Source organism: Lewinella cohaerens DSM 23179 (genome assembly GCF_000379805.1).
GTDB classification, from domain to species: domain Bacteria; phylum Bacteroidota; class Bacteroidia; order Chitinophagales; family Saprospiraceae; genus Lewinella; species Lewinella cohaerens.
The window spans coordinates 57,672-173,014 of the sequence record NZ_KB903537.1 but is presented as its reverse complement, the minus strand read 5'-3'; the positions used below and the strand labels follow the sequence as shown (position 1 = coordinate 173,014).

The 115,343-nt window shown below is 45.9% G+C and carries 75 protein-coding genes and 1 pseudogene (2 of these 76 cut by a window edge); 45 read left to right on the top strand and 31 right to left on the bottom strand.

Annotation, left to right across the window (positions count from 1 at the left end; all coding sequences use genetic code 11):
• The 4 genes from A3EU_RS0108080 to A3EU_RS0108065 form a co-directional block, all read left to right on the top strand.
• Positions 1-1,540: the 3' portion of a TonB-dependent receptor gene (locus tag A3EU_RS0108080; RefSeq protein WP_020535639.1), read on the top strand. 698 nt of this gene lie to the left of the window's left edge; only the last 1,540 of its 2,238 coding nucleotides appear in the window; the start codon falls outside the window, past its left edge; its stop codon occupies positions 1,538-1,540.
• Between the two features lie 119 nt (positions 1,541-1,659).
• A complete protein-coding gene (locus tag A3EU_RS0108075; RefSeq protein WP_020535638.1) occupies positions 1,660-2,433 on the top strand; it encodes a hypothetical protein in 774 nt (257 codons plus the stop codon).
• Between the two features lie 18 nt (positions 2,434-2,451).
• On the top strand, positions 2,452-3,438 hold the full coding sequence (locus A3EU_RS0108070; protein ID WP_020535637.1) for a coiled-coil domain-containing protein: 987 nt from the start codon (positions 2,452-2,454) through the stop codon (positions 3,436-3,438).
• 150 nt (positions 3,439-3,588) lie between these two features.
• Positions 3,589-3,858, top strand: a complete 270-nt coding sequence (locus A3EU_RS0108065) for a hypothetical protein (RefSeq protein ID WP_020535636.1) — start codon at positions 3,589-3,591, stop codon at positions 3,856-3,858.
• 216 nt (positions 3,859-4,074) lie between these two features.
• Here the strand turns inward: A3EU_RS0108065 and A3EU_RS29785 are convergent, their stop codons facing one another.
• The 4 genes from A3EU_RS29785 to A3EU_RS29780 form a co-directional block, all read right to left on the bottom strand.
• Positions 4,075-5,358 carry a glycosyltransferase gene (locus A3EU_RS29785; RefSeq protein WP_020535635.1) on the bottom strand — a complete coding sequence of 428 codons (1,284 nt, stop codon included), beginning with the start codon at positions 5,356-5,358 and terminating at the stop codon, positions 4,075-4,077.
• 60 nt (positions 5,359-5,418) lie between these two features.
• Positions 5,419-7,497, bottom strand: coding sequence for an HAD-IIB family hydrolase (locus tag A3EU_RS0108055; RefSeq protein WP_026211291.1), 2,079 nt, complete (start codon positions 7,495-7,497; stop codon positions 5,419-5,421).
• 219 nt (positions 7,498-7,716) lie between these two features.
• Positions 7,717-9,210, bottom strand: a complete 1,494-nt coding sequence (locus A3EU_RS0108050; RefSeq protein ID WP_425412659.1) for an ArnT family glycosyltransferase — start codon at positions 9,208-9,210, stop codon at positions 7,717-7,719.
• Between the two features lie 148 nt (positions 9,211-9,358).
• The gene (locus tag A3EU_RS29780; RefSeq protein ID WP_020535632.1) at positions 9,359-10,012 is read right to left on the bottom strand and encodes a phosphatase PAP2 family protein; all 654 of its coding nucleotides are present in this window, start codon (positions 10,010-10,012) and stop codon (positions 9,359-9,361) included.
• Between the two features lie 147 nt (positions 10,013-10,159).
• Between A3EU_RS29780 and A3EU_RS0108040 the strand changes: the two genes are divergently transcribed.
• From A3EU_RS0108040 to A3EU_RS0108030, 3 genes are read left to right on the top strand one after another with little or no spacing between them, the layout of a single operon-like run.
• Complete coding sequence (locus A3EU_RS0108040; protein ID WP_020535631.1) at positions 10,160-11,356, top strand: SIR2 family protein; 1,197 nt, start codon at positions 10,160-10,162, stop codon at positions 11,354-11,356.
• Positions 11,343-13,175, top strand: coding sequence for an nSTAND1 domain-containing NTPase (locus A3EU_RS0108035; RefSeq protein WP_020535630.1), 1,833 nt, complete (start codon positions 11,343-11,345; stop codon positions 13,173-13,175). The genes A3EU_RS0108040 and A3EU_RS0108035 overlap by 14 nt, the downstream gene beginning before the upstream one ends.
• A complete protein-coding gene (locus tag A3EU_RS0108030; RefSeq protein WP_020535629.1) occupies positions 13,166-18,619 on the top strand; it encodes a WD40 domain-containing protein in 5,454 nt (1,817 codons plus the stop codon). The genes A3EU_RS0108035 and A3EU_RS0108030 overlap by 10 nt, the downstream gene beginning before the upstream one ends.
• Positions 18,620-18,651: 32 nt before the next feature.
• Here the strand turns inward: A3EU_RS0108030 and porW are convergent, their stop codons facing one another.
• Positions 18,652-21,621: a type IX secretion system periplasmic lipoprotein PorW/SprE gene (porW, locus tag A3EU_RS0108025; protein ID WP_020535628.1), complete on the bottom strand. Its 2,970-nt coding sequence runs from the start codon at positions 21,619-21,621 to the stop codon at positions 18,652-18,654.
• Positions 21,622-21,826: 205 nt separating this feature from the next.
• On the opposite strand from porW, the gene A3EU_RS29775 reads away from it, so the two are divergent.
• Positions 21,827-22,741, top strand: coding sequence for a M23 family metallopeptidase (locus tag A3EU_RS29775; protein WP_020535627.1), 915 nt, complete (start codon positions 21,827-21,829; stop codon positions 22,739-22,741).
• Positions 22,742-23,091: 350 nt separating this feature from the next.
• Positions 23,092-27,699: a S8 family serine peptidase gene (locus tag A3EU_RS32615; protein ID WP_020535626.1), complete on the top strand. Its 4,608-nt coding sequence runs from the start codon at positions 23,092-23,094 to the stop codon at positions 27,697-27,699.
• Between the two features lie 72 nt (positions 27,700-27,771).
• On the opposite strand, the gene msrA is transcribed toward A3EU_RS32615, so the two are convergent.
• Entirely contained in the window at positions 27,772-28,488 is a 717-nt protein-coding gene (msrA, locus tag A3EU_RS0108010; RefSeq protein ID WP_020535625.1) for a peptide-methionine (S)-S-oxide reductase MsrA, read from the bottom strand.
• A gap of 173 nt (positions 28,489-28,661) precedes the next feature.
• On the opposite strand from msrA, the gene A3EU_RS0108005 reads away from it, so the two are divergent.
• The 4 genes from A3EU_RS0108005 (at position 28,662) to A3EU_RS0107990 (ending at position 32,042) form a co-directional block, all read left to right on the top strand.
• Positions 28,662-29,591 carry a hypothetical protein gene (locus A3EU_RS0108005; RefSeq protein WP_156825698.1) on the top strand — a complete coding sequence of 310 codons (930 nt, stop codon included), beginning with the start codon at positions 28,662-28,664 and terminating at the stop codon, positions 29,589-29,591.
• Between the two features lie 78 nt (positions 29,592-29,669).
• The gene (locus tag A3EU_RS0108000; protein WP_020535623.1) at positions 29,670-30,560 is read left to right on the top strand and encodes a DUF6175 family protein; all 891 of its coding nucleotides are present in this window, start codon (positions 29,670-29,672) and stop codon (positions 30,558-30,560) included.
• Between the two features lie 29 nt (positions 30,561-30,589).
• Positions 30,590-31,165, top strand: coding sequence for a methyltransferase domain-containing protein (locus A3EU_RS0107995; protein WP_020535622.1), 576 nt, complete (start codon positions 30,590-30,592; stop codon positions 31,163-31,165).
• Between the two features lie 31 nt (positions 31,166-31,196).
• Positions 31,197-32,042: a hypothetical protein gene (locus A3EU_RS0107990; protein WP_020535621.1), complete on the top strand. Its 846-nt coding sequence runs from the start codon at positions 31,197-31,199 to the stop codon at positions 32,040-32,042.
• 327 nt (positions 32,043-32,369) lie between these two features.
• Here A3EU_RS0107990 and A3EU_RS0107985 read toward each other — a convergent pair whose 3' ends face one another.
• Positions 32,370-39,299, bottom strand: coding sequence for a T9SS type B sorting domain-containing protein (locus A3EU_RS0107985; RefSeq protein WP_020535620.1), 6,930 nt, complete (start codon positions 39,297-39,299; stop codon positions 32,370-32,372).
• A gap of 523 nt (positions 39,300-39,822) precedes the next feature.
• Here A3EU_RS0107985 and A3EU_RS0107980 point away from each other — a divergent pair.
• The gene (locus A3EU_RS0107980; protein WP_044085587.1) at positions 39,823-40,023 is read left to right on the top strand and encodes a dodecin family protein; all 201 of its coding nucleotides are present in this window, start codon (positions 39,823-39,825) and stop codon (positions 40,021-40,023) included.
• Positions 40,024-40,033: 10 nt separating this feature from the next.
• Positions 40,034-40,558, top strand: a complete 525-nt coding sequence (locus tag A3EU_RS29765) for a TrmH family RNA methyltransferase (RefSeq protein ID WP_020535618.1) — start codon at positions 40,034-40,036, stop codon at positions 40,556-40,558.
• Positions 40,559-40,754: 196 nt separating this feature from the next.
• Here the strand turns inward: A3EU_RS29765 and A3EU_RS0107970 are convergent, their stop codons facing one another.
• Positions 40,755-41,060 carry a hypothetical protein gene (locus A3EU_RS0107970; protein ID WP_020535617.1) on the bottom strand — a complete coding sequence of 102 codons (306 nt, stop codon included), beginning with the start codon at positions 41,058-41,060 and terminating at the stop codon, positions 40,755-40,757.
• A 358-nt stretch (positions 41,061-41,418) separates the two neighbouring features.
• Between A3EU_RS0107970 and A3EU_RS0107965 the strand changes: the two genes are divergently transcribed.
• The 6 genes from A3EU_RS0107965 to A3EU_RS0107935 all read left to right on the top strand — a co-directional run bounded on the left by A3EU_RS0107965 (position 41,419) and on the right by A3EU_RS0107935 (position 47,321).
• Positions 41,419-42,117 carry a glycosyltransferase family 2 protein gene (locus A3EU_RS0107965; RefSeq protein WP_020535616.1) on the top strand — a complete coding sequence of 233 codons (699 nt, stop codon included), beginning with the start codon at positions 41,419-41,421 and terminating at the stop codon, positions 42,115-42,117.
• Positions 42,118-42,147: 30 nt separating this feature from the next.
• On the top strand, positions 42,148-43,722 hold the full coding sequence (locus A3EU_RS0107960; RefSeq protein ID WP_020535615.1) for a cellulose synthase family protein: 1,575 nt from the start codon (positions 42,148-42,150) through the stop codon (positions 43,720-43,722).
• Positions 43,723-43,963: 241 nt separating this feature from the next.
• On the top strand, positions 43,964-45,313 hold the full coding sequence (locus A3EU_RS0107950; RefSeq protein ID WP_020535613.1) for an MptA/MptB family glycosyltransferase: 1,350 nt from the start codon (positions 43,964-43,966) through the stop codon (positions 45,311-45,313).
• A 123-nt stretch (positions 45,314-45,436) separates the two neighbouring features.
• Positions 45,437-46,273 (top strand): CvfB family protein, encoded by an 837-nt coding sequence (locus A3EU_RS0107945; RefSeq protein ID WP_020535612.1) that lies wholly within the window; start codon positions 45,437-45,439, stop codon positions 46,271-46,273.
• A 207-nt stretch (positions 46,274-46,480) separates the two neighbouring features.
• Complete coding sequence (locus A3EU_RS0107940; protein WP_020535611.1) at positions 46,481-46,975, top strand: Cif family virulence factor; 495 nt, start codon at positions 46,481-46,483, stop codon at positions 46,973-46,975.
• 13 nt (positions 46,976-46,988) lie between these two features.
• The gene (locus A3EU_RS0107935; protein ID WP_020535610.1) at positions 46,989-47,321 is read left to right on the top strand and encodes a low molecular weight protein tyrosine phosphatase family protein; all 333 of its coding nucleotides are present in this window, start codon (positions 46,989-46,991) and stop codon (positions 47,319-47,321) included.
• Between the two features lie 32 nt (positions 47,322-47,353).
• On the opposite strand, the gene A3EU_RS32610 is transcribed toward A3EU_RS0107935, so the two are convergent.
• Complete coding sequence (locus A3EU_RS32610; protein WP_156825697.1) at positions 47,354-47,947, bottom strand: FISUMP domain-containing protein; 594 nt, start codon at positions 47,945-47,947, stop codon at positions 47,354-47,356.
• Between the two features lie 191 nt (positions 47,948-48,138).
• Positions 48,139-50,337: a B12-binding domain-containing radical SAM protein gene (locus A3EU_RS0107925; RefSeq protein WP_020535608.1), complete on the bottom strand. Its 2,199-nt coding sequence runs from the start codon at positions 50,335-50,337 to the stop codon at positions 48,139-48,141.
• 402 nt (positions 50,338-50,739) lie between these two features.
• Here A3EU_RS0107925 and A3EU_RS0107920 point away from each other — a divergent pair, with 402 nt between their 5' ends.
• The 3 genes from A3EU_RS0107920 to A3EU_RS0107910 all read left to right on the top strand — a co-directional run bounded on the left by A3EU_RS0107920 (position 50,740) and on the right by A3EU_RS0107910 (position 56,751).
• The gene (locus tag A3EU_RS0107920) at positions 50,740-53,151 is read left to right on the top strand and encodes a TonB-dependent receptor (protein WP_026211286.1); all 2,412 of its coding nucleotides are present in this window, start codon (positions 50,740-50,742) and stop codon (positions 53,149-53,151) included.
• Between the two features lie 130 nt (positions 53,152-53,281).
• Entirely contained in the window at positions 53,282-54,751 is a 1,470-nt protein-coding gene (locus A3EU_RS32605; protein ID WP_020535606.1) for a carbohydrate-binding protein, read from the top strand.
• A 413-nt stretch (positions 54,752-55,164) separates the two neighbouring features.
• A complete protein-coding gene (locus tag A3EU_RS0107910) occupies positions 55,165-56,751 on the top strand; it encodes a phytoene desaturase family protein (protein WP_020535605.1) in 1,587 nt (528 codons plus the stop codon).
• A 763-nt stretch (positions 56,752-57,514) separates the two neighbouring features.
• On the opposite strand, the gene A3EU_RS0107900 is transcribed toward A3EU_RS0107910, so the two are convergent.
• Positions 57,515-58,210, bottom strand: coding sequence for a LytR/AlgR family response regulator transcription factor (locus A3EU_RS0107900; RefSeq protein ID WP_020535603.1), 696 nt, complete (start codon positions 58,208-58,210; stop codon positions 57,515-57,517).
• Positions 58,207-59,370, bottom strand: coding sequence for a sensor histidine kinase (locus A3EU_RS34785; RefSeq protein WP_211213914.1), 1,164 nt, complete (start codon positions 59,368-59,370; stop codon positions 58,207-58,209). The genes A3EU_RS0107900 and A3EU_RS34785 overlap by 4 nt, the downstream gene beginning before the upstream one ends.
• Positions 59,371-59,791: 421 nt before the next feature.
• Between A3EU_RS34785 and A3EU_RS0107890 the strand changes: the two genes are divergently transcribed.
• A complete protein-coding gene (locus A3EU_RS0107890; RefSeq protein WP_020535601.1) occupies positions 59,792-60,964 on the top strand; it encodes a metallophosphoesterase in 1,173 nt (390 codons plus the stop codon).
• Positions 60,965-61,083: 119 nt separating this feature from the next.
• On the opposite strand, the gene A3EU_RS0107885 is transcribed toward A3EU_RS0107890, so the two are convergent.
• The 8 genes from A3EU_RS0107885 to A3EU_RS0107850 all read right to left on the bottom strand — a co-directional run bounded on the left by A3EU_RS0107885 (position 61,084) and on the right by A3EU_RS0107850 (position 69,263).
• Positions 61,084-61,617: a condensin complex protein MksE gene (locus A3EU_RS0107885; protein ID WP_020535600.1), complete on the bottom strand. Its 534-nt coding sequence runs from the start codon at positions 61,615-61,617 to the stop codon at positions 61,084-61,086.
• Positions 61,614-62,825, bottom strand: coding sequence for a 50S ribosomal protein L7ae (locus tag A3EU_RS0107880; protein WP_020535599.1), 1,212 nt, complete (start codon positions 62,823-62,825; stop codon positions 61,614-61,616). Before A3EU_RS0107880 ends, A3EU_RS0107885 begins: the two co-directional genes overlap by 4 nt.
• Entirely contained in the window at positions 62,822-63,637 is an 816-nt protein-coding gene (locus tag A3EU_RS0107875; RefSeq protein ID WP_020535598.1) for a Wadjet anti-phage system protein JetD domain-containing protein, read from the bottom strand. Before A3EU_RS0107875 ends, A3EU_RS0107880 begins: the two co-directional genes overlap by 4 nt.
• Complete coding sequence (locus tag A3EU_RS0107870; RefSeq protein WP_020535597.1) at positions 63,621-66,278, bottom strand: hypothetical protein; 2,658 nt, start codon at positions 66,276-66,278, stop codon at positions 63,621-63,623. The genes A3EU_RS0107875 and A3EU_RS0107870 overlap by 17 nt, the downstream gene beginning before the upstream one ends.
• A 33-nt stretch (positions 66,279-66,311) precedes the next feature.
• On the bottom strand, positions 66,312-66,509 hold the full coding sequence (locus A3EU_RS0107865) for a hypothetical protein (protein WP_020535596.1): 198 nt from the start codon (positions 66,507-66,509) through the stop codon (positions 66,312-66,314).
• Complete coding sequence (locus A3EU_RS0107860; RefSeq protein ID WP_020535595.1) at positions 66,509-67,900, bottom strand: radical SAM protein; 1,392 nt, start codon at positions 67,898-67,900, stop codon at positions 66,509-66,511. The genes A3EU_RS0107865 and A3EU_RS0107860 overlap by 1 nt, the downstream gene beginning before the upstream one ends.
• Before the next feature lie 187 nt (positions 67,901-68,087).
• The gene (locus A3EU_RS0107855; RefSeq protein ID WP_211213913.1) at positions 68,088-68,501 is read right to left on the bottom strand and encodes a hypothetical protein; all 414 of its coding nucleotides are present in this window, start codon (positions 68,499-68,501) and stop codon (positions 68,088-68,090) included.
• Between the two features lie 177 nt (positions 68,502-68,678).
• The gene (locus A3EU_RS0107850) at positions 68,679-69,263 is read right to left on the bottom strand and encodes a hypothetical protein (protein ID WP_020535593.1); all 585 of its coding nucleotides are present in this window, start codon (positions 69,261-69,263) and stop codon (positions 68,679-68,681) included.
• Between the two features lie 274 nt (positions 69,264-69,537).
• Between A3EU_RS0107850 and A3EU_RS0107845 the strand changes: the two genes are divergently transcribed.
• On the top strand, positions 69,538-70,371 hold the full coding sequence (locus tag A3EU_RS0107845) for a phosphatase PAP2 family protein (RefSeq protein WP_020535592.1): 834 nt from the start codon (positions 69,538-69,540) through the stop codon (positions 70,369-70,371).
• 178 nt (positions 70,372-70,549) lie between these two features.
• Here A3EU_RS0107845 and A3EU_RS0107840 read toward each other — a convergent pair whose 3' ends face one another.
• Both A3EU_RS0107840 and A3EU_RS0107835 read right to left on the bottom strand, forming a co-directional pair.
• Positions 70,550-71,776, bottom strand: a complete 1,227-nt coding sequence (locus A3EU_RS0107840) for an adenylate/guanylate cyclase domain-containing protein (protein ID WP_020535591.1) — start codon at positions 71,774-71,776, stop codon at positions 70,550-70,552.
• Between the two features lie 33 nt (positions 71,777-71,809).
• Entirely contained in the window at positions 71,810-72,646 is an 837-nt protein-coding gene (locus A3EU_RS0107835) for a prolipoprotein diacylglyceryl transferase (protein ID WP_211213912.1), read from the bottom strand.
• A 360-nt stretch (positions 72,647-73,006) separates the two neighbouring features.
• Between A3EU_RS0107835 and A3EU_RS0107830 the strand changes: the two genes are divergently transcribed.
• Complete coding sequence (locus A3EU_RS0107830; RefSeq protein ID WP_020535589.1) at positions 73,007-75,922, top strand: PEP/pyruvate-binding domain-containing protein; 2,916 nt, start codon at positions 73,007-73,009, stop codon at positions 75,920-75,922.
• Position 75,923: 1 nt separating this feature from the next.
• Positions 75,924-77,198 (top strand): serine hydrolase, encoded by a 1,275-nt coding sequence (locus A3EU_RS0107825; RefSeq protein WP_020535588.1) that lies wholly within the window; start codon positions 75,924-75,926, stop codon positions 77,196-77,198.
• Here the strand turns inward: A3EU_RS0107825 and A3EU_RS0107820 are convergent.
• On the bottom strand, positions 77,182-79,983 hold the full coding sequence (locus A3EU_RS0107820; RefSeq protein WP_020535587.1) for an Npt1/Npt2 family nucleotide transporter: 2,802 nt from the start codon (positions 79,981-79,983) through the stop codon (positions 77,182-77,184). The two genes, A3EU_RS0107825 and A3EU_RS0107820, sit on opposite strands and share 17 nt — an antisense overlap.
• A 245-nt stretch (positions 79,984-80,228) precedes the next feature.
• Complete coding sequence (locus A3EU_RS0107815) at positions 80,229-81,152, bottom strand: serine hydrolase (protein ID WP_026211284.1); 924 nt, start codon at positions 81,150-81,152, stop codon at positions 80,229-80,231.
• A 310-nt stretch (positions 81,153-81,462) separates the two neighbouring features.
• Between A3EU_RS0107815 and A3EU_RS0107810 the strand changes: the two genes are divergently transcribed.
• A complete protein-coding gene (locus A3EU_RS0107810; protein ID WP_020535585.1) occupies positions 81,463-82,383 on the top strand; it encodes a hypothetical protein in 921 nt (306 codons plus the stop codon).
• A 557-nt stretch (positions 82,384-82,940) separates the two neighbouring features.
• Here A3EU_RS0107810 and A3EU_RS0107800 read toward each other — a convergent pair.
• Positions 82,941-84,086: a serine hydrolase domain-containing protein gene (locus A3EU_RS0107800; protein WP_020535583.1), complete on the bottom strand. Its 1,146-nt coding sequence runs from the start codon at positions 84,084-84,086 to the stop codon at positions 82,941-82,943.
• A gap of 103 nt (positions 84,087-84,189) precedes the next feature.
• On the opposite strand from A3EU_RS0107800, the gene A3EU_RS0107795 reads away from it, so the two are divergent.
• Entirely contained in the window at positions 84,190-85,293 is a 1,104-nt protein-coding gene (locus A3EU_RS0107795; protein ID WP_156825696.1) for a hypothetical protein, read from the top strand.
• 225 nt (positions 85,294-85,518) lie between these two features.
• Here A3EU_RS0107795 and A3EU_RS0107785 read toward each other — a convergent pair whose 3' ends face one another.
• Entirely contained in the window at positions 85,519-86,109 is a 591-nt protein-coding gene (locus A3EU_RS0107785) for a hypothetical protein (RefSeq protein ID WP_020535580.1), read from the bottom strand.
• A 323-nt stretch (positions 86,110-86,432) separates the two neighbouring features.
• Between A3EU_RS0107785 and A3EU_RS29745 the strand changes: the two genes are divergently transcribed.
• The gene (locus A3EU_RS29745) at positions 86,433-93,638 is read left to right on the top strand and encodes a M12 family metallo-peptidase (RefSeq protein ID WP_020535579.1); all 7,206 of its coding nucleotides are present in this window, start codon (positions 86,433-86,435) and stop codon (positions 93,636-93,638) included.
• Positions 93,639-94,036: 398 nt separating this feature from the next.
• Here the strand turns inward: A3EU_RS29745 and A3EU_RS29740 are convergent, their stop codons facing one another.
• The 4 genes from A3EU_RS29740 to A3EU_RS0107755 all read right to left on the bottom strand — a co-directional run bounded on the left by A3EU_RS29740 (position 94,037) and on the right by A3EU_RS0107755 (position 98,722).
• Complete coding sequence (locus tag A3EU_RS29740) at positions 94,037-94,843, bottom strand: SDR family oxidoreductase (protein WP_020535578.1); 807 nt, start codon at positions 94,841-94,843, stop codon at positions 94,037-94,039.
• 113 nt (positions 94,844-94,956) lie between these two features.
• Positions 94,957-95,961: an NAD-dependent epimerase/dehydratase family protein gene (locus A3EU_RS29735; RefSeq protein WP_020535577.1), complete on the bottom strand. Its 1,005-nt coding sequence runs from the start codon at positions 95,959-95,961 to the stop codon at positions 94,957-94,959.
• A gap of 130 nt (positions 95,962-96,091) precedes the next feature.
• Positions 96,092-96,379, bottom strand: coding sequence for a hypothetical protein (locus tag A3EU_RS0107760; RefSeq protein ID WP_020535575.1), 288 nt, complete (start codon positions 96,377-96,379; stop codon positions 96,092-96,094).
• 276 nt (positions 96,380-96,655) lie between these two features.
• Positions 96,656-98,722, bottom strand: coding sequence for a T9SS type A sorting domain-containing protein (locus tag A3EU_RS0107755; RefSeq protein ID WP_020535574.1), 2,067 nt, complete (start codon positions 98,720-98,722; stop codon positions 96,656-96,658).
• A gap of 429 nt (positions 98,723-99,151) precedes the next feature.
• Here A3EU_RS0107755 and A3EU_RS0107750 point away from each other — a divergent pair, with 429 nt between their 5' ends.
• Positions 99,152-99,739 (top strand): DUF502 domain-containing protein, encoded by a 588-nt coding sequence (locus tag A3EU_RS0107750; RefSeq protein WP_020535573.1) that lies wholly within the window; start codon positions 99,152-99,154, stop codon positions 99,737-99,739.
• A 508-nt stretch (positions 99,740-100,247) separates the two neighbouring features.
• Positions 100,248-100,835, top strand: a complete 588-nt coding sequence (locus A3EU_RS0107740; protein WP_020535571.1) for an SET domain-containing protein — start codon at positions 100,248-100,250, stop codon at positions 100,833-100,835.
• 124 nt (positions 100,836-100,959) lie between these two features.
• On the opposite strand, the gene A3EU_RS0107735 is transcribed toward A3EU_RS0107740, so the two are convergent.
• Positions 100,960-103,389: a TonB-dependent receptor gene (locus tag A3EU_RS0107735; protein WP_020535570.1), complete on the bottom strand. Its 2,430-nt coding sequence runs from the start codon at positions 103,387-103,389 to the stop codon at positions 100,960-100,962.
• Between the two features lie 86 nt (positions 103,390-103,475).
• On the opposite strand from A3EU_RS0107735, the gene A3EU_RS0107730 reads away from it, so the two are divergent.
• From A3EU_RS0107730 to A3EU_RS0107670, 12 genes and pseudogenes are all read left to right on the top strand, one after another.
• The gene (locus tag A3EU_RS0107730) at positions 103,476-104,129 is read left to right on the top strand and encodes a lipase family protein (protein WP_020535569.1); all 654 of its coding nucleotides are present in this window, start codon (positions 103,476-103,478) and stop codon (positions 104,127-104,129) included.
• 113 nt (positions 104,130-104,242) lie between these two features.
• Entirely contained in the window at positions 104,243-104,905 is a 663-nt protein-coding gene (locus tag A3EU_RS0107725) for a DUF2461 domain-containing protein (RefSeq protein WP_020535568.1), read from the top strand.
• Positions 104,906-104,998: 93 nt separating this feature from the next.
• Positions 104,999-107,191 (top strand): glycoside hydrolase family 3 C-terminal domain-containing protein, encoded by a 2,193-nt coding sequence (locus tag A3EU_RS0107720; RefSeq protein WP_020535567.1) that lies wholly within the window; start codon positions 104,999-105,001, stop codon positions 107,189-107,191.
• 468 nt (positions 107,192-107,659) lie between these two features.
• On the top strand, positions 107,660-108,283 hold the full coding sequence (locus A3EU_RS0107715) for a class I SAM-dependent methyltransferase (RefSeq protein WP_020535566.1): 624 nt from the start codon (positions 107,660-107,662) through the stop codon (positions 108,281-108,283).
• 15 nt (positions 108,284-108,298) lie between these two features.
• On the top strand, positions 108,299-108,763 hold the full coding sequence (locus tag A3EU_RS0107710) for a hypothetical protein (protein ID WP_020535565.1): 465 nt from the start codon (positions 108,299-108,301) through the stop codon (positions 108,761-108,763).
• Between the two features lie 19 nt (positions 108,764-108,782).
• Positions 108,783-110,114 carry a hypothetical protein gene (locus A3EU_RS0107705; RefSeq protein ID WP_020535564.1) on the top strand — a complete coding sequence of 444 codons (1,332 nt, stop codon included), beginning with the start codon at positions 108,783-108,785 and terminating at the stop codon, positions 110,112-110,114.
• Positions 110,115-110,187: 73 nt separating this feature from the next.
• Complete coding sequence (locus tag A3EU_RS0107700; protein ID WP_020535563.1) at positions 110,188-110,430, top strand: hypothetical protein; 243 nt, start codon at positions 110,188-110,190, stop codon at positions 110,428-110,430.
• Between the two features lie 4 nt (positions 110,431-110,434).
• A complete protein-coding gene (locus A3EU_RS0107695) occupies positions 110,435-110,845 on the top strand; it encodes a type II toxin-antitoxin system VapC family toxin (protein WP_020535562.1) in 411 nt (136 codons plus the stop codon).
• 65 nt (positions 110,846-110,910) lie between these two features.
• A pseudogene (locus A3EU_RS29730) lies at positions 110,911-111,417 on the top strand (metallophosphoesterase family protein); the annotation flags it as partial.
• A gap of 93 nt (positions 111,418-111,510) precedes the next feature.
• Positions 111,511-113,004 carry an alpha-amylase family glycosyl hydrolase gene (locus tag A3EU_RS0107685; protein ID WP_020535560.1) on the top strand — a complete coding sequence of 498 codons (1,494 nt, stop codon included), beginning with the start codon at positions 111,511-111,513 and terminating at the stop codon, positions 113,002-113,004.
• Between the two features lie 604 nt (positions 113,005-113,608).
• On the top strand, positions 113,609-114,940 hold the full coding sequence (locus tag A3EU_RS0107675) for a DEAD/DEAH box helicase (protein ID WP_026211281.1): 1,332 nt from the start codon (positions 113,609-113,611) through the stop codon (positions 114,938-114,940).
• A 267-nt stretch (positions 114,941-115,207) separates the two neighbouring features.
• Positions 115,208-115,343, top strand: partial view of a CIA30 family protein gene (locus A3EU_RS0107670; protein ID WP_020535557.1) — the start only. Its footprint extends 395 nt past the window's final position; only the first 136 of its 531 coding nucleotides appear in the window; its start codon is at positions 115,208-115,210; its stop codon lies beyond the right edge, outside the window.

Genomic DNA, 115,343 nt, shown 5'->3' with positions numbered 1-115,343 from the left:
TGAGCGCTTGTTGCTGAATGCTTACCTCAATAGTTTTGGTGAACACCAATACAACCTCAATTACACCCAACGCTGGAACAATTGGAGCACGCTGTTGGCTGCTCACACCACCCAGCCTGCTCAGCGGAGGGATCGTGATAAGGACGACTTTCTCGATTTGCCACTGCTCACCCGATATACGGTTTACAACAAATGGAAATACCGCGATGCTGGAGAATGGGGCTTGTACAGCGAGACGGGCCTACGTTTTGTGAACGAGCAACGCATCGGCGGGCAGACCGCCTTCGATCCAGATCAAGATAAAGGCACTACCAACACTTACGGGCAACTGGTGGAATATTCGCAACCGGAAATTTATACCAAAACCGGCTACCGCCTCGATGATTACCACCACGTAGTATTTTACGCTTCTGGCTTTCGCCAAAAACAAGAGTCCTACTACGGAACAACGCACTACCAGGGAACCCACGCCAACGCGTATCTTAACTTGCAATACGAATACAATTGGAGAGAGAAGCACCAGTTTAAAACAGGCTTCAGCTATCGCTTTCTGGATTTAGAGGAAGATATTAGCTTTGGCAACGATGACTTGCAGCGTAGCTACGCTGGTGTCTATGAGCGTCAGGAAAATATCCCCGGTGTTTTCGCCGAAAATGTCTTCAATTGGTATGATGATCAGTTGACACTGATTACTGGTTTGCGCTACGATCATCACAATACCTTTGGCTGGAAGGCTACACCACGGGCCTTGCTGCGGGCCAATCTTTCACCAGCAACAGTGGCCCGAATTTCGGTAGGCACTGGCTGGCGCACTGTCAACTTATTTAGCGAAAATATCAACCTGTTGGCCAGCTCGCGGGATGTNCAGATCACGGAGGAATTGCTGCCAGAAGAGGCGCTTAATTACGGTATCAACCTCACCCATAATTCCTATGGTGATGATATTGAAGCACAATTCTCTTTCGATTTTTATCGTACGGTTTTCCAGAATCAAATCTTCCCTGATTATGATACAGACCCAACGGTAGCCATCATCCGCAACTTTACAGGTACCAGTATCAGTAATGGCTTTCAGGGCGAAATAGGCTTGGCTTTCTATCAGCGATTTGGACTAAAACTCGCCTACAATTACCTGGATGTTTACCGCGTCATTGATGGCGAAAAGCAGGTGTTACCTTTCAATGCCACTCACCGTGTCATCGGTAGCTTCTCTTACGAGCCCCTCTCCAAAGGCTGGCACTTCGACGCTAATTTCCATTGGACGGGAGAGCAACGATTGGCCAATACTTCAACGAACCCTCCAGAATTTCAACAAGAGGACTATGCTGATCCGTTTACCGTCATAAATGCCCAGTTTACGAAGGTATGGCCCAAGGTGGAAGTTTACGGCGGCTGCGAAAACATCTTTGACTTCCGTCAATTACGCCCTATTCGTTCCTGGGAAGACCCCTTCGGGCCTTATTTTGATACGGCCAATGTCTGGGGACCTACGCGTGGTCGAGAGTTTTATCTGGGAGTGCGTTATCGGATAGAAGAGTAGGGCATTCGAGATGTTTTTTGAAAAACATCTAAACCAAGGGCACTATTTGTAAACAGATTTTGTAATTTCAGAGATAGACTTCTGAAGAGCATTCTACTTGTTTGCAAATGAAACCCTGTATGAAAAAAACGCTATACCTATTCATCATCCCGCTGTTGGTGGCTTGTGATACATCGGGGAACTCCTCTCAGGGGTTCGTTTCTGATGTTGGTAACACCATAGTAGATGACATCGCTGCCGGAGATGTAAGCGTCGGCTTCCAGCCTGTTTTCCTTCCAATTAAATTTTCCTTGAGTAGTAAAGGTGTAAAAGTATCGCTGAGTAAATCCTGGGTTACTTTTATTGGCACCTTTAGTTTGTCTTACTCCCGTGACCTCTATAAAGGTCGTACACAGATGGAGTACGCTAAGCCCGTTCCGATCAAGGAAAGTAGCATGTACGAATATTACGAATTTGTAGACATTGATGTCCGTGACCGCCCAGAGGTGAAGAGTCTGCTTGTCAGCAAACGCGACCTCGTAGTAGCGGTTATTCGTAGTGAAGACCAGGTGGATATCTTTGTTATAGAGGAAGGCGTAAGTTTGATGGTGCTGACAGAAGGGATTACCCGGAGCACTATTACCAGCGATTACCATGAGATCGACGCTCGCCACGCCAAAGTACGTGAGCTGGTACTTACCGTTGACGAAGATGCACAGCGGAAAGCGGATATTCTTCCCGATACCTACGCTGCTGATCGGCACACCATCAATCGTGACATCTTACGAGATGACAGTGATATTGTAGACAAAGAGATTAAGTCTATGTCGGAAATTGCTCCTCGCCCTAAAGATTACAGCCTCTCGGTAGAGGCAGCTGATACCCTTAAACAAAAGAAACACTCACCTTATTAACCTACAACACTAGTAATTATGAATGAAGATAAAACGCCTAGAAATATTATGATTGTACTAGGGGTGCTTTTGCTAGGCCTCGGTATATTCACGATCATTACTTACCAAGATAAGAAGAACCTGGAAGCACAGATGTTCACCGCTGATGAAGAGCTTGATAGCCAGCAGGAACTTATTGATCAACAGCAAAGCCAACTTACTGATTTTCAAATTGAATTGGATCATAGAGAGCAGAATATTGAACGCTTGAATCAGGAAATTGAGGAGAAGGTAGCAAGGATGGAGCAACAGGATGCTATGCTGCAAGAGCTGGAAGCACGTAACGAAAAATTGCTTACCGATTTTAACAGCTTACTTCGGACGGGAGCTTCCCCCGACACCCAGAAATTTATAGATGATCTGACGGAAGAGATCGTGAAAACGAGAAATCAGCGGGATTCTTTTCGCATCGCTCGCAACGAGCTGATAGAAGCCAATGAAGTTTTAAAACGTGAGGTACAGGAAGAACGACAGCAGGTGGATTATCTTAAACGAAGCCAAATTCCGAAACTACAAGCTGAGGTTGCTAACCTACAGCAGATTGTAGCCAATAACGAACAAGTCATGAGTGCCTTCAACGTTCGTGCGGCTGTGCAGGATATTGATCTGGATATGGACCGTAATGCAATTTCCTTCAATCTATCTTTTTCAGATGCTGATTTACGAAAACTGCAAAACCTTAATATCAGGAAATTGAGCTTAGTTCCTACCATCGTTAACCAAGAGACTGATCTCACTTTTACAATAGAAGGAGCGCTCAATCCGGACCAGACTTTTTCGCATTTATTGATGGAGCTACAGCCGAGTATGCGGCAGTCATTTGTGGTCAACAATGTTTCCTTACGCAAAAGTTATCGAAAGCGAAATGCAGTAAACTACGATAAAGGAGACCGTATTGAGCTGTCTATCCAAATTCCGGAACTCAATAATCTCATCATTGCGCAGAAGGATTTTCGTTTACGGTAGACAGTTCCTTAGAATCAGGAACGTAGATTAATGTGATCTTACTAGAGAATAAGTGCCTGCACAACCTTGTGTTGGCACTAAAATGCTACCTCCATGAGAATCCTTTTCGTTTTAACGATGGTCTTCCTTTATAGCAATTGTTAGCAACCGATGACGGTGGAAGAAGAAAGCACTGCTGCTAGCTCTTGGGCGTTCCCTTATTTTGAGAAGGCGGATAGTATCAACCCGGTTTTGAGACCGGGTGCGGAGCTGGCTTTTACTGCCCCCATCACCCAGCAGTCACCTCGCTGGGAAGAATGCAACGTACTCAATCCCACCGCCGTGGTGAAGGACGATAAGGTGTACTTGCTCTACCACGCACAAGATTCCTTGCCAGACTATATAACGGTAGCGGTTTACGAGCTGGGTGGTGGACTTTGAACCACCGAAGACACCAAGAGGATTTTTCGATCCAATCGTACCAGTGCGATCATACCGTAAGACCTAATACTTCTCAGCCAGCGCGTAGGCCGTGAGGCCGAAGCTCGGCGGACGGAGGAGCAGGACGAGGATGGGCAGGAGCGGTAGCGACCGACAGCCTGGTGCCGTAGTGGCGTTTGCGCAGCAACGCCACTACCGGCACGGCCCCAAAAGGTCTTAAGAAGTAAAAATATTTGATTCGGAATGCTGCCGATTGATCGACTGATCAAAGATCTGTAACATGCGCTTGGCGATACCTGTCCAGCCGAAATTGCGGCGAGCAAAACGGGCACCTTCTACCGAAAGCTCATTGCGTAGCTGCTGATACAGTAAGGGCATAGCGCAAATGGCACCAAACTCCAAAGGGCGGTGCGGATCAGCAAATAAGCCTTGATTGCCAAAGTCCAGCAGGTCTTTGAGGCCGCCATGGACGGTGATGACGGCGGGGGTGCCACAGGCCATGGCTTCGATGGCCACCATGCCAAAGGGTTCGTACCGGGAGGGCATCGCAAAAATGCTGGCGGCACGATAAATATTGGCGAGGTCTTCGTCTGAGATGTAGTTTTTCCAGATGATTTTATCAGTGATATTGAGTTCCTTGGCCAGTGCTTTGAGCTTGGCCACTCCTTTGCTGTCTTGTTTGGAACCGTCGCCACCAACGGCTGCTACAAGGCGAGCTTCGGGTTTGAGTTCCAGAATGGTGGGCATGGATTTTAGCATTAGATCGTAGCCCTTGTTGTGGGCCATCCTACCCAGGATAAGAATATCAAAAGGCTCCATGTCATGATCTTCCCGGATGCGGTCGACTTCTCGGGATGGGACGGGGGTGAAACGGTTTTCGTCAATTCCTGGAGGAATCATAGAACAGTTTCGAGACAACATGTCGTACTGCTTGGTGAGCAACTCTACCTGTGGAATGGTAGTTGCAACAACGTGGTTGCACATTTGATAAACGAAATACTCTTTCCGGATTCTCTCCTTGAAACGGTAGGTCGTTTCCATCTTCTTTTCATCCATGTCGTTACCCATCGAGTGCTGTTTCCACCAACCCAATGAGTGAGGAGTATGAACGTGAGAAATGCCCAATTCCTCCGCGATTTTTTGGCCCGCCCAGCCAGCATCCCAGTAGTGGGTGTAGACGATATCGTATTGTTTGCCCGCTTTGCGGATAGCAGCCAGGGTATTGGTTACAAATTGACCAAGATGGTCGTGCATGTCTTCTTTGCGAATAAATTCTTTGCCTCCAAAAGGGATGCGCCAGACTTTGTAGTTCTCGTTGACGTCATCGTACTCGGGTTGGTCTTCAAACTGGCGAGTCAACAGGTCCACCCTTTTACCCAGGCGACTAAAGCGGTCGGCTAACTCTAAAACATAGACGACTTGGCCGCCCGTGTCAGGTTTGCCTAGCTCAGGCTCGGCAGCAACGTACCCGTGGAGGGAAATCATTAAAATGGATTTCATTTTTGTGGTTTTTTAAGTTTAGTAAATAAGTTTACCTGGTAGGGGATGGGGCAGAAGGAATTAGATGATCTTGAGTTGATGGCAAGCAGCGATGTATTGAGCGGCCGACCATGCTTGGTAGACTTTACCCATAGGATTACCTGTTTTGCCATGTGCCCATTCGGTAAACTCCCAATCGCCGCTAATGCCTGCCTTGTTGATGAGCGCTAGTTTATAGAGTTCACTCATGGCCATCTCATGTTGTCCGAGCTTTTCGATAAACTGCACCCAGAAAGCACCGATAAATGGCCAAATGCCACCATTGTGGTAGTGGTTGGGCAGGTTCAATAGATTGACAGTGTAGTAGGCCCGCCAATCCGGGTCGCCAGGGCTTACTTCAGGATAGACATTGCGGATGGGGAAGGGGTCATTCATACCGACCCCAAGCATAAAGCGAAGCGACTTATGAGCTTTTTCGGGGTCAATTACATTGTAGAGGTAGGCCAGGATATTGCCGTAACTATCACAGCGCCAGCTGAAATCAAAAGGCGTAATTTGGGCAAGGAGGTACTTGGTATCTCCCAGGGAATACTGCTGGTCGGCAAAATCAAATCGTTGCTTCGTTTCTTGTTGGGTGCTCGGCCAGAAATTTGTAACAATTTCTTTACGGATAACCTGTGACCACCTTATATAATCACCCGCTTTGCTGTGGTCCCCCAGGATCTCTAGCAGACGGCCAAAGCAGACATTGGCTCGGTACCACAGTACTTCGTCGTAAAGAACGTGGTAGCTACGACCGAAGAGGTCGGTCCAGTCACCGGCTTCAGGGATTTCCAGAAGTGCGTCATTATTGGAATCGTGGGCACTGAGCCAGTCCATTGCTCGTTGTAAATCCGCAAAATGTTCTTTTAGAAAATCAATATCACTGGTAGCACGGATATAATCGTGGAAGGCAATGATTACCCACAATCCACTATCAATAGAACAAATGCCACCCACGCCAGAATAATCCGGGCTTTGGTCAGACAAACGGACGTTGGCCGGAATTTGGCCATTAATGGAGATGTTGTCTAATAGCGTAATGAGTGTTTGCCGTTGGCACTGGTGAATCTCGGGGTCATTGACTAAACTCAGCGAACCAATAACGGTGATGGCCCCATCGCGTGCCCAGACAGAGTGGTAGTTCTCGTCGGTGCCTTCGGCTTCGTTGTATTCAATGGGGCAGGCAAGAAAACCGAGTGGGGAAATGTTTTTCTTCAAGGCTGCGACCGCCTGATGGTAACCTTCCAGGATCAACTCATACTTAGTATCTTGATGATGAATAGGATGGTCGGTTTGCTGCCGTAGAAAGTGCGCTTCAGGAACAGGCGTGAGCGTTTGTACCTCTTCGAGTGCTTCTTCGGGTAGGATTTTATAAAAGACCAAACCTTCTACTACTCCGGTGTCTCGGGGGTGTTCTGCGTGGTAGACCTGGAGGTATTTGGTGATGTGATAAAGCTCTTCTCTGGCGTTGCTTACGGCAATGCCCTGGATACCTTCTAGTTCAAACATAGCGGCATCGTTGCCACTGTCGCCAGCGACCAAGGTTTGGGCTGTGCTGAGTTCAAGGTGTTTGAGCAACCATTGCAAGGCGTTGCCTTTATTGGCCCATTTGGGGAGGATGTCAAAGTATTTGTCGCCAGAATAGACCAAATTAATATCGAGGCCGGCAGCAGCAAATGCTTTTTCAGCTTGGCGTAATTGCGGAGGCTCAGCGCCATGAAAGAAGTAGCTGCGTTTGTAACCATGCTGATATTTGCGAGGCTGTATCTCAATAGGGAAAGGGAGCGAAGCGACCGTTTTCTCTACTAATTCTAAATCCCACCCTTCATCCAATATTTCGTTGAACTCTTTTAGTACTGCTCCCTGCTTAAAATCATAGATGTGCGTACCTACTCCGCTGATGATGAAGTGGGGCTCGGGAAGCACTCCTTTTTTTATCAGGTTGAGGACATCTCTATAAAGTCGGCCGGTATTGTAGGTAAGGAGGGTATTATGCAGACCACGGTATTTTTCCCAGATAGCGGGAAAATTTCCATTGAGGCTCCGAAGATCGATTAGCGTATTGTCAATGTCAAAGGAGAGCAATTGAATATTGCTAGCTGTTGTAGGTTGGCTCATAAAATAGCTGAAGTAAGATAAAATAAACTGTGTTAGAGGGTCACCGCTGACCATTGTCTGTGGTGATTTCCGATCAATTATTTAAGTTTTATCGACTATAAGCTTGACAGAAATATAAACAATTTACGGGAACCGGCTGCTGTACGGCCAATGACCACCCATTGTTTAGCAACCAAAGGAAGGAGGTGTGAGTTCGTTTTGGGGAGTGACTTTGGGGGGCTATAAAGCCTCGACCTGCATAAAAACAAAACCATTTTGCTCGTAAAGCACCCGCAGCTGTGGGTGCCAATTCAACTGTTCTTCCTTGCGGATGTTTTTTGTAATAACATAAACGGCTTTATCTGCTTTGCCCGAAAGTAACCACTCTTTGTCGGCGTGCCGAGGATTTGTGGGAGGCGGTTTGCGACCATAAAATAAGTGGGCGTAGCTTTTGAAACCAACCGTCAGCAAATAGCAATCTTCCTGTTGCTTACTTTCGTAAAAACGAATAGCAGCTCCCTGGCTATACTGTTCCACCTTTGGTATGTAAACCAAACTAAGCAGTTCCAATCCGAGCAAGCAAGTGACTAAAAGCCCGAAAATAGCCTTTCGTGAACGGCCAAGCAACCATAGACTGATCATTATTCCCAACCAGAACAAAATCCCTAGCAACCATTCCCATCCACCCCAATAAACGTCGGCTTGGAGATTGGCTACCGCAAAGCGGTCCTTGATTATGCCGCTTTCGATGATGGCCATTTTGTAACGATCTACCAGAGGCAAGGCAGTGAAAAGTAGCCCTAAAACCGTACCTATAAAGCCAATGCTCCATTTGAGCCAAGCGGGGAAAGAGGCCTTGCTTTTCTGCCAATACCAAAGGCCCAGTGCGCCCAGGTAGGTGAGGGGGAAATAGCACAGCGAAGAATAATGAACAATTTTGGTGCGAACCAGCGAAAAGAGCAAGNGTACCACCCAAAATAAAATCTTCATCCATTTGCCCACTTCTTCTTTGGCCACTGGTTTGCGATAAGCATACAAAAAGAAAAGCGAGGCAGGGAAACACCCCAGAAGTAAAACGATAAAATGATAATAGAAAGGCCCACCATGGCCAGCATCCTGTGTTTGTAATAAACGAATCTGATAGACGATAAAATCAAGGACGACTTCGCCGCGGCCCCTGGCTACTTCGACCAAAAACCAGGAGGCACCTACCGCCAGGAGGCTACCCGTAAAGCTGATAATCTGTGACCAATGCAGCAAGCCCTTAAAGCGATTGCTTGCCCAATAAATGAAGTAAACAAGCCCGAAAATAAGCAAAGCCACCGGCCCTTTCGTCATGATCCCCAAGCCGATAAATAACCCACTCAGGGCCATCAGGCGCACCCCACGGAGCGGCTCCTGATGTGTCCGAATGAGGAAATAGATGCCCGTGAAAATGAAGAAGTTGAACCAAGGGTCAATGATCCCCGATTTGAAGTAAAAATGGGGGAGGAGAGAGGCCGCATATAGCCCAGCCCACCACCAGCCCAAGCGCCGATCATGCCAGCGGGTACCCATCATGAATAAGGTCATCAAACTCAAGATACCACAGAGCGCATTGGGCAGGCGAGCTGCAAACTCATTCACGCCAAAAGCCTTCATACTTAGAACTTGCATCCAGAAAAACAAGGGGGGCTTCTCCTGAAAAGGCTGATAGTTGATCTGTACGTAAGAATACTCGCCCGTAGCCAGCATTTCACGCGCTGCTTCCGCAAAGTTGATCTCGTCCCAGTCAAAAAGATGTACACTACCCAAATAGGGCAAGAAGATCACAGCCGCTAGCAGGGCCAGGAGGAGTAAGCTTTTTGTGGTAGAAATATTTTTTAGAAGATTCAATGAAGCGTTATTTGTTCTTTAATAATTTTCCATCCCACCATGCCTTACTTGTAAACCACCGATGGTGCGTCACCAGTTGGTATACGCTAATAGCTATGCTTATCCCTAAAATAGACCCTACCCACACATCCGCTAGGAAATGCATCGACAAGTACATACGGGAATAGCCGACCAGTAGCGCCAGTACAAAAAACACAATAGATAACCACGGCTTTTTGCAAAACACACTGAGCAGAAAAAAGAAACTAAAGGCCAGTGTGGTATGGCCGGAAGGAAAGGTATTGTATTCGTGCAACCTCACGCCTTCCACAAAATGGAGTGGCGCGTTGAAGTATTGAAAAAATTTGAAAGGGCGCATGTCATTTATAACAATAGCCTTGAGGATGCTTACCGTCAGGGCACAAATACCAATATTCAGTCCCAATATCAGACTATAGCGATATTTGAAGAACAATAAGCCTACTATTACCGTACAAGCAATGAGGGGTTCTCCCAATTTAGTGATCCAATAGAAAAAGTGATCAAAAAAAGGAGAATGATAATGGTTGATGAACAAGTGGACCTGCCCCTTTCCAAAATAGAACCAAATGAATAGCACTGGCAAGAGTACCATCAGGTAAAATCCTAAAAATGGAGCACTGCGGTGATTTAAAGCTTTCAATGGGTACGGTTAAGTTAGTTTGCAGCTGCCAAATTAAGGAAAGACTGACTCAATTTTTGGGAATCGTTAACTTATCCTTATTTTGCTATCCGCACTGTGCTTAAGTTTACCTTTTATGGCCCATATTAATGAATCAGAAAATAGCTAATGGGGGATACTAATGTCGATAATGCCAAAAGCCCCGCCTTTAATTTGCCTGATAGGCAGTGGGAGTATTTGTTAGACCGATTGAATAAGGAAGAGACCTTACTTTTTGTCGGTCCAGGGATATTACCCTTTCCTGGCTACGATTCTCTGGAGGATGCCTTGTGCAAATACCTTCAAGATAAGAGCAGTGAAGAAATGGCACCTTTCATTGATAAATTCTATAGAGACGATAAGTTCTTTATGCTCAATGACCGAGATAAGAATGAGAGCTTATGGAATTTTATGTCGTATTACCGCGACTTCTTCAAGGAGCATAAAGAAGAGTTGGCTGAAGCCAAAAGTGTTTTACGCAAGCTGGCAGAAATCCCTTTTTCTACCATTGTAACCCTCAGCCCCAATACCTTGATTGAAGAGGCTTATGGCGAAGATTTTGCTTTTCATACCGATTTTTATAACAAGAAAAAGAAGCCGAAGGATTTTGTGCCGGGTCGGAAAAATGACCCTTTGGTTTATTATATGCGAGGAAAAATGACGGCTGATGAAAGCATGGTCATTTCGCATAATGATCTTTTTGACTACCTAGAGTCGATCTACGAGGCCAAGAGTATGGATGCGGATTTTAAAAACCTGCTAAAAAACTCTAAGTACTATATTTTCCTTGGCTTGCCATTGGAATCCTGGTATATGCAACTGTTGGTAAGGATGTTTGATTTTCACGTAGATACGCCTCGGGTTTTAGCGCTTAAGAAATTTCCAGAACGGTTTTGGGATCAGAAAATAGTTTATGAAGACCTTTATAAACTTAAATTTTATGATAACAAGAGTCTGGACTTTATTGATCAATTGCACCAGCGTTGTGCGGATGCCAACCAATTGAAAGAAGTGACAGGAGGAGCTGCAACCGCTAACTTTGATCGTGATGCCGAACAGTTTTTGACCCTGCTGAAGGCTGGGCATCACGAGCAAAGCCTGAGTGTTCTTGAAGAATTATCCGTTAAATACTTGTCAGAACCTGCAAAGTACAGCGAATATTTCGGTGACCTGACGCTCGGAGCCAGCAACTACCGTTCGGCTCACCGTAACTACAATATCAATCTGATTACCTATGATAAATTTCAGGTAGAAGAAGCCAAATTGACTTCTTTTTTGAGCATGCAGTTTGCTAACCTTAAAGCCCTGGTCGATGAGCAAAAGTAAACGTTACCCAGGGCCAAAACCTTTTTCCGCTGATCAGGCCCACTTGTTTTACGGACGGAAACCCGAAGCTCATCGATTACGCAGATTGATTGAAGACAAACAACTGACCGTTTTGTACGGCCGTTCCGGGTACGGAAAAAGTAGTTTGCTTAATGCAGCAGTACTACCCAAGATGGAGGAGCAGGGCTACCACCTGATCAATGTCCGCCTTGGAGCCTGGACACCGCAAAGTACCAATACGCCGCTGCGGAGTACCGTACAGGCCATCGCAGAAAACCCGGCCAATCTGGATAAGACGATTCTTGATGATTTAGTTCAGTGGGATAATTCTTTGTGGTACTACACCAAGACATTTTCTATTAACACCAAAAGGCCTAAACTGCTTTTTGTTTTCGACCAGTTTGAAGAACTTTTTACGTACCCGAAAAAGGAAATCGAACTTTATGAAAATAGCTTATCAGAGTTGTTGAAAACAAGTTTGCCACAACGATACCGCGACCAACTTAAACAAAAGAAAGAATTAGAAGGGCATGCGCAGCGGGATTCGGTCTTCCAAAGACTGGATATCAAAATTGTTATTGCTATCCGTTCCAATCGCTTCCATTTATTGGAACGCTTGTCGCCAGCTTTGCCCGATATTTTGCAAAATACACTGGAACTGGATGCGCTCGAACGGGAAGGCGCTCGCAGTGCTATCGTAGGGCCAGCAGCAGAAAAAGAAGGTGATTACGACACTCCTCCTTTCTCTTATGCCCCGGAAATCCAGGAAGAAATTCTTGACTTTCTAACCCAAGAGGGGAAAATAGAAGGGATACTTCTCCAAATGCTGTGTTCTTATTTCGAACGACTCATTATTAAAGACCCGCAGAAGAAGTCGATCGAGATTTCCGACCTATTGGTTTCTACAACTAAAAATGATGAGTTTGGTAATGGGATGGAGGAGATCGTCGACATCTATTACCGCGACCGTATTGATGATTTACCAGATGAGCAAGAAGAGACCGTTAAGCGTTTTATTGAAGACAACCTGGTGCAAAAAGTAGGCAACGGAGGGATGCGTCTGAGTATGCACCAAGCCCAGATCAAGGAACGATTTGGCATTGAGGCAGAAACCCTGAATGCATTGGTCTTTAATGGCCTATTGCGGACTGAGCCTTTCCTTCGTGGTGGCGTAACTTATGAGTTGACACACGACCGCCTCATTACCCCTGTATTGAAATCCAAAGCAGTCTTTGATGCTGGGGAAGCAGATCGACTAAAAGAACAACTGGAAGAAGAGGAGCGTAAAAGAAAAACGGCAGAAGGGCTACAGTACAAAGCAGAAGCTGCTATGGCGGAAGCCGAAGAGGAGAGGGCACGGGCGCAAGTAGCTGAAGGAGAAGCCAAAAAAGCCCAGAAAATAGCAGATGAGGCCCGAACCAAAGCAGAAGATCAGCGACAACAAGCTCTGGAGGCCAAAAATATAGCAGAACGCAATGAGCTTAAAGCGAAACGGCTGGCCTGGATATCAGCGGTCTTGATGGTGCTCGCCGTAGCGACGGGGCTATGGGCCGTGACCAGCTTGAAAACAGCACAAAGTGAAAGGGCAGAAAAAAATCTGATTCTTTGTAAGGAGTATCTCGTGGATGCTCGCCGGCTTATTATCGCCAATTATTGCGATTCAGCAGAAGACAATTTAGCGAAAGCAAAATTCCTTATCGAAGCTTATGGTACGGACGGAAAGGAAGAAGTTTCGAGGGCGTACATAATAGAAAACAATAGGCTTGATCGGCTGAATACGCAAGTGAAAACTAAGAAAACAGAAGGAAAATGCAATTGAAAATAATCCTGTTTATCGGCTTCTTGAGCGCGGGCTTGTTTTCTTACAGTCAGAACGCAGCCTACGGAGCATTTGAACCTTGTGACGAAGAACTACTTTGCCAGGATTTTCAGAAAATCCTGGATAGTACCAGATATTATTTATCCATCGAAAAAGGCGGATTGGCTTACGGGCAACTGAAAGCACTAGAAGCTTGTGATAAATGCCCGGAACATAGAGATGATCTTGATGCTTTAAGTGATCAGATTATTAAAATATTTGGAGCGCAAAATGAAAGCCTTAACAACCTGGTCGAAGAGCAACAAGCAACGCTTAATGCGCTACAAAAACGAACAGACGACCTGCGTAGAGAACGCAAGAAAGTAGACCAGCAGCTTGTCATTAACGAAAGAATGACACGCGACGCTTTGGTAACTAATTACCTGCGTCTGGCAAATAATTATTATAATCAAGGCACTGATATCGGCAGGGAAGAAGCACGTTGGTTAACAGATTTTGTTTACAATTATGTAGATAGTACGCACCATGAGGTTCGGAAAATGATGCACCGCCTATTGAATAATCAATTGCTGGAATATATCGATTATGACCCTGACGAAGGGCTGTACGATTACAGCTATGACGAAGAACAATTGGCTTATTCCCGAATGGTAACCGTAGATTGGTCGCCTGATGGTCAATGGTTAGCTGTAGGAATGGACAATGGCCGTATAATTATCTTTCAGGAAAGTGGAGAGGTCGTCTTCGATGAAGATATTTCAGAATATGATATCTCCGATTTAAACTGGAATTTAGAAAGCAATATTTTGGCTTTTATCAATGGGGGAGCCTCCGTGAATTTCCTTAAGGATTCACCTCAAGGATGGATATTAACAGATCGAAGCCTAAGTTTATTGAATACGGCAAGTACAGTACGGTGGTCGCCCGTGGTAGCAGATGAGCTTATGGTGTCTACTTTTGACAATGTTATCTATCTGTATGCAAAAGAAGAAATTTCTCCTCGGCGTACTTATTCAGGTGGGCATGATGATTGGGTCAGGGATTTGGCTTGGTCGCCGGATGCTACTCGTTTCGTGTCTTGTGACGATCAAGGGTACGTGGTTATATGGCAAGTAAATACCGGCGAGATTGTCCATCGCCGAAGAGGGCATACCGATTATGTCCGCACGGTAGATTGGCACCCTGAAGGGCATACTATTATCAGTGGAGGAGATGACAATCAGTTGGTTTTCTGGGATACCACAGGGCAAGTGGTCAACAGGCTGACTTTTGATGACTGGGTCTATCAGGCACGTTATACTGATTCTGGTGAAGAGATAGGTCTTGTTACGAATAGCAATACTTTTTATCGCATTACTGCTGATGAGCGGATACCAACGACCTTACCCAATGGGGTCGACCGTTTTGCATGGCGCGGTAATTATAATACGGTAGAAGGGAATGACAATATGGTTTTGGCCAAAGAGCCTCCTGCTAATTATATCGTCCCGGAAGAACCAGACCTGCAAATGGGGCGTTTGGCTCCGGGGAACTCAGCACTGGAAGAAGGAAGTATCACACAAACTGATTGGTCGCCGGATGGTAATTTCTTGGCTTACGTAAAAGGCACCAAACTGGAGATAGTAGATGAGGAAAAAATAACCAGTTTCGACCTTTCTGGGATAGAGATATTCAGTATTGCCTGGCACCCCGGCCTTTCTGAGGCTTTACCTAATAGCAATTTTCTGGCGACAGTAGGTTCTGATAATCAGTTGTTGATCTGGGATGTGTCTACGATGACCATTGTTCAAAGTGAAGACCTAGGGGAAACCTCCCGCGATTTGGTTTGGTCGCCAGATGGTAAACTCTTGGCAATCGTTAATGATATTGGCCAACTCATCGTTTATGATATTGAGTTGAATAAACTCTTTGAAATAAAAATTACCAATGATTATCTACGTGCCGTTGATTGGTCATCGAATGGACGGTTTTTAGTTGTAGGGTCAGATGACAATAGCTTAGTGATATATGATTGGGAGAGGAAAAGAGTTACCGAACGCTTATCTAATCACACGGACTGGATACGAGATGTGCTATGGCTTGATGATACTCATTTTGCTTCTGCTGGTGATGATAGTAAAACCATTGTATGGGAGCTCTCCGGGCGAGAAGGAAAATATCAGCCTTTACAGATACTTGACCGCGTGAAAGGTTTTCATCTTAGTCTTGCTTATTCTGGGGGAACTAGTGGTGGTTTTTTGGCCGTTGGTAATACAAACAATGAAGTTGGGTTTTGGCGATTGAATGCCACCATGAATGCCCAATTTGACACCTTGCTAACGATGGAGTCTCAAATTCACGATCTGGACTGGCACCCACGTTCTGGTAGTTTGGCACTTTCTACTTATTCAGCGATTCCCCAAGAGCTTGATCGGTACTTGAATCTACAGCCTGCCTACGATGCCGAATTAAAGGAAGTCATTTTTAAGAACTTAAGTGAAGCGTTAAATCCGGAAGGAGGGGGCTTGGCATCTTATTTTTACTTGCCTAAGGTTAAGGTGGCCCCCAATCGTTATGACCAATTAGCCTGGTCGGATAGCGAAAGGATCCTTGCTGTGGTTGAAGAAGGAGGTGCACATGATCTGTATAACCATCTGATGGTGCATGACATGAAAGGCAGGGAATTATTATTTGAATTTGCCTTTTCAGAAGAAGATATTGCCCATGTTCTTTTTTCTCCAAACGAGAAGTATTTGGCGATTGCTCCCGCTCAGGATAGGTTTACGTTGTTTCCTCTAGCCGCATCAACGGATACCATTAACATGGAAATAGAGGGGGAAATTATGGATTGGGCATGGTCCGCCAATAGTCGTTATTTGGCTATTCTCGACCGAGAATACGACGTAAACCTTTATGATGTCACTACTCAAACACTAAAAAAATACGCTAGTAGTATCAGTGATTATGACCTTGGCACTGTTCTTTTTCATCCAACAAATGATCAATTGCTGTATATTCTTAGCCACCAGGGCGTCTATGAGGTTCGGACTAATCGAGATACTGAGGCAAGAAGCATTTACCAGTCGACCACTTTTTCTCTTAATGAAACTGGTGTAGGTGCTGCCCGCGGAACCTGGATCAATGGAGGAGATGAACTACTGTATGTACAAAAAGGAGCTGCTCCTCAGCTGTTAGAGGTTACGGCCGGCAATGCAGCTTTGAAATACACGATGGGTGACCCCGAAAATTATTATGCATGGACAGGAGGGGACGCAAACCTATTGTATGAAATTCACCTTATGGATGATGGTGAGTACTTCTTTAATGGCAATGAGTTGGAATACGCTCGTGCTTGGGACATTGATACAGGTAAGCCAATTTCTATACTGAGAGGTGTCCGGAAGCAAGTAGTCAGAGAAATGAAACTGTCTTCTGATGGCCATTACCTGGCAGCAATGGGGGAAGATTTAATTCCATCAGAAGGAAAATACGAAAGGGGAAGTTCCTCTGTAAGTATATGGGATTTGAGAACTCAAAGTGAGATTTTTGAGCTTTCCATTGGAGGGATCAGGCAAATGGCTTTTTCGCCGAAAGGCAACTACCTGTATACCTACTTTGCGAATGGGCAGGTAGGAATATGGCCATTGTTTACGCCAGAAATCAATTACTATTTCGCCAATTCGGGAAAAGACCGTTACCTCGAACAACTTTCTTCAAAAGATAATCAACCATTTCGTAATCGTATTGAAGAATGGGAGCTGGAAAAAGGGGTCAATTTTCAGGAAGAAGCCAATTTCGAGTTACTCAAAACACGAGAAATCGCGAGAATCCGCCAGAATTGGGGGGAATATTACGTGGATCAGGCTTGGCTAAGTAGTGACAAACAGGTAGCTACCGCACTTTTTGATAAAGCCAGTTCTTTGCATTTTCGGAAGGGAACCAGCCAGATTCGTCCTGTTTCCTCTGATACGCTCGCAATGATTAATATTTGGATTGAGCAAACCTATTTTAGGTTAGGGCAGAAAGATGACCAGGCTGCAGAGGTGGCCTTACGTAAAGCAACGCGATTACAACCCCGGTTGAAGCGCCTGGAAATGTTACACCTGCTGCTCGATTGGCAAGAAGGGCAAAGGGAAAGGGTTGTTGACGCCCTGCTTAATGGCGAAGTTTTAGCCCTACTCGAAGAATATGCAAATTGGGACCGGAGGGATATTCATCTTCAGAATGAAATTCTTTTTCAACGCCTTACAGCCCTTATGCAATCCTTGCCAGATCCGGTGTCGCCTGCATCGGCACCTCGTTTTGCTGATGAAATACAAGATTTTTCAGCTCCTGTCCAGGAAGAATTGCTCTTGATGTATTATCAGGTAAACACAGAGCATCCAGCATTGGATACCGACGGCAAGCGGCAGGCATTCTACGATGAAGCCGTCCGCTTTTATGGCGATCGTTGGGAGAAAACACAGCAAGAAGAAAGCAGTCTGGAGGATTATATTCTTTTCAACTACTATTTACAGCAATTAGAATTGCGTAAAGACAAGACAACAAAAGCAGCAGTAAGTGTTGGTCGAGGTCGCAAAGGAGCCGAACAGTTACTTGCTCTTAGTCCTGAAAACATTGGTTACCAGGAAACATACCTCAATATCTTGGCCGAAGAAGCTTTGGTCAAATTAAAGTCGAATGCTCGGAATGCAAGTGATGTCAAGGCAGAGTTGATTGCTGCCAAACAGAGATATGCCACCGTGGAGTCCCCTTATCTCACCATGGAACTGGCGAATGCCAAATTGATACTTGGAGAGAGAAAAGAAGCGTACCTCGATTATTATTCTCTTTTGGAAACCTATGGATACAGCGGCGTTGAAAATCTCATTTTAGAAGAAGTAGGGGCTTTGGCTCGCGGGGAAGTTGCCCAGGCTCAAGCTGTGTTACAGCTGTATAATACCTATCGAACAGACAAGCAAGACTTCAGAGAGAGTATTGTTTATTTTGAGGAAGCTGATTTAGAAGGAAATATAGATTTTCTCAACGAGACTTATTGGTCGGCGTACCAAAGTGCCAAAGAATGGTATGAATCTTCAATGGCACTCAATGAGGTAGGCATGCTCCCCAAAGATTCTTTACTGAATCACAGTTTTGAGTTTAACCGTACGGCCGGAGACTATGTATACATTTTGCTATACACCGGTAGTTGGGAAGACGCGCAGCAACCCGTCAAGGATATGCAGCAGTACCTCTCACAGTATCGTTGGCCGACAGCAGTAGAAGCTGTTTTGGCTGTTCTCAAAGACGATTGGTCCACGACTCGTAATCGGTTAAATCAAGTCGCTAAGCTCTCTAACGATGGGATTCGGCAAGATGTTTATCCTACTTTGCGAGAGTTTTTACTTAATCTCCCACCAGGAGTGCAGCAACATCTCAACTTNCAGAAGCGAAGCGAGCAGTGGAGTAATTTCTTGAGGGATTAAAAAAGCTGCTGGGTTTCCCCAGCAGCTTTTTTTTAGTAACTCTCCTGAAAGAAAGCAGGATAACCATCGACGGAACGATTTCTCAACACCTCGCGGTAATTACTCTGGGTGATTGGTAAGATTTGAAAAGGAACCTCATCGGGATTGATGAAGTCTGCTCCATTCTTTTGAACACCATCATAATAAGACATGGCGGCATCTTTATTTTTGAAACGACGCAATACCAGTACCGGAACGTCATTGCTCTGGCCGAGATAAACATTAGAGATTCGCAGTTTATCCAAGTTGTGGTATTTACGGTTGTAGTCAGAGACTTTTATCTTATTGGCGTTAAGGTCAATGTCATCTGACTCAAAGACGATGATCACGTAGTGAAGCTCATTGTCTGCAACCTGAAAAGCGCCGCTGGTCTCCTGAGTATTACCAGGCAAACTAGCTCCTGCGCCCCCTAAAAGGCGTAGGATTTCCTTCGCACGTGTCTCTTCCGGCGAACTAGGGTAAGTCGCAATGACCTTTTGCAATTCACTGATATAGGCTTCCTTTCCCTCTGTACTACCGGTGCTCATGGCAGTTAGTAGTGCATAGCGAGGTTTTAAAGGGTGCTTGCCAACCAGGCGGCCAGCATTGGTTTTCGACTGGGTGATTACCTGCTCGAACTGTCCTTGTTCAAAAAGTTGGTAAACTTCGTCGTAGGTACGATTAAGCTGCCGTTCTCCATCCATGAACTCTTGTGCATAGTTGGGGTTTATCAGAATTTGACCGAACGTAGAGGTAGGGTATTTCTGCAAAATCTTATCCTTGTACACTTGAGCTTCAGCAGTATTGTTGAGTTCGGAGTGGGCAAGGTAGAGGTAATACCAACTGTCCAATTCGTGGATGTGCCCAGGGAAACGTTCGTTGAGTTCCTCCAGGATATCTACACACTTCTGGTTGTTTTTGAGTCGATCACGGTAGAGGCGACCCAATTCAAACATTGCCTTTTTAATTTGTAGGCGAGCACCTTCCTGAGCGCCATTATCCTTAGGGACATCAGAAAGAATTTTATCGATTTGTTCCTGGGTTAGCAGGTTGAGGTCGATTTCTTCTGCTTCTTCCACGGTGTCAAAGCCAGCATCTGCACGATTACTACGCCGCCAGTTGTCTTCCAGTGGGCGGTCTCCCCAGCGGCGATCGAATTCCCGAGCACCACGCTTCATCACGCGATCATCATAAGCGAAGAAACTAGATTCTGTACGCAAGGAAGGGCCAGCAGAAGGCCTGCCAGACATCGCCACCCGAGCAGTCGATGAGTTAAACTTATCGCGACCAGTATTGGCATCATCTGTTTTACCTACGCCTTTGGCTTCATAGAGCTTCTTCGCAAGCTCGGCTTGTTCTTCCGGGCTCATTGCTGCAATTCTCAGAAGACTATCCTGTAGGGTAATCGTTTCCAGATTGCGAGCAATATCTACCAGGTTATCGCGCAAGCGTTCTGTTGCAGGGAAGCGTTCATCACCAGGGTTCATTACGCTAAGTGCACTGTCGAAATAGGTCTTTGCAGCAAGGTAATCCTCCTTGGCATAATAAAGGCTACCAAGGATATAGTAAGCTTCGGCCTGTTGAGCAGCATTAGAGCTGCCTACACTCAGGCTCTGTTCAAGCAAAGCTATACCTTCTATTTCATTGCCCTGGGCAAGCTGAATGCCAGCCATCGCGAAGTAAATTTGATCTTGGTAAAGTTCATTTTTCTCGTCTTTGAGCATGCGCTCCAGGTTGGCGATTGCTTCTTCGGCAGAACCCTTGCCTGACAGGTAAGCGTTTTGCGACATGTTTAGGCGAGCAGCAAACTCCATCGCGTAAGCTGGCTTGTACCTCACTACTTGTTGGTAAGCAGTATAAGCGCCTTCACTATTACCTAGTTGTTGATAAAGTTGGGCCTGAATAAAGGAAAAACGAGCCTTTTCATCTTTATTTTCTGCGCGATCAACAGCTTCGTCCAAGGCTTGAGCTGCTATATCGTAATCCCCCTCTTTAATTGCCAGATGTGCCATGGCAACAGCTATTTCACTACGCAAGTCGTTGAAAGTAGCCGGGTTTTTCTCCATCTGATTAAGAATACGACGAGCTGCATTGTAGTTGTCTCTTTCGATGTAGGTTCTTGCTAGCCACAATTGCCCCTCCTGATAAGCTGGGCGGTGTTTGAGGCGGTATTGGTCAGTATCCCCATCGACACCTCCGGTAACAGGGTCTTTCGAAAGGCGTACCATACCTACCGGAGGCAATTCGTCGGTTTCGGTAGCGGTGGGTTCATCGGTAGTAGTGGGGGCAGGCTTTGGTGTTTCATCAGGAACTTCGGGGTCCTTGGGGGGGGTCTTGCCCCGACGACGTGCCTTCTCCCTTTGCTTTTTGCGTTTTTGAACTTCCCTGTTGTATTTTTTGCGAGCTCTCTGACGTTGTTTGGTCGTTAAAGGCTTTTCGCCTTCCAAACCAGCAGAAGTACTGGTGTTTTTGCTACTTCTCGAGTTTCTGCTAGCGCCAGATTTTCCTTTACGGCGGCTGTTTTTCTGTTGCTCGGCTTTAGCGGCTTTATCCTCAGGCGGATATTCGTTTAGAAGAAATCGGAAAGCTTTTTCAGCGCTTTCGTAATCCTGTTTGAGGTAAAGCGCTTTCCCTGCCAAGAGATAACAATCATCTGACCACTGGCTATAAGGGTGAAGGTTGATAACAACGGTTACCTTTTTGAGTGCCTCGTCGACCTGCTCTGAAATGACCTTGGGGTTATCTACTTCCGTGTATTCGTAAATATCCAGCAACTCAAGATAATTATCCTGATGCTGCTCTGCCAGTTGCAATTTCGAAGCTTCAATGATTTCATTGGCATTGAAATAGCCATTATAGTGAGCAGTGGTGTTGTGCCATAATTTACCTACGGTCGTTAGCTCTCCTTTCTTCTTTTGGGTAGTACAAGCCGTAAGCACTACCATGCTGATTGCAATCCAAAAGAGCTTGTTAATCTGTCTCAAGCCAAGTAATTTTTGTGATGAGCAAAGAATTATTCACTTATCTTTGCCGAAATTCTAACAAAGGTATTTTTAATTGTCCATACTTCAAACCCTAAAGAAAGTCGTTTAAGTCTCCAAATCGTTGATTTTAACGACAGAATGAAGGATGTGTCCAATTTAATCCACCTTAGTAAACGTGGAAAAGCAGGTAGAAGTATAGAATACTATGGAAGATTTAGAGGGAAAACAAGGAAGTAGCGCCTGGCAGCGCTGGAGAGCTAGCCTCAACAACCGTTACCGAATGTCGGTAATGAACGAGGATACCTTTGAAGAGGTGCGTTCTTTCCAACTTAGCTTGATGAATGTTTACTTGGCACTGAGCAGTATTGTGGTGTTAGTGGCACTAGTTGTAGTTGTTCTGATCGCTTTCACACCACTGAAAAAATACCTGCCCGGCTTTGGTGATGTGGTTGCTCGCGAAGAATTGATGGAGCTATCCACTGAAATTACTTCCCTTGAAAGGGAACTAGAAGCTCAAACAGCTTATGCTGATAATTTTCGTAACCTCTTATTGGGGAAATACCAATCGGTATTGGAATCTCAGCAAGGGATTGATTCTGCCGCTTTAGAGAACCTGGATAATATTGAAGAAGTCACCATCTCAGCAGAGGAAATGCAGCTGCGCCGAGAGATGGAACTGGAATCCGTTGGTGCAGCTGCACGGAATTCCCGCCAACAACCCATTTCCGGTAGCCGTGATATTCCGCTGGAGCAATTGTTTTTTGTTGCCCCGATACGGGGCGAAATTATCGGCGGATTTGAGTTGGATGAGAACCACAACGGGGTCGATATTATCGCTGCTAAAGGAACAGCAGTAAAGGCCGCAATGGATGGCTTTGTTATTCTTTCTGACTATACTTACGATACAGGGTATACCATAGGTATTCAACACCAGAATGGCGTGATTTCGTTTTACAAGCACAACCAAGAGCTACTCAAAGAAGTAGGGAGCTTTGTAAAAGGCGGTGAAGCGATAGCAATCATCGGAAACACGGGCCACCAGACAACTGGCCCACACTTGCATTTTGAGCTATGGTGGCACGGAATTCCCGTCGATCCGGTTGATTATATTAGATTTTAACAATTATATTAGATTAATGCAGCGATTGAGTAAACGGTCGCTTTAGAACAAGGAGCGGTATAGAAAAGGCGTTTATTTCCTTTTTGAGTCGAAATTCTACTTTTTATTTCGAACCTGATTTAAGGAAGACGCAAGTTCTTAGCGTGTTAAACATTGTTTTTTTATTTATATTTGTAATTCAAAGCTGTCCCCAATAATGTCTTATTTTGTTTTTTTATGCTTTGAAACACTGTATTTGCCGTAAAAAATAGCCGGCCAACTACTCGTCGGTTTTTTCCATCTGATGCAAAGGGAGGATGAGCAATTGAATGTTCAGCCTACCCGTCCAAACATTTTTTAAACACAGAACTATGCGATACCTGGTATGGCTAAGTTTGGTGTGCGTACTATCAGCAGCAGGTTATAGTCAGAATGGAAATGGGATATTATTGAATAATGAACTCATTGCGACACCCTCTGTTCAAAGGAACACACTCCCGACATATTGGCCGGAAAATAATTGCGACCCACTTAATGGTTGTTATGCTATTGTTCAATTTGAAGGAATAGCTTCAGATGAACGAAAAATGGAGTTGGCTGAACTTGGCCTTTTCTTTCATAAATACTTGAATAACTATGCTTATCTGGTGAGCAATACGCAGCCGGATGAATTCCTTCTAGAGGATGATATGCTTCAGGTTGTTCCGCTAGAGGCCCAGCACAAGCGGCCCAATGCTCCCCTTAATTTTGGTAGTGGTGAAGAAAATACCACGACATATCACCTCATTGGAGTACCTTTTCCTGGGGTCAGTCTTCTGCAATTAGCACAAGCACTTGAAAATGAAGGGGCTTCTATTTTATCTTTTCAGGAGAAATGGTTGACTTACGAAATTGCTATTGATGACCTGTCGTTAGCATTGTCTTGCCCGCTTTTGAAGTACACGGAAGCTGCTCCGGTGGCTCCAATTCCAGAAGGGAATATTGGCCGCCTCAGCAGTAGAATTATTCGTTCTTTTACTGGCTTCCCTTATACCGGAGAGGGAATGGCAATTGCTATCGGTGACGATGGTGGTGTCTTTCATCTTGATTTTCATGGCCGACTTGTTGATCATACACAATACGACACGGGAAGTCATGCCGAGATGACCAGTGGTATGGCTGCGGGTGCTGGTAATATCAATCCTGCTACAGCAGGAAGTGCTCCGGGAGCAATGATTCACCTTTTTGACATAAGCTCCTACACCCATGTGGATCTTGCACCGCTTCATTTTGAAGATTTTGGTACTGCAATCACCTCCACTTCATTTGGAGAAGGATGCGGAGAAGTATATGAACAGTCAACTGTTACCATTGACGATCAGGTGTTCAATAACCCACATTTATTACACGTATTTTCTGCGGGAAATCACGGTACGGATCCTTGTTACAATCCTTACAGCTGGTTAGGTGCCAACCAGTCTGGTAACTATTACGCTACGATTACGGGTGGCCGTAAGGCTGGAAAGAATGTTCTTGCAATAGGAAATATTGATTGGAACGATGAATTATTATCCAGTAGCAGCCGAGGCCCAACGCCTGATGGCAGAATTAAGCCTGATCTTAGTGCTTTAGGGCAAAATGATTATACCACTGGGCCGAATAATACTTACCGCTATAGTTCTGGAACCTCAGCAGCAGCACCCAATACTGTCGGAGCTTTTGCTATCCTCTATGGTTATTACCGGGAAACCCACAATAATGCCTACCCTTCCTCTGCCTTAATCAAGGCGCTTACCTTGAATACTGCTGATGACCTGGGCGTTGCTGGCCCCGATTTTCACTATGGCTGGGGGCGTATGAATGCTCGCAAGGCGCTAGCCAGTTTGCAAGCCGAAAACTACCTTCAAGGAACAATTTCGCACCAACAAACACAGTCATTTCAGTTGGCGATCCCCAGTGGTGCCCAACGCGTAAAAGTCATGTTGTACTGGCACGATCCAGCGGGCAGTGTATTGAGTGCCAAAGCATTGGTAAATGACTTGGACTTACGGGTAGAAAAGCCTAATGGCCAACAGCAATTGCCTTGGATACCGAGTGCATTCCCCGATCTTGATAGCTTGGGAAGAGCTGCACTTCCTGGACTGGATCGCCTCAATAATGTAGAGCAAGTAGTAATTGATCAGCCTGCTGCTGGTTATTACAACCTCATCGTAGAAGGCTTTGAAGTACCTGAAGGACCACAGAATTACTATGTGGTATATGAAATAGAAATGTCTCCTATGGAGCTGCTTAGTCCCCAAGTAGGGGAGACGTATGTACCAGCTGAAGAGACGATGATTGTTTGGGATGCAGTGACGAACGGACAGCCTTTTTCCCTTGATGTTTCGTACAACAATGGTCAAAGCTGGTCTAACCTGGCAAACAACTTGGCACCAACGACCCGTTCTTATGTATGGTCGGTGCCTAATAATGCAACCAGTGAGTTGAAGTTTCGCCTCCGCCGGGGGAGTACGACTTTGGTTTCGCAACAGCGGGGTGTTATATCTTCTGTTCCAGAATTTAGGGTAGACTATCAGGATGCCAGTACGGCGCTTGCTAGTTGGGAACCGGTACCAGGTGCGGTCGCTTATGAAGTCTTTCGACTTGGAGATCAATACATGGAAGTTGTTGAGAATACCACCGACTTAAGTGTTGAATTAGATGCTGTTGTTGGCGAAAAATATTGGCATTCAGTAGCCCCGGTTTTCCCTAATGGCTTGAGTGGTCGTCGTGCGAATGCACAAGAATACGAGCATTTTGGTTGTGAAACAGTGGTAACTCTCGCCTTGCAATTTGATCTTTATCCTGGAGAAACCTCTTGGTATATCCTAGATGCTACGGGAGCAATAAGAAATTCGGGAGGCCCTTACACTGGGACACCTGCCTTTAGTTACCTGGAAGAAACGATTTGCCTGCCGCCGGGCTGTTTCACGCTAGTTGTTACAGATGCTTACAGTGATGGAATGTGCTGTGCCAATGGCGATGGCTGGTTCCGTCTCACAGATGGTTTTGGTAATGAATTGGTCTCTGGTGGTGAATTTAATGCTATTAGCTATGACCTTTTTTGTGTAGAAGAAAATGGTACTCCTCCACTTCAAGCAACGACTACAATTATCAATCGGATTGATTGTTCGGGCGATCTCACCGGAGCGCTGGGCGTAACCGCAACTGGTGGCAGTGGAAGTTACACCTATTCTTGGAGTACAGGAAGTCAGCAAACAACGATTACAGGCCTTGGCGCTGGTTCCTATACTGTTCAGATTAATGATGGTACCCAAACAATTACCCGTTCTGTTATGCTGACAGCGCCGTCGCCTTTGCATTATAACTATTCTGTAATGCCTGCTATATGTGCCCAAGGGAGTATTACGATTCTGCCTAGTGGAGGTACAAGCCCTTATCAAATTGACTGGGCAGATGGAGCAGTGGGCGGCATCCGAACCGGACTTGCTGCCGGTGATTACTATGCTATGATTACGGACGCCAATGGTTGCTTCACCACTGCTAATATTTCGGTTGAGGGTGCCCCACCTTTGGTCGTTTCGTTAAATGCGCAGTCGCCTAATTGCCAGTTTGCAAACAGTGGCAGCATTAGTGCTACCGTTTCTGGTGGCAGTGGGAATTATTCCTATCTCTGGAGTAATGGTGCTACTGGCAGTAATTTTATTGGAGGGTTAGCCGCAGGGAATTACTCGCTCACGGTAACAGATGGAAACTGTTCAACGGTGGCTTCTACCCAGTTGGTAAGCCCTGTTGGCCTTTCTGTATCAGGAACCAGTGTGAATCCACTTTGTTTCAATGGCCAAGATGGTTGGATTGCCCTTGAGGTAAATTCAGGCACGGCTCCCTTCTCTTATTTTTGGGCAGATGGAAGTCAGGATGCTATCCGTTCAGGTTTAAGTGGCGGTGTGTATTTGGTGACGATTACTGATGCTGCTGGCTGTAGTGCCGTGCGTGGTTTTCCGCTGCAAAATCCACAAGAACTGGAGTTGGGCGTAAGTGTTACCCATGCTACTGCCGGAAATAATGGTGCTATTGAAATCGCCGTCAATGGCGGAGTAGGCCCTTATGTGGTGGATTGGGAGCATGGTGACCAAGGGCAGCAGATATCCAATCTTTCGCCGGGGCAGTATACTGCTCATGTTACCGACCAAAACGGTTGCCAGGCCAGTACCGAAGTCTGGGTAAATGATGAAAGTACGGATGGCCCAGGCTTGGTATATTGTGAGTCTCAGGGAGCAAACACTAATTACGAGTGGATAAGTGCAATTTTTGTCAATGGCAACAATTATGCCAGCGGCAACGATGATGGCTATGGAGATTATACCTCCATTGTCTTGCACCTGGAAAAAGATGCTACACATACTCTTAAGTTGGTGCCGGGCTATACCAGCACAAATTATAACGAGTTCTGGAGGGTATGGATTGATTATAACCGCGACGGAGATTTTGCGGACCCAGGAGAAGAGGTCACATCAATCGGGCCTCAGGCAGGTTTCGTCAATACTCAATTTACGCCTCCGTCAAATGCTCAGGGTACTACCCGTATGCGAATTTCTATGCGTTATGGCAGTCCTGCTTCCTATTGTGCGAATATCAGTTACGGTGAAGTAGAAGACTATACCATTGAGTGGATAGAAGGTGATAATGCCAATGATGGAAATATGAACCTGCAGACTTGGCCGGGTATTTCGCAGAATACCTCTAGTGTGGGCTTATGGTCGGTTTATCCAAACCCAACAGCAAATAATGCTCAATTAAGCGGTTGGACCAAGACGGAGGAAGACGTAGAAATGTTTTTGCAGGATGCGCATGGGCGTATCATCAAGAAAGATTATATCCAGCTAGGTGGTGGTGACTTCACGATGCCAGTGAAAATGGATTACCTGCCACCGGGTAATTACCAGGTAGTGATTCAAGGAGCTACTTGGCAGGAAACGCTACGTTTGTTTAAATATTAGTAAGCCTTTAATGGCAGAGTTGTTGTAGAGGGATGTGGGACGATCTAAACGTCCCACATCCCTCTATGTTTTTTAAGCCTTTTCTAAATATTGAGCGTATTCCTTTGCGAATTTTTCCACCTTGGGACGGCTGACCCGCTGGATGTAAGGATTTTCAGGATGCTGAGGATAATAATTCTGATGGTATTCCTCTGCCAGGTAGAAGGTGCTGGCAGCAGTGATTTCTGTGGCTATAGCTTGGTCATATTTACCAGTGCTGTTGAGTTTGTCTTGGTAGGCGCGGGCTTTGCTGGCTTGTTCATCATTTAGATAAAACACACCAGAACGGTACTGGGTGCCTACGTCCGGCCCCTGCCGGTTGAGTTGGGTAGGATCATGGCTGGCATAGAAGAACTCTAACAATAAGTCATAAGAGACAATAGTGGGGTCAAAATAGACCACGACAGCCTCGGCATAACCCGTTCTGCCGGTTCCGATTGAACTGTAAGTCGGCCGCATTCCCTCTTCTCCACCAACATAGCCGGAATAAACACCTTTTACGCCTTTTACGCGTTCAAAGACCTCTTCGGTACACCAAAAACAACCGCTGGCAAAAATGGCCTGGCTGTAATCCTCCAATGCACGATCGAGTTGGGCCTCTGCAAGTGTAGGGGTATCAGAAGCGGAATAAGATGGCGCGGGTTCTTCTGTAGGTGGCGGCATTTCCTGGGCCGTTGTCGTTTGTGATGTAGAAGGATTGCAGGCTAGTAAAACTAGCGAAAAGAGTAATAAGCAATACGTAGGTTTCATAATTGTTGTTTTTTAAGGAACGCCACTGTAACAATAATTTGATTCGTAAAGATCATCCTTTTTGATAATAATGACTGCACAAGGACAGTTTAGAGGCTGTCATGGCATTTTCTGGAATACGGTTACCTTTGTGATTTAAGTGCAATGAAGTTGTTATGAGCTTACTCTTTCCTATGAAAAGTTTATTTAGAAATTTCTGTCTGCTGTTCTTGCTCCTTGTCTTTTCGCTGGGTGTTGAAGGCCAATCTGTAGTACCTACGATTGGAGTACCGACCTTTGTCAGTGATGTAGAGATGGGAGAGGGTAGCCTGCTCTTACTTGGAGAAGCTGCCGAACGAGGTTTGACCGAAAACGAAGGATTCCGTATCGTTGATCGCCGTCGCCTTGATGCAGTTTTTATGGCGCGGGAAGAAGTCCGCCACGAGGACTACCTGGCCAGCGATCGGGAAAGTATTGCTGCACTGGGTGCTGATTACTTACTGGTCGGTCGGGTACTGAGCCGCAAGTTAGTCCCTCGCCAGTCGACTTCTCCTGATGGACTGCCTACGAAGACAGTAAGCTTGCGTTACCAATTGAAACTAAGCCTGCTGGATGTACGCACTGGTCAATTGATGAAAGCTGAAACCAGTCACTTGGAAGGGTTTCTAAGTACCCGGGTCGGTGAGCCGGAAATGGATGCGCCGCTTGAGAGCTTGATCGCTCAGGTCGAACGCAAGGCTGCTGCTCAGTTATCAAAACAAGTGAGGAGGTTTGTTTTACGAACTTTTCAGGGCGGAATGCAGGTTGTGGATGTTTTACATGAAAGCCGAAATAAAATCAATGAGGTTTTGGTGGCAACCACAATGCCAAATTTTTCTGGACAGGAACTGAAAATTTACTTCAACGAATACTATGTGATCAGTGGCGATACCCTTGCACGGCCGATTGTCTTGGCAGAGGCACGCATTCAGCGGCAAGAAGATCGCCTATTGGAATGTAAAATATTGAAAGGTTCGACCCAGCTGTATGATGCTCGCGAAGAAGGGCACGTGCTTTATGCTGTTCCCGGTGATCAAAAGTCGCACTGGTTAATGAAAATGATGTTTTTGGGACTGGTGGATTAGATGAAGGTGCTCACTGGCGTTCGCGGGATCGTGTATAGAGTTCCTACACCTCGACACGAATACTAAAACGATAAAGAAATGAGAAAATATACCCTATTACTGTTGTTTTTCTATAGCTGTACCCAGTTGGTTATGGCCCAAACAGAACCCCGATTGGATAGTATGCCTGGGTATCAGCCTACCATCATGGTTATTCCCTTTGCGAAACAAGGGGAAGACTGGCGGCAGCAATTGGAGCAAGATAAAGTAATGCTGACCGCTGTGACGGCGGTACGCGAAGGCTTCGCAGCAGCGGGTTACAGTACGGTTGATTTACGTGCGCGGTTACGGCAGTTAGCCAACGATCAGACCATTGAGTGGGGCAACCTCACGAGCGTCAAACAAGAAGTGATCGAATTGTCTGGCGCAGATATCTACGTGGAGGTAGAACCTATTATCAATGAATCTTATAACGGCAGTACAGGTGGCCTTATAATGACGGCCTACGATGCCGTTTCGGGGGTGTCGCTGGCCAATCATACTTCGCATTCCCCAAGCTTTTATACCAAACAGTATGAGCGTTTGGTGCAAAGAGCAGCCGAAGAAGGACTCCCCGAGTTCATCCCGCAGATAACGTCAAGTTTTCATGATATGCTCATGGCTGGGCGTGTGTTAGCGTTGAACATAACGCTCTCGCCTTCGGTGAGCTACGACCTGGACAGCCCTGTAACAGGTAGTGACCTGCTACTGGCAGAAGTCATTGCCAACTGGTTGGGCGAAAATACCCTCCGGGGCCAGTACCACCTACAAGGAATGACGGCCACCAAGATGATCGTCGACCAGTTGAGAGTACCCTATTTGCATCCCACAAATGGCCAGCCTTACCGGGCTTACCGTTTTGCGGTAAAACTCAGGAACTTCCTCCGCGAGTTGGGATACGACTGTGAACGTGATGTGCAGGGAAACAAAATATTCATTACACTCAACTAGGTTGTCTGTGATGAAGAAAACAGGAAACAATGAAAGTTGAGTACGATAACTATTATCAATCAGAAAACTTATTTGGAAGTCCATACCCTGAATTGATAGATTTTTATTCGGGGATAAAGGTAAAAGGCAAACTACTGGATCTTGGTTGTGGACAAGGAAGGGACGCCATCGCTTTGGCAAGATTAGGCTTTGTTGTAACAGGAATAGATAATTCCAAAGTTGGAATTGGGCAGTTAAATGAAATTGCAAAAAAAGAAAACTTGCCATTACTCGGAATCGTTGACGACATTTTCAACTACTCGAATTTTGGAGAATTTGAATTTATTCTTTTGGATAGCATGTTCCATTTTGGTAAAAAAGAAAGAGTAAAGGAAACGGAATTTTTAAACAGAGTTATAGCCGAATCAAAACCAAATACATTAATCACAATTTGTATTCAAAAAACGGGTAGGAAATTAGAAATTCTTAATTCGATAATTTCGAATAGTAACGATTTGGAAATCACTCATCAAGTCGAATTGATTTACATCTATGAGGATAAAGAATCAAACCATCATTCAGAAACAAAGTACGAAATGGTTTCGGTAAAGAAGATGAATAAATGAATACGGCACACACTCTCTTAACTAGCTAATTATGCGATTATTTTCACTGCTTTTGCTCCTCTCTGGTTTCCTTAACGGAATGGCACAGGATATCCCCCTGCAATTACGCTTTGCAAAAAGTGTGGAGAAGGATGTTGTGCAACGACTCACGCCAGCTCTACAACGTAATGGTGCGCTACTGGACAGTCTCTCGGGCGTATTGCTGGAAGCTGATTTGGTACTCGCCCGTGAAGGGCAGATAGAGGGGATGCGTACCCGTTTTGTAGCCGCTTATGATCTACTGGTCAATTTGAGGTTAAGCGGTAGCGACCAAGTGATAAGCACTGCCAGCACATCGCTGCAAGCAACGGGTAGTTCTCTGGCTGACGCTCGTCGGAATGCCCTCCGGCAATTGACGAACGGCGGCACCTCAGCCAATCGCTTATGGGAAACGCTAAAGGCGGATTATCAAAAGACGTTTACAGCCAACTGTAATGACTTATTGGCTACAGCTGCCCAACAAGCGGAAAGGGGCAACTTACTCACGGCCCTCGCCATCACGGATGCGATCCCGATGGCTTCTCCCTGTTATGCTCAGGCCCGGAATAAGCGCCAGGCTTACTACCTGGATTATCAGGCAGCGTCTTGTCGGCAACATCTGGACATGGCTCACCAGCAGTTGGCCTTGGAAATGCCTAAGGCTGCGCTCGACGAAATTGGCAAAATAGACCCTTCTTCAGATTGTGGCGGAGAAGCCCGGCAACTGGTAGAAAAAGCGGCAGCTCAATTGAAGGACCAGCAGTCGCGAAAGGCACAATTCCTAAGGCAGGTTTATCAAAATCAGGTGCAAATAGAACAAGCACGCAACACCATTATTTCCGATTTGGTGAAGGAATAGTTTTAAACCACCAAAGGATTTTTAAAACCATATAAGGACATGTAAGGAATTATAAGGGCCTAGCCCAATAGGGTGAATTCACGAGTTTACCCGACCCAACGGAGACATTTGTTCTAAACCACCAAAGGCACCAAAGGTTTTTCTAAACCATGTAAGGAAATAGAAGGGATTATAAGAGGGCTGCTAGCTAGGGTGAATTCACGAATTTACCCGACCCAAACAGAGACATTTGTTCTAAACCACCAAAGAGAAAATCTCTGCTGCCTTTGGTGGTGAAAAAAATAAACCCTTAAATTTCCTTATAATCCCACATATGGTTTAAAACCACTATTTCATCAGTACCACATCGCCTGTGATCAGTTCCGTACTGCCATCGGTGTAGCGGACTTGGGCGTAATAGACAAAAACGGCTGGGTTGAGTGGCTCACCCCATAGGGTACCATCCCAACCTAGCGTAGCGTCATTAGGAGGGAAGTTGTCTCTCTCAAAGACCATATTTCCCCATCGGCTAAAGATGCGCAGGCTTTCGATTTCTACTACTTCATCACCAGCGTAAATAGTAAACAGTTCGTTGTTGTCATCTCCATTCGGAGAGAAGATCGTAGGAATGAAAACCCTAGTACGGTTATTGACAAAAACACGCATTGTATCACTAGCGGTACAACCGTTTTCATCAGTGACGGTCAGAAGAATATATTGAGTTTCTTGCGGCGTGATCAATGGCAGGAAAGGGGCATCTTCTTGAAGTAAGCCCGGAGCATTCCACTTCCAATCAATAATAGGGCGAGTTAATTCAGGTTCAAGTTGAAGACTGTCGCCTAGCAATACCTCTTGATCAGGCCCCAGTTCTACACCTAGAGGGAGGGGAACCTCCAAGGTGGCCATTTCATCCCAATCACAACCCTGGCTATCCAAAACTTGTAGCTGATAGGCGCCGGGAGGGAGGTCTTCAAAGAAAGATAAGCTGCTGAATCCCTGGTTGTTTATTTGATAAAGATAAGGAGGGGTACCTCCGAAGACAGCGTTGAGGCTAATACTGCCGGAAAGTTCTCCCACACAAAGCGGCGATACAATTTCTATGTCCAGGCTATCAATAGGGGCACCTTGTAGCACTATTTCGATACTATCAGACGCGGTACAGCCCGTAGAAATATTGGTTACCATTAAGGTATAGGTTCCTGCTACTATTGTCGAGTCCAGGAGGTTGGTACCATCTCCAAGTAGCACGCCATCGGTGCTAGACCATTGGTAACCGTAATTGGCCCCTTGGGAAGAGCCAGTACCGCTTAAATGAATCAAATTTTGGTCGCAATCAATATCACCATCGGTATTGACCTCTACTTCAGGTAGGGTGAAATTGCTGTTAACGAAGACAGAATCAGGGAGGCTGCTACATCCATTTTCGTCAGCTGTTAATACCAGGGTATACCAGCCACTAGCTGTTGCTTCAGCGGTGGAGGTGGTGCTTATTGTTTCTCCGCTTTCATTGGTCCATAAGAACTGAAAACCATCAGGAACTGTAGGAGTAGAGGTACTTAAAGTACTATTAGAATTACTACAAGTGATCGTATCAGCTGGTGCTAAAGTCAATAATGGAAGGGTGAAATCACTGCTTACATTAAAGTCTAGCGTATCTGTACAGCCATTGCCACTATCTGTAACAATGAGCGCATAATTACCAGGACGATCGGTAAACACCTGTGGGGCAGCAAGGTCGGGGAATAAATTACCAGCAGGGGCAGTCTGCCAGGAGTAAAACAGCCCGTTGCTTGTGTTGCTTACGGAATTGGTGCCATCCAGTAACAAGGTGTCTTGTGCACAACTGAGTTGTAAGTTCCCAAGGTTTTCGATGACCGCTTGGGGCGTAGTGAAATCTTCATCAACCAATAAACTGTCCGTGACAAAGCAACCATTACCTGTATCCGTCAATGTTACGAAATACCAACCACTAGCAGCTATGAGTGGGGTAGGGGTATCCTCATCTTCAAGCAAATTACCCACAGGTGTACTCCAAATCCAGCTACTTTCACCATTAAAAGTTGATCCTGTTGCCGACAATCGGACCTCTGGTTGGAAACAGTTAATGAGGGTGTCATTGCCAGCTGTAAGTACCGGTTGGTTGGCGTCTTCGGCGATGAAAACACTATCACGGGCAACGCAACCATTGGCTTGTGATTGTACGTCGAGAAAATACCAGCCGGTTGCATAAACTGTTGGTTGTAACGAGGTAGGGTTGTCTATTTGTGCCATCTCCGGATTGCTCCATAAATAGTTCGCACCACTAGGAGCTGTACCTGCTAGTTGGAGGCTGTTTAGCGTGCAATAAAGGGTGTCTTCTACCCCCACATCAATAACAGGAGGAAGGGTGTCAATACCTACGGTGACGACGAAGCTATTGCTACAACCCGTAACATCATTCTCTGCGGTGTATTGGTATTGACCGGGCGTCGTCACTACAAAGTCTATCGTGTTTTGAGTACACATGATAGTAACTTCATCGCCAAATTCATCAAGGGGGCACCAGCGGGTACTAAAGCTCCCGGTCGTTGGTGGTGAGGCAGTCAGGGTAACGCTGCTCTGTGTGCAGGTAAGCACGGTATCCGGGAAGCTGGTTAGTACGGGGACTTCTTCATCAAGTCTTACGCGCACCGTGTCGGTAGCGGAACAGCCGTTGAGCAGGCTGGTTACCTCCAGGGTATACAATCCGGGACAGGTGACCAAGGGCGTGGTGTTGTCTTCACCAGAAATACACGTAGTATTTGGGGCCGTCCATTGATAGCTTACGCCACTGAGGGTAGAGCCAGTACCATCAAGGGGTATTACATCATCTTGGCAGGTGAGGTCCATGTCTGGTCCAGCTTCGGCCACCGGTAAGACCAGGTTTTCTGTTACTAAAACGGTATCTGTTTGGCTACAGCCAGTGAGCAGGTTTGTTAACTCCAATACGTATTCTCCGGGACTAGTGACTGTTAGCGTGGGAGATGTTTCAGGCAGGTTACCCAAAGTCGTTTCTTCCCAGCGATAACTGTAGTCAAAATTTTCATTGTTGGATAAGTTCTGCAAAAGAATATTGGTACTGTCACAAGTGATCATTCGATCTGGCCCAAGATCAACGAGTGGCGTATTCGTTAATTGCAGGACGGTAGCGGTAACGATGGTGCTGAATCCGAGCGTATCGGTTGCTGTGAGGGTGTAATTACCGGGTAGGTTGACCGTTAAGAATAAGCTGTCTTCGCCTGCTATATCACCGTTTTCATCTGACCACTGAAGAACACAACCTTCACATTCGCGGCAAAATTCTACTTCAAGATTAACGATGGAGGTGATACAGTCAAGGGTATCTACGGGAGCTAAATCAAGACAGGGGACGCAGGTTTGCTCTGTAACTGTAACAAGGTCATTGTCTGAACAACCCGTCTGATTATTGATGACAGAAAAAGTATAGTCACCAGGCTGATTGATCAAAACCGCCAGACTATCAGCATCTTGTTCTATACCCAAGCCATTCCAGGTGTAGGTGTAATCTCCTGCGGGCGGATTGACAAAAGCTTGTAAACGGAAAGTGTCCGCTTGGCAGGGGAACACGGAGCTACCAAACGCAATCGTTGGCGGGCTGTCATTTAGCGTAACCTGTACGACATCTGTACGAATACAACCATTGTCTATATCCTGCGCCATGAACACATAAGTACCGGCAGCATTGGTGGTATAGTTGATGTTCTGAGTAAGGGTGTCATCTGGCTCGAAAAAAGTGGTCCAGGCAAAGGTATAATCATTGATGTTACCCATCACAGAACCCTGTAAGTCAGCGAGGGTGTTGTTACACGTTATTTGTTGGTTGGGGCCAGCTTCGACGATGGGCGCGACGGTGTCGATTAAGACCGTTATTGTTGTGGTATCTCGTAAATTGAAGATACTGTGCTCAACAATCAGTTGATATTCCCCAGGGCAAACCACCTCAATGGTTGGCGAATCAGCAGGAGATAGTAGGCACCCCGCTGATGGCCCCGTCCAGGCATAAGTCTGCGGGCCGATAACTTGGCTATTTGACCCATCTAAAAAGATGGACTGCTGAGCGCAAGTAAGCACTTCAGCGGGATCAATAATCGCCACGGGAGTACAGTCTATCAATACTTCTACGAAAGCTGTATCAGAACAGGATTGGTTAATGTCGCTAGTGACCAATGAATAAATACCTGCTTCTTGAACACTAGGTTGATTATTAGGCAAACTAATGGCTACGTCGTCTAAAAACCATTGAAATACACTGCCAATGCTACCACTGTTGTCCAAAACTACCGACCCTGTTTCACAAGAGAGGTAAGCAGTGTCTGGCAAAATGGAGATGCTGAAATTAGGAGCTAGATTAACCCTGGTGGTATCACTCCCAACACATCCATTGTCAATGTTGGTTACCGTAAGGGTATAAAGTCCGGGGCAATCGGTAAAAATGGCCCAATTGTCCGATTGTGGGGTGATACAGTCGGCGGTCCATTCCCAAGTGACGGGCCTGGAATAAATGGTGCTGTCTGGTTGGAGTTGAACAATGTCGCCACCACAAGTCAACAGTTGGCCTGGCCCTGCGATGACATCTTCTGGGGTAATAAAATCTTCGTCGACTTCAGCGGTGTCAAGGGATGTACAACCATTACGGATGTCAGTAACTTCGAGGGAATAGGTGCCAGCTTCTGTAATCAGTAAGCTGTCGTTGGTGGCATTGGGGATGGGCGTGCCACTACTGTACCACTGATAACTGTAAAAAGGCCCGGTTGAGGTGGTGGAACCTTGCAAAAGAAACATCGCTGAATAGCAATTCAACGTAGTGTCAGGCCCAGCGTCGGCAGTCGGTGCTAGGGTATCTTGTTCTACGAAAACGGTAGATGTATCCCGGCAAAAATTATCCTGACGAATGATGATTAATTCATAATTGCCTGCTTCGGTCACAGGAAATGTGGAGGTATTGGCGTTTTGCCCGGAAGGGCCTGTCCAGTCAAAATCAATGATCCCGTTAGGGGTCGATAGCGTACCATCCAATACTACGGTCTCCTCCGCGCAAGTGAGCGTATCGGCGGGAGCAATCACGGCAAATGCTGGTGTTAGGTCTTCTTCAATCAATAAAGAATCTAGCGCACTACAGCCATTATTGGCATTAATTACTTCCAGGTAGTACCACCCCGGGCAATCAATAATGGCCAGGCCAGGGCCAGGAGTTTCTGTGATGCAAGGCCCAGACCAGCTGGCCGAAATCCCTTGGCCTAAAGAGGCGGAACCATCCAGGGTATCTGCAAGAATGAGACAGTTGAGCGTGAACCCCGGTCCTGTAAAAACATCTGGTGGAAGTTGATCGGCCATGACGTTAACCATACTGGTGTCGGTACAGAAACTAATAGTGTCCTGGACGATAAGTTGGTAATCCCCTGCACTGTTGACGGTAGTAAATAGACTGTCTAGTGGGCCACTAATGCTGCCGTTGGTGGTTTGCCACTGGTAAGTGTAGGCATTACCCATACTGGTCGTTGGCCCTCCAATTTGTACACTTGGTTGGGCGCAGGTGACGCTGGTTGCTGGTCCGGCATCGGCGATAGGCGTATCAAAATTTGCGCTTAAGCTAAAGGTGTCACGGGCAGTACAGATGGTTCCTGAAACTTCCTGACTTATTTCTAAAATATAGGCGCCTTCAGCATCGACTAGTAGAGTGGGGCTGTTGCCTAATATTGTTTCATCAATGGCGAACCATTGAAAACTGAGTTCCCCCGCAGGAGACGATCCGCTACTACTCAAAGTGACTTCCGGTTGAGCACAATCTATTTCTGGCGGGCCAGTGATGGCGGCCTCCGGTTCAAGTACCAATAAGTCTACGATTACCAAACTATCGCAACCGGCTACGGAGGTTAGTAAAATTTGGTAGTTGCCTGTGGTTGTCAATAAACTATCCCCCACCGCAAAGTTTTCACCAACACAAATAACAGGCGCAATCGGTGTGACCTGCTCTGCCAATACGATCAGGTTGAGGTTGACAATGCTGTCGCAACCCAGTTCCACGCTGGCTAGTGTATCACTGTAAACGCCGGTTTCGAAATAAAATTCATTGCCCACGAATACGGTATCTCCAGGGCAGAGGGTCGTATCTATGCTGGTAAACTGCACCTCTTGTACAAAAAGGTCAAGTGTAACGATGCTGTCACAGCCTGCATAATTTTCAAGGTCTACAGTATAAAAACCACCATCAAGGAAGCTTTGCGCCCCAACGACGATACTGTCTCCTCTACAAATGCGCTCATTGAGCCGGGTAGTATCGGGTGGGGCAACGATAGAAACATGGAGGCACTCGGGCGTAAGCAGACCACATAGCCAGGGTTCCAGCCCTTCGAGGTTGGTACGGATACTATCGAGGGTAAGCATTCCGTCAGGGAGTGGAAGGCTATCTAGTTGACTGCTGCGGTACGAGAAGCCACAAATATCATATTCCCCAGCGGCGGCTGCTCGCAGGTCGAGTACAGAATCAAGCTGCTGGTATATGCCGTTGAGACCAATAAGATAGGCGTAACTGTATTCCAGCGTATCCGCTTCGCCAAGGGAAAAGTTGATGTCTGGTGTAATTTGTAAGGTGTCGGCACCCACACAAGCCAGGATATCTTCGTTCTGCCACTCACCCGCTTGGGCAAAGCAGCATTCTACGCCTCGGCTATCGCAAAAAATGAGCCGGAGGTAGGTGATTGCACCGGGATTGTTGGAGGGATTATTGGTAATATTGAACGTCCAGGTTCCATTGACGGGGCCAGTGTTGAAATCTTCGAGACAACCGCCATAGGGATAGTAAGAGCCATTGTAGAAACCAAAGGGCACCCAGTTTTCGACCTGATCGTTGTTCCACTGATCGGCGAAAGCACTATCGGGTTGGGCAACGGAGCCGCAGTTGACCAAGTTGATCTGCCATTGCGTACCAGGGGTGAAAGCGAAAGGGTCATCGCTATTTGGCCCGAGAAGGCCAACCGTTTGGCCGCCGGGAGAAGTAAGTGAAAGCTCAAAATTTTCTACAAACTGATGGACAAACCCCAGTTCAATACCACATAAACCCTGCATTGGATCGCTGAGGTCGTCGTTGAAGTAATCACTTATATCGAGAGATAGGGAACTTGTCGTGTTGGCCGTGAAAATGATTGTATCTCTTTGTCCACAATTTTGGGCAAAGCCCCGCGATAGAAATATCACGGTGAAGATGGAAAGCAGCAAAAGGCGCACAAGCGGTTGGCGCATGGGGTAAATGTTCTTGCAGTTGATAAAACGTCTTAGTATTGCGCAGAAAATAAACTGCGATTTTTTTTCAAGTTTTCCAAGTAGTTAAAACGCTTGAAATGAAGCGCTTATTCAACTATTTAGAAAACAAAATCGCTTTTTATTTTCGTGCTGTTCCTTAGCGAAGCATAAACAAACTCTAAGCGTTTTATAGACTGCTGTTCTTGGGATAATATTGTGAAGGTTGGACCAGAAAATACGATTTCTGACCAAGCTTCAGGGTAAAGATACGACGAAAGGGGGAAATGCTGCCTTAGATACTCATCTCGTTCGAACATAGACAGCAGGTACAAGGTTATTAAGTCACTAGGTATTGCGCAGAAAATAAACCGCGATTTTTTTTCGAGTTTCCCAAATAGTTAACACACTTGAAGTGAATCGTTTAGTTAACTATTTGGGAAACAAAGCCGCGTTTTATTTTCGTGCTGTTCCTAAGCTTAAAAAGCTTATCTTTCTTTCATCTATTAACAAAACCAAGAAAACTATGATTGTCAAAGTAATTGAAGTAATTGCCTCATCTGAAAAGGGCATAGAAGATGCTATCCAAAAAGCAGTAACAGAAGTAAGCAAAACTGTTCGTAATGTAGATTCTGTGTATGTAAAGGATATTAAAGCCCACGTTCAGGATGGCAAGATTTCCACCTATGGTGTGATCTGCAACATCTCTTTCCGAGTTAATGACTAAAATTTAGCTGTTGGAACAACAACAATTGAGCCACGGGGAGACCCGCTGGACAACACGAGCATTCCCCCTCATTCTGGCCTGTGATAATTGGCAGGACCCCCGGAATGTGGGGATGGCTTTTCGCTTGGCTGATGCCTTTGGCGTAGAAGCCATTTGGTTGGGAGGAACGACACCGGTGCCACCCAACCGCAAAATTAGTAAGACAGCCCGTAGTACAGAGGGCTGGGTGCCTTTTGTGCATCAGCACAATTTAGCAGAGGCATTAGTAGAGATAAGAGCAAAAAAATATAGCCTGATAGGAGTAGAGATTACCAATCAAAGCAAGGCTTTGGATGAATACTTAAGCGCCGAAGTTCAGCAGCCTACGGTATTGGTGTTAGGTGCTGAACAGTCCGGTATTAGTAAAGAGGTGTTGGAGGTGTTAGATGATTGTGTACACATTTCTATGTACGGCCGCAATTCCAGTTTAAATGTAGCTACAGCATTGGCCATAGCACTCAGTGCCTGGGTGAGTCGGTGGCAGGAGATAGGGTAGAGAAAAAAGCTCAGCACTCTATCTAGCAGCGGACCGAATCCCGATCTTCCATCGGGAGAGCTCGGCGCAGCGGAGCGAGCACAGCCAGGGATAGAAGGTAGCGATAGCGAACGGATAGCCCGGCCGCCCCGCAGGTGGCGGGGATGCCAAGTGCATTGGTTTGTTAATCTCTTTGTAGCATATTGAACAGCTATTATTACAAGGCCTCGACAACCGCTTCTACCTGAAGGCGGATTTTTAGGCACCGTAAGTGATTAAGAGAATAACTTTTCGGATATCGTTTAGAGCTGTAGACCAGCCCGGTAGCTTTGAGTTTATCAAGCTGCCGTTTTAGTTTCCCCGGAGGTTTTCTGAGTTCTTGGCTCAGGTAGGGAAGATGGATATCCTTTTGGGTCTGTAATTTTTCAAACAGCTCCTGCGAGCCAGGCTCCAGTAGTAATTCCAGGCGCTCTAGTGCAATGTCCAGCTGTGTCGTCGGTAAGATAGTATTTCCGTTACGCATGAGTGAAATGATTTATCCGCAAGTAAATTAGCACGACTTTTGCCCGATTTTTTTCGGAGGGTTAATACAAAAGCCGATTTGTGCTTCAGCAACCCGTAGGAAGGCCGAAGCTATATGGTTTCACTCATTATTGTTATTTGTGCCTAGGCAAACCGAAGTCTACCTATTTGTCGCTATTGTACGGTGGACAGCGGTGAAGGTTACGAATTGAAGAAAAATAATGTTCTTTTTTTATTGCAAAGTGCTTAAGTCCTGAATATGTAGCCATTGGGACAAGCAGAATCTATTCATTTGGTGTACCTTTGCGCCGAAATCTTAAGTAGAATGGGGCATCTCTGCTTCTAGTAAAGCATCAACTTTGAGCAAACCTGTTATTGATCTTATTATTCCTGCTTACAACGAAGAAGCTTCTATAGGGCTGGTTGTAGCAGATATTCCTCGGGATTGGGTACGAGATATTATTGTTTGTAACAATGCAAGTACTGATAAAACGGCTGAAGTAGCTGCGGCAGGAGGTGCTACCGTTGTTGATCAGCCAAGGCCGGGATATGGAAGTGCTTGTTTGGCAGGCATGGCTCATGTTGCCGCTAAAAAACCATCAGAACAGCCTGATATTGTGGTTTTTTTGGATGGAGACTACTCGGATCATCCAGAAGAGTTACCTTTGTTGATCAAACCGATTCTTGAAGAGGAGATGGACATGGTGATTGGCTCTCGGGCCACAGGAGCGATGGAGAGCGGTGCGATGCAACCCCAACAAATTTTTGGCAACTGGCTGGCCACAAATTTGATCCGACTGTTTTACAACTATCACTTTACAGACCTTGGCCCTTTTCGGGCAATCCGTTGGGATAAACTGCAAGCCTTGGAAATGCAGGATCCTGACTTTGGGTGGACTGTAGAGATGCAGGTTAAAGCTGCTAAAAAGAAATTACGCTGTACGGAGGTTTCTGTTACTTACCGCCGCCGAGTGGGGGTGTCAAAAGTTTCTGGAACCATTCGTGGAACGATAATGGCTGGATATAAAATTTTGTGGACCATTTTTAAGCTGCTGTAGTTTCGGCAGCTAGGTAAAAGTCAATTAAGCATGACTACACTTGCTTTTTTCGTGTTGGGAGTATATACTCTCGCCTTGTTGTACATCACCATTTACTGTGTGATGCAGTTCAACTTGTTGTATTATTATAAGCGCGGTCGCCGCAATACGCCGGAAATGATCATGGCAGAGCACGAAAAACCTGTACAGGTTGCAGTAGCTGCTGGTGGTGATAGCTGGAGCTCGGGGGCTGGTCAGATGACGGCTTTTGCTGAAGAAGACACCGATGCTTATCCGTTTGTTACGGTACAACTACCGATTTACAACGAGATGTACGTCATCGAACGACTGATCGATGCGGTCGCGGAATTTGATTATCCAAAGGATCGATACGAGATCCATATTCTGGATGATTCTACCGACGAAACCCTCGATATCGTCGCGGCTAAAGTTGCGGAGTATAAAGCCAAAGGCTATAATATCGAGCAGGTGACGCGTGAAATTCGCCAAGGATTCAAGGCGGGCGCATTGCGTGATGGCATGTCTGCTGCGAAGGGCGAATTTATGGCCATCTTCGATGCGGATTTTCTTCCTAAGAAAGACTTTTTATTGAGAACTCTTCCGTTTTTTCAGGACGAAAAAGTGGGCGTAGTGCAAACTCGTTGGGAGCACATCAACGAGGATTATTCCCTCATTACCCGCTTGCAGGCTTTACAGCTGAACGTACACTTTACTGTAGAGCAAGTGGGCCGTATGAACGGTGAATACATGCTTCAATTTAACGGTACTGCTGGTGTTTGGCGCCGCAAAACCATCGAAGATGCTGGTGGTTGGGAAGCTGATACCCTTACTGAAGACCTGGATTTGAGTATCCGTTCTCAATTGAAGGGATATAAAATTCGCTTCCTGGAGAACATTGGCTCTCCTGCCGAATTACCTGCTGAAATGAACAGCTTCAAATCGCAGCAGTTTCGCTGGATGAAAGGTGGCGCGGAGACCGCTAAGAAAATGCTGCCTACCGTTTGGCGTTCAGACCTGAGCTTGAACCAGAAAGTTCATGCTACCAGTCACTTGTTGGCCAGTTCGGTCTTCTTGTTCGTGTTTCTGGCAGGAATATCGAGTGTGCCGCTGTTGTTCTTCATGGGCGATTTAATCGAAATGGGCTTTAGCAAAAACTTCTTTGCATACTTCCTCGTAGGACTATTGTCGATCATTGCCATTTACTACGTAGCAAATATTCAAAGTCCGGCCAATCAGGAAAAAGATTTTGGTAAAGCGGTGACCAAGTTTATTCTGCTCTTTCCTTTGTTCTTAGCATTGTCGATGGGGCTTTCATTGCACAACTCTGTTGCAGTACTGCAAGGTTACCGAGGTAAGAAATCTCCTTTCATTCGCACGCCGAAGTTCAATATCAAGAACATCACGGATAGCTTCAAGAAGCAAAATTACCTTACCAAGAAACTTACTTGGACAACCATTGGAGAGGGGCTGCTTTCATTGTATTTCATGGCCGCAGTAGGTGGAGCATTCTATATACAGAATACAACTTTCGTCATGTTTCACTTGATGCTGGCCCTTGGTTTTGGTGCGATTTTCTTCTATTCCGTGAAGCATTTGAGGCTCTAGTGCCTTGAGCAGTCATCCCGAATTTTGATTGTCATCAAAATCCGTGCTGACCAACTGCAAAACCTATCTTTAAAGAAGAAACCCCATGATTTCTATTAGTAAAATCATGGGGTTTTCTACAAATAGTCTCGATAAATTACTCTTTTCAGGGTATTTAATGACTCTTTCTAAGTTAAAGTCAGGCTGAATTTTGGCCTTAGCCAAAATTCGGTATGACTTATGGTTGTTATTTTTGCCGATAATGCAATTTCCAAAATTTTATCAACTGCTTGCCTTCCTCGTTATGCTCCTGGCAACCTTAGGCTTAGGCTACGGAGTCGAGCAGTCTTCTTTCCCGCGTATTATCTGTTGTTACGGGGCATTTTTCTTTGTCTACATTTGGCAAGTCAACACCGCGAAGCCGGCTGATCTTACCTTCTGGATAGGGGTAGCGATATTGTTGCGCCTGGCGCTCGTAGGTGCATTTCCAGCATTGTCTGATGATATTTACCGCTTCGTGTGGGATGGCAGATTGTGGTTGGCAGGGCAAAACCCCTTTGATCATTTGCCGGTCTGGTACTTGGAGGAAGGGCATCATTTGCCCGGTTTGGGCCAGGCACTCTTCAACGAACTCAACTCCCCGGAATACTATACCATTTATCCACCAGTAGCGCAGGGCTTGTTTGCTTTTGCCTGTTGGCTTTCGCCCAATAGTGTATGGGGAGCAGCGGTCGTAATGCAGGTGTTTTTGCTGTTGATGGAGGTAGGAACGATCTTCCTTTTGTTGGCGCTGTTGCGTGAATGGGGCTTGCCCGCCAGCAGGGTATTGTGGTACGCACTCAACCCCTTGATCATTGTCGAAGTAGTGGGGAACCTACATTTTGAAGGAGCAATGATCTTTTTCTTGCTTTTGGGCTTGTGGCTCTTGTTGCGCTGGTGGCGTGAAGGGAAAGGCTGGACTTTTTTTGCATCAGCCGGGGCAATGGCTTTAGCGGTAGCGAGTAAACTACTGCCATTGTTGTTTTTCCCATTTCTTATTCGCCGCTTGGGTTGGAAGCGCAGCTTCGGGTATTTCACCATTCTGGGCGTGATCTTGATGCTTACCTGGTGGCCGCTTGTGAGCAGTGTATTTCTAAAGAACTTCGGGAGTAGTGTCAATCTATATTTCCAGCAATTTGAGTTCAATGGATCGCTGTACTACGTTATCCGTTGGGTAGGACTCCAGGTTAGTGGCTTCAACCTCATTCGTTTTATAGGGCCTGTCCTGGCGATTTTGGTCTTTGTGACGATTACCGGCCGGGCATTGCAAGAACGTGCTAGCGAAGTGTGGGCCGAGCTGCCTGGGCGTTGGTTGTTTGCTATCGGTATTTATCTGTTTTGTGCCACTACGGTTCATCCTTGGTACACGGCCCTTCCGCTGGTGCTTTGTCTATTCACACCTTACCGCTGGCCTGTCGTATGGTCAGGGATGATTTTACTGACGTACATCAATTATAGCTATCCCGAATACTACGAAAATCTTTGGATCGTAGGATTGGAATATATAGTTGTACTTTTGTGGGGAACGTGGGAAGTGTGGACACAAAAGGAAGCAAATCGTTTTGTTAACTAATGTATTCATCTTCTTTTTCCTGTAAGGGAAATACCTAAGCAGTAACTAAAACTTCCATGCCTCAGCGTCTCTGCGGCAAGAAAAAGTTGGTGTAACAAGAATAATAAGTAAAATTTAGCGCAAGTGATAGCCATCGGACAATACAACGATTTAGAGATATTAAGGGAAACCAGCGTAGGTCTTTTCCTGGGAGATGAAGAAGGCGAAGATGTCTTACTTCCTAATAAATATATACCAGAACACTACGATATTGGCGATCAGATCACGGTTTTTGTTTACCTCGATTACGATGAACGCAAAGTCGCTACTACGCTCACTCCTGGTATTTTACTCAATGAGTTTGCCCTGCTTGAAGTCGTAGATGTTGCTGATGTCGGCACCTTCTTGGACTGGGGTATGGAAAAACACCTGATGGTGCCGTACAGCGAGCAACGCGTAAAACTGGAAGAAGGCCGCTGGTACGTCGTGTATCTGGCACTAGATGAAGAAACCGACCGCCTTTACGCCAGCAATAAACTGGAAAAATGGCTGATCAATGACGAACTAATGGTAGAGGAAGGCGAGGAAGTCGAAATTCTCGTGTACCGCGAAACAGAGATTGGCTATTCCGTAACGGTAAACAACCGCCACCGGGGCTTGGTCTACAAAAACGAGATTTTCAAAGACCTGCGTATCGGTGATAAAATGACTGCCTACGTCAAGAAAATCCGCGAAGGCAATAAGGTCGATATATCGCTTCACCCTATCGGTTACCAAAACTTCAATAGTAAAAATAGCGAGGATATCTTTCACGCTTTGGAGCAAAACAACGGCTTCCTACCTATCACGGATAAAAGTGATCCAGAGGTGATTTATCACCGTTTTCATATCAGTAAGAAAGCCTTCAAAAAAGCCATCGGTGACCTGTACCGCCAGCGGAAGATAACCCTGGAAGATGGGGGGATTCGGATGGCGGAATAAGGGGCCAAAAAGGTGTAAAGGTTGGAAAAGTGTAAAGGTGTAAGCGTTGGGCTAACTCCGCACTTAAAGTCGGAATTGGGAACTCGGAATTCGGAAGTTAGCCCACCGTAGGTTTCCGCACCCCGCACCCCGCACCCAAAAACGCACGCCAATCGTACCAGTGCGATCATACGTTTTGAGCCAAAATCACAAAAAACAACTTCCATCATGAAAACCCCAAGCTTCTACCTCTTCTTTTTGCTAGCCCTATGTAGCTGTCAGCCAACTACTCCTTCAGCCGATTCTGTAATAGAAACAACGGTAGAGGAGATCACCCCCGAAGAAGCCATCCAACAACTGGTGATCGATGCTTTTGACCAAGTCTGGTCGGCCCTCGATACCAACAGTTTGGCGCGCTTGCATACCGAAGACTTTCTGCTGCTAGAACATGGTGAAGTGTGGACCAATGACACGATTATCAACTACCAACGCAACGCAATGGCAGGCATGATTGAGCAAGGGTACGTACGCACCAATCATATGGAATTCCTGACCACAGGGGCCAATAGCGAACTAGCTTGGACAACTTACCACAACTATGGCACCTGGACCGTAGGTAAAGACACCACTGGGCAAGCCCACTGGCTCGAAAGCGCTGTAGCAGTCAAGACTGCCGAAGGCTGGAAGTTGAAAATGTTACATTCTACCCGAGTTCAGAAGTAGGCGTATCTAGAGCATGACTAAAGCAAAACACCTCCTCTTTATTTGTAGTAAAAACGAATGGCGCAGCCGCACTGCCGAGACCATCTTTCGTAATACAGAGGGGATCAACGTAAAGTCTGCAGGGACTTCTAAAACGGCCCGCATTCGAGTCAACGCCACCTTGATCAATTGGGCAGAACTCATCTTCGTGATGGAGGATTCCCACAAGCAACGCATCACCGCTGACTTTGGCGACCTGCTAGCGGATAAAACCGTAATTGTACTGGATCTTCCTGACGAATACCCCTACATGAATGAAGAACTCATCGCTGAATTGAGGGATAGTGTGGCCTATTACCTGTCATAAAATCTTAGCGCATGTGGCTCGTTATTAACGACTCAATCTCTCACACAACGCACACAGCAAAGGTCCATTTTGGGCACTTGATCACTATAGATTCTATTTTCCTTTTTGCTAACCATTCGGTAAAGGGAGAATTGCTCGCCTGATGGGCCCGGTTCATCTACCCAATAGTAGACAAATTGGTCTTTGCCCATAAAATCACGACCATTGTATCTCCCCATACCCGAAAATGTTAGCCCTAGCTTTTGAGCTAACAAAGCACCTTCCTGGTCTCCTCGCCATACTCTTATGGCCTCTGCTTCGGCAGGCTCCATGCCTAGCGTTTGTTCCAATGTTCTCCAATCCATTTCTGTAGGTAATCGCCAGCCTGAGGGGCAAGCTATTTGGGCTTCGGGGAAGGAATACAATCGTCCATATTCCTGACAATTCTCTTCCTCGTTCTTATAGCAAAAGGAGGCGGGTGTTTGATATTTCAAATCGGACCCCAACCAGTCTTGGTCACCAATAGTGATGACCTCATAGACATACTGATCCCTGCTGTCTACAAATTGATTTGCACGCGCAGGCTGGGCAGGAGTACAACTACTTTGGAAAAGAGCTGCTACAATAATGCAGAATAATATTCTCATTTTTTGTTTTTCAAACAAGCACTAAATTTTTTATGGGGCCTCCCCCGCATTCGCGTGGGCGCTACGTTACGCAGTTCGTTATTCACTCAGCCCTGCGGGCCTGCCCGTGCCGGGCAGCTGCTGCACATCGCTAGGCCAGTTGTGGCCGTGAAATTGTCAAGATATCAACTGTTTTTACGATTCCCTTCTTACTAAACCGCCACCAACCCAATTTCCCGCACCACCTCCATTTCATCAGAATACCAAAAAGCATCAAAATGGTCGAAATGAAGGAGATAGTCTGCTTTCAATTGGTTGAACACAAGGGGCTTCTCCTGCTGTGGCGCCGCTTTTTCAAGCATGGCCAGTAGCCACTCCGATTGTGGTTCAGGGAGGTTTACGGAAACGGTATCGCGCTGGTCATGAAAAGTGAGTTCCACCAATGCTTTGCCTTTCTTGCTTTTACCGGTAGCCGAAACACTTGGGGTACTACCCAACCAGACGATCTTAGCAGAAGGTTTGGTAATGGGGTAGGGGGCATCTTCAAGGCTGCGCACAATGTAGTCTTCTGCAATCGTAGTATTGGGCACAGGAAAATCAAACCACTCCTGTAGTTCGAACTCAAAACCAATGCCATGCATATAGTTGAATAGCGATTTTTTGAGACCAAAGCTAAACTGGTCGTGGTTGATGCCGGTTTTGTCCGTAAACTGAATATCGTTATTCGCGAAAGTAATGTCTGCGAGATGAGGCATTACCCCATAGGCTTCGGGCTCCAATCCCACCGGGCTGTGCGCCGTGAGGGCAAACTGGTGCCAGAAGCCCGATTGCAGCACACCCACTTCAAATAATTGCCGAACCATCTCCAGGCTGTCAACCGTTTCTTGTACGGTCTGGGTGGGGTAGCCATACATGAGGTAAGCGTGTACCATGATTCCACTTTCCGTAAAATAGCGAGTAACACGAGCCACCTGCGCCACGGTCACCCCTTTTTGAATCAAGTCCAGCAGGCGGTCGGATGCAACCTCCAAGCCTCCTGAAACGGCAATACATCCTGATGCTGCCAGCAGTCGGCACAAGTCCCTGGTGAAGCTTTTCTCAAAGCGGATATTCGTCCACCACGTTACGGTCAATCCGCGCCGGATGATCTCCAGGGCTACCGCCCGCATGAGGGCCGGCGGCGCAGCCTCATCTACAAAGTGGAAACCGCTCTCGCCGGTCTGGGCGATCAATTCTTCCATGCGGTCCACCAGTAGGCGTGCAGCCACAGGCTCGTAGAGCTTGATATAATCCAGTGAGATGTCGCAAAAGGTGCATTTTCCCCAGTAGCAACCGTGCGCCATCGTCAGCTTGTTCCAGCGGCCATCACTCCACAAACTGTGCATTGGATTCGCAATTTCGATAACCGAGATGTACTGGTCCAGCAGCAAGTCGGAATAATCAGGCGTGCCCACGGCGCTCTGCTTGTAGTCCTGTCGCAGCGAGAAGTTATTGTAAAGCACTTCGCCCTTTTCGTCGAGCAGGAAAGTGCGTTTAAAGAGTTGAAAATCCGGATTTTTATATGCGGGTAGCAGCACGTTGTTGGCTAGTAGCTCAATCGGCAGTTCCCCATCATCAAGGGTGATGTAGTCGAAAAACTCGAAGACGCGCGGTTCCTTTAGCGACCGCAATTCCGTATTGGGAAACCCACCGCCCATGGCTGTTTTTATCTCCGGGTAATGTGTCTTGATGTACTGGGCACAACGAAAAGCACTAAACAGATTGCCAGGAAATGGTACCGAAATACATACCAGCTTGGGCTGTACTTTCGCGATCCGTTCATCAAGAATATCTATGGTCAGCTGATCGACGTAAGAAAGCTCCTCTTCTAACTCATTGTATAGTTCTTCAAAGCTGTTGGCTGATCGCCCCAGCCGTTCGGCGTAGCGGCTAAAGCCAAAATGCTCATCGATACACTCCACCATAAAGTCAGACAAATCTTCGAGATAAAGCGTCGCAAAATGCTTGGCTTTGTCTTGCATGCCCATATTGCCAAACGCCCATTCCATATCGTCCAGCTGTTCGAAGCGACTGGCCTGAGGGAGGTAATTGTCGCTACAAATATGCCGCGCCAGCGTGGGCTGATGCCCTTGCAAGAAAGCGATGACGGGCTCAATGGTTCGTAAATAAGCATGCCGCAGGGCGTACATGCGTTGGGTATTCGACGTCTCCAAGCGCTCATGCTCGTAGGCTGCCTCAAAAAGTAATTCGAGGCTTTCGCGGGTAAAGAGCGCCAACATAACCTCAATACCTAAATCCATCTGATAGGAAGAGATGTTCTTCGTATTCAAAAAACCCTTGAGGTAGGCCGTCGCCGGATAGGGCGTATTCAGCTGGGTAAAGGGTGGCGTAAGAAGGAGAATATCTGCCAAGAGGGAATGAGTTTGAAGATTACGAAAGTACCTGCAAAGGTAAACATTGACATTGTGATTTGTGATCAAGTTTAAGGCGGCGAATAATAAATTCCCTATTTCAGGCTGAGAGTGTTCAGTCAACTGTGTCTAACTAAAATTGTCAAAATGTATCTACTTGATAACCAGCAATAAAAAACCTCTGCGTCTCTGCGCGAGACACACTTTTGGTGTAGCGCACCGTGCTATATTTCTCAACCTTAAATGACCTTATAATCCCTGATATGGTTCAATAACCTATAAAAGTTGGCTGCTTTACATGAAGTATACTTTTAGGAAAAACCCTGCCATTATTGATTAACTTCGTTTCCTAAACCTCTTGTTTTTGAAAGGTAAAGCCGCTAGCATATTTCTATTTTTATAATGAAAAAATATTTATCACTATGGTTATTGCTGGGGTGGGCCGTCTGGTCGCATGCCCAAACAATAACCATTAAAGATCAAGCATCGAATAAACCGCTGGAGTTTGTGACGCTCTTGAGTACAAACCCCGAAGCGTATGCGGTGACTGATGTAAATGGACAAGCGGATATATCTGATTTCAACGCGGCTGCTAAGATCGAGATTCGGATGCTTGGCTATAAAGAGGTCGTTAAAAGCTATGCGGATCTTGAATTGATGGGTTTTGAAATAGTATTAGAACCGTCTAATTTGAACTTGGATGAAATTGTGGTTTCTGCTACACGTTGGCGGCAATCTTCGGGTAATGTACCGATGAAGATCATTTCCATCTCTCCTAAAGATGTTGCGCTCCAGAATCCGCAAACCGCAGCGGACCTTCTCGGGGTTTCGGGTAAGGTTTATATCCAAAAAAGCCAACAGGGTGGTGGCAGCCCGATGATTCGGGGTTTTGCCACCAACCGACTTTTGTATACCATTGATGGTGTGCGGATGAATACGGCCATTTTTAGAGGTGGTAATCTTCAGAATGTGATCAGTCTTGATCCTTTTGCGATAAGCAACACCGAAGTACTCTTTGGGCCAGGTTCCGTTATTTATGGTAGTGATGCCATTGGTGGAGTGATGAGCTTTCAGACACTTGTGCCACAGTTATCCATAGATAAAACTCCTTTGATTACCGGAAAAGTCCTTACACGTTACGCTTCAGCCAATCAGGAAAAAACAGGCCATTTTGATATAAATATTGGTTGGGAAAAATGGGCCTTGGTGACCAGCTTCAGTACCTGGGATTACGACCACCTGAGGCAAGGGAGCAATGGGCCAGATGATTACCTCAAAGACTATTTTGTCCAGCGTCAAGAGAGCACCGATGTCGTGATTACTCAGGATGATCCGCTTTTGCAGATTCCGACGGCTTATTCGCAAATGAACGTTATGCAAAAGGTGCGTTTCAAGCCAAATGAGAAGTGGGATTTTCAATATGGGTTTCACTATTCAGCGACCTCTCCCTACGGTCGGTATGATCGCCACAATCGGGTGCGCAATGGAACAGCTCGTTACGCAGAGTGGGATTACGGCCCACAAAAGTGGATGATGAACCACCTGAGTATCGCTCATGAAGGGAAAAATACTGCTTATGATCAAATGACCCTCCGCTTGGCACAACAGTCTTTTGAAGAAAGTCGTATTGATCGATTATTAAATAAAGAAGACCGTAATATGCAAACCGAAAATGTTGAAGCTTATTCGGTTAATCTGGATTTTATAAAAAAAACAGGAAGGAAGCATACCCTCTTTTATGGCGCAGAGTATATTTTGAATGACATCACCTCTGCGGGGATGATCACAAATATATCCACGGAGGAAGTGCAGAAAGGTCCAGCACGTTACCCCACGGCGACCTGGAGCTCTGCAGCTATTTATGTAAATAATGAGTTTAAACTGTCCGATGAATTCACACTACAGGCAGGTATGCGTTTTAACCAATTTTCTACTAATGCTGACTTTAGCAATAACCTGGATTTCTATCCTTTTCCGTTTGCAAAGGCTGAAATGAATGATGGAGCTTTGACGGGGAGTATTGGTGCTGTTTACCGGGTTTCAGAAAGCAGCGTAATTAGTGCTAACCTTGGAACAGCTTTTCGTTCACCAAATGTGGATGATATGGGAAAGGTTTTTGATTCCGAACCAGGTACAGTGACTATCCCTAATCCTGGACTTAAAGCTGAATATGCTTCCAATTTGGATATAGGAATTGCAAAAGTGTTCAAGGAGGTGATAAAGGTTGACCTTACAGGTTACTATACCATTTTACAGAATGCCTTGGTTCGTAGAAACTTCGAACTAAATGGCCAGGATAGTATTTTATATGAAGGAACGCTGAGTCAGGTACAAGCGATCCAAAACGCCGCAGTGACGAAGGTATATGGGATACAGGCCGGCCTAGAGTGGAAACTACCAGCTGGTTTCAGTTTTTCTTCTTCTATAAATTATCAGATTGGTGAGGAAGAACTGGACGATGGTATCACTAGCCCCTCCCGGCATGCAGCTCCCCTTTTTGGGGTGTCTCGTTTAAGCTACAAAGCTAAAAAGCTAACTTTGCAATTTTATGCCAACTATCAAGGAGAACGCAAGTTTGAAGATTTGGCAAGAGAAGAGCAAAGCAAGGACGAAATATATGCTAAGGATTCTAATGGGAATAATTATTCCCCCGCATGGTATACTTTGAATATTAAGGCTTTGTATGATCTGTCACCAACCATTACCATTAGTGCAGGAATGGAAAATTTGACGGATCAGCGTTACCGACCTTACAGTGCAGGTATTTCAGCCCCTGGGAGGAATTTTATTCTTTCCTTGAGTGCTAACTTTTGACATATTAAGTGCAACAATTTTTTAAGTATTGCGCAGAAAATAAAACACGAAGTAGCCGCGAAGCGACCACAAAGTAGCGGCGTAGCCAAATCGTGTTTTATTTTCGTGCTGTTCCTAAGTAAACTTTCAAATGAAAAACAATTATCAATTCCTGGCTCTGCTAGGGTTCCTTTTACCCGTGGTACTCGGCGCTACGCCCGTGCAGATAGAAGCGGAAGATTATGATGCCATGCAAGGCATCGAACTAGAAAACAGCGGCACCAACATCGGCTATTTTGACGATGGCGACTGGCTACAGTATGCACAGATTAACTTCGATGGTGGCTACAACAGCATCACCTTCCAAGCCGCTAAAGGTAACAACGGTGGAAGCGTAGAAATTCGATTAGATAACCTCAATGGACCCTTGATTGGTACCTTTTATCCGCAGAATACCCTGGGATGGACAACCTTCGAGGCACAACTCACGGGTATCGAAGCAGTGACGGGGACACACGATCTCTATCTCATTGGTCGTGGAGAAATAGGTGTATGTAACCTCGATTTTTTCGTCCTTTCGGAAGAAGAAGTTTATGAACCCAACTGGGTGCTGGACTGGGCCGACGAATTCAACGGTAACGCTGTTGATGAAACCTATTGGTCAAAAGTCCACCACGGTAACCCCGACAATGGAGAGTTACAGTTTTATACGCCACGGCCAGAAAACATTGTCGTATCTGACGGAACATTAAAACTCATTGCCCGTCAGGAAACCTATACGGGGCAGGGGCCAGCGATGAGCTCTCCCTCTACCCGCAACTACACCTCGGGCAAGATCGAGACGCTGGGAAAAATCACTTTTCAGTATGGTAAGATTGAAGCCAGCATGAAACTCCCTCGTGGTCGGGGCACTTGGCCGGCGTTCTGGATGCTGGGCGAAAATATCTTCGACTCAGGCATTGGCTGGCCACGTTGTGGTGAGATCGACATCATGGAGCACGGTCAGGATTTTGATCATCTTGGCGCAGCCATCCACACCCAGGCTTACAATCACATCATAGGAACCCAAATTACAGGAACCTACCAGATTGATGATTACGACACCGGCTTTCATACCTACGGCCTGGTGTGGGATACGGAGGAAATGAGCTTCAGTGTGGATGGTGAAACCTATATGAGGGTCAAAAAATCTTCCATTGGCGATAGTGAGGCCCAGTGGCCTTTTGACCAACCTTTCTTTATCATTCTCAACCATGCGGTAGGCGGTGCCTGGGGTGGTACGCCTGATAACAGCCTCTATCCACATACCGTGGAGGTGGATTGGGTACGCGTCTACAAAGACGAGCAGCCAACATCAACGACAGTCTTAGAAGAAACACCCTCGCTGTCTGTTTACCCCAATCCCACCAAGGATCAGGTGCGGGTAACTATTGGTGGAAACCTTACTTCGGTTACGGTGTCTCTTAAAGATTTAACAGGACGTGAGTTGGCGGTAAAGCAGGCTTCTTCCGAGGAAGTTAGCTTTGATTTGTCGGCCCTGCCCAGTGGTATTTATTTGGTGGCGATGTACGAACAAGGAACAGGACGGTTGTTGCAGTCTTGTAAGGTAGTGAAAGAGTAGGGGAGGCATTTGTCTAAACCATGATTGTGCTTGATTTTCTTGATTTTGCGTGCGGTTTTGTGTCTCAGAAAAGAAACCGCGCAGGTTAGTCCCCAGACTAACCTGGAAATATCACGTTGGTCTCCCGACCAACAGTCTTTCAAGTTAATGGTTTATTCGCTCTTAAAATAGTGGTTCTTCGTGTTTTAGGGCTAGCGGATCATGCCCGCCATAAAACAACGAGGAACCACTAATTTATGTTCTTTTCAGAAAAAGGATGTAAAAGTGTAAGAGTTGGAGCGTAGAGAGCTCATTAATGTTTATCACTACCTCCCAGTTATTTGGTCCCGTAAGTAAAAAAACTTTTACACCTTTACACCCCTATACTTTTCCAATTATCAAACCAACAACCACCTAACTATCAACCCCTTACCATGATCCAATCCTACAAAAAACGCCACGAGCTCGCTGATCATTACGATACCATCCTCATTGGTTCAGGAATGGGGAGCTTGACGACGGCGGCCATTTTGGCAAAAGAAGGTCAGAAAGTGCTGGTTTTGGAGCGGCATTACACGCCCGGTGGGTTTACGCACGTCTTCAAGCGCAAGGGCTACGAGTGGGATGTGGGAATTCACTACATTGGAGAAGTGCAACGGCCCAATAGCGTGATCAAGCGTCTGTTTGATTACATCAGTAATGGCAAACTCCAATGGGCAGACATGGGGGATGTTTACGACCGTATCATCCTCGGCGATCGGCATTATGACTTGGTAAAGGGCGTTAAAAACTTCATTGCGCAGCTTTCTGCCTACTTCCCCGGAGAAGAAATGGCCATTGAAAAATACGTCGACTTGGTGTTTGAAGCCAATAAGACCAGCCGTTGGTTTTATATGGATAAGGCCATGCCGCCGCTGTTGAGCAAGCTATCGGGGCCGTTTATGCGGCGACCTTTTTTGAAGTTCTCTGACCAGACGACTTATGAGGTTTTACGTTCCCTTACGGATAACGAAGAATTGATCCGCGTGCTCAGTGGGCAATACGGTGATTATGGTTTGCCGCCCAAGAAAAGCAGTTTTGTGATGCACGCCTCGGTAGCAAGGCACTATTTTGGTGGTGGGAGCTTCCCGGTGGGTGGTTCGTCGCAGATAGTGGCTACCGTTGCCCCTGTCATTGAAGCCGCTGGTGGGACGATTCTCATCAGTGCCGAGGTAGCGGAGATTGTGTTAGAAGGCAACACCGCCACTGGTGTGCGGATGGCCGATGGGAAGGTGTTCACTGCTGATAACATCGTCAGCGGCGCGGGGGTGATGACAACCTATAAGAAACTTTTGCCGGCTGCCGCGGTGGCTGATCACCAATTGCTGGAACCATTGCAAAAGGTAGAACGCTCTGTAGCTCACGCTTGTCTGTATATCGGATTACCTGGTAGTCCGGAGGAGTTACAGTTGCCTAAAACCAACCTTTGGATATATCCTGGCGATCTTGATCATGATGCTTGTGTAGATCGCTATTTGGAAGATTTGGATCAGCCCTTTCCGGTGGTGTATGTTTCGTTTCCTTCCGCCAAAGACCCTGATTGGGATCGCCGTTATCCAGGAAGAAGTACGATTGATATTATCACACTGGTTCCTTACGAGGCTTTCGCGAATTGGGAAGGCAGTCGCTGGATGAAAAGGGGAGAAGACTACGAGGCCTTCAAGGAGCGTATTGCTCAACGCCTATTGGCGGAATTGTACAAACAAATGCCACAAGTGGAAGGCAAAGTAGATTGCTACGAACTGTCGACACCACTGACGACCCAGCATTTCGTCAACTACGATAAGGGAGAAATTTATGGCTTAGATCATAGCCCGCAGCGTTTTCGGCAACGTTTCCTTCAGCCTCGAACACCCATTAAGAACTTCTACCTCACAGGGCAGGATATTGTGACTGCTGGGGTCGGGGGCGCGCTCTTTTCAGGTGTACTCACTGCTACGGCTATGACGGGGGGGNACGTGTTGGATAAGGTGATGAAGTAGGTTGAGTGAAAAATCGACATTCTATCAAGCCCCCTAGCTGCTGGTCGGAAGACCAGCAGGATATCATCCCGACCAAGAAGGTCGGGATAGTTCGGAAACTAACATGCACGATATTTTTAACGCAAAAAATGAATTTAAGTCAGTATAATGAAGAAAGAAAATTGTGTAAACCTAAATTAATCTAAGATGGGCTTTTTAATGTTTTTTTCGTTTTTGTCTTCGGTTCTATATGGAGTAATGTTCTATAGCATTGGAGAAATATTATCAAACCATTTAGAGTCTTTCATTACCATGATAGTAAGAAAGCCTATAAGTGAAGAATTCGATGAAACCAAAGTTAAGGAGATAATTGGTAGAATAGGAGTGTGTTGCAAGGTGATAGGAGTAGTTACGGTAATAATTGGGATAGCAACTTTGATAATGGGGCTGGCTATGCCCGGATATGATTTTAAGTTCAATTTTTGAAAAAAACAACAAATACACACACACAGGTAGGTTTCATGATTTTGCTCGTGTTTTTTAAGGACCCAACCGTAGATCGAACTGGTCGTTTGGCGCAAAAAAAATAGGGCCGTAAGGCGTAGCCTGGAGCCCGAGCGCAGGGACGAGCAGGACAAGGGATGGCAGCGGTATGCAATGCGCAGCACTGCATGAGAGCGAACAGCCCGGTGCCGGTAGTGGCGTTTGCTCCGCAACGCCACTACCGGCATGGCCCCAAATAAACTAGAATAAAAATTTATGCGGAAGCACGATATTTGATTCCTCACTCCAACATCCTATCCACATTCAATTTGTAAACCTTGCCGATGGGGATCTCAAAATCATTGATGAAAATGCGATTACCTTCAATGCTATTGATCTTGTTTTTAGCGACCGCAAACGATTTGTGTACCTGAACGAGTTGATCAAATTGGAGGGTGGTCAGCAATTCCGATATTTTCTGACGGACGGAGATGGTGCTTTCTGTGGTAATGATCTTGGTGTAATTGCCCGAGGCCTCCAGGTAGAGAATATCGCTGAGCGTAACTTGTAAGTATTTCTTGTTGCTGCGCAAAAAGACGCTGTTTTCCACCGTGGTTTCCGATGCCAGGGTAGGGGAAGTGGTCGGCGTAGTATTGACCACCTTGTTCAATGCTTTCAAAAAACGTTCAAAACTAAAAGGCTTCAGCAGGTAGTCGACAACGTTGAGTTCGAAGCCTTCGAGGGCGTATTCCCGATAGGCGGTGGTGACAATTATCTTGGGGCGAACGGGCAAAGTGCGCAAGAATTCAAATCCCTTCAGCTTGGGCATGTTGAGGTCGAGAAAGATGAGGTCAACAGGCTGCTGCCGGAGGCATTCCAAAGCTTCGACAGCATCGTAGCAATTTTGTACAAGTTCCAAATGAGGCAACAAATCACAATAGCCCTTGATGATATCGTGGGCTATGTGTTCGTCATCGACAATGAGGTACTTGATCATAATTGTTCAATAGTTAATTGTGCGCTGAATGTTTTTGTCGTTTTTATCGTGGATAAGTTATGCTTTTTTGGATAAACGAGCTCCAACCTTCTTTTAAGGTTACGAAGGCCCAGTCCCGCTTGGGTGCTTACTTCTTCGTCATCAAAGTTGTTTTCTACACTGAAAGACACACTATTAGCGGTAGCTTCGAGCGTGAGGTGTACATAGGCATCTGCACGAAGATGTTCGACACCATGTTTGAAGGCATTCTCCACTAAAATGATAAAGAGGAGCGGCATGATTTGTATTTGATCGTCCTCTATGTTGGTCACAAAATCCAACTCGATTTTCTTGTGATAACGCATCTGATGGAGGTCGAGGTAATTTCTGATGTAGTCGACTTCTTCAGCCAGCGAGACGGTTTCCTTTTGCCCATCGTAAATACTATAGCGCATCATGTCCGACAGCTTTAAAATGAGCTGCTGCGCCTTTTTAGAATCTTTGTCTACCAATCCATAGAGGTTGTTGAGAATATTGAAAAAGAAATGAGGGTTGATCTGACTTTGCAGATGTAGTAGCTCGGTTCGATTCCTTTCTGTTTTTAAATTAAGAAGGAACCTTATCTGCTTGAATACCCAGCGTGTAAACAGGAAAAATAGCGAACAAAAATACAATAGGATGGCAACGCCGAACTGGTCTTGATTGGTAAAGTAATCTTCTCCAACGATCAGCAAAATGCCGTTTCCTACGATGAACAGCCAGTACATCCAGGGAGAAAACCGTGACTTTTCGCTCTCCACAGTGCCATGTATTGTATCGGAGTGTGGGAAAAAGTACTCGTACCCAAATACTGCTAGTAAGAAAAGCAATTCAATAAAAATGATTAGAAAAACGACCGAGTGGAAAGAGGATTCAATGGCCGCGATCAAGCATAAAGCACCAAGTATAAGGATGGTTGCCCGAATTTCTTTGTGCCACCACGAGGGAGTAATTGTCCTTTTTATTCGCTTATTGATCAACCAAATGAGGGGCAAGTAGAGCGCCGTGCCGACGGCAGCAATAGCAAAGAGTGCCCCAGATGCTATGTCGAACTCTGTTAGCATTAGCGCACCGACGAGGAGTAGAAAGGCAAGTCCTAGCCCAAGTAGTGGCCGATTTTTGTTTACGATTGTCGTTGTCATACTCAAATGTAGCCGGATAAAACTATCCCCACAAACTATTTGATGAACGACTGGCAACGGTAGCTGAATGTGCGTGAAAGTGGTAGGAAGTTACTTTATCATCCGCCTTGAGCTTTGGGTCACTACCCTGTACATGTACATCCCAGTTGTTAGTCCCAGTACTGTCCTGCCTCTACCTTGCCGCTAATTCATGTTACGCGTGGCTTTAGCCCGCAAGGAGTTCTCTCCGTTCTAGTAGGTACGGATTGAAGCCCGCGCAACCTGGCTGAGGGCAACTTTACATAACAATTTAGCCTGTCAAGAAAGCGCTAAAATCCGTCGCATCAGAAAAGCACCAGATTGGACACTCTAGCCCCACCCTTCGTGTGAAGGGTGGGCACACGAACCTACTTCATATCCTTTTACATCAAAAATATACACGATGAAAAAACGAATCTTACGCTACTTCAAGCATATTGGACTCACGATTTTGGTATTACTCGCCATCGGAGTGGTGATACTCCTTAAAGAAAATGGCGCTGTCCATTACGGCGATAATCCGCTGATGAGAAATCTGGATGGCGAAGGCCCTTACCTTTTTTATGAAAATGATACGATACTGACCGTCAATTATATCAGAGGAAATAAAGACGATGGGTTTTATGTCGATCAAGAGCTTTACCCAGCGGATTCTTCCTTCTCACTTACGTGTCCATTTCCGCTGGATAGCAGCAGTTTTGATATGGTCATCAACACGAAACATGAAATACCATCTACCACTTTTGAGGACGAGCAACCCATCGTGGCGATTTCTGATATCGAGAGTGGTTACAAAACGTTCCGCAATTTTCTGATCCACCAGCAGGTGATTGATGCCGACTTAAACTGGGCATTCGGCAAAGGGCACCTGGTGCTGGTCGGAGACTTTGTTGATCGGGGCTATTCGACAACCCAAGTGCTTTGGTTCATTTACAAACTGGAACAGGAAGCCACAAAGTATGGTGGCAAGGTACATTACATAATAGGCAACCATGAGCTAAAGAACATACAGGGCAAGTTTGAATCTGCCTCGCCCAAGTACTTTGGCGTAGCAGCCATATTAGGCAAGCAAATACATCATTTGCTTGATGCCAATTCCTTTTTGGGCCGATGGATGGCTAGCAAGAATACAGTTGAACTGATCAACGGTCATCTTTTCGTACACGGCGGTCTGCACCCCGATTTGGCAACCACCGAGGTAAGCTTATCCGAGATCAATGCCATCAATCGCGCCAATTATTACTTGCCTTATTTCCCTAAAGCCGAAAAGAATGCCGAGCAATTAGTGCTCTCCAATCGGACGGGCGTCTGCTGGTATCGCGGCTACTTTAGAGAAGACTTGACCCAGGAGCAGGTGGATGCGCCGCTGGATAAATTCAACGCCAAAGCTGTAGTCGTAGGCCATACGATCCAATCTAAAGTCAATCGTAGCTTCGCTGGCCGGGTGATCGGTATCGACGTCAATCATCCTAATGATTACCATCAAAACTGGCCCAACAAGCAATCAGAAGGCCTGCTGATTAAAGGAGGAAAGTACTACCGCCTTTTGCATGACGGGGGGAGGGAGGAGATTTGAAGATGTAGACTGGGCTTCCCATCATTTGTCTAAACCATGATTGAGCATGATTTTCTTGATTTTGTGTGCGGTTGTGTGTCCAAGAAATCAAGTTAATCTCCTAATCCTAAAAATCATAGTCACGCTTCCTTTTGCGCCATCATCTCCCGCATATTCAACTCCCGCGCATACTCCAAAAAGTACCTATGCGCTGGTGTAAACTGAAACAGGTCGTCATCAATACGCTTGATGAGGCCACGACGGGCTAGCAACTGGTAAAACTTTTGTCGCTGATTGGCATTGCGCAAGCGATCCGTAGCTTCCATGACATTGTAGTAGGATGATTGCTCAAAACGGTCTTCCCATTCGGTGATGGAAAAGGTGTTGAAGGACAAAATCTCCAATAGATTTCCATCTTGATGATCAAGCTCGTAACAAAGGATGGCCAGATAAACGCAGATCGAACGCGCTACATTATCCGAATCTTTGCTGCTCTTCAAAAGGGCATAGTCGGCGGTGATACTCACCTCCAGTCGGAAGGATTCGTGGAAGAATTTGGTGTAAAAATCCTTGTTTTCCCGTAAGGACAAAAAAGCGGCTTCGCCCTCCAACAGAAAGCGTCCCTCGGAGAGCAAGGCCTTAACAATCTCGTAATGCGCTGGTGGATAGGTCATTGTTCTTCTGGTTTTATCGTCACTTGGAAAAGCGGCAGGGTATAGTATTGTTCATTGAGGCGCACGCGCTGCCGCTGGCCACTGAAGACCAATTCGTATTGTTCTTCGGAGCTGAAAAGCAGGCTGGTCAGTTCAAAAAGATCGCTTTCTTGCCTTTCGGCGGGGTGATCTGCAATTGCCTTTAGGCACCAGGTGAAAAAGTCGCTGATAGGTAAGGCTGCTTTCATTCGCTTGCGATACAATTGGCGATCCAGCAGGGGCGTTTCCTGCACCACAGGCCCGTCCGATAACTTGATACGGGCAGCTTGCCGTTGTTGCTGGAACTGCTCCATGTAGATTTTGAGGTCGGCAGCCGTTTGGTCACCGAAGATGTTTTGTGGGTTCCGTTTCGCGAAATCAGGAACAGAAAGCAAGAGCGGGCGCTCTAAAAATACCAGCCAGCCGCCCAAAACTTCACTCTCGCGTTTGATTCGCTCAATCAGGGGGGTAAGCTCTCGGCGGATAACGTCGCTCTCGCGTTGCAGACGGGTGTTTACTTGCCGCAAGAGATTGTCCAGCTGCTCGTAGCGTTCAATGACGGAAGGTGGGTAGTTGGCCATCCGGTCCAGGTTGATGTCGCGACCGATATTTTGCAGCAGCGACGCGATGGAGTTGGCATCATTGAGGTTTACAATCTGGTTGAGCGGGTCGATGTATTGCTCTATCAACAGGCGTGCCTCCTTCACTCGCTCGGAGTAGGTCATCTGCTGGCGGTTCACCTTCAGTCGCTGACTGCGTTTGAGCAGGGTGTAGGTGTTGTTGGTCACATTGTCCAGGAAACTCTGCACCTCGTTGTAGAGGTGTTCCAGCCGCAAACTGCGGGTTTTGTCTTCCAAATCCGGGCGGATGGTCAGCAGTTCATAGACATCCTGGATAGACGTATGGTAGCGCCGCAACTGTTCCGGCAACAGCGGCTTAAATTCCTGCATCAGGAAACCCAAATAAGCACCTACTTCTTCTGCCAGGCGGTAGTCATCCCCCACTGGGCGCAGGATTTTGAAGGCCGATAATCGCCGCGTCACAATATCTCCCTTGTGGCGCGTAACCTCCTCAAAGCTCTCTGTCGGAATGAGGTTTTTCTTCAGCTGGATACGGTACAACTGGCTCAACGACTCGAAGTTGTCTTCGATAAAGCGCATGATCGTCCTTGGTTCTGCTTTCAAGATCATAGCGCTGGTTTTTGTGCTGAAAATACGGCTTGCTGCTCCAAAAACTTATTGGTTTTACTCAATAAAGACAAGATGCGAAGTGCATCAGGATCATCACTGCCTTGCAGGCGTTTGGTGATCACGGCTCCTTTTTTCAGAGGCTTGGATTTGGTTGCCCACAGCGTGTCTAAATCTTCTGGGAGGTAGAGTCTTGTTTGTGGAAACTGTTCGCGAAAACGCAAATATTCATCCAATCCGGTAAAGTCCCAATCGCCAAAATGCAGTATTTCTTTGGCTTGTAAACCTGCTAAAGTTTTGAGGCCAAGGCGTCCGTAGGTGTGTGCAAAAATCCATTCTTTACCCAATAGTCGCTCTGCCTCTACAAAGGTGTCCAGGTTTTCAACCAAGCACAGTTTCTCCACTTTCAACTGTGGTTTTACGACCGAAAAGCTAGAAAAATGTGCTGTGAAGTAAGCCAGGTCTACCTGCTCTCCATTGACGGATATCGTTTGCCAGCCGCGTAAAAGCACCACGCCAATACTTTCTTTTTTGCCACCTTTGCTGTCGCGGTAGCGTTTTACATTGGCAATGCCGTCTCCGGCAGAGGCGGTATGTCGTCCGGGGAAACGATTGTCCATAAAGCGTTCCAACGCAGCCAAGTCGGCGGCCATCAGTGCTTGTCCGGCACCGCGCCGTACTTTTGTCAACACGCTTGTCGCTAGCAATTCGCCTAAGGAATTGCCGTTTTTGACCGATTTGGGCACACTGCCCCAGGCCAACTGCTCGCCAGCAGCCAATCGACTAAAGGTGCGGAGTTCAGTTTCTTTCGACATCGACGTAGTGTTTTCCTTCCTCTACCACCAAACGCTTGTTGGACATTCGGTTGATGAGTACGTAACGGTCAAAGCCTTCCACCATTTCCGGGGCGGCGAAGATGGGGTAGAAGTGGTGCTCTCGGCAAAAATCGACCAGCTGCGGTCGGTTCTTCCCGTCGATGGTCGCGATTTCGTCAATGAACATGACGATCCGATTTTCAGGGCTCAAATCCACGAGGCGACTGATCACCTGCATCACGATCACGAGGCGCAGCATCCGGTCAGTACCATCGCTTTCTACCTGTTTGCTCAGGTCTACGGTCTTCTCTTTGCCGGCGATGGTCAGTTTGAGCTGTAGGCTAAACAGGTCGCTGAAGGCAATGTCTTTGCCCTGCTCGATGTAGCGCCGCAAGACAGTGAGGCCACCCCGTTCGCTACCAAAAAGGCTGTTGCTGCTCAGGTCCATCTCGCTAATTTTGCGGAGGTCGGTTTGCAGCCGGTCATTGGGCACCAGCTCAATGCGGAGGGCTTCGATGTTGGAAATATGCAACTTGGCCAAGCTCCGATTAAATTTCTGGTTGATGAAGTCACGGAACAACCCGTACTGATGCAGAAAGTCGGCTGCCGGATTGGCAAAACGCTGGCCAATGCTATCCACCAGCGAGTCGATGACCTTTTCCTGATCGTCGAGTCCCTGATAAGCCTGGTCGGTTTCTTCAATGAAAGTCGCTTCGTCAGCGGTTTCAGAAAGCAAGTCTCGTCGTAGAAATCCAAAGTCGTTGCGGGTGCTGTTGAGTAATTCCTTGAGTTGGAGGTAGCGCTTTTCCAGTTCGTTAAACAAGCGCTCCAACTCGGGGGCCGCTTGGCCGCTAGGTGTGTAGCTTGTTTTCTGGGTGTCGAGTTGAAAACTTTCCAGCTTTCGCAACCAACCCATAATCCGCTGCTCGCGATTTTTGTATTCCCGTTGTTTTTCCCGCAGGAGTTCCTGTTCCTGATTGCGCAAGCGCAAGTCTTCGGTCAGGCGGCGGCTGTCACTCTCCAGGGTTTCCAGTTGCGCCGCTTGGTCTTTTTGGGTGGCAGTATGTGCATTGGCTTTACTTTCCAATTGGGGCAAATTGGCGATTTGCTGTAACTGCGACTGGATATTTGCCAGTTTTTGCCGGTTATTCTGAACTTCCTTTTCTAGTTCCGCACGGTTTTGAGCGGCTTGCAGCAGGCGCTCGTTGCGGGTGAGTTTTTCTTGTTCCTCGGCTATTTCTGCCGCAATTTGCTCGGGGTTGGGCAGCTCGGGCAGCTTGAAGTCTTTAGGTAGCTCCAGCGCACCGTCAAAAAGCTTGATCAAAGCGTCGGTGCTGGTGATTTTTTTGCGCAAAGCAGCCGCATCCAAACGCGCCGTTGCCGGACTCAATACTGCGTTGAGCAGCTGCCGGTCTTCTTCTTTTTCAGCAAGGTGAAAGATCAACCAGTTGGCAAGGTTATCTCGTTGTTGGCTCAGTTGAGCAATCTGCCGTTGAGATTTTGTAATCCGAGCCTTTAATTCGGCAGGGCTGAGTTTCAGTTGGCCCAGTTCCGTCAACTGAAACTGTAGATTATTGACAGCCGCCTGGATATTCTCGCTGCTGTTATGCAGAAAATCCTCCGTTGGCAGGGCCTTGATCTCCGCAATTGATTTTTGGATATGCTCCAACTGCTGTTTTCCGCTGCGCATTTGTTCCTGTAGCACCCCGATTTCGCGCTGCACTTCCTGGAAGCTGGATTGGATAAGCGCTAGTTGCTCCTGTCCGTTGAGCAAATCCTCCTGGTAGCGGTGTTGATTGACCTCCATTTCGGCACGTATCTGCGTCGAGTGGAAACGGAAAGCCGCGGCCATCTGGTTGAGTTCCTCCTGGTCGCTGGCCAGCCGCAGGTAGCCGTCGCGGAATTGGGTGAATTTTTCCTGGTTTTTATGCAGCAGGTCGGCCTGTGCCTTCAGCTTGCGCAACCGCTCAATATCAGAGAGGTTGATGCCGCTGTAGCTGAGTTTGTCTTCACTACGATGGTCGGCCAGTAGCAAAATCTCGCGCAGTGCGGTATCATCAATCAGGCGCGTATCAATCAGGTAGCGGTACAGTTTACTAAACCCTTCCGCGCCGCGCCCGTGGCCACTACTGCGCAGCCAGACCGCCGCATCGTTGGCCTTACCTGTGTGGTAAACCGTGCGAAAAATCTCCGGATTGTTCTTGAGTATCGTCAGTTTGATGCCTTGCAGCAGCCATTTACGTCGCAGCGCACTGAGGCTGAGCGGTTGGAGACCATCGTTATCTTCTTCAAAAAACAAGCTGCGTTCGTAAGCATGTTCCAGTCGACCATAGCAAGCACTGCCGCTGCCGTCGCGCCAAACGAGGATGCAATATTTTCGCCCTCGCTTGCTGATTTCAAAGACCACAAAACTACTCTCTGCTGTAGGGAAATAGTACTCCATGGTGGTTTTATCCGCCGGTTTACGTCCCATAAACGACATCCGCTTGCGGTTGATGACAAACAGAAAGTTGAGCGCGTAAATCATCGAGCTTTTGCCCACATTATTGCCGCCCACCAGCTGCATGGCGTCGCCGTGGCTAAAATCCAGTTCCGCCAGATCGTAAGTACAAGCCCGAATAAGAATAAGTTTTGCTAGCATAGGGGAGCAAAAGTAAGAAGTAATTTTTAACTACTACACCATCATACTCCCACAAATCCCATAACTAATCAGAACAGATACGCCAGCAACGATAAACAAGACCTTCGCGGCTTTGGGCTTGTTTTTCTTGATAATAAAGCCAATGATGGTTAAAATAATACCAGGCAAGTGCATGATCAGAATAATCATAAGAAATAGGCCGCCGAGGTTTCCAACTTCAAGTAACATCATTACGATTGGTTTTGAAGGGTTTTGAGGTAATCAAGTTTATCATCTCGGTAGAAGAGGTTCATGGTCTCGAACGGGATGATTTTGTTGTCTTTGTTTACGATGTGGACGCAGGATTTTTTGATGGCCCGCACATCGAAATTGTAAGCATCAATAAACTGCATGATGATCACGCGGAAGAGGTTGTCGTAGCCCAGGTTGGGCGCATCAATGCGGGGCAGGCAGCACAAGATGGAATGCAGATTTTCGCTGGCACTGTCTACCGAGTTGCCGGTGGAGAAGAGCTCGATCATCTTGCCGTGGAGCTGCTCGTCTTGCTCGTACATGATGGTATTCTTGCTATTGTCCAGCAGGTCAGTAGGGTTGATGTAGCGGGTCAGCGGCACCACTTCGTCGCCTAGTTTGAGGGCGTAGCCCATCACGAGCGCGTCCGGGTTGCAGGGTACGGGAATGAGGTCGTCGGACTGGAAAACGTCGGTTTGTTCCAATATTTTACGGCGCACCTCCGTGAGGGTGATACGGTCAGTTTGGGTATCAAAATTTTCTAATCGCCCGGCAATTTGGGTAGGCTGCAAGGTGACACCGCGCACGCATTTTTGCTTTAAAGCAAAGTCGATGATCTTGCCAATTTCATCGTCGTTGAGGTGCTTTTGTAGCGTGACTACCAAGGTCGTCGACAAGTTCAGGGCGTTGAGCCGAGCCAGGGCTTCTTCCCTGATCTTGGTGAGGTTGGCCCCGCGCATGGTTTCCAGCACTTCTTTTTTGAAAGAATCAAACTGTAGGTAGATTTCAAAATCGGGCTGATACGTGGCCAGCCTTTCGGCGAAAGCCTGATCCTTGGCAATCATGATGCCGTTGGTGTTAAGCATCAGGTGCTTGATGGGCAGCGACTTGGCGTAATCCAGAATGTCGAAAAACTGCGGATGAATCGTCGGTTCGCCGCCACTGATTTGCACCACATCGGGTTCCTTTTCATTGTCAACCACCGCGTCGAGCATGGCTTTGATCTCCTCCAGAGTACGATGTCGGCCATAAGTAGGAGAGGAGCCTGCATAGCAGGTCGGACAACTCAAATTGCAACGATCGGTCACCTCCACTACAGTAAGGCAAGAATGCTGCTCATGGTCGGGGCACAAACCACAATCGTAAGGACAGCCATAGTGGGTTTGGGTATTGAATTTATAAGGCGTCTCCGAGGGCTTGTTGTAGTTGCGGATGTTTTTGTAGTACGCAATATCGTCGGCGATCAAGACTTTGCTACGGCCATGTTCGGGGCAACGTTTGAGCATGTAGACCTTCTCATCTTCAAAGACAATTTTAGCATCAATCCGCTTGAGGCACTGCGGGCACAGGCTGAGGGTGAAGTCGTAATAGGTATAATTTCTGGTAGGCATTTGTTAGAATTTGTGGAGCGTATCCAAAAATAGGTATTTTGCGCAGAGTCGCAGAGGGTTTTACCGCTGGCTATCTTTAACGAAGGGAGCTTTTTGAGGGTGAACACCATTAATGAATTCAAAACTTTCTTTGTCTCTTCAAGATCAATTAGTGCGATACTACCTATATCTTTTTGTCAACGAAAAATCATTTTAACCTTGAGATATAGGTTGTGTCAAAAGTCTTTTCGCCATAAATTTTATCGCTGAAAGCACTTTCGTAGACCGTTACTTTAAGGCTTTGAATTGAGTCTTTTTGCCAGTGACTTTGTAATATAGACCTGACCTCCAAATCACGACTTCTAAGATTTCTCCTATGAATGCTGCCATAATACACATCAACATAAAAACACCTTTTTGCTTCTATTGCTGTAGCTAATACTTTCTCATTTACACTATTCACTATTTCCCCATTTTTAAATCTAATTTCAAACTTCAGCTCACGTGCAGATGGCGGCTTTACTGGACTTGCAAGGCAGATTTCAAAACCACCTTCGGTCTCTTTTGTAATAATATCACTCAACTCAATTTTTGAGGCCTCTTCAGGTTTTTTACTTTTCATTTCTCTACAACTAAAAACAAAAAATTGGAGAAGTACAATGAAATAAAGGAGATTCTTATACATCACTTGCAGTTTGTTTTATGTTTTTTTATTGTGGCCAGGGGGGGAGCATCCATATTGTGCCTACAGAATGAGAGGAATGCACTTTGGATACATTGTGGCACGCCGTATTGATTTCTATTTCCAAAAGGTTTTAACAGATTTCCAAATCGATTTACTATTAGGTTCCTTTTTTGATAAATCTATTTTTTGTTCAGCTTTATCTTCGTTACCGTGAATGTATTTGTCAATCCATATTTGTGCTTGCTCTTTAATTACGTCTTCAATATTATTCAAGTCAGCTCCTTCGAAGTAGTAATTTGCTCCAATTTGTTCTAATTCATCCCAGCCGTGATAAAGTAAATAGAATGGCATCAGTCTTTTATCGGAATTTGCATTTAAACACAACTTGTAAAGCTTTGTCAAATTACCTCGAATTTCATAATCACTTAATATTTGTTCGAGGTGATAATGTGCATTTGAAATTATTGAATGTTCACCATATTTCTCTTCTAGGTTTAGTTCTTTTAGTGCACCAGAAATATAGGGTTTGATTTCTTCTCTATCTACAGGTTTTTGAAAAGAAGCAATTATTAAAACGCTTTCTGTTTCAATTCCATTACGCATCAATTCAATAGCCCAATCAATTGAAAGGTCATAATCGAAGTGTTCGATTCCGTTATGCCATTGAAGTATTTCCGTGTATTTTTTGTGGTCAAACAATGGTTTTGTTTTTTCTCTTATCTAAAGGTCTAGTATTTATGTCATGGCGCAACTAAACGTGGGCGTGGAGCAGTCGCTAAAGTTGGCGGCAACTTACTTCTTTTTATAAATTAATGCTTTTTTCTAAAAAAAACTATTAATTCAGACTCGATATTCCACTTTGCATCCATAGATATTACTTAATCCGATAAAAAGGCTAACAAAGTTCCTCTAATCCATGAAAATGCCCCCTTTTCAATAGAATCTCTACTTTTGCTATCCAAAACCATAATAAATGACAAGGTACCTTTACATCATTATAGCTTTGTTTTGTTTTCAAGCTGCATTTGGACAAATAACAAGAGATACAACCAAAACCGTAGAACCGCTATATAAAATCAACCGATTGACCTCCTCAATCATCGTAGGAGCAGGTTTTGTGACCAATGCAGTAGGGTTGAAAATTTTGGATGATCGTTCGAGAGTGACAGCAGCTGATTTACTCAACTTAGACCGAAATGATGTGCCAAAGTTTGAACGTTGGTCATTAGATCAAAATTCAGATAATTTTGATAGATGGCATGAACGTTCAGATTTTGTAATGAGAAGCTCTCTCCTTTTACCGGTTATTTTGTTTGCTGATAAACGCATCAGACATCAAGCTGTAGATTATGCTTTGATGTATTTAAAGGCCCACGCCATAAATGCCAACGTTTACACTTTAGGCGTTCCACAATTTCACCGCAAAAACAGACCGATTGTTTATTATGAAGACTTGGGTCTTGAAAAGAGAACCGGAGTAAGGTTGTCTAATTCTTTCTATAGTGGACATGTAGGTGTAACCGCTACGTCTTTCTTTTTTATGGCTGGAGTGTATCAGGATTTGTATCCGGAGCGTAATAAAATTATTCCTTTAGCCATTGCTGGAGGTGCTACTACATTTGTAGCGTACGGTCGTTTAAAAGCAGCCAAACACTTTTTAACCGATGTTATTCTTGGTGCTGGAATTGGAGGTTTAATAGGGTATTATACCCCTTATTTCCATAGAAATAACCGAAATAAAACGAAGAAAGCTGCATTAAAGCTTGATGCTGGCTATAGATCGTTTAGACTGGCGTATACGTTTTAAGTGTTTTAATTTGATGATTATAATCCTACCTTGGAGGACTATATACTACGGCAAAGGGGAAGTCTTTAATTTTCTCAAGCGTAGGAAATTTACCTGTTTTTACTGCAGCTAACTGCTCGTGTATGCTGCGGTGCGACCTTTTAGGAGCACTATCGATATACACATTATTAGCTGCAATTTATTTCACAAAGTACATTTCCATTTCTCCTTTTCCCTTAGCATGAATTCTCCCTCTGTATTCGCAATCGATGTCATTTTTGACAAGTTGATAAGTCGGTCCTGAAATATTTATTTTGTCAGGTTCTCCTGATGACTCCATCCTGCTTGCCGTATTAATTGTATCTCCAAAAAGATCATATCTGAATTTTTTCTTTCCTACTACTCCAGCAACAATAGGCCCGGAATGTATCCCAACTCTCATCCTCCACTTTATTTCATGTTTTCGATTTCTTTCCTCAAGGTAGTATAACATTTGTTGTGCGGCTGTAATGCAATTAATAGCATGTTCAGTTATCCCTTCTCTAAGGCCAGATGCAGCGACATATGCATCACCAATGGTTTCAATTTTTTCAACTCCTGTCTCCTCAACGATTTCATCGAACCGTCCAAAAATGTCATTGAGTTCATTGACTAAAGTGATTTCTGAAATGGATGCGACTAACTCCGTAAAACCCTTGAAGTCAGTAAATAGTATAGTCACATTCTTGTGCCTTTGGGGAATTGTTCTACCGGTTTCTTTTAAATCCTTCGCTACATTTACCGGTAGAATATTATGCAGTAAATCATCTGATTTTTTCTGTTCAGCCATTAAGGATTCCTCTGATCTGTCAATTAGAACAGACAAACTCCATATGAGTGCGAGACAAATGAATCCAGTTATACTGATATTGACTACTTGTGATAAATAGGGATCTACTTCATCATAATGAGCATTAATATTTGATTGAAGTAATACAGTAACAATCAACGTCAAGCAAGCCAGTATACTAAAACCATGAGCTAGTTTTCTTGCCTTTCGGGGAAAAGTCATGTAGGGCAGGATAATTATTAAGAAACAAATGACCGAAACACCTGACGAGTATCCCAACAAATAAAGAAATAAGAGAACTGATATATATGATGCAATTGTAAGCCATATAGTAGCCAGTACCCGCCAACCTTTATTGTTGAAAATTAACACAATTAGAAACATCAATCCTAAAAATGCATTGCTTCCATAAATTATTGGGGAGCTAGTGAGGTAAATTGAAATTAGTAACCAAACTGCATTAAATATTGCACCTAGAATTGATGCAATATTCGTTACTTGTAGATACCTGATTTCAGTGATAGAAAAGTCTTTATTAGCGCCAATATCAACCACTCTGTTTAAGAGTCGAAATCCGTTTTTATCATCAATTGACATTTGGTTCTTCTTTTTTCTTTAGATTACAGATTTTCACTCACTTGTTTTTACACCCAACACTCGACGATAATACAAAAAACAAATTACACATAACCATTGAATACTACTCAGCCCCAGCGCAAAGAAAACATTGGGTTTGAGGAATTCCAGCAAAAAACGAAAGCCAAAATAGGACAGCATAAACAGCTTGAACAGCATCCCGTTTTCGAGGTCTTTCGTTTCGCGAAAGTGTTTTAGTAACCAAAATAACCCTGCCAAAAAGACGAGTTCGTACAAAGCCAGCGGGTGCCGCAAGAGGCCATCGCCCAGATCCATTCCGAGCGGGAAGGTCGTCACTTCACCATAGGTAAATTCCTTAATCCCCATCAGGAAACAACCGATTCTACCGATAAAAATGCCAACAATGATAGGCAAGGTAAAGAGATCACCAGAGGACTGTTTTTCGCCAATCATCTTTTTGGCCATCTCTACCCCCAACAGTCCGCCAAACAAGCCGCCCATAATGGTCTTGGTATTCATCAATTGTAGCAACTGCTCAAGCGAGGAAATCAGTACGGGGTTTTCCAGGTAACCCACTAGTCGCGAGCCCACCAGCGCCCCAAGGATAGCTCCCAGAATGATAGACAAGCGGTTGTCGGTAGAGATCGTATCCTCTTGTCGCTTGCGCAGAAAGACGTAGTAACGGAAGGCCAGAAAAAACGCCAAATACTCCAAAATGAGATGGACGTTGATGGCTTTTCCGGCAATAATGGGTTCGTAGGGGAGGAGCAGAGTTAGATGGTTGATTGTTAGCTGGTTTTGATGGTTTCGCTTCGCGGCTACTTCGTGGTGTTGATGGTTGATAGTCAGGCTAATAGATCCGTGTGCCACGCCTCCCTTCCCCTGCGGCACGCCTCCCGAAACGAAGCCATTTTAGCCAATGGGAAGGGCCGGGGATGGGGCTGAAGGTCGGTTAGATGGTTGATTGTTAGCTGGTTTTGATGGTTGATTGTTTACAAATATATTCAATCCTGAGCGAGGTGTGATTTTCCTCAAAAAAACTAATGTGCCTTAAGTGGTTCAAAAAAAAACTATGTAATAAATAAAAGTATCCCAGAAAGGTTACCTACGTCTAAATACGGCTTGGAAACCTTGCGTCAGTAGCGCACAAAATAGAGATTCATACCGTTGAAACTCTGAATTCTCGTTACCTTGAAGCATCTTGATATTAATTACCGAAAATCCTTTCTGATGGTATTACGCCTGCTTTCCCTCTTATTTATTATCGTCTTTACAATGCCGCAGTTCCTTATCGCTCAGGAAATAAAAAACCCTGAAGCTGTAAAGGAACAGATCACCGAATGGCGCGGCCTCATTCGTGGGCCTTACCGCGATATTCGCTGGTTTTGTAGCGACGGTACGGTTCGTGAACCCAAAGATCCTTGCCCCGATGATAAGGACGCTATCCAGCGTGCGCGTCTTTCGCCAGAGCTGATCCGCTACGGTAAGGATTACCATTTTTTTCCGGCACAGATTCTCGCTGGTGGCGAAAAATCCGACTTTTGGGACGAGCCCTTCCAGCAATCCATGCTCAAGCAGTATCAGATCGACAAGTACCTCCAGCTCAATGATAATGGCTGGATATTGGAACGTGGCCAATTTTATCGGGGAGCTTTCCAGATCGAAGACGAACTCAAATGGGGCAAAGACTTCCTCATCTGGGCCTTGGCGGATGAAGATAAATTGGAAGACAATTTCTTTCTGTTGCGGCAAGCGGTACAACGGGTTCCGCACCGCGAAGATACCCCCGGCACCATCGATATGCGGGCGCTCTCGAAAGTGCTTTCCGAGTCGTACACCAAGTTTATGAACCTGCGGGTGAAAATTCACGGACAGCCGGATCGTACGGATTTGGCGGCAGTACGTGCTTTTAAAGCAGAACACGAAGCAGCCTTCAAGCCTACAGAGCTACAAACAATGAACGAGCTGATCGATGTGATGGAGAAGCATTATAGCTTTGATCATTACGAAGAAATCAAGCAACTATTGAGAGGTTTGCCCGCTGATCATCCGCTGCGTGGTAGTGTGAATGATTACCTCGCTTATTTTAATACAGACAGTCCTCATATTGCCCACATTTCGGCAACCTCCGACCTGATGCGGGATATTCGGGATCAAATCATGAGCCTGTCTCGGGGATCGTACCGGCTAGCGGCCATGGACGTCAGTTTGATGTTGGAGCAGGTGCTCTACCGGACTGCTGGTAAGCAAGAAAATGCTACAGTCTTGGAGCAGCTGGAAGAAATTTGCTATCTGGAACAAGCCACAGCTGCCAGTGGTTACCTCGCCCCTTGGGAATGGTACCGCTATTCTTCCGATCAGTGGTCGGTGCCGGATAGTACGACGATGCCACTAGGGGCTTTGCTGTTCAGNGCGGAACAATCGCGGCGCTTGCTGGAGTGGTCGACCAACCTGGCGCGTTCCCTTTATGGAAAAGAACTAGAGATGTTTACGAGCATCGAACCCAAGGCGCGTACCTTCATCGACGACCTGATTCGTTCATCGGTACTGTTGCCACTGGGAATGTCGGTAGAGCGCTTGAGTGCTTTTGCGGCAGCGGAAGCCAATTTGAAGAATGATATTGCTGCGCTGAGTAACCCATCTACCATGCGTGGCCTAAATCCTGGTTTTGCAAAAGGCGAATTGGTGGTCATCAATGAAGCCAGTGAAGACATGGAGATCGACGCCACTAAGATTTATGTTTTTGATCACCCGCCTGCCGACCTTAAGCCCGTTGCTGGAATCGCTACGGTCTCCGAAGGCAATATGGTTTCCCACGTGCAGCTGCTTGCGCGAAACCTGGCGATCCCCAACGCGGTGCTCAGCGAAGACAACCTCAACGACTTGAAAGACTGGAATGGAGAAGAGGTGTTCTACGCGGTCTCTCCAGGTGGTACCATTATCCTGAAACTGGCCAAGAAAATGTCAGATCAGGAAAAAGAACTCTTCGCCGTCGCGGAGCGCAAGGAGGAGCGAGTGACAGTCCCCTTGGATAAGATGGAATTGGATACCCGCCGGATCATCAACATGCGGGAGCTGAATGCTGCTTCCTCTGGCCGTTGGTGTGGCCCTAAAGCCGCCAACCTGGGGCAGCTCAAACAGATGTTTCCCGAGCAGGTGGTGGAAGGTTTTGTGCTGCCCTTTGGCTTGTTCAAAGCCCACATGGAGCAGACCATTCCTGGCCGTGACCTCACTTACTGGGCGTTTTTGCAGCAAGGCTTTGCCACCGCAGAAAAAGAACGCTCGGCGGGCAAAAGCGAGGAAGAAATTGAAACCAATTTACTTGCCCACCTTGGTGAGCTACGTACTTTGCTGGAAACCATTCCGTTTTTACCAGGTTTTCAGCAGGAGTTTCGCGACTCGTTTGCCAGTATTTTGAATCAGCCTTTCGGCGAATTGCCGGTTTTCCTGCGGAGTGATACCAACATGGAAGATCTCAAAGACTTTACCGGTGCTGGTTTGAATAAGACCATCTTCAACGTTCGTGATGAGCAAAAAATATGGCAGGGCATCCGAGAAGTGTGGATTTCGCCCTACACCGAACGGAGCTTCAAGTGGCGCCAGCGTTATCTGAACAATCCAGAAAACGTTTATCCTTCCCTTTTGGTGATTCCTGGCGTAAATGTTGATTATTCCGGGGTGGTGATTACCCAAAATGTCAGCAATGGTAGGGAAGACGAGATCACCGCGGCCTTCAGCCGTGGAGTAGGGGGGGCGGTAGATGGCCAGCGTGCCGAAACCTATACCATTTTCCCTACTGGCCACATCGCAATGCTGAGCCCGGCACGGGAAGTCAATTACCTCTATCTGCCACAAACGGGCGGAACCAATCGCGGACTTGATCGCCTGTCCAAGCCTTTGTTAAACCTCCGTAACCTCACGAGTATTAAAAATTTGAGTGATTTTGTAGAAGCCAATTACCCTCGCGAAGAAGGCAGCGAACCCATTACTTATGATATGGAAATGGGCTTTAAAGATGATCACCTGTGGTTATTCCAGGTTCGCCCTTTTGTAGAAAACAAGCAGGCGGCAGCCTCGGGCTATTTGCAATCCATTAACCCTCGTTACGAACCCTACCAGGCGGTAGATTTGACCCAAAAAAAATAATATGAAGCGTTCTGTAATAGTCTTGTTGGTATTGGCGGTAAGCCTGCCTTCTATAAGTTTTGCTTACCCCATCGACGGTTATCTCTATAGCGGGATTCGACGGTTATTGAAGTTGGAAAGGATTATTTTGGGTGAACTTGATGAGAAAATGCCTCCCAATGGTGCTTTTCTCACCACGGAGCAGATTAACCTCAATTTGTACAACGATGATCACGGGCCAATCATCGATTACCCCGAGGCAGACCCTGAGTTGCAGGAAGCACTCAATGGCTTGTTCCCCAACCTCAACGAAAGTTATTCGGTTGCACTGTTTGATGTGACGCCTGGCCGGCCAGTACGTTATGCAGATCGGCAGCCTACCCGTGGTTTTCAACCGGGAAGTGTGGGTAAATTGGCGGTGTTGGCTGGGCTGTTTTGTGAATTGGAAAACATCTATCCACATAGTTTCGATGACCGTATTGCGTTGCTCAAAGAGCGGGTGGTCGCTGGTGGGCCGTTTGCGGTATATGATCAACACACCGTTCCGTTTTACGAACTGGAAGGTGGTAAGCATTACAAGCGGCAAGTCAAAGAAAGCGACCGTTTTAGCCTTTTTGAATGGGCTGATCACATGGTCTCTGTTAGTAACAATGGTGCGGCTTCCGTACTATGGCGGGAAGTGCTTTTGATGCGGGTTTTTCAGTCGGAGTATCCTTGTCTCAATGAGATGGACGTTCAAGAATACCTGGATAATACGCCTCGAAGAGAGTTGATGGATTTGGCCACGGATGTCGTGAGCTGTCCGCTTGTTTCGCTTGGTATTGATCCCGAAGAATGGCGACTGGGGCAGATGTTTACCCGTGGTGCTACGGGCATCATTCCTGGCCAGGGCGGAAGTATCGGTAGCCCCAAAGGGTTGATGAAATTCCTCATTGCAGTAGAAAGTGGCCGAGTTACAGACCCTCGTTCAAGCCTGGAAATCAAGCGCCTGATGTATATGACAGATCGGCGCATCCGCTACGGCGCTTCTGATGCATTGGACGATGCAGCTTTGTATTTTAAATCGGGAAGTTTGTACAGTTGTGACCCCAATAAGAGTGGCCCTTGTGGTAAATACGCGGGTAATCGCTTCAATTATATGAACTCGGTAGCGATTGTCGAACAACCTGACGGTGCTAAATACATCGTTGTGTTAATGAGCAATGTGCTGAGTAAAAACTCCAATTTCGATCACCGTCGCCTGGCTGGCCAGATTGATGAAATCGTAAAAGTGGATAAGGTTACTGAGGATCAATAACATCCAGTGTTTCCTGAGCGATAGTACGTAAAAGCGGCTGCGTAGACGCGAGCAACGGCCTAATCATTGAGGTATAATGGCTGGCTTTATCCTGCCGAATCAAAGTGAGTAGGCTCATGCTCAGTTGATGGTCATTGAGGGCGAAAATTTCTCGGTAGCAAGTTTCTTCCTCTAGTAGCTCAAGGGGAAGAGCTTTGCCTCTGTTATTTACCGAAAGGTCCATCACGACCAGTTCGGCGACGGGAAGAATGAGTCTCATTAGCGATGGTTCGAGCAAGTTTTCCAAGAACTCAAGCGCACTGCTGCGCTGATCGGGCTGTCCATCCTTTAAGTTGACGTAGATGGTCAGAAAATCGTTGGAAGAATAGCGCAAGTCGAGCAAGCGGAAGATACGTTCGATATTGCGATCAAGACGGGATTCGAGGAGTTCCAGTAAATTTCGTCGGGCGTTGCGCAGGTGTTCTTCATCATTGGGGTAGGCTTGCAGCTGAGCGTAGAGTAAGGACAGCATTCGTTGAAAAAGCGAGGCTTCTTCTAACAGCTGACGTTGTAGGCGCTTACGATCAAAACGAACTTGTGGCCATTCCGACTGAATTTTACAAAGCGCATTGATGGCTTCGTCCCTGATCGTCTGGTCAGGAGAAGTTAGCCAATCTAGCAGGAAAGCTACTGCTTTGGGACTGGGTAAATTGCCTAATATCCGTGGTGCGAGATGGAGTTCTTCAGGTGATTCATTCCGGAGCTTTTTTTCTAGAAAAGGGAGCAGTATATCTTCGTCAAAAGCAGCGAGAATATTAGAAGCCAATACCCCTTGGTCTTTCTTTAGTTGGTTCCAAATGAATGGTAAAAAGCGTTCCTCTTTCAGGTTTCCCATGGCCTGAAGAATACCTTTGCATACATCAAAGCTGGAAGAGGGTAACCATTCTTCTAGTTTATAAAAGAAATCAGGTTCTCGGGCAGCCTCGATGGCTCTTACGGTAATGAGCTGAAGCTCGTTGCGATGGGTGCCGGTGGGGAGCATGCTCACCGTAGCGATCATGGTTTCTAACCGGCTTTTAATTTTTAGTTTTTCCCATAAAACGGGATTACCGCTCACTTCTGCTACCAGGGTCAGTAGCGCCACATCGGCGAGTAGATCATTTTCATCATCAAGGAAATCAACCAACTGCTGAAGCTGCTGGTGAGGTTGGCGGCGGACCAGATAAAATAATGCTTCTACTTTTACGGAGATAGAAGGATCATTTTCTAATAAGTCCATGATCTTTTTGTCAATACGAACCCTTTTGTAGTCTGTCAGGCAAGTGATTGCACGTACCCTGATTTCAGAATGAGGGTGATCCAGGAGGTGTACCAGTGGTTGTTCAAAAATGTCTTGTGGGCCAACACTCGGTAGCTTTTTTAAGACATAATTCATTTGACTGATACTCCCTTCTTCTAGTAATTTCGCCATGCCGGGCAAAATTTTACTTTTCTTTAGGCTTAGTCCAGGAACAACATCTGCGATATCTCGCTTATTGAGTCGCAACCGGAAGGTGTTTAAATAGGCCTTTCCTAAATGAACGGTTATCCATACCCAGATCAGTAATAAGCCAATCGTAAGTAGGGTGACGGCCTCTGTGGGCAAAGCGGCTTTTCGTACAAAAAAGATGAGTAATAACCCACTGATGCCTGTAGCAATACTATCCACAAAAACATCAATAAAGGTTTTGCTGAATTTCTTTTCGGCATTGGGGAGTGGCAAGAGTAGTAGCTCAAATGCCGATTTGTGTAGTGATTGCTTAAAGCCACCATCGATGGCACGGGCAATCACTACCGCCCAAAGAAGCGGGAAAAACAAAAGGATCAACATTGCTGCCAGTAAGCCCAGGGGGAGCATTTGCAAACTTTTGCTAACGCCTATATTCTTCAGTGCGTATTTGGTAAACAAGAGCTGAACCCCTAGCGAGAGCAAACTGATCGTCGACAACCAAAAACCAAAGAAGGCCGCAAGGTCTTCCACATCTTTGTAGGTTTCCAACGCAAAACTGCTGTATTGATATTCAACGAGCTTGGCGACGATGACAGCCAATGTAACAATACCTGCGACTAAATGCAGGTAATGAGATTGTCGGAAATATTGGAAAGGATACCAGAATTCCCGCCAAACAACAGACAGAGAATTGACTTCCTGTGTTTGTGGTTTATAAGAAAATTGCCGGAGGTAAAGTGCTGCGATAATACAAGCACCTGACAACCCTGCCGCGGTACTGAGCAAGGTCGTGCGGCTGAGGAAGGTCGCAAGGACACTGGTAAGGTAGCCACCAAAAACACCGCCACTAATGGCTGCAACACCCACCCATACAAAGAGCCTTTTGGCTTCTCGAATACCAAATAACTCGCCAGCCAGCAGGTAAACCTGCGAAACGGTAATAACGCCGAAAAGGTTGCTCCACACGTAGAAGATATACAACTGCCCACGCCCAGGTTCGCCAAATTTGAGCAACAGCATAAACCAAACCGTTATGCTGGCGGTAACCACATGGGTAACTTGAATGAGGGTGGTGAGTGAAAATCGTTGCGTAAGCACCGAAAAAACCAAGGTACTCACCGCAGCTGTAATCGCTACCCATAAGAATGCAATGGGTAATTGTTCGGCACCGAGCTCTGCTAAAAATAGGCTACTCGCTGTAGATTTCAACAGGATGAGGTTGGTGAGCGTCAGAAACATTAGCAAAAGCAATGGAAAGAGGCGACGGCCTTCTCCTTCGTGCATTTGCAGCTTCCTTCTGAGCTGGGGAACCGACATCTATGAGCGTGGTTTGTGGGGTTTAAAATAGACCGATTTCAGATAATCGTCGTTTCAGGCCGAACCTACGGAAATTCTCAAATAAACAACAGCTTTCTCCAGTATCCGTTGGAAATTAGTGAGGATTCGTGAAATGAAAACGGTTCGTTACGCTTTTTGCATAACGAACCGTTTTTGTTAAAAGTTCGGTTGGTCACTTTTAAGGAACAACACGAAAAGAAAATAGATTTATTTCCGTCAAACTTCTAAGACTGCGCTGGAGCATTTGCCAATGCTTGTTCGACAGCCGTTACCAATTCTCTGCAAATGACTTCGCCACCAGCATCTTCAATCAATGCAGAGAGGATGTATTGGCGGTCAGGCCCCATTACCATTACTGAATCAGAGTGGTAGGTTTTCCAAGAGCCAGATTTACGGAATACGGTCGCATCAGGAGCAATCCGATCCAGCGTGTTGACGAATTTGTGGTGCAATTCCGGGTCAGCCATGATGTCCATCATCTGTTCTGAGCGTTCCGGCGTTACGAATTTTTTCTGTGCCATCAGGTAGTAAAAACGGCATACCTGAGTGGTTGTAGCAGCATGGCTGAGTCCTTTAATGGGATCAGGGTTACGTCCGCCGCCACTGCCGTAGCGCTTGCCTACCCAAATGCCTCCACCTTGTTCAGGATCGTAGAGCTTGTAAGCGGGGTCGGTCATAACAGCTTGGATTTTGGCAAAACCCAGGCGATCAATCATGCGGGTAGTCGCTGCGTTGTTAGAGCGAGCGATCATGAGCCGCATATCACTCTTTACTTCTGGCGTTTCGATGAGTTCGCCTTTTTCGAGTGCATCCATAGAAGCTAGAAGAACCGCAATCTTCGGTAAGCTGGCAGCGTACATCATGTGGTCGCCATTGACACCAGCCAGGCGAGGTGCATCAGCTTGTGTCATATCTACCAGACTGACGGCCATTCTCTTGTTACGAATAAGTGAGCGCCATTGTGGATTGCGATTGAGGACGGTTTCCAAGGCTGTTTGCAAATCCGCATTGGCTGTATTACGCAATGGTTGAAAAGGAGTCGTTTCGATGACCTCCTCTTCAATCATTGGACTGATCGTAGTTGCCGGGGAATTACCAAAAAGCATGCAGGCGAAGAAAACAGAAAAAAACAATAAACTTTTTGACATAAAAAAGGCTTGATGACGTATTGTTTCGACTAAAGTCACACGCGTAACGGCGTATAGCGGCGAAAGTAACACTTCAAATATCGAATTTATTATTCAAATTTTTCAGCAATAAGTGTTAAAAGTACAATTTGTGCCTTAAATGGCTGTTTTTTACGCGATTATGACTTAATGGTGGAAGGGTTGGGTGGGGGTAAGGGTGTAAGGGTTTGCATGAGAAATGATCGAAGGTTTTTCTTGTTTACCTATTTTTAGCAAACCAAAACGTCTTTATTGTCTGAATTTATCAGATGATGTTAAAAAATTATTGAGCATGAAAATTATTAGGTGTTTTTTGTTGGTCTTGCTAACCTGCTTGAATGTGTGTCTTTTTGGACAAATAAACTGGCAAGACTCAACTGTTCAAGCAATCACTTATTGGGAGATGTATGACTCCATTACCTATGGAATACAGCTTGAAAAGATACAAGTAAAGGAGAACGATACGGTTTCTTACGATCTTATCTCTTACGATGTTGGAGTTACTGTGATTGATTCTGCAGAGTCGTACTATATCGTGGAATGGCATTACTGTAACTTTCAGTATTCAGGCAATAATCCCTTAGCAGAAAAAATTATGGGGATTTCAGAAGACATCATTGTCGAAATTCTAATAGATGAATTAGGAGTCGTGAAAGGAGTTGAAAATTGGGAAGAAGTTAAAGAATATACCTACGCTGTTATCGATAAAGTAGTTGAAGAACCAACGACTCTACCAGAAGTAAATACTATGCTTCTTGGAATGAAACAGTTTTATGCGACAGAAGAAGGCGTTATTAATATTGCTATTCAAGATGCTCTACAATTTCATACCTTCTTCGGCTCAAAATATAGCTTAAATGAGCGCATTGAAGGCTTAGTCAAAGTACCAAACTTATATTACCCCGAAAGTCCATTTGATGCTGATGTTAAAATAGATGTTGTCAAATTGGATAGTGACGAAAATTCCTACTCGCTTAGATATGAACATATAGTTGATAAAGATCAATTATTAGCTACGACTTTAGATTATTTAAAAAGTCTTGGAATACCAGATGAGGTGTTCGAGGCGGTCGACCTAAGTGGGCTTGAAAATACGGTGGTGTGTGATTCAATGATAGACAATAGTGGGTGGGTAATAAGTTCAAGACAAGTAAAAAAAGTATCTGCTAGCGGTGTCGAAGAAACCGAAATTAGGACAATTTCGATGAAATAGAGCTTCTCCTAAAAGTATGGATTTTTCACCCTTTACACTTTTGCAACTTTTACACCCAACCATCAGCAAACACCACGAAGTAGCCGCGAAGCGAAACCATCAAACCATCAAACGACCTAACGATCAAACCATCAACCGACCGTTAGCCCCATCCCCGGCCCTTCCCATTGTTAAAAATGGCTACGTTTCGGGATGTATTTCTCAGGGGAAGGGAGGCGTGATACGCGGGTTCGTTTTAGGGTTGCTTGCCGCTGTTGAATCAGAAACTCAACCTACCAGAATACCCCGCTTTTTTGTAAGCTGACCATCAACCACCTAACGATCAAACCATCAACCGACCGTTAGCCCCATCCCCGGCCCTTCCCATTGTTAAAAATGGCTACGTTTCGGGATGTATTTCTCAGGGGAAGGGAGGCGTGATACGCGGGTTCGTTTTAGGGTTGCTTGCCGCTGTTGAATCAGAAACTCAACCTACCAGNATACCCCGCTTTTTTGTAAGCTGACCATCAACCATCAACCATCAAACCACCTAACGATCAAACCATCCAACCATCCAACTAATCCCTACTCTGATAAACCTTCCTCACCATCTCCCCAATCTCCGAAGGTTGTAGCCAGCGGGTGACGATGACGAGGTCATTTTGTTCATCTACCACAATGAAGTTGCCTCCAAAACCGGCGGCATAGTAAAGGTGACCGGGGACGCCTTCCCAGGCACGTTCACCTTGATTGAGCCACCACATGTAGCCGTAGCTGGCATTGGCCGGGGTGGGGGTCTGAATCATATCGGTCCAGGACTTAGTGATCAGTTGCTGGCCTTGCCATTGTCCCTTGCGGGCAAACAAGAGGCCCAGGCGGGCGTGATCAAGCGTGTTGATGAAGACCCCGCCGCCGTGATGGCCACCACCACTGACAGATTGCATCTCTACGCCATCTATATTGACCCAGGTGTTGTCGTAGCCATACCATCGCCAGGTCGTGCTGGCCCCGATAGGGTCCATGATCCTTTCTTTGAGGACTTGCGGGAGGGGGCGTCGCCACACTTGTAGTAGCGAATATGCCAGCACGTTGACACGCACATCATTGTATTTATAGTGAGTGCCTGGCTCGTGTAGTTCGCGGTAGCGCCATTCGTCATAAGAGCCATTGCGGTCGGGACGGTCAGCCCAGTCATAGAGGCCAAACAGTGCGCCCGACCAGTCGGAGGTTTGGTGCAGCAGGTGCTCCCAAGTGATTTTGCTGTTGTGCTCGCCGTCGAAAGTACCGTCCCATACGTAGTCCTTTACGGGGTTTTGCACCGATTGGATAAGCTCATCTTCAATGGCCAGCCCAGCCATGGTTGATAAATAACTTTTCGTGACACTGAAGGTCATATCTACCCGCTGCAAGTCGCCCCACTGCGCTACGATATAGCCGTCTTTAATGATCATTCCGGCGGGGCCACCTCGCTCTTTGGTGGGGCCTTGGAGTGCATGCCCCGGCTCACGACTAAAACCTTCGAGGATAGCCAGCCGCAGGTCTTTTTGTCCGCTGTATTCGTTGTTTAGCGCAAAGCTTACCGCCGAATCAAGGAGTGCTTCGTCAAAACCTAAGGAAGCTGGCGCTCGCTCTTCCCACGCCCACTTTTCGGGATAGTACTGGGCATTGAGTTGTACAAAGGCTAAGACCAAAAGGACGAGGAAAAAGGAGTTGCGATTTTTCATATAACGAAGATAAGCGATTGTGGTATAATCACATTAGTCATTGCAATTTTCAATTATCTTTGGTGAATTGTGGCTTCCACGCCTTGGCAAAACCGAACCCATTATGGCCAGTAAGAATTTTGATAAAGTTATAAAGCTACTCCGCCGCTATAAGTCCTACGTGGTGCTTGCGATAGGCGTATTGGTGGCTGTAATAGTAGCTTCCTTGTTGATTTACTACCTGGTAGAAGAGGGCCACCTCGAGAGTGAAGTTTGGCTTAAATTTGCAGAGTTGCTGATGAATATTGGCGAAACGATGATTGGAACGGTCGTGATTGGTGGAGGATTAGGTACCCTGATCAACTTCATCTTTGAAGAAATGAAAAAGGAGGAAGAAGAGGCCAAGGAACGAGTGAAGGACTGGCAAGACAAGCGTGAAAAGAACAAGCTATTTCGGTGGGAAATGCAAAACAAGCTACAGGAAGCCCACGATCATGTAGAGTTGGCGCGTATCCTGATAAAATCCCACAAGTCTGGCAAAACCTACGGCGAACAAATTCGCAATCGGATCATGCCGAGCCTGATCTCCCTACAGGATTTTAAACGCAAACTGACCCACGCTGAAGATCGCGAGCTGGTGAGAAATATGGATTACTTGCAGGTCAGTCTGACCTATATGATTGCTTACCTGTCGGTGCTGATTGAAGAATTCGAGTGCAGTTACCTGAAGATTTCTAACCTGCAAAATTACCAGGATGCGCTGGCTAACCGGATGCGTACCCTGTTTACGGAAGTGACGGAAGGCAAAAAAGAAGAAGCCATTACACTAGAGAAAAAGAAAGTATTCTTAGAGAAAGCAGAAGAACTATTTGGCAACATTGATATCCCTTCTAATATCGAAGTCGTGTGGCAGGCAATGGGCGAGCTCGACTATATCTGGGATTTTATTGACGAACTGAGAAACGACAAAGGTCAAAAATCACTTTACAATCAATTCTTTCTTCAACATTATTTCCACTGTCTCAAAATCCTCAAAACCAAGCAGAGTTCTATCAATGAAAAGATGGCAAACAAGCCCCAATTCGTTGCCAATATGGAAGAACTAAAACGCATTGAAGAAAAGAAAAATAGCGATCAGCCCCTCACCAACCAAGACAGCCTGACTCGTAAAATGATGCGAGAAGAGTTGCATTTTGATTTCGATACGGCGAAGAAAAAGAGCGTCTAAAAGTTGGAAATCGGAGGTCGGAAATACTTAGTAGCCGCTAGGGTGTGTGAATAGTCCAGCATGGAGGTATAAGCAGTGTGTGCAGAATCATTTATTTTTCCACTGCGACAGCAAGACCATGAATCAGATCCAGCATAGCAATGACAATTAACCATGTAAGTAAAATGATAGCGCGTTTCAATAACTTCATGTTTTTCAAATTTGGTTTCGTTAAAATACTAAGCGTTATCTCAAAAAGCCCTCTTCAGTCATGTATTTTTTTAGATGATTAAGGGTGCTATAGGTGGTATTCCTCAATGTTATTAAATATAGTTCTTCTACTCGGTTCTTTATATCCTTTTTAGCACCAGCTCCGTTCCACATTTTGATGATCTCAAGGTAAGTTAGGGTAGAAGAAACCTTACCCAAGCTCGCAATTATTTCTACCTCCAACTCTATTGTAGCCCACTCTTCAATTACTGATCCTGAAAGGGAGTATTTCTCAATTGATCCTTCTTTAATTTCAACGATTACATCAACAGGTGCTAATGCCTCATTTCCAATAAACACTTCCGCTACCATCGCTGATATTATTTCCTTATGAGCTAAATCATGAGGAGGTGTGTATTTTCTTTTATGATGGTTATAGGAAGTGAAAAATGGTATGTGAAAATCAAATTTGGTTGAAATGGAATCGCGATTATCTGTAATTGTGAGTGAATTTACAGTTAGCGGGATTTCTAAACTTCCTTTTGATAGGTCTTTTATAGAAGTGACCTTTGAAGTGTAGCACGACTGCATTGTTAAAACCAGCATCATAATGTAGAGAAAGCGCATAACAAATTCTTTTTTGTTTAAGAGGAAAGACAACGATCACCACAGGTAAAAAAGCTCTAATTAACGGAAATAGACGACTAATTCACACGCAATATATTGAAATGTTCTACACGAATAATTTCCCATTGTCAATAAAGGCGTCGTTTCGGTGTGTTTTTCCTAGAAGAAGATAGGCGTGATCCAGAAGATCGTTTGGGTTACCTTTTACCATCGTCTAATTTTCAACCATCAACCATCAACCCGGTCTGACACTCAAAAAAGAATTTTCTTATCTTGTTCACTCACTCTTAGTATTGCACAAAATAAGCTCTTAGCAACTATCCATGAAGAATATAGCGCTACTACTTCTGTTGAGCCTGTTGGCGATGACAGTTCAATCCCAGAATATAATTACATCAACCGTTGGTGATTACCCTCTAGCCACTTTTGAAGAGGTAGATTTGGTAAAAGAGGCCAATGCTATAGATGCATCTTTTCGCCAAGCCAATCCCGCTTTGGATGATGGGGTTACATTTACGCTTTCACCGCTAGATGTAGACGAATTGCTGTTTCGTAGAACGGGGCGCATTCGTTTGCCATTCCTTTTCCCTGACGGGCAAACGCGTAACCTCTTACTTATTCCTGCCAGAAGCCAAAGTCCTTCTTTTGAGGTGTATGACCAGGATAGAAGGTCGTATACGCCTACCGAACAAGATGCGCACCACTACTGGGGGATGGTAGAAGGGGAAGCACGTTCGATGGTTTCGATCAGTGTCTTTCACGAGCAAATGATTGGTATGATCATGAGTGAAACCGGAGCATACAATATTGCAGCGCTGAAAGATGATCCGGAAGGCCGCCACCTGCTTTATCGGCAAGAAGATTTGAATGCCGCCCTGGATTTTGAGTGTGGTGTTGATGAGCCTATTGATTTTGAGGTAGATCACCAGGCAGTTACCAATCGAAGCTCGACGAATCCCGGGAATTGTGTGCTGATGTATGTGGAGGTTGACAATGATATCACCGTCGACAAAGGCGGTGTGGCCAATACTACGGATTATATTACCGGCTTATTCAATCAGATTAGTCTGATGTATTTCAATGAAGCTATCAATCTGAATATTCACCAACTAGTGGTTTGGGATCAGACAGACCCCTATACCGGACCATCAACGTCCAACTATTTGTCGCAATTTAGGACAGCAACCGGCTTAGACTTCAATGGTGATCTCGCTCATTTGGTCGGTTACCAAGGCGGGGGCGGTATCGCTTCTTTAGATGTACTTTGTAGCACTTTTTATAGCAAACATGGTTACTCCGGAATCAACCCTAATTACAACGATATTCCGGTTTATTCCTGGTCTGTAGAGGTCGTGACCCATGAAATAGGACACAATTTGGGATCACGGCATACCCATGATTGTGTTTGGAACGGTAATAACACTGCTATTGATCGTTGTGGTATAGAGGCGGGTTATGGTACCAATCAACCTTGTAATCAAAACGCGGGGCTTCCTGTTGATGGTACGGTCATGAGCTATTGTCATTTGGTTGGCGTAGGTATTGATTTGGCCCTTGGTTTCGGACCACAACCTGGTGACCTGATCCGTGATCGCGTCTATAATGCAGCGTGCTTGTCGCCTTGTGAACCCAGCCCGGAGGTTTGTAATGATGGTTTTGACAATGATTTTGATGGCCTGACGGACTGTGAAGACCCCGATTGTGATGAATATGTAGCTTGTCTACCCTGTGAACAAAGTGTTTTCAACTTCAGCCTCACTTTTGATAATCGCCCCACGGAGACCTCCTGGGAGTTGACCGACCAAGCTGGTGATGTGGTAGAGAGTGGAACTGCTTATGCTAATAACTTGATCGGACAGACCATCACCGAGGAATTTTGTCTGGATGAAGCTTGCTATACCTTAACCATATTCGATAGTGGAGGAGACGGTCTCTGTTGTAATTATGGAGAAGGAGGCTATAACTTAACGGATGTCGATGGCATGGTTATCGCCAACGGTGGAATATTTACTTCTGAAACGAGCATCGATATTTGCGACGGTGTCGTCCAGGAAAATTGCTATGATGGTATAGATAATGATTTGGATGGACTGGTAGATTGTAATGATCCCGATTGTACAGAGAATGCAGACTGTCTCGCTTGTCTGGAAAACGTACTCAACTTCATTATCACCTTTGATGACCGTCCAGAGGAAACCAGCTGGGAAATTCTGGATGGAGATGGCATGGTCGTGCATTCGGGTGCTGGTAGCACTGATATCCCTGATGGCGCAACGCTTCAATATGATTACTGTTTATCGGATGGGTGTTATGATTTCCGTATTATGGACAGCGGTAATGACGGCATCTGTTGCATCTTCGGCCTGGGTACTTACGTGCTACAAGGTTCAACGGGAGCAGTGTATGCTGCCGGTGGAGAATTTGCTTCCGAGGAACTCACTAGCTTTTGTACAGAAGTCTCCGTTTGCCCACAGGGGACAACCTTTACGGTAACGACTACCCAGGATAGTGTAGCAGGCAGTTTGCGCCAAGCGATCAACTGTGCCAATGCATTGGCTGAGCTAGATACCATTGTGTTTGATTTGGCTATAGATGATACGCTCTTTATCAATGGAGGGCTCCCTTCCATTGTTGATGACAATATTCTTATTGATGGCGCCGGAGAACGAGTCATTGTATATGATGATGTTCAGCCATTGTTTACTGTTGCCAGTAATTTCAATACCATTCAGGGCTTTACCATATTTCATGCTCGCCCAGGTTTTGGCCGGGGGGTGCTGCTGGAAGAAACATCGACTAACTTCAGCATAAGAAACAATCGAATAGAAGATTTTCGCGAATTGATTGATATCAGAGGGCGAAGTGGATTGGTCCGAAACAATACCCTCTTTGGTTATAATGGTCAGCGGATGATTACTGTTCTGGCCAGTGCTAGTCAGATTCTCATTGACAGTAACACCATTAGCAGCCCGGAACAAGCTACGGGGGTTTATGTAACCACGGATGATGTGGAAATCCGTGGCAATGAAATGTTCAATCTCCGCAATGGCGTACAAACGTCTCGGGCTAATCGAATATTGATTGAGGGCAATACCATGTACGATAACTGGTGGGGAGCTAATATTGACGGCATCCTGGGCGATGGTCAATCGCACCGGATTACGCAAAACAGTTTTTACTGTAACCGATTCAACGGCGGCATACAATTGCGCAATGGCGCTAACGCCGACAAAGCGCCACCGGTTTTAACGGAAGCAAACGAAAATGAATTATCCGGTACCGCCGCACCTGGTGACCTGATCGAAGTTTTTCTGACGCATGATGGCAGCTGTACTTTTAATGTGCTTTGCCAGGGGAAAACGTACCTCAATACTACTTTTGCTGACCCCGATGGCAATTGGATATTGGATGGACTGAATTTAACAGGTGATGAAGTGCTGACCGCTACTGCCACTGATAGTGATAATAATACCTCTCCATTTGCCGAGTGTTTAACTTTTGTGCCCAGTTGCCCGGAGGTGGTTTTAAGCCTGGAAGTCAATCGCTCTGTATTGTGCCCCGGAGATGGTGTTGAACTATCTCTTTCGGGAGATATTGCCTGGGGTGGTAGCTTTAGTTGGATCTTAGAAGTAAACGGTGAACCGCAAACGGTGACCGATTTCACACTGGCAGACATCTTAGTTCTTTACCCGGAATTGGCCACCGAATACAGCTTGGTCAGCGCCGTCAATACTTTTGATTGCGACCTGGAATTGGGCAATACATCCGTCATGGTAGATGTGGTAAATGAAGAAGATTTGATGAGCGCTCAAACAATAGAAATCTGCTCAGGAGAGAGCATAACTATTGACGGCGAAGAGGTAGAGGAACCTGGAATGTACACCGCCACCTACGCTAGTGTGAATGGCTGTGACTCCTTGGTGCAGATTGAATTAATCGTATTTGAAAGCCAGCAAACTGAGGAAGAATTGTCTATTTGTGAAGGCGAAGAAATTGAGTTGTTTGGCGAAGTTGTTACCGCAGCAGGCCTTTATCAAGCAACTTTTGACGGGCAAAATGGTTGCGATTCTACCCACAGTATCACCCTCTCTGTGTTTAGTCCGGTGAGTACCGACGAAGCGCTCCAAATTTGCGCCGGAGAAAGTGTAGAACTCTTTGGTGAGGAAGTAAGCACAAGTGGCACCTATACAGGCAACTTTACTTCCGTTAATGATTGTGACTCTACGCATACTGTTGTCCTGACGGTGGTAGACCAAATAGAGACCTCAGAAGCACTTACACTCTGCTCTGGTAATAGTGTCGTGCTGTTTGGTGAAGAGGTGAGTGAAGCCGGAACGTATGAAGGAACATTCCTTTCAGCAGCAGGCTGTGACTCTATCCATCAGGTGACGGTAACGTTGATCGATGTAGTCAATACGTCTGACATGGCCCAAATTTGTACAGGCGAAAGCATTGAACTGTTTGGTGAAGTCGTTAGCGAGGCCGGGGAATATAGTGAGACCTTTGAGAGTAGCTTGGGTTGCGATTCCACCCATACGATCACCCTGGTAGTAGCCGAGCCCTTCTTTACCGATGAAACCATACAAGCCTGTAGTGGGCAATCGGTGACGGTCTTTGGAGAAACCTACACTGACGATGCCTCTGCAACAGCAACTTTTACGGCAAGCAATGGCTGCGACTCTACACATACTGTAGCAATTGTATTTGCCGAACTCATTGAAACCAGCGAAATGCTGAGCATCTGCGAGGGCGAATCTATCCTCATCTTCGGAGAAGAAACCAGTGATGCTGGCGTGTATACCGAATCATTTGTTTCTGCTGCAGGTTGTGATTCTATCCATGAGGTGAATTTAATGGTGTTTGAGCACGTAGCCGTCGAAGAACTCATTGACATTTGCGAAGGAGAAAGCGTGGAAATATTTGGCAACCTGGAAAACACCAGCGGCACCTACGAGGAAACCTTCCTCACCATTAATGGATGTGATTCCACCCATACCGTAGTACTAACGGTAACGGATCAAATTGAGACCTCAGAAACACTTTCACTCTGTTCAGGCAGCAGTGTGATGCTGTTTGGAGAAGAGGTGAGCGAAGCCGGAACCTATGAAGGAACATTCCTGTCAGCAGCAGGCTGCGACTCTATCCACCAAGTAACGGTCACGCTGATCGATGTGGTCAATACGTCTGACATGGCCCAAATTTGTACAGGCGAAAGCATTGAACTGTTTGGTGAAGTCGTCAGTGAGGCCGGAGAATACAGTGAAACCTTTGAGAGTAGCTTGGGGTGTGATTCTACCCACACGATCACGCTGGTAGTCGCCGAACCTTTGTTTACAGACGAAACCATACAGGCCTGTAGTGGGCAATCGGTGATGGTCTTTGGAGAAACCTACACTGACGATGCCTCTGCAGCAGCAACTTTTGCGGCAAGCAACGGCTGCGACTCTACGCATACGGTACAAATCGTATTTGCCGAACTCATTGAGACCAGCGAGATGCTGAGTATTTGCGAAGGCGAATCTATTATCATCTTTGGCGAAGAAATCAGTGATGCTGGTGTGTATACTGAATCATTTGTTTCTACCGCTGGCTGTGACTCTGTTCATGAAGTGAGCTTGAGCATTTTAGAGCACATCGTAATAGAAGACTTTATTGACATCTGCGAGGGAGAAAGCGTGGAGATCTTTGGCAATTTAGAAAATACCAGTGGCACCTACGAATCGACCTTTACAGCAAGTAATGGTTGTGACTCTACACAAGTTTACTACCTCGATGTTTTAGAACCCACTTCTTCTGAAGAGGAACGCTATGTTTGTGAAGGAGAGAGCGCTGTAATCTTCGGCGAAGCCCAAAATGAACCCGGTTTGTATACGGAGACCTTCACGGCGGCTAATGGCTGTGATTCTGTAGCAAATGTCGAACTAAGTTTTTACGACTTACCGACGATAGAAGCACTCACGACCCCCAGTTGTGCGGGCGAACCTAATGGTACGATTGCCTTAGCAAGCGATCAAGTTACGGCGGACTATCAATGGGCGCATACACCTGAAAATACGTCGATGCTAGATGGATTAACGCCGGATGAGTATGTGGTTACCGTCACGGACGACAATGCTTGTGAAAGCGTTTGGGAATTCTTGGTAGAAGAACTACCATTCCCAGAATACGAGGTAGAAATTAGCGAGGTAAGCTGTGCGGCCAATACCGATGGTTTGATCGAAATCATTAGCAATGACCCTGGTTTGGAGATCAGCTTTGCAGGCGGTCCTTATATGTCTACTACCGTTTTTGGTGGCTTAAGCCCTGATACTTACATCGTAAATATCCGAACAGCGGAAGGCTGTGAATCCACAGAGGAAATAACCTTGGAAGCATCGGAGAGTGTAGAGTTAATGGCAGCGGAGGTAGAACAACCTACCTGTGCCGGACAGGAAGATGGCAGCATCCATCTGGAAGTAGCTGGGGGCAATATGGGCCATACTTTCATGTGGAATACAGGACAAGCAGGGGCACAATTGAATAACCTCGATGTGGGCACCTACATTGTTACGATCACAAATGCCAATGGTTGTAGCCTGGAAAGCACGATAGAGCTGCCCGGCGAGGCACCCATAGCTACCAATCTTCAGGTACTGTTGGGTTGTGGAGATGGAGAAATCATTGCGATAAGCCAGCCAAGCGCTGGTCAGCCGCCTTATGAAGTGAGCTGGAGTAATGATCAAAGTGGTAATGTAGCCTCTAACCTCACCGCAGGAATGTATGATGTAGTGCTAACAGATGCCAATGGTTGTACCATAACCGAGAGTTTTGAAGTGCCTTTTATTCCACCGTTTGAGGTCGATTATGTAGCCGTTGATCCAGCTTGTGCAGATGATAATGACGGGCAAATAAATTTACTGATTAGTGGAGGTATTCTTCCTTATGGCATCTCCTGGAGCAATGGCAGCGACAGCCCTGTGTTAGAAGGACTTTCAACCGGCGTGTACACCTATAATGTGAGCTCCGCCAGCTGTGGTTTATCAGCTAGCGTTCAGATACAGGCACCGGCCAACTTGGGAGCTATCGTGAACTTCTCTGTTGACGCTCAGCAAAACGTAGAAGCTACGGCTTTAGCAAGTGGAGGCACCCCGCCATATAGTTTCCTGTGGAGCAATGGCAGTACGAACAACCCGCTTAACGGTTTGCAGGAAGGTCAAGTGATAGAACTGACGGTCCGGGATGCCAATGGCTGTACATTTACAGAAAGCTATACCGTCATGCTCACGAACACGCTAAGCCCGGAAGCAGCCACCTTACGGATTTTCCCAAATCCTAGTTCCGACCGCTTATTTATTGAGCATAACAATGCCAATAGTTGGTCTTACGACTTGGAACTGTATGATATTAATGGCGCAGCATTGTTACAAATGCCAGCGGTACAGACAATAAGCCAGGAGCTTTCCTTAAGCACGTTCCCGCCAGGCGTATACCTGTTGGTTTTATCAAATGACAGTTTCCGACGTGTAGAGCGAATTGTGGTTGTTCGTTAAGGAGAGGCCACTTTATGGCTGGTTTGGGTGAGTGTAAAGGGTTTGTTATACTACTTTTACACCCTTACACTCACCCAACTTTTACACCGTGTTTGGCCCCATCCCCGGCCCTTCCCATTGTCTAAAATGGCTTCGTTTTGGGATGCGTTTTGCTGGGGAAGGGAGGCGTGATACGCGGTTTTGTTTTGGATTGTCTTTGCTGTTGAATTCGTGAATTTAACCTATAGATACGGCCACTTTTACACCCTTACACTCACCCAACTTTTACACCGTTAATCAGGCTCAGCACAGCAATTACAATCAACCATATTATTAAGATTGAGCCCCATTTTCCGATTTTCAACCATCAACCATCAACCATCAACCATCCAACCACCAACCATCCAACCACCAACCATCTAACCATTTTTCAAATGCTTCCGGATCATCGCCCACTCAAAAATACGGGGGAAGAAACGCGGCATAATCCCCGTTAGTTTACCGAGCAAAGAAAGGGTCTGCTTGTATTTTCGCTTCTCGATGCCACTCACAAAATATTGAGCGACTTCCTCCACGGGCATTTTCTTAAACTGGTCGCGCACAGGCATGGTCACCACCTCGCCTTGCTCGTTGAGGTACGTTTTCGTGGGGTCGTTTTCGGCGAAACCGATATAATTGATGCCTACATGAACGCCCGTTCCGGCCAATTCTATCTTGAGCGATTGCACCAAAGCCGTCAGCGACATTTTAGAGGCCGAGTAGGCCGAGTAATTGGGAATGCCCATAAATCCAGCGATACTGCCGGAAAAGACCACGCTCCCTTTGGTCGCTTTCAAATGCGGAATCGCCGCCTTGGTAGGGTAGAGGACCCCCAGAATGTTGGTATGAAAAACCTTCTGGAAAGCATCGGCCGGAGCATCGGCAATACTGCCCGTCATGGCTAGCCCAGCATTGTTGACCAAAATGTCCAAAGCACCGTATTTGGTGATGGTCTGCTCTACCAGTTGTTCACAATCTTCGTAGATGCCCACATCTCCCTGTATGGGAAACACCTCCAGGCCTCGTGCTTGTAATTCTTCTGCGGTGCGGGTAAGCTTTTCCAGGTTGCGGCCATTCAAAACCACTTTCACTTGCTTGCGGGCCAGCGCTATAGCTACCGCTTTACCAATACCCATACTTGAGCCCGTGACGATGGCTACTTTTCCTGCTAATATCGATTGACTCATTTGTGCCTTTTATTGCGCAGAAAATAAAGTGCGATTTTTTTTAAGTTTTTCAAATAGTTAAAACACTTGAAATGAAGCGTTTATTCAACTATTGTGAAAAACAAAATCGCTTTTTATTTTCGTGCTGTTCCTTTGTTAAGATAACCATTCTCCTGAAACCAATTGAAGGCCTCACGAACGGCAATTTTAATGGGCGTTTGGGGTAATTGTAACTCCTTTACTGCTTTAGCAGCAGTGTAATAGTTGGTGTCCAGGCTTATCTGCGCCACGGCATAACTCACCACCGGTGGCTTGCCTGTCAGGTAGGCCCACATTTGCGAAACCGCACCGTAAAGCAAGATAAAAGGCTTTGGAATCAGTAGTTTAGGAGGCTGAACATCCAGTTCGTCAGCTACCAGCTGATTGAAATCCTTGTACGACAAATTCTCATTGGCCATGATGTAGCACTCACCGCTCCTGCCCATGGTCAGGGCGTTAGCAGCAGCAACGGCTACGTCTTTCACATAAATGAAATTGCGACCACTGGCCGTATATCCCGGTATTTTTTGGTGATACAAGGCCAGCAACAATTCGCCACTACTAGGCTTGGTATCGTATGGCCCCAGCATAAAAGTAGGGTTGATGATAACGGCATCAAGGCCATGATTCTCGACATGGTCAATGATGGCCTCCTGTGCATCTCGCTTCGAGTCGATGTAGTCCAAACCATATTTGCCAGCCGCAAAAGGCGAAGACTCATCGCCGGGATTTTCCAGTGATCCATTGCCAAAAGAATTGGCCGAACCTATGGATACCATCCGTTTTACCTTGGCCTGCAAAGCAGCTTGGATAACATTCAAGGTACCTTCGTGATTCACTCTACGGGTAATCTCCGACCGCTGTGGCCAGATCGAGGTATTCGCTGCTGCGTGAATAATATAGTCGCAGCCTTCGGCGGCTTGAATGACCTCCTCGGCATTGAGCAGATCACCATATCTTTTAGTGACGGTAAGCTCATCCAAGGTCTTGATGTGTCTTCCTTGCTGTATAAATGCGTAGACTTCATGCCCGCGATCCAATACTTCTCTGACAATATTATTGCCCAAGAAACCATCGGCTCCTGTAACCAATACTTTCATTACTAATGCTATAGATGAGTGAAGGGGGTGTAGGCGTCCAAGTTGCGCAAACTACTCCAGTATTTGCGGCGGGCCGAAAGATAGGGAAAATTACGTGGGGTTTACCTCTCGATGAGGTCGTAACAGCGGTTTAAGAAAGAAGGCCACTAGCAGATTGGCGTAAACATCTTTGCTTTTGGGCCATGCCATCTCCCGTCCCGACTTTTCTAGTCGGGACGGGATCGGCACCGGGCCATCCGTTATTACCTGCGGTACCACTGTTGTCCCTTGTCCTTGCGCCATCCTGGCCCCGCGCTCCGGCCTGCTGGCCTGCGCGTTTATACGCTATTTGTCGCAGGGAGGATAGCCCTAACCGCGATTGCTCACAGCAATTGTATTCAATGCCATCTACATCTACCATGTCTCTAAGGAACAGCACGAAAACAAAAGGCGATTCTGTTTTTCATAATAGTTGAATAAACGATTCATTTCAAGAGTTTTAACTATTTGAAAAACCTAAAGAGAATCGCATTTTGTTTTCTGCGCAATACTTAGTGTCCATTGGCCAAATTGGTGTTTCCAGAAAAAGTAATAATTGTCGGTTTCTCTCATGTATTTCGTGGGGTTAAGTAATAGAGAAATAGATGCCTCCAAAATATTTTCTCAATAGTAGGAAGATGTTTTTGGAAGCATCCATCAGTACGTTCGGAGAGTACTATCGCAGCACCACAAACTTACCAGAATAAATTACGCCAATGACACTTTGCATTTTCAAATAATAAATGCCAGGAGATAAGTTGGAGACATCATAGTCAAGCTCATGATGTCCTGCGCTGTAGTCTTGTACGCCAAGGTTACTCACCAACCTTCCCATAGCGTCGTAAATAAGCATACTGGCGGGGGTATCTTGCGCCAAGGTAAAGCTAAAATTCAGGCGATCTCGGGCCGGGTTGGGGAAGAGGAGCGCTTCCGTCATTGCTGCTGAAACTTCCTTCACAGGCGTAGGCCCAGACATTAGTTTTTCCTTTACCACATTGATGATTTCACGCTCTCTTGGGCTCTCATTGTGGTAGGCCAGCATCGCTATTAGCGAGAGCTTGTCTTCGTTCCAGCTGGAAGGGACGATAAACAGGATTTCCTTGCTGTATTGGTCTCCAACGTTAGCGATATTTGGAATAATGCCTGCTGTTCCGAAAGCACCACTAGGCATAGCACGAACGACCCGCTGGTGAGGGTAACCAACAATAGGATTGCCCATTCCCGCGAAGGGATGCCCAAAGGTGGAGTTGTAAAAGTTGACCTGATCATAACCAATTCCCGTACCTGTTACGTCATCTTCTGTAATAGCCAGCGCAAATCGCATATCACCGTAGGCATCGTCTACAAAATCGGCAGTAAGAGTCACCCGCAGAACGCGGTTGGCGGGGTTGTACTCGTGTTCAATGCTTACTTCTGCGGGGGTGTAGCGATCGAGTTGCGCAGCAACCATACTGGCCCAAAGGCTGCGGCCTACCGCAATATTACCCTGAGATGAAGAAAAGACCCTGTTGATACTTGCGTTGGGATAAGCTTGTACCCCCACCAGTTCACTAACGTCATAGCCAGCATTGGTATCCATATCGTCACCTTCATGATAGGCAAGGGCTACGACGTCGTTAGGATGCTCCGCAAGGATTTCCTCCAATTCTACTTCTCCGTCGGGGCAATGGCCGCACCAGGCACCACTAAATTCTTCGATGAGCACCGTCCGGTTACCAGATGTACCACTATAGGTGAAAACGTCTTTACAAAACTGATCATCACAAGGTTTTTGATCGAGGTTGCTTCCATTGAGCTGATCGGCGTATACACAGATGGCAGAAAGCTCGCCGCTGGGAGTGGTCATCCAGGGGATATCGTGAACAAAAGAATAAGTGCCTCCCACGGGGGGAATATTCACGCCAGTGACTTCCATGGTTTGTACCGGACCACCGTTGACCGAATAATTCAAATGAAAAGCATTGATGGCTGTGGTCCCTTTGTTGGTGAGCGTACCGCTCAGTTCGTATTCTCCTAGTAGTACCCTGGTCGGGATATTAAGCTGGGTCAGCTCTATATCATATTCAGCAGCATAAAAAGTATAAACAGCATCATCTAAAAAATCGAAAACACCGAGCGAAGGAAAGTTAATGGCAGGGCTACCTGCGACCATTGTACCAGCACTGCCAGTGGCATTTTCACAACCTATTGTTCCTGTGAGTTGGGTATCGGGGGTACCTGCGGAGTGGACAATGTCAAAATTTCCACATTCGTAAAGCCGAATAGCGAAATAGATAGTACGGTCTGTATTCTCTGGCGTAAGGGCAAACCAGCGAATGAGATGTACCCGGTTGGGTGCTACGCCATAGGTCCAGGAGCTTACGTCTGAGCCGGCACTCACCAACGTAAGTTCTTCCCAGAAGGCATAAATGGCGTTGTTGGGGCCATCAGTGGTAGGCAAGGCGGTATTCGCTGAAGCACTACTATTGGAGTCGGCCTCGCTGAAGCTGATGAAACCATTTTTAGAGGCGACATAACCACTTACGGGTTCGCCATAAAACTCGAAAGGGAAAGGTAGCGACTGCCACTCGGATACATCACTCGTTGAGTTGTGGTTTAGTATCTCGTTGATGTTCGGTACGCCGAAACTCAAAGGATCACCCTCGTAGGAAATTCCTGTAGACATGACGACTTGATAATCTTGCGCAATCACTGTCTGTTGAAGAAGAATAGCGAATAATAATAATAGTAGTAGATGTTTCATTTTTAATAAATTATTGGTCAATAAAAAGGTGTGCAACAAGTGCTTTAAGCGTTGTTACAAAGCTGCGACCGGAACCAGAGTAAGGGGTATTAAAAAAAGGAGGAATCGTATAAAATATCGGCAGGCGTATAAATTTTGGTGCGATCTGTATCAGAAACAGGACATTGGTGCCATTTTTTTAGGCACTGTTCCAAAGAGGTGCTAGATGAAATCGTTTGGGCTTGAATGCTTAAGACGTGGCTTGGACTTCAGTCCGAGCGTGAAGATATTGCGATTGTGGCCGGACTGAAGTCCAGCCTACGTTTTTCCAACCAAACGATTTCATCTAGCTCCTCCAAAGATTACCAAAGAAGAAAAACTTTGTCCTAAATTTGCCCAACCTTTCAACGTAAGTTGCACCTACGTCGCTAATAACCGAAAACTGCACTCATGAAAACCATCGCTACTTATTTTCTCCAAGGTCTTTTGTACCTCACCCCAATTACGGTCACAGGCTACGCCCTGTACTGGGGCTTTACAGAACTGGATCAACTGCTAGGTTTAAGCTTTCCAGGGCTAGGGATTTTGATCATGCTCCTGGTCGTAACGCTGGTGGGCTTCATTGGTAGTTTCCTCATCAAATTGCCCTTTTTTCACTTTCTGGATCACCAGCTAGAGCAGGTACCTTTTATTAAGACCATCTATACCTCGGTCAAGGATATGCTCAAGGCCGCAGTAGGCCAAAAGCAGGGCTTCAACCGTCCGGTATTAGTGAAAATAGGTAACGATACCGAAATTCGCCGCCTCGGTTTTGTAACCGACGAAGGGCTCAAATTCCTCAAAACAGAACAGCAGTTGATCACTGTTTATGTACCTTTTAGTATCTCGTTTAGTGGGCAGTTATTTCTTGTTCCTCCACATTACTTACAACCGGTAGCCGCGAAGTCCTCAGAAATAATGAAGTATGTGATGGCAGGTGGGGTGACGACTGTTGCTGATGATTTTTCGGAGGAAGGTGCTGAAGAAAAAGGAGAATAATAGCGCATAGCGATACACTTAAGCACAGAACCCCTAAGCCCTAAAGCGCATCTTAGTTTCCGAACTAAGATGTTATATCTGGCTGGTCTCCCGACTAGCTAGCGGAACACGCTGTAAATCAATAACAAGCCGCTCTACTACTCCATGTTTTAGGGCCTCCGTGTTCAAAAAGAACTCCGTGTCTCAGCACCTCCGGCGCTAAATTTTTTCTAGTCAAATAACTACCAATCGGAGCAGATGAAAAATAATCAAGCACCGTATTGTTTTATAGACTACATTGCGCCGATTTTTGAGGAGAAACAAGAGCCTGTTTAAATTTTCCTGATCGAGCGAGTGCCACCAAATTTTATGCTGATTAAGGCAAAAAGTGGAGTCGATGCCGGAAGCATCGGTGAGCATTTTTAACGTAAAGCAGCGCAAAATTTGGCAAGCGCAGCCGATTGAGGGAATTTTAAACAGGCTCTAACACCTCCCAATAACTTGTCTCTTTCAACTATTTATTGCGACTATGATTCATCCAAATACGGAGCTTAGATTCATCAATGAATCTATCGGTTACGGGGTGTTTGCAACCAGTGATATCCCCGAAGGAACCATCGTTTATGTCAAAGATAGCCTGGAACTGGTGATTAGCCCCACCGACTATTTATTGCATACGTCTGAGATGCAAGAGGTCGTTGAAAAATATTCCTACATTGATGAAAAAGGCAACCGGATTATTAGCTGGGATTTTGCCAAATACGTCAATCATTGCTGCAATTGCAATACCATCAGCACAGGCTATGGTTTTGAAATTGCCATCCGCGAAATCAAAAAAGGGGAGCAAATTACCGATGAATATGGCATCTTTAACCTCGATTATCCTATGACGCTCGTGTGCGGCGAACCTGGTTGCCGCAAAGTCATTAAACCCGAAGATTTTGATAACTACTACGAGCAATGGGACCACAAAATCCGCCAGTCGATCGATCACCTCTTTGTCGTAGAGCAACCCTTGATGCCCTTTGTTGAAAAAGAAATCCGCGAGCAACTAGATGAATTCTTCCAGAATCCAGAAAGCTATCGTTCGGTTTACTCGCTTAGGTTGAAGAAATAAATTTTTTAAGGTGTTTTTTAAGGTGTAAACGTTGGGTAAGTGTAAAGGTGTAAGCGCCTGGAGACCCCCTTACACCCTTCCACCCTTACACCCTTACACTTTTACCCCCTTCCACCTCTGACACCTAGAAATCATCACTATCTTCTCGACCACCACCTTCGCCACGGCCACCACGTTGCTTGCTTTGGTTAAGGCGGTAACTGAAGGTCATGATCACTTGGCGAGTCTGGCGCCACTGGAAAAAGCTTTCTTCTTGATAGTCGGGTAGATTGATTTCAGAGCGACGAATTCTGGTATTAAACAAATCTCGCCCGCTGAGGGTAAGGGTGCCTTTGCCATTGAGAATATCTAAAGCGGCCGCAATATCCAATGCATAGGAAGATAATCGCCGGCCCTGAGTGGTATTTTGGGGCGCATTATAGCGGAAGGATGCCTGGACTTGTAGTAAGTCACTCACCTTGAATTTGTTGTTGATTCGGCCCCTCCAGGTGTAGGTATCACTGGAATAGTCACGTTCCTGGAATTGGCCGTTCACCTGCTCGCGATAAAAATTGAGGTCGGTGTTGAGGTCCCAGCCTTTTAGGATTTGGTAGGAAAAGTTGAACTCTAAACCGTAAGCATCACGCGCGGAAAGGTTTACAGGGAAAACAAGTGTTGTACCTTCTTCTTCACCAGCTAGAATAAGCCGCTCAATTACTCCGGTAGTATGACGGTAATATACGCTACTCAGCAATGAACCATTCTTCAAATACTGCAAATACCCCATTTCAAAGGCATCCGTAAACTCAGGGCGCAAATTAGGGTTACCCGTATTTATATTTCGAGGATTGTTGAAGTTGGAGAAAGGCAGCAGACGGCGGAAGTAGGGCCGGCTCAATCGGCGGCTGTAGCTCACCTGCAACTGCTTGGTAGTAGAAAACTTGTACGCCAGAGAAGCGCTGGGGAAAAGGTTGAGGTAATCCTGGTCGTTGGACTGTTCTGATTTTAGCAAGGAAGCCGTAATGTCCGACAATTCCGCCCGCAAGCCTACCTGGGCACTGAAAGCCCCAAATTCGTGGGCACCGATCAGGTAGGCCGCATAGATGTCCTCTGTATAGAGCAGCTCGTCATCAAAGCCGGGAAGTACCTCGAAAGTGCCATTGTCGTTTTGTTGTACCTGGAAGTTGTTGTTCACAGTACGCAGTGCCATTCTCATCCCTCCTTCCACTTTGCTTTTGTCACCTATCGGGTAAACATAGTCCGTTTGGAAAAGGAAATTACGCTCATCCTCTGTATTACTGGAAAGCTGCAATAAACGGATAGGAGAGTCATTGTCAACCTGTTCGTAGTCCGCCAGCTCTGTATCATCATCCAGAATATATTTGAGTACCATTGTCCACTCGCGATCTTTTTGCTCAAAGGTCTTTTTATAAGAGATAGAAGCTTCCAGATTGTGGGAGTCTTCCGTTTCTGCGATGTCGCGCAGCGTGAGGTTGGTAATGTTTTCATTGCCGTCAAAATCTCGGTAGGTCACCATCGAGTTGTTGTCTCCTCTGCCAGCGCGGTACAAGAGTGAGCCGGTAATGGTATTCTGAGGATTCATGATCCAGTCGGTTCCCATTTGCAGATAGCCGCTGGTGCTCGCACGGGTTCGATCAGTCGTAGTACTATAAAACTCGGTCAGGTTACCATTCTCAAAAAAACGCTGGGTAGCTTCGCCGCCACCGGGTGATTTTCGGTAGTCAACTCCGAAATTGGAGAAGAAGTTGAAATCTTTTTTCCGATAGTTGAGACTGTAAGACAATCCATAATTTTGGGGATAACCCACCGTAGCTCCAAATGACCCATTAACGCCCTTCTCCTGGTTTTTCTTCAGAATAATATTGATGATACCGGCTTCGCCTTCGGCTTCGTAGCGGGCCGATGGGTTGGTGATCACTTCAATGCTTTCAATGATGTCGCCTTGCATACGTAGCAATGCTTTGGTGTCACCAGCGCTGAGCATACCAGAGGGTTTACCATTAATAAGGATACGCACGCCTTGGCTACCCCGCAGACTGACATTGCCTTCGGGATCAACACTTACAGAGGGAACGTTGTCGAGAATATCTGCCGCGCTGTTACCTCCATTGGTCAGGTCTTTGGATACGTTGAATACCCGACGGTCCAACTTGAATTCCATCTGGCTGCGTTCGGCGGTCACTTCTACTTCTTCCAGTACGGTAGCATCGGATGCCATGAGAATTTCTCCCAGGTTTACATTTTCTTGTCCAGTAGCAACCACAATATTTGGAATAGACTTATCTGAAAAACCAATGAATTGTAGTACTGCATAATAATCACCTGGTGGCACAAGGAGTGTAAATTTACCATCTAAATCAGTGAGGTCATTGCTAACCATATTACTGTCTTGCTGACTGAAAAGGATAACAGTCGCAAAAGGAAGGGGCTCACCTGAGCTTTGCTCTATTAGGGATCCTTGTACAGGAATATTGAGATCAGTGGATTGAGCAAAGAGAAGGTTGCCAAAAAGAAGAATGGATAAGGCTAGTAACAGGCGCGTAAAGTGGAGCATTGATAGTCAGTATTTTATGATATTCGGTGTTGTAACAACGGTTTTATGAAATTGCTCATTTTTTTCTAAAAAAGTTTTACCTTTCTATGGTGAAAAACTTCTTGCCCTTTCCAAGTGTTTGTCTGGCCCTGCTTTTGGGTATGCTCTTATACAGCTGCCAACAAGAGCAACCACAACACTATTTGTTTTTCCTTCATAATCGTTTCCTGGAGGATCACCCGCTTGAAGCAGAGCACCTCCAACACGGACGAACAGAATACAAAGCGATTAAAGCTGCTTTTTCCAATGCAGGATTAAAAGTCGTTAGCGAAAAACGACCACCCAATACTAATGCCCGTACCTATGCTTTAGCAGTTGTGCAGCAAATTGACAGCCTGTTAGCTTTGGGTGTGCCGGCAGATCATATCACAGTAGTGGGTACTTCCAAAGGTGGCTACATCGCGCAGTATGTTTCTACGCTTGCCGCAAATCCACAATTAAGGTTTGTTTTTGTAGCTTCGTTTCAAGACAGTGATATTGAACAAATTCCGGAAATTAACTATTGTGGTGATATCCTGACGATCTATGAGCTTAGTGATCGTTTTGGCGTATCGGCCATTCGCCGTAAGGAAACATCAAGCCTTCCTATTCCCCGATTTGAAGAAATAGAACTAAACACGGGACTTGGACACGGTTTTCTGTTTAAGCCCTTACCGGAATGGATCGTGCCAACAATAAAATGGGCAAAGGCGGAAGGATAAGCGTCTTAAAGTCGAAATAAAAACCTGTCAATGTTATTTAGGGAAGGTCACCTAACCCTTACACTTTTACACCCTTACACCCTTACACCCTTACACTGTTTAACAACCATACCATGAGCAAAAAACAAATTTTTACCTTTCTTCGCGACCTTACGGCCAATAACTCCAAAGAGTGGATGGACGCCAACCGCAAGCACTACCAAACGGCCAAAAACACCTGGTTGGCAGAGATTGAATTGATCCTGAAGCGTTTATCGGTACACGAGCCATCGCTGGAGCAAGTCAAACCCAAGGAAACCATCATGCGGATCAATAACAACCGTAGGTTTCAACCGGATAAGCCGCTGTACAAGGATAATTTTGGTTGTAGTATCGGCATGGATATGAGCAAGCCTGGATTTTATATCCACCTGAGTCCCAGTGGCTCTTTTGTTGGCGGTGGTATCTATCGGCCCGAAAAGGAAGTGTTGCAAAAAATTCGGGAAGCAGTAGACTATGATGGGGCTCGCTTGCGGGAGCTTACCAGTACGGCACCTTTCACTGATTTCTACGCTGGCCTCGACGAAGACGACCAAGCGCTCAAAACAGCCCCACGAGGTTTTCCTAAAGATCACCCAGAGATTGAGTTGCTGCGCCGTAAGAATTTTACAGCTATCAAACCTTTGTCTGAACAGGAGATTGTCTCGGATGATTTTCCTGCTTTGATTGAACGAGCTTACCTTTCTCTTCAGCCATTATGCAATTATCTTATGCAAGCAGTGGAGTTTGAAGAATAAAGTTTCGAAATAAGCGCTTATCTTTGGTTCTTGTAAATACAACACTAAGTGCTTAGTGGGGTGCATTACCAAACTTTAAAACCTAATCATCGTATGATCCACTCCTTGAAAAATTATTTCCTCCTGGGTATGCTAGCCCTTCCATTCCTGTTTTTGGCGTGCGAAGGACCTACTGCTCCTGTCGAGGAAGCAACCGAAAAAGCACCTGATATAGAAGCGGCCATTGATTCACTGATGAGCCAGTTGACATTAGAAGAAAAAGTACACATGATTCACGCCAGTTCTGCTTTTACCAGCGGCGGGGTAGAACGTTTGGGCATTCCTGAGCTCATTATGTCGGATGGCCCTCACGGTGTACGCCACGAGCACGGCCGCGATTGGGTGAAAGACGAAGGTGTAAGAGATAGTAGCACCTATTTACCTGTAGGTACTGCCCTGGCTGCCACCTGGAACCGTGATCTTGGCTATGCTTTCGGTAGTGTGTTGGGGAGCGAGGCCAATTACCGGGGCAAGGACATCATTCTTGGACCTGGCCTCAATATCATTCGTAGCCCGCTCAATGGCCGTAATTTTGAATACCTGACAGAAGACCCTTACCTCAATGCTGAAATGACCGTGGGGTACATCAAAGGTGTGCAAGACCAAGGCGTAGCCGCTTGTGCCAAGCACTTTGTGGCCAATAACCTGGAATATGAGCGCGAGCAAGTAAACGTAGAGATGGGTGACCGTGCTTTGTATGAAATCTACCTGCCTGGCTTTAAAGCTGCGGTACAGGAAGGCGGCGTTTACACCGTTATGGCTGCGTACAATAAATTTCGGGGCGATTACTGTGCTCATAGCGAATACCTGTTGGATGGTATTTTGAAAACAGAATTCGGCTTTGATGGTGCGGTGATCAGTGATTGGAATGCCGTTAAAAATACGATGGAAGCTGTCAACGCCGGGATTGACCTCGAAATGGGTTCCGATTTGCCCATGCTGGCTATGGGCCCCCCGGATTACGGCAAATTTCACATGGGCGATACCGTTGTCACCTTGGTTAATAACGGTACGGTTGATGTAGCGCTTGTTGATAAAAAAGTACGCCGCCTGTTGCGGACGATGTACCGTATTAATGCTTTTGGCGAACGTGAACCTGGTGCCTACAATACGCCAGAACACCAAAGAATTGCTCGCCAGATTGCTGATGAAGCAATCGTTTTACTTAAGAACGACGGTATGTTGCCTTTAGAGCAGTCGGCGACGAAAACCTTAGCGGTTGTTGGTGCGAATGCTACCCGTAAGCACGCCGGAGCGGGTGGTAGCTCTCAGGTGAAAGCTTTCTACGAAGTGACACCTTTGGATGGATTACAAAATCTTTTGGGCGAAGGAACGGCAGTTTCTTATGCAGAAGGCTATACCGTTAGCCGCGAAGGTGGTAGTGATGCAGACCTTATTGCTGCAGCTGTAGCGCAGGTCAAGGACGCCGATGCAGCCATCTACGTAGGCGGCTGGATTCACGGTTTTACCGACGAGTGGAACGATAATGCTTACGATGCTGAAGCTACTGATAAAGAGAGTATGGAACTTCCTTTCGGGCAAGATGAGTTGATAGAGGCACTTTTAGCTGCTAATCCTAATACGGTAATTGTCCTTATGGGCGGTGGCCCAATCGATATGCGCAAGTGGCAAGGCAAAGCCAAAAGCATTGTACAGGCCTGGTATCCTGGAATGGAAGGCGGCAATGCTTTAGCAGACATCCTTTTTGGTAACCTGAACCCTTCCGGTAAATTACCAATGACTTTTCCTGTGAAACTGGAAGACAGCCCTGCGCATAAGCTGGCCGTTACTGGTTTCGAATCGCTGGAGCAGAATTATACGGATGGTATTTTTGTGGGTTACCGCTATTTTGATTCTTACGAAGTAGCACCTGCTTTTGCCTTTGGTCACGGACTTTCGTACACTTCTTTCGGCTACGATAACCTCACTATCACCAAAGAAGACGGAACTGTAACAGTGAGCGTTGATGTTACCAATACAGGAGATGTCAAAGGCGCAGAAGTGGTGCAGGTCTATGTAAAAGATGACGAAGCGAACTTGGAGCGCCCTGCTAAAGAGCTGAAGGCCTTCCAGAAGATTAAGCTAGAACCTGGTGCGAGCCAAAGCTTGACATTTGAACTGGACGAAGATGCTTTTTCCTACTACGATGACAAGCAAAATAAATGGGTATTGGAGCCCGGCACCTTTACCATTTTAGTAGGTAGTTCTTCTCGCGATATTCGCCAGGAAGGGCAGTTTACCTGGTAAACGTTCTATTGAAATAACAAAGATGAGTCATCCCGAATTTTGATTGTCATCAAAATCCGTGCTGATCAACAGCAAAACTTATCGTTAAAGATGAAGCCCCGTGATTTCTATTAGTGAAATCATGGGGTTTCGTACAAAAAGTCAGACAAATCATTCTTTTCAGCTATACCCGGCACTAAGTGGTTTGGGAATATTAGCGCAATGTCATTTTGTGTTCTGATAAGGCGAAAAACGTAGTCGAAACCTAAGTTTCGGCGAGGCTTTTCAACGCAGTCAGAACACAAAAGGACAAGTGAAAATGTCCCAAACCACTTAGTAACGGGTATATTATAATGATCCTCTCTAAATGAAAGTCAGGCTGGATTTTGGCTTCAGCCAAAATTCGGGATGACTCATGTTTATTTGTTGGCAGGATCGTTAACGGAAAGGATATTCGTGATGTTAAGTGTGTAAAGCAATTATAATAAAATGCAAAAGAATTTTTGGGATCAACGTTATGGTGAAAAGGCGTACGCTTACGGGGAAAAACCCAACGCTTTTTTTAAAGAACAACTCTTAAAGCTTTCACCAGGGCGAATTCTTTTACCGGCGGAAGGGGAGGGGCGCAATGCCATTTTCGCCGCCCGGCACGGGTGGGAGGTTGTTGCCTTTGATCAGAGTTATGCTGGCCGTGAAAAAGCCCTGCGATTGGCTGACAAATTCGGCGTAACCATTGAATACTTGGTGGGAGAATTTCAAACACTTTCATTTGCTCGCGAAAGCTTTGATGCTATCGGGCTCATTTATGCCCACTTTTCAGCGGAAGCGAAGTCGGAATACCATGGTGTCCTCAGTAGTTATCTTCAACCTGGTGGGCTTATTATATTGGAGGCTTTTAGCAAATCCCATTTACAATACAGTAGCCAAAATCCAGCGGCGGGTGGACCCCGAAATATTGATATGCTTTATTCTGAAGAAGAGCTTCGTGCAGATTTTGCCAATTATGAAATGCTGCAATTGAAGGAAGAAGTTATTAAGCTGGAAGAAGGCCTTTACCACAATGGAGAAAGTGCCGTTATGCGAATGCTGGCAAAGAAAAAGCATGCTTTTTAGAAAAATACCTGTGTTATGATCATTCGGTTTACCAAAAAAGAACACCGCTGCCAACTCACCTATCAACGCCATGATGGGGAGATGCTGGTAGCTGATTTAGGCCCCGACCTACCCGGTCATGATCTAGCCCATTTTGTGATGGAACAAAAGCTGGGGATGCGCGCGGGCTTCTATGGTAACCTTTACGCTGGATACACCATGGCGCAATTAGGTGACAAAGAGGTGATTTTCCAGTTGCCGGCTGAAACCATGATTGCGGAAGTGGCCACCAGAGCACTACAATCTTTAACAGGAGGTGCTTGTAAGCCAGAGGAATTCAATGAGTTGATCAACCTGGAGTTGAGTGGTATGTCTACCGATTATCGTATCCATTTATCCCCGGCAGAGGTTACCCAACTAATGAATGATTATCGGCATCTGATAAGCCAGTGGAATGCATTGCCAATGGGGGAAACCCTGGAATTGGAAATGCAGATTTGATTAATTAAAGCTCAATAATATGCGTCTCTCTTTCTTTTTTTCTCTTGGCCTTCTTATGCTCATTTTTAGTTGTGAACCATCATCACCTCTGCCTGAAGTGATGGAAAGGGTATCGGAAACAACTTTTTTTGAGCAACTTGAAATGACCAACCCTACCCATGTTTATGAAGTGAATTCGGAACAGGAAGTAAATTTGACCACCCAAAAAGGTGTGGAGCTCTACATCGAGCAAGGTTCATTTGTGGATGCCAATGGTGAGCCTGTAGTCGGCAAGGTGGATATTAGTGTCAAGGAGGTCTTTTCAAGTTCTGAGGTCTTTATGGAGCCAATAGTGACCACCTGCAACGGTGCTCTTATTGAAACCAGAGGGATGCTTAAAATTACGGCCGAGCAAAATGGAAACGAGTTGGCCTTGGCGCCAAATAAAGCCATAGAGCTTACTTTTCCTGGCCCTTTGGATCAATATGAAGGGGCAAGCTTGTTTTACGGTAAAGAAGGGCCGAATAACCAAATAACTTGGGAGGAAGCTGGCCCCAAAAGCAGTGGACTAAGAATCGATACAGTGTTACTGGAAGATGGAACGATGGTTATGGATACGATTAGGAATGTACGTGGTGAACTGCGAATTGGAAACGGAAGCAATGTTGACGTTAAACTCTATTTTTATTTTTTGGAGGATATTGATAGGGATGACAATTACTTTGCTTTGATGGAAGAACTGACCACCTTTTTTTCTACGCCTTCAATAACAGCGATTTTAGAAAAAAACGGAAGCTCCTATCCGAATGCACAGATATATTGGACGCTTTTTAGTGATGGTGATTTAGAGGTTTATGGTGTCAAAGGGGATTTGTCTAAAATGGAGAAGGCGGCGTTAACGAAGGAGATCAATAGTATAGACGGTTTGCGGGTGTTTAACCGAAGTGGAGCACGTGCTGATGTCTCTGGGCATGCCGACCTAAGTTTGGTTGAGGAAGAGGTGATTATTCTTGAAGAATTCACGCTCAAATCCTATCAATTGGGCTGGGTCAATTGCGATATCTTCTGGCGTACGGAAGCTCCAATGGTGAATATGGAAGTATCTGGCGTGGAGGAAGGAAGTATCGTGAAAATGATCTTTGCTAACTTTAAAACCATTGTTGAAGGAGCTAGAAGGAGCGATGGGACCTTGGTTTTTGAAAATATCCCGCAAGGAGAAGAGGTAAGCATTGTTGCCGTAGGAAAGAAAGAAAAGCAAGCTCTTCTTTCGATCACAGCGACAACTGTAATGGAACAAGGCCCGGAATTACAACCATTTAAGGAAGTTACGAGCGAAATGCTAACATTGGCATTGGACGATTTTTTTGAATAGCTTTGAGTTTTACAGATTGATTAGTTTCGGAACCTTGAAGTTCTTATTTTTGTTTAATGAAAAAAGCAAAACTATGGAAGATTTACTTATATCTAAGTATGTAAAACTCTTTGAGTTAATGTCTTTAGAGTCAAAAATAGAGCTTCTGTCAAAACTTACAGAGAGTATGAAAAAAGGATTCTCTAAGAAGGCAGAACCAGATAAGAAAGAGCTATCACGTGAACTTTTTGGAGCTTGGGCAGATATTGATGATGATATCACTGAATTAATTTACTCATCAAGAACCATCTCTAAGAGGGACGTTAATTTTGATTAATAGCATGGCACAATATTTATTAGATACCGATATTTGCATCGCTTTTTTGAAAGGAAAGAATGACTTGCTCAAAAAAATAGAAAAAGTAGGATTCGATAATTGCTTTGTATCAGAGATTACTATTGGGGAATTGAGCTATGGCGCTTACTTTAGCGATAGAATAGAGAAACATAAAGAGGAAGTTGTAAAGACCAAGAAGCTATTTAATGTTATTCCAATATCTGAATGTTTGGAACTATTTGGTAAAGAAAAAGCGAGACTTAGGAGAGAGGGTAATTTGATTCATGACTTTGATTTATTGATAGGTTCTACTGCTGTTTATTTTGATATGATCATGGTCACTAATAATGAGAAACACTTAAGTAGAGTTTCAGGCATAGTGATAGAAAACTGGATAAAGCATGATGTGAAATAGTCATGGGAACTCTATTTTCCTGAAATTCCTTTGGATAGGGTAGGGGGGGGCTTTGTGGTGATCTTTACGCTCGCCCTGATCGGCGCGGCGGTTTGGGCGATGTGCGCCACGTTTGGCGAGCTTTCAACGAGCACTTTGCCTTCGTGGCTGGGGTAGCGGGCAACCATGATAGCTTTGGCACTCCCGATGAGTTTGCTGCTTTTCAGCGGGAAGCTGGTATCCATTTTCTGAATGGCAACATTCGTAAGATTGGCGGAATGGAAGTAGGCGGCATTAGCGGTGTAATAGGCCAGCCTGGGAAACCGAATCGGGTAGCCGAGAAAGATTTTCTGGCCCAATTGAAGCGACTCGCCCTCAAACAACCGGATCTTATTTTACTCCATGAAGGCCCCAGTCATTACGCTCCTTCACTGACCGGAAATGAGCAGGTTAGGGAGGTTTTGGCTACTTCTCCGAAGAATACCGTTTGCTGTGGCCATCGCCATTGGCCCATTACTTTGGTAGAAACCCCTAAAGGCACACAAATTATCAATCTTGACGCGAAGTGCCTCATTTTGGTCAATGAGCGTTAAACCTGAGCGGGCTATTAGTCTTTCATTTTTAAAATTTACCTATCTTACTGTCCTCCTATTAAAACCGACATTCTTCAACCAAAACGTTGTTTTATGAACGGTTTCTTTTTTCGTTATTTACTGCTAAATTTAACGGTTTTTAGCTTCTTTTTTTCTTGCGAAACTGCTGGAAAAACGGAAGATTCCTCTACCGCAGAGGCACCTGCCTTCGAGATGCCCCGCTTGCCGGATTGGCACAAGAATGCGACCATTTACGAAGTCAACCTACGACAATACACGCCAGAAGGAACTTTCAATGCTTTTGCAACCCACCTGCCTCGTCTCAAAGAAATGGGTGTCGATATTTTGTGGTTGATGCCTATTCATCCGGTATCTCTGGCCCGACGGAAAGGAGAAATGGGTAGCCCTTACGCCGTAGGCGACTATCTGGATGTTAACCCCGATTTTGGGACAATGGATGATTTTAAGGCATTGCTGAAGGCTATCCACGACCAAGGGATGTACTGCATCATCGACTGGGTACCCAACCACACTGGCTGGGATAACCCCTGGATTACGGCACATCCCGATTGGTACACGCAAGATGCAGACGGCAATATTGTAGATCCTCTGAACCCGGAAACAGGCGAATCCTGGGGTTGGACAGATGTTGCAGACCTTAATTATGACAACCCTGATATGCGCCGGGGGATGATTGACGCGATGACCTTCTGGGTGAAGGATATTGGTATTGATGGTTTCCGTGTAGATGTAGCGCACGGTGTACCCCTGGATTTTTGGGAAGACTGCAATAAGGAGCTTTACCAGATCAAGCCGTTGTTTATGCTGGCCGAAGCAGCTATCCCAGATCGGCGCAACAGTGGCGGTTTCGTTATGGATTACGCATGGGAGATGCACCACTTGCTGAATGAAATTGCCAAGTACCAAGGGGCCAGTCGTAGTGACAATAAACAATTGGTTCAAGGAAATCTCGTAGAAGGAAAGGACCAACATCTGGAACCTAAAACGGCCCTCGATATTGACACCATCCTGGCGAAAAACCAAGAGGAATACCAGCAAGGCTACTTTATGCACTTTACCTCTAACCATGATGAAAACTCCTGGGCCGGTACAGAGTTTGAACGGATGGGAGATGGCCACTTGGCTTTTGCGGTATTGACGGCGACTTTTGATGGGATGCCGCTGTTGTATTCAGGTATGGAGTCTGCGATGGATAAGCAACTCGAATTTTTCAAAAAAGACAATATAGAATGGGGCGATTATCAATACGCTCCTTTTTATCAAAAACTCTTCGACCTTAAGCACCGTAATGAAGCCCTCTGGAATGGCGAAGCTGGCGGTGCATTGGTAAAAATCCCTACCGGGAATGATGAAAATATCTACGCTTTTACCCGTGAAAAGAATGGCGATAAAGTGGTCGTAATCATCAACCTTTCAGCAGAGGAGCAAGCACTGAAATTAACGGGCGACAATTTTGAGGGGACTTATTCCGACCTGTTTTCCGGCGAAGAAACAGCACTCACCAAGGATTGGGCAACGAAAATGGCTCCTTGGACCTATCGCGTACTGCACCACGAAAAGGAGTAAGCAGTAGAGGGTAGAGCGGTTCGGTACGCTTTGCGCCGCTTCTCCGTAGGGTCGGGTTTTAAAATCCGACCCTACCTAGTTTAACGTGATGTTTGAGTGCAAAGGGCTCATTATCAGTAAGCTAAATACATCAAACCTCACTGTACTAGGTAAAAAGTAGATGGTACTTGGTATAGAATCCATTTTAGGGATTCAAAACTCTGAGGAGGAACGACAACTCTGAGGAGCCTGCGACGATCACCGCAGGTCATCAGCGTAGCTAATCCTTGTACCCTGTACTAAGTACTTGGTACAGTGAGATTTGCCTAGTCATTTCTTGCCTTCTAGGAATACAAAAAGGCACCACGAAGTAGCAGCGCAAGCTAAACCTCACGTTTTTTAGCAAACGCCTTTCCAAATCGTATAACTCGATTCGTTCCATCTGCTCCCCTTTTACGGAAAGCGTTACGGGATTGGGGAATATTTCAATGGCAGGGCTATTGATTTTAGCGATAAGCATTCCTGTGAAATTGGTGTGGCCATCCTGTTTTATGCTTTTGATGCGTTTAACCTATATATGGTTCAAAAAAGCAAGAATTCCTCTAAAAACTGCTACCTTTGCACCGTGAAATTTACAGATTTTAACCTTTCGAAGTCGCAACTCAAATCACTGGCAGATGCCGGGTTAGAGACGCCAACGCCCATTCAGGAGCGTGCCTTTTCCGTGATTATGTCCGGTAAAGATGTTATTGGTATTGCCCAAACAGGCACCGGAAAAACACTGGCCTACCTGCTGCCGGTGCTCCGTATGTGGAAGTTCCAGAAACACCGCTTACCGCAGGTGCTTATTATGGTGCCTACCCGCGAACTAGTTATGCAGGTGGTAGAAGAAATCGAGCGTATCACGACTTATCAAAACGTGGTAGCTATAGGTGTTTTTGGGGGGGTAAATATGAAACGCCACCAAGCAGCTGTAGAAGATGGTTTGGATATACTGGTAGGAACGCCTGGCCGAATTTTTGACCTGGCTCTCCAAGGTTCATTGCGGTTTAAAGAAATTCGCCATCTTATTCTCGACGAAGTCGATGAGCTCTTGGCCCTCGGGTTTCGGCCACAGCTGACGAAGATCATTGACATCTTACCCAAAAAGCGCCAAAATTTACTCTTTTCCGCCACCATGACGGAAGATGTTCAGGAAGTGATCGATACCACCTTTGATTATCCGGTAATTATCGAAGCTGCCAGAGTGGGTACACCATTGGAAAACATAGCCCAAGCGGTTTACAATGTTCCCAACTACAAGACAAAACTCAATCTCCTTCAGCACCTGCTACAGGATAAGGAAACTTATCAGCGTGTTCTCGTTTTTGCGCCCAGCAAGCGACTCGCTGATATGGCTTACGAGCAACTGCTGGTCGATTTTGAGGAAGAAATGGGCGTGATTCACGGTAACAAAAGCCAGAATTTTCGCTTTGAAAGTCTCCGGAAATTTCACGCCGGAGAGACTAGAATCCTTATCGCCACGGATTTGATCTCCAGAGGTATGGATATCGACGATGTCTCTCACGTTATCAATCTGGATACCCCCACCACGGCCGAAGATTACATCCACCGTATCGGTCGTACTGGCCGTGCAGATAAAGATGGTATTGCGATCACCTTTGTTAGAGAAGAGGAGCAAGAGTTATTGAAGGCAGCCGAAGAGCTCATGCAGAAAACCGTCGAGGTACTCCCCGTGCCTGAAGGAGTAGAAGTGTCGGAAGAATTGATTCCGGAAGAGATGCCCAACCTGCGGGTACCCAATGTGCGGGTGAAGATGGCCCCCAGAGGTGAAGGTGCTTTCCATGAAAAGAAGTACAAAAACACGAAAGTAAACCTCACCCGCCGCGAACTGGAAGAAAAGCGCGGCCGTAAGAAGGCGGATAACCGCAATAGAAAGAAGAAAAAGAAAAGGTAGGGAACGGTACTTGGTATTATGTACTAGGTATTTTGGTTTCCTTTTGGTTGAGTAGAACCGTTTATTTGTGCGGGGTGCGGAAAATACTTTTGATTTCCGATTTTGAGGCTGGTTGGTCAGATGGGGGAGCCCACCTTTACACTTTTCCAACGTTTGCACTTTTCGGGTGCGAAGTGCGGGGTGTGCGCTACTATAATGACATCCCCTAAATCTGGCTAAATCTTGCCTTCAGGGGAAACAATTTGGGCCACGGACTATTTTATAGTCATGAAAGCTCTAATTTTCCTCGTAAACCTCTTACTCATGGCTGCCGCACCCCTTCTCTTTGATTTTACTAGCAATACAGATCCTACCACTTGGCGCGTTGTTGATGATGTGGTGATGGGTGGCCGTTCGGATGGTC

Coding starts and splice junctions, on each gene's coding strand:
- A3EU_RS0107970 (WP_020535617.1), bottom strand. CDS start 41,060: ATGCGTAACGGAAATACTATCTTACCGACGACACAGCTGGACATTGCA.
- A3EU_RS29775 (WP_020535627.1), top strand. CDS start 21,827: ATGGAAGATTTAGAGGGAAAACAAGGAAGTAGCGCCTGGCAGCGCTGG.
- A3EU_RS0107785 (WP_020535580.1), bottom strand. CDS start 86,109: ATGCGCTTTCTCTACATTATGATGCTGGTTTTAACAATGCAGTCGTGC.
- A3EU_RS0107730 (WP_020535569.1), top strand. CDS start 103,476: ATGGTGAAAAACTTCTTGCCCTTTCCAAGTGTTTGTCTGGCCCTGCTT.
- A3EU_RS0107705 (WP_020535564.1), top strand. CDS start 108,783: ATGCGTCTCTCTTTCTTTTTTTCTCTTGGCCTTCTTATGCTCATTTTT.
- A3EU_RS0107810 (WP_020535585.1), top strand. CDS start 81,463: ATGAAAATTATTAGGTGTTTTTTGTTGGTCTTGCTAACCTGCTTGAAT.
- A3EU_RS0107740 (WP_020535571.1), top strand. CDS start 100,248: ATGATTCATCCAAATACGGAGCTTAGATTCATCAATGAATCTATCGGT.
- A3EU_RS0107865 (WP_020535596.1), bottom strand. CDS start 66,509: ATGATGTTACTTGAAGTTGGAAACCTCGGCGGCCTATTTCTTATGATT.
- A3EU_RS0107855 (WP_211213913.1), bottom strand. CDS start 68,501: ATGAAAAGTAAAAAACCTGAAGAGGCCTCAAAAATTGAGTTGAGTGAT.
- A3EU_RS0107725 (WP_020535568.1), top strand. CDS start 104,243: ATGAGCAAAAAACAAATTTTTACCTTTCTTCGCGACCTTACGGCCAAT.
- A3EU_RS0107710 (WP_020535565.1), top strand. CDS start 108,299: ATGATCATTCGGTTTACCAAAAAAGAACACCGCTGCCAACTCACCTAT.
- A3EU_RS0107860 (WP_020535595.1), bottom strand. CDS start 67,900: ATGCCTACCAGAAATTATACCTATTACGACTTCACCCTCAGCCTGTGC.
- A3EU_RS0108075 (WP_020535638.1), top strand. CDS start 1,660: ATGAAAAAAACGCTATACCTATTCATCATCCCGCTGTTGGTGGCTTGT.
- A3EU_RS0107825 (WP_020535588.1), top strand. CDS start 75,924: ATGAAGCGTTCTGTAATAGTCTTGTTGGTATTGGCGGTAAGCCTGCCT.
- A3EU_RS29740 (WP_020535578.1), bottom strand. CDS start 94,843: ATGAGTCAATCGATATTAGCAGGAAAAGTAGCCATCGTCACGGGCTCA.
- A3EU_RS0107870 (WP_020535597.1), bottom strand. CDS start 66,278: ATGCTAGCAAAACTTATTCTTATTCGGGCTTGTACTTACGATCTGGCG.
- msrA (WP_020535625.1), bottom strand. CDS start 28,488: ATGAAACCTACGTATTGCTTATTACTCTTTTCGCTAGTTTTACTAGCC.
- A3EU_RS32610 (WP_156825697.1), bottom strand. CDS start 47,947: ATGAGAATATTATTCTGCATTATTGTAGCAGCTCTTTTCCAAAGTAGT.
- A3EU_RS0107880 (WP_020535599.1), bottom strand. CDS start 62,825: ATGATCTTGAAAGCAGAACCAAGGACGATCATGCGCTTTATCGAAGAC.
- A3EU_RS0107840 (WP_020535591.1), bottom strand. CDS start 71,776: ATGTCAATTGATGATAAAAACGGATTTCGACTCTTAAACAGAGTGGTT.
- A3EU_RS0107875 (WP_020535598.1), bottom strand. CDS start 63,637: ATGTCGAAAGAAACTGAACTCCGCACCTTTAGTCGATTGGCTGCTGGC.
- A3EU_RS0107885 (WP_020535600.1), bottom strand. CDS start 61,617: ATGACCTATCCACCAGCGCATTACGAGATTGTTAAGGCCTTGCTCTCC.
- A3EU_RS32615 (WP_020535626.1), top strand. CDS start 23,092: ATGCGATACCTGGTATGGCTAAGTTTGGTGTGCGTACTATCAGCAGCA.
- A3EU_RS0107995 (WP_020535622.1), top strand. CDS start 30,590: ATGAAAGTTGAGTACGATAACTATTATCAATCAGAAAACTTATTTGGA.
- A3EU_RS0107750 (WP_020535573.1), top strand. CDS start 99,152: ATGAAAACCATCGCTACTTATTTTCTCCAAGGTCTTTTGTACCTCACC.
- A3EU_RS0107940 (WP_020535611.1), top strand. CDS start 46,481: ATGAAAACCCCAAGCTTCTACCTCTTCTTTTTGCTAGCCCTATGTAGC.
- A3EU_RS0107720 (WP_020535567.1), top strand. CDS start 104,999: ATGATCCACTCCTTGAAAAATTATTTCCTCCTGGGTATGCTAGCCCTT.
- A3EU_RS0107990 (WP_020535621.1), top strand. CDS start 31,197: ATGCGATTATTTTCACTGCTTTTGCTCCTCTCTGGTTTCCTTAACGGA.
- A3EU_RS0108040 (WP_020535631.1), top strand. CDS start 10,160: ATGGGGGATACTAATGTCGATAATGCCAAAAGCCCCGCCTTTAATTTG.
- A3EU_RS32605 (WP_020535606.1), top strand. CDS start 53,282: ATGAAAAACAATTATCAATTCCTGGCTCTGCTAGGGTTCCTTTTACCC.
- A3EU_RS0107715 (WP_020535566.1), top strand. CDS start 107,660: ATGCAAAAGAATTTTTGGGATCAACGTTATGGTGAAAAGGCGTACGCT.
- A3EU_RS0108055 (WP_026211291.1), bottom strand. CDS start 7,497: ATGAGCCAACCTACAACAGCTAGCAATATTCAATTGCTCTCCTTTGAC.
- A3EU_RS0107845 (WP_020535592.1), top strand. CDS start 69,538: ATGACAAGGTACCTTTACATCATTATAGCTTTGTTTTGTTTTCAAGCT.
- A3EU_RS0107800 (WP_020535583.1), bottom strand. CDS start 84,086: ATGAAAAATCGCAACTCCTTTTTCCTCGTCCTTTTGGTCTTAGCCTTT.
- A3EU_RS0107735 (WP_020535570.1), bottom strand. CDS start 103,389: ATGCTCCACTTTACGCGCCTGTTACTAGCCTTATCCATTCTTCTTTTT.
- A3EU_RS0107795 (WP_156825696.1), top strand. CDS start 84,190: ATGGCCAGTAAGAATTTTGATAAAGTTATAAAGCTACTCCGCCGCTAT.
- A3EU_RS0107920 (WP_026211286.1), top strand. CDS start 50,740: ATGAAAAAATATTTATCACTATGGTTATTGCTGGGGTGGGCCGTCTGG.
- A3EU_RS29785 (WP_020535635.1), bottom strand. CDS start 5,358: ATGAAATCCATTTTAATGATTTCCCTCCACGGGTACGTTGCTGCCGAG.
- A3EU_RS0107960 (WP_020535615.1), top strand. CDS start 42,148: ATGACTACACTTGCTTTTTTCGTGTTGGGAGTATATACTCTCGCCTTG.
- A3EU_RS0107700 (WP_020535563.1), top strand. CDS start 110,188: ATGGAAGATTTACTTATATCTAAGTATGTAAAACTCTTTGAGTTAATG.
- A3EU_RS0107980 (WP_044085587.1), top strand. CDS start 39,823: ATGATTGTCAAAGTAATTGAAGTAATTGCCTCATCTGAAAAGGGCATA.
- A3EU_RS0108065 (WP_020535636.1), top strand. CDS start 3,589: ATGACGGTGGAAGAAGAAAGCACTGCTGCTAGCTCTTGGGCGTTCCCT.
- A3EU_RS0108035 (WP_020535630.1), top strand. CDS start 11,343: ATGAGCAAAAGTAAACGTTACCCAGGGCCAAAACCTTTTTCCGCTGAT.
- A3EU_RS0107695 (WP_020535562.1), top strand. CDS start 110,435: ATGGCACAATATTTATTAGATACCGATATTTGCATCGCTTTTTTGAAA.
- A3EU_RS34785 (WP_211213914.1), bottom strand. CDS start 59,370: ATGACAACGACAATCGTAAACAAAAATCGGCCACTACTTGGGCTAGGA.
- A3EU_RS0108070 (WP_020535637.1), top strand. CDS start 2,452: ATGAATGAAGATAAAACGCCTAGAAATATTATGATTGTACTAGGGGTG.
- A3EU_RS29735 (WP_020535577.1), bottom strand. CDS start 95,961: ATGAAAGTATTGGTTACAGGAGCCGATGGTTTCTTGGGCAATAATATT.
- A3EU_RS29745 (WP_020535579.1), top strand. CDS start 86,433: ATGAAGAATATAGCGCTACTACTTCTGTTGAGCCTGTTGGCGATGACA.
- A3EU_RS0107950 (WP_020535613.1), top strand. CDS start 43,964: ATGCAATTTCCAAAATTTTATCAACTGCTTGCCTTCCTCGTTATGCTC.
- A3EU_RS0107755 (WP_020535574.1), bottom strand. CDS start 98,722: ATGAAACATCTACTACTATTATTATTATTCGCTATTCTTCTTCAACAG.
- A3EU_RS0108005 (WP_156825698.1), top strand. CDS start 28,662: ATGAAAAGTTTATTTAGAAATTTCTGTCTGCTGTTCTTGCTCCTTGTC.
- A3EU_RS0107685 (WP_020535560.1), top strand. CDS start 111,511: ATGAACGGTTTCTTTTTTCGTTATTTACTGCTAAATTTAACGGTTTTT.
- A3EU_RS0107820 (WP_020535587.1), bottom strand. CDS start 79,983: ATGTCGGTTCCCCAGCTCAGAAGGAAGCTGCAAATGCACGAAGGAGAA.
- A3EU_RS0107815 (WP_026211284.1), bottom strand. CDS start 81,152: ATGTCAAAAAGTTTATTGTTTTTTTCTGTTTTCTTCGCCTGCATGCTT.
- A3EU_RS0107890 (WP_020535601.1), top strand. CDS start 59,792: ATGAAAAAACGAATCTTACGCTACTTCAAGCATATTGGACTCACGATT.
- A3EU_RS0108000 (WP_020535623.1), top strand. CDS start 29,670: ATGAGAAAATATACCCTATTACTGTTGTTTTTCTATAGCTGTACCCAG.
- A3EU_RS0107935 (WP_020535610.1), top strand. CDS start 46,989: ATGACTAAAGCAAAACACCTCCTCTTTATTTGTAGTAAAAACGAATGG.
- A3EU_RS0107985 (WP_020535620.1), bottom strand. CDS start 39,299: ATGCGCCAACCGCTTGTGCGCCTTTTGCTGCTTTCCATCTTCACCGTG.
- A3EU_RS0107900 (WP_020535603.1), bottom strand. CDS start 58,210: ATGATCAAGTACCTCATTGTCGATGACGAACACATAGCCCACGATATC.